The following is a 113,438-nucleotide window of genomic DNA, read 5'->3' as shown; positions in this document are numbered from 1 at the left end:
TAGACCAGATCTACCGGCGCTGGTGTCACGGTAGACGTGGGAGCCACGGACGTTGGAGGGGCGGACGTTGGAGGGGCGGATGTGGGCGTCGATTTCGAGGGATCGGCGCTACCGCTAATCGGTTCAGAAGGCGAATTTTCGGCTGCCGTTTCCAAAGGAGCCGGGCCACTGATTGGAGTGTTCCCGCAGGCAGTCAGCAACAACATTAACGCCGCTCCGGCAGCCGCAACGATGGCTCTCACCGTGACTCCCTCCTCGAGGATTCGAATAGATCTGGAGCGTCAATACGCGAAGTACCGCCGGATCGGCTCGTCCACTAACAACGGCGAATTGCGCATAGTCTGCGTATCTTGGCACTCCAGGATGGGGCGAAACAAGGGGTCACTAGCTTAATGCCACATGTCGGTGGGGGCGCTGTCACGAAATCGGGGCGCCACGCCGTTAATCGTCCAGAGAGCTCGAGGAGACGGTGTCCGCCGCGTCCTCGGCTTTTGCGGCTACCTGCGCGTAGGACGCCGAGACGCGGCGGTACACGGGGGTCAGGAAGGCCAGTAGAGCGGCCGCGACCATGATGAGTCCAGCCACCAGGAAGACCAGCGCGATGCCGCGGGAGGTGCCCTCGCCGCCCAGCAGCGGGGCCAGTTGGGCGGCGCCCTCCGCTGACCGGGCATAGGGAATGATCCAGAACTGGGCGAGCGGCGCGATGAGGAATGCGGTGATCGGCGCTGCCGCGGACTCGAAAGCCATGGCGAACCCGAACACCCGGCCCTGCCGCGGCAAGGGCACCACCCGCTGGATGACCGTCTGCTCTGCTGCCTCCACAAAAGGAACCAGGACCAGGTATAGCCAGATGCCCGCGATGTACAGCCAACCCCACTCCCGCAGGGTGAACACGGCACCAAGGATTCCCATCAGGATCACCGCGATGAGCATGCTGCGCAGCGGGTTGGACCCGAGCCCGAACTTGCCGATCAGCGCACCGCCCAGGATGAATCCGGTGGCGGCAAGAGCGAAGTAAGTCCCCCACAGCTCCACGGGGAACATCTCCAGGCCATAGGGGTCCATCAGCGCCATATAGACGCCGCCGATGAAGTTGTTGAAGGTGGAGAACAGGACCAGAGCGAACAGTCCGGCGATGGCCAGCACGGCCGCGAGGGAGCCGCGCAGGTCGAAGCTGCCATGCGCATCCGTGGCCGCCGCGCGCAGCTCCTCGGGCATGCGGAGGGTGAGGAGGTGCGCGAAGGCCAGCGCGGTCAGGACGAGGGCGACCACGATCGTCCAGCCCATTCCCAGCAGCCCCACGGACAGCCCGGAGAGCACCGAGGTGACGATGAACATCAGTCCCTGCACCATGCCCACCAGCCCGTTGGCGTTGGCTCGCCGGTCCGGCTCGATAAGGATGGTGACGGTGGTGGAGAGGGCGATGTTCCGCATGTTTTCCACCACCGCACCGACCAGGATGATCAGGGTGAAGATCCAGAACCACGGCCTGGTCAGGTCCAACAGCGAGTCCGCCGGTGTCAACAGGAACATGACCCCGGACAGCATGAACATCACCAGGGTGAAACCCGCGGCGAAGCGCATGACCGCCAGCTTGCGGTAGCGGTCCACGAAGGTGCCGAAGCTGATGCTGGAGAGGGCGATCAACAGCATGTAAACGCCACCCACCACCCCGGTGGCGATCACGTTGCGCGTCCCCAGATACACCCAGAACGTCAGGGCAAACCACAGGTAGCTGGTGGTGATGTTGGCCAGGGCAGTGTTCACCAGGATCCCGGCGAACGTGCGGGACCGCTGTGCCGGACTGCGCAAGGACGTGTCGACGGCGTCGGGAACGGCAGCGGCCTCGGGAAAGGCCGGTTCCTGCTCGGTCATGCGACCCAGTTTACTGACTACTTCGTGGTGTGGGCAGGGCCCGGCCGCGGCTCAGCCTGTCCGCGCGCCCGGCGGACCGTTAAGAACTGTGGGGACGTACTCAAGCAGCTGGATCCGGCCGTCGAAGGTCCTGCTGTCCACCATCTCGAGCGCGACGTCCGGATAGCCGTCGTAGATCCGCTCCCGTCCGGTGCGGCCGGTGATCACGGGGAAAACCACCAACCGAAACCTGTCCACCAGGCCGGCCGTCAGCAACGATCGGGCCAGACTGAGGCTGCCAAGGGTGCTCAGCGGGCCGGTGCCGGTCCTTTTCATTTCCGTCACGGCCTCCACCGCGTTGCCGGTGACCAGTTCGGAATTCGGCCACGTCAACGGTGCCTGAAGCGTGGAGGAGAAAACAATCTTGGGCACCGCGGCAAGGCCGGTCAGGCTGGCCCCCTCATGCTCGGAGTATCCGGCCCCGTCCACCGCGGCCTCATCGGACATGCCGGACATCAGCCGGTAAGTGTTCGCCCCGAGAAGGAAGGTATAGCCTTTCTCCCCTTCCTGGTCGAGCCACGCCAGGTACTCGGGCCCTTCCAGACCCCACCAGCCGGGCCACCCCTCCGCGGAGGCGTAGCCGTCCAGCGAGATGATGAGGTCCACCATCAGCTTTGCCGATGACGCCTCCGCAGTTGTCTCGCTCATGGCCGTCTCCCCGATCTAATCAACGTCAGTCTCCGCTGGGCCGCGTGCCGGACATGCTAACCCCGGAGCATTCGGACGTTCAAGGGTTCCCTTTGGGAGAATGAAGCCATGGCGAAGAGTTCGGACACGGCTGGCACCAAGGTCACGATTTACGACATCGCAAAAATTGCGGGGGTCAATCCCTCCACCGTGTCCCGGGCCCTGGGAAAACCGGAGCGGGTCAGCCCCGAAACGAGGAAGCTCGTGGAGGAGGCAGCCGCCGAGCTGAACTTCAGGGCCAATCCGTTTGCCCGAGCGCTGCTGAGCGGGCGCACCGGCACCATCGGACTCATCGTCGCGGACATCACCAACCCCAGCTATTTCGACATGATCCGCGGCGCCCAGTCCGCCGCTGCCGCACAGGGACTGACCCTGATCCTGGCCGAGTCGACCGAGTCGGCGTCAACGGAATTGGTGGTTGCCCAGCGTATCCAGCCCTCCACCGACGGCATCATTCTGGCCAGCCCGCGCATGTCCGATCCGGAGATCCGGGCACTCAACAACACGAAGCCTGTCGCTGTCATCAACCGCAGCGTTGAAGGCGTCGATTCCGTGGTCCCCGACGTCGAACCCGGCATCTCGGAAGCGGTTCGCCACCTTGCCGCCGGCGGCCACCGGAGGATCGCTTTCCTGAGCGGACCCGACACCTCCTGGGTTTCGGCCCGCCGTTGGGAAAGCCTGCTGTCAGCCTGTGAATGGACAGGGTTGGAGGCTCTGCTCATTCCCACCACAGAACCCACAACCGAGGGTGGCCGGCGTGCGGCGAGGAACGTGATCGCCTCCGGGACCACCGCCGCGCTGTGCTACAACGATGTCCTGGCCATCGGGCTGATGAGGGAACTGCAGGCAGCACAATTGAAGATACCGGACGAATTCAGTGTGATCGGCTTCGACAACATTTTTGGGTCCGACTTCACCACCCCGGGGCTGACAACTATCGCTTCACCCTTTAGGGAAGCCGGCACTGCGGCCCTGTCCCTGATTATGGCGGCCCTTCCAAGCGCCGGGACGAGCCCACTGCCGGCGGAGTCGTTGGGGCGTGCGGACCTGCCGACCAGCCTGATCGTGCGCGGATCCAGTGGCCGGCTGCTTGCCACGTGACCGCGCCCAAACGGCCCATCAGCTCATGCCGTCCTACGGGCAGCCTCCAGATAGCCTTTCAGCGCTGACCAATTGGCGCGTTCCTGACGGTTCCCCATCGTGCGGATCACGGGAGTGAGGAGGCGCAGTGCGCCCTGAGGGTGCACTCTCCAAACCCAGCGGAGCCTGGTGCCGTTTCCCTCGGGAACGAAGGTCAGCTCGCCTTCGATCTCCATCCCGGTAGTCCGGCTGAGCGAGCTCAGCGTCTGCGGGCGATTGAAGCCGGTGCATTCGATGGCCAACGTTGTGCGGCTGCGCCCCCGCATGACCGCGACGAACCGCGTCCCGGCCCCGACGGGTCCCGGGGTGAGCTTCCCGGCCCTGAGCATGTTGGGGTTGTACAGCGGCTCGTTGCTTTCATCGGCAACGAAGTCGAACACCTCTTCCACGGGGGCGTCGACGAAAATTTCACCGGTTATCGGCCTCACGCGGCTGGCCCCTTCCTATTTCTGGCTTCCAACACCAGTCTGGCCCGGTCATCCGATCGTTGCTAGCGTGGCGTCATGAACCCCTCAAAGACTCCGGCCGAGATCCTCTCCATTGCCGGTACCGAGGTTCGCATCTCGAGTCCGGACAAGGTGGTGTTCCCCGGGCCCGGGATCACAAAGCTTGATCTGGTCCGCTACTACCTCGCCGTCGCAGAGGGGGCGCTGCGCGGCGCCGGCGGCCGCCCCATGGTACTCAAACGCTTTCCGAAGGGCATCGACGGCGAGCCGTTCTTCCAAAAGCGGGTGCCCGAAAACCACCCCGACTTCATCGACACCGCGACACTGCACTATGCGTCCGGCACATCAGCCGAGGAAGCCGTCATCCGGGATGCCGCGGGCCTTGCATGGGTGGTGAATCTTGGCTGCCTGGACCTCAACCCGCACCCGGTACGCGCCGAGGACCTTGAGCACCCCGACGAGCTCCGGGTCGACCTCGACCCGATGCCGGGAGTGGACTGGAGTCAGATCGTGGACGTCGCGTACGTCGCACAGGAAGTGCTCGACGACGTCGGACTCGTTGGCTGGCCCAAGACGAGCGGGTCGCGGGGGCTCCACGTCCTGGTGCGGATCGCGCCGAAGTGGTCATATCGCGACGTGCGGCTGGCCGCCGAGACACTCGCCCGCGAGGTCGAGAATAGGGCCCCCGGCCTCGCCACCGCGCGGTGGTGGAAGGAGGAACGCGGCGAGAGTGTGTTTGTCGACTTCAACCAGAACGCAAAGGACCGCACAGTGGCGTCCGCCTACTCAGTGCGGCCGCTGCCCGATGCCCGGGTCTCCACGCCGCTCACCTGGGGCGAGGTCCGTTCCGCCCGCCCGGAACAGTTCACCGTGCGCACGGTTCCGGGGCGCCTCGCCGATATGGGCGATCCGCACAACGGGATCGACGACGCCGTCGGCACCCTCGACGGGCTCCTCGCCCTGGCTGCCGAACTCGGCCCCGCCGAAAAGCCGCCGCGCGCCGGCGACGGTTCCGGGCGCCGGCAGTCGGTGATGCCGCTCGTCGAGGTGGCCCGCACGAAGACCAAGCCCGAAGCTCTCGCGGCGCTCGACGAGTGGAAAACCCGGCATGCCGGCCTCGTTCCGGCCCTGCATCCCGCCGATGTGCTCGTGGACGGGATGCGCGGTTCCAGTTCGCTCTGGTACCGGGTGCGGGTGAACCTCCAGCACATCCCCGAGGCGGAGCGTCCGCCGCAGGAGGAACTTATTGCCGACTACGATCCGTGGGCGGGCAAGGAATGGCCGGGACGGCCGGGTTCCTGACGGATCCGCACTGCTGTGATTCTCCCCCTGTAGGGTCTAGCGTTTGTCCCATGAATGAGCAGCACTCCCTGACGGTGGTGGTTGCCCATCCGGATGACGATGCGTACGGTTGCGCGGGCTCGATTGCCCTGCACGAGAATGATCCTGGGTTCAGGTTTTGCCTGGTGCTCGCCACCGACGGCGGAGCCGGACAGATCGCCGCCGGGGTCCCGACGACGCCCCCTGAGTTGGGTGCCTGGCGTCGCCGTGAGAGCGCCAACGCGTGGCGGGCGCACGGCAGAGTACCCGACCGACACGAATGGCTGGACTACGCCGACGGGCAGGTGGCGGAGGCGGATTTCGAGGAACTGGTCGGCAGGATCCTGGAGGTCCTGCTTGCGGAACGGCCCCAGGTTGTGGCGACCTTCGGGCCCGACGGAATCACCGGGCACCGGGACCATATCGCCGTCGGCAGGGCCACCGATGAAGCATTCCACCGGGCACGGCAGTCGCCGGGCCCGGGCTTCCGCCGGCTGGTGCACGGTGCCATGCGGGCCTCTACGTTTGAACGGTGGAACCTCAGGCGGCAACAGGCGGGGCTGACGCCATGGGACCCGACGGTTGAGTACCACCTGCGACCCGTGCCTGATGAGTGGATAGACATCGAAGTGGACACCGGCGCGGTGGCGCACCGGGTTGTTGCGGGCCTGTTGGAGCACAAGTCCCAGCGGGATGTCCTGGTGGATCCCGGCATGGATGAGCGCCGCTGGACCAGGATGGCGTCCCGGGAATCGACGGTCATGGCGTGGCCGGGCCGGCCTCCCGGGAGTCCGTTGCTGACCGACCTCTTTGAAGGACTTTGATCGGGTCGCCGACGTAGAATTTTCACGTCAGAGCCGCCGCGCAGCGCGGCGGCAAACATCACTTGAGGAGCACACCATGAGCCATGAAACGACCAGCTCCGCTGCTGCAACCGCCGCGCAGACCATCTTCCGAGTCGCTCTGGGTGGGGTGCTCATGGCGCACGGATCCCAAAAGCTCTTCGGGTGGTTTGGAGGCGGAGGCCTCGAAGGCACCAGCAAGGGCATGCACGCCATGGGCTTCCGTCCCGCAAAATCGAGCGCCGTACTCGCAGGCGTTGGAGAAGCAGGAGCCGGCCTGGCCCTTGCCTTAGGGCTGGCGACCCCGGCCGCCGGCGCCGCCGCTACTGTCGCTTTAGCCACCGTACCCGCAGTCACCGCCGTCCAAATCTATCGGCGGCATCAGGCCTTGGCCGCCGACGCCGCTACACCGGATGCCGGCGCCGCGGAGCACAACGGCTGAGCAACCTTCTTCACGTTGGAGGTCCCTCATGATGCGGCTCCATTCATCGCTGGCGCAGAGCCTCGACAGGCAGCTGTCCCGCGGCCCGGAAGACTTTGAGCAGACGTTCCGTCAGATGGCTTTGTTCGACCTTGCAGAGGACATCAAGTTCGGCTTCTTTCTTGCCTATTACCGGAACTTCGCCATTCCGTCCGGTTCAGCCACCCTTGTGCGGAACGGGGAAATACCCGCCCGGCCCATGAAGCGGTCCATCGACACCGGCCTCGTAATCTACGAACTCATCGCCTGCGGCCTGGACTCGGAACGCGGCCGGCACATGACGGCGCTGCTCAACCGCGTCCACCGGCACGTTCCAGGCAGCCAGGAGGATTTCCTTTATGTGCTCATGACCCTCTTGGTGGTTCCGATCCGGTGGGCCGACCGTTACGGCTGGCGCAAACCAACCCAGACCGAAAGAGACGCCGCAACACGCTTCTTCCGCGAACTGGGCGCGAGAATCCATATCTCGGACATTCCCGTCACGTTCGAGGCGGCCGCGAATTTTTTCGACGACTACGAACGCCGCCGGGTGGCCCCAAGCACGGCCGGCAAGACGCTGATGGGCGCCACCATTCAGGTATTTCAAAGCATGCAGCCAAAGCTCCTCCATCCGGTCACGGAACGCATGATCGCAACAATGCTCGACGACGCCCACCTTGCCGCGGCGCTCGGACTCCCCCGAAGCACCTGGTGGTCACGCCTCGCGCTCAATGCAGGCCTGGGCGTACGCAACGCGATCCGGCGCCGCACTCCCCTGAGTACGCTTCCCAGTTTCCTTCCCGGAGAGGCCGCCCCGCCGGTCTATGCCCAGGGCTACGACTTGGCCAACATCGGACCCCTCAACGTGATGGGCAGCCGGGACCGCAACGCGTCCTGATTTAGGGAGCGGCTTTTTCCTGCGGCCGTGAATTCGGCCGAGGGGCCCGAACCGCACCCAACGACGCGAGCCAGGTGCCGCCGTCGTGCATCATTTCCGTTGCCGCAGGCAAATATCAGCCAGGCTCTGGACCTTTGGGCGGTGCCCAATCAGACTGACTACAACAGCTGGCCCGGCAGCCCGGAACCACCCGTATCCTGAGCGCTCGGGAATGCACAGCTGCAGTATTGGGGCTTTACCGCGATGCCTGTTCCACACCTTTGAAAGGACCTGGTCATGCCGGACTTCTCAGCATTCTTCCCGCTTATTGCCACCATCCTGGGGGTAGTTGTTGCCATTGGCTTTGTTTGGCTGGCAACGAAACTGATGTGGAAGGTGGCTGAGCCCAATGAAGCCCTCATCATCTCCGGGCTGACCCGGGGAACCCTTGAAACCCGGGCCGGGATGGATTTCAAGATTGTCACGGGCAAGGGTGCGCTGGTCCTGCCCGGCCTCCAAACAGTGCGGACCTTGTCGCTCACCCTGAATGAAACCGAACTCAAGGTGTCCTGTGTTACCTCGCAGGGCATCCAGGTGATCGTGGAAGGTGTGGTCATTTACAAGATTGGCGACGCCCCGCCCTTCATTGCCAACGCGGCCCGGCGGTTCCTGGGGCAGCAGCCCAAGATGGAAAGCCAGGTGTACAACGTCTTTGAGGGACACCTCCGCTCCATCATCGGCAGCATGACCATGGAGGAAATCATCCGGGAGCGGGACAAGCTCGGGTCGCAGGTCCGCAGCGCCAGCGGCGTGGAGATGGAAAAACTGGGGCTCGTGGTGGACTCGCTGCAGATCAAGGACTTGCAGGACCCCACGGGATACATCCAGAACATTGCCAAGCCGCACATTGCCCAGGTGAAGATGGAGGCCCGCATCGCCGAAGCCACCCGCAACCGTGAAGCGGCCGAGAAGGAGGCGGAGGCGGCAGCGCTGATCGCAGACGCGCAGAGCATTTCAGCAATCAGGCAGTCGGTGGCGCAAGCCAACGCCGAGCGCGCCAAGGCCAACGCTGCCCAGGCCGGCCCCCTGGCCGACGCCACGGCGCGGCAGCAGGTGGTGGTCCAGGAAACCGAAGTCGCCAAGCTCGAGGCGGACCGGGAAGAGCAGAAACTCCAGACCACCGTCCGGAAACCCGCTGATGCGAAAGCCTACGCCAAACGAACCGACGCGGAAGGCCAGAAGGCGGCGGACATCAGCGCCGCCGAGGCACTGGCACGCCGCACCGAACTTGAGGCCCAGGCCAACGCCCGCCGGACGGAACTCCAGGCACAGGCGAACGCCACCGCCGCGGCTGCCGCAGCCGGCGCCACCAAGGTCACCGGCGAGGCCGAAGCCGCGGCCACCAAGGCCAAGGGTGATGCTGCAGCCTCCGCCATCAAGGCCAAGGCGCTGGCAGAGGCTGACGGCATCAAAGCGCGGGCCGAAGCGTTGGGGACCAACCAGGACGCGGTGATTTCACAGCAGCTCGCCGAGAACATGCCCGCCATCATTGCCGCAGCGGCCGAACCGTTCTCGCACGTAGGCCAGATGACCGTCCTGAACGGCGGCGAAGGCGTCAATAAGATGCTTGGCGGAATACTCGCGCAGGTAGGCGACTACCTCCCTGCCCTGGCGTCGGCGCTCAAGAAAGGCCCGGAAGCCAAGCGCCCACCCGAGGCTCCCGGCGCATAGGGATACCGCATGCACAGGGAGGTTGACCGGAGCCTGACAGGCAAGATCGGTCGGGTGACCGGACGCATCGGGCCCGGCACCATAGGCGAAGTGATGCTGCCCTACCTCGGGGGCACCATGGCCTTCCACGCGCACCCGTTCGACAAGACGAGCGGCTTCGCAGTGGGTGATGAGGTGCTGGTGATCTACTTCGAGCCGCCGCAAACGGTCTACGTGGACGAACTTCCGGACGTGTTGTGGCACGGGGAATGAGGCACGGACACTAGGATCCGGGGCTTTCGTCCCTGTTGCAGCAACGGTCTATGAAGGTCTACTGGATGGACACACAGACCGCGGCGTTTTCGGCAAGGGATGATCATGACCAACATCAGCATTCTCGGCAGCGGACACATGGCCCGGGCACTCGCGAAGGCAATGCTGAGGGGCAACAATCCGGTACAGATTCTGGGGCGCGACGGCCCCAAAACCCGCGAACTGGTTGAGAGCCTCGGACCAGGAGCTACTGGCGGCGTCCTCGGGGCCGGAATCACGGGAGCCATAGTCTTCCTGGCAATTCCACATAAGGATGTACACAACGCCATCCTGGAAATGGGCGATTCCGTGGATGGCCGCGTGGTGGTGGACATCAGCAACCCCGTGGACGTTTCGACTTTCGACCGGCTCACCACGGAACCGGGCACGTCCGCAGCCGAAGAAACAGCCCGCCTTCTCGAAGGGCGCGCGGATGTGGTCAAGGCATTTAATACTACGTTTGCCTCCACCCTGGAGGCCGGAGAAGTCGCCGGGCAACATCTGGACGTCTTCATTGCCGGCGACTAGGAGCGGGCCAAAGAGAAGGTCAGTGCTGTGGCAGCGTCCGCAGGACTCAGGCCTATTGACGTCGGGCCCCTCCGGCGGGCGCGCGAACTTGAAGCCATCATGCTGGTTGTCATGGGTCTGCAGGTCAGCCCTGAGCATCAACACTTCAACTGGGACACTGCACTCCGGATCTTCCCATAGGCAAGGTCTACGGCTAGGAGCATTCTGTGGGTCTTGTTCCGGATCGGGGCGACGCCGATACGAGCCTCGTTGTTGATCTCAGCCAGGTGGCGTCCGCGTCGCTCGCCACAGTGGGCGGCAAGGCCCTCAACCTCGGCCGCCTCGCCGCCGCGGACTTTCCGGTTCCACCGGGCTTTTGCCTGACCACGGCCGGCTACCGGAAGGCCGCACCAACGGAGATGGACCACATCGCCGGCCGCCTGGACGGGGAGGGCAGCCTGAACGGCGTGCGCGGGCTCCGGGAGTCAGACCGGAACGGGCTCGCGGGGCGTGGCCGGGAGGCGATGGCAGCAGCGCCGGTACCGCCCGACGTCGAAGCCGCCATCCGCGATGCCTATGCCGCGATGGGCGGCGGGCCAGTGGCCGTGCGTTCGTCCGCCACTGCCGAGGACCTGCCCTTTGCCAGTTTCGCAGGGCAGCAGGACTCCTTTATGGACGTGGTGGGAGGCGACGCGGTCGTCGAGGCGGTTCGGCGCTGCTGGGCTTCCCTCTGGACGGACCGGGCGGTGGCCTACCGCACAACGAACGGGATCGCGCACCGCGAGGTGAGCCTCGCCGTCGTCGTTCAACGGATGGTCCACGCTGCCACGGCGGGTGTGCTGTTCACCGCCAATCCGGTGACCGGCACACGGACCGAGACGGTGATTGATGCCAGTCCCGGGCCGGGACAAGCGGTGGTTTCCGGCGCCGTGAACCCGGACCATTTCGTGGTGGAGACGGCGTCGGGCCGGATCCTGCAGCAGGCACAGGCACAGGGCCGGGCGCCCAGCCTGACCGAGGTGCAGCTTCGCAAACTGACATCCCTCGGCGACGCTGCCCAGCGGCTTTTGGGCGCGCCCCAGGACGTGGAATGGGTGATCGACGGTGACGGAAAGGCGTGGTTGACCCAGTCGCGGCCCATTACCACGCTCTACCCGCTACCAGACGACGATCCGCTCGACGGACGGACCGGCACTGACCGTGCCCCGGACGCAGCCTCGGGCGCGGATGCGCGGGTGTACCTGTGCGGCACGCTGCTCCAAGGCCTCACGCGCCCTATTACGCCGATGGGCCTCTCCGTCCTGGGCCTCATGAGAGGCAACAAAGGACCGTGGAATTACGTGAACCCGGGCTTGCGGATGTACGTGGAGCTGACGCCGCTCATCCGCAACAAGTCCGGCCGCAGGGCGTTGGAGAGGATGCTGCCGCTCGCAGACGGCAGGTCAGCCGCCGTCTTCCCTGCCCTCCTGGAAGATCCGCGGTTCAGCATTGTCCGGCGTCCCCGGAAAGCATCCGGCCGCTCCGCTCCCGGCCGGGCGCAATCCAAGGGCGCTGACATCAGCCAAAGTCTGGGTCAGTTCGTCGGTCTCCTTCCCGCCATGGTCCGGGCCCTGCTGTGGCCGGACCGGGAACTGCGGAGTGCGCGGCGGTACCAGGACCGCCTCGCAGCCACGCTGGTCCTCCCCCTGCCCGCCACTGCGGCCAGGCGGCTCCAGCACAGTGAGGACATCCTGGCCACCTCGATCGACGGGTTGATCCAAGCCACGCTGCCGGCTCCGTCCGTGGGATACCTGATGCTGGCCGCGGCCCGCAGGTTGCTGCGCGGAGTTGCCAAGCCGCGTGAACTTGAGGCTGTCCTTCGCGGGCTTCCTCACAACGTGACCACCATTATGGACCTGGAGTTGTGGAACCTGACAGTGTCCTTGGCCAGCGACCCGGAGTCCCGCCGCGCGTTCACGGAACTGAAACCGGAAGAGCTGGCGTCCCGCTACAGGAGGTGCGTGCTGCCAGCCGCTGCCCAGTCCGGGGTGCAGCAGTTCCTGTCAAAGTACGGCCACCGTGCGGTGGCGGAGATCGATCTGGGGATGCCGCGGTGGTCCGACGAACCGGACCACATCCTCGGAATGATCTCGAACTTTCTCCGCGTGGAAGATCCGGAGCAGGCGCCGGACCGCCAGTTCGCCAGGGCCGCTGACCACGCGGAGGCCCGGATCGGTGAGTTGGTGGACCGTGCCGGCACATCAAGCCGGCTGCGGGGGCGCCTGGTGTCGCTGTGCCTGCGCCGGACCAGGCAGCTCGCCGGCCTGCGGGAGTTCCCCAAGTTCTGTATCGTGATGGTGCTCGCGGAGATGCACCGGCAGCTCAGGGAGGTCGGCGCTGAGCTGGTGACGGACGGAACCATCGACGACGCCGGTGACGTGTTCTTCCTGGACTTCGACGAACTGCGCGTGGGCCTTCGCGGGGCGGACCTTAGGGGAATCGTCGCCGGCCGCCGTCGGCTGTACGACGTCGAACTCCGGCGGCGGCACGTTCCGCGCCTTCTGCTTTCGGACGGCACCGACGTCGAGGCCGCTGCGACTCCCCTCGCGGCTGCAGGCGACCACCTAACGGGAACGCCTGCGTCTGCGGGCACCGCCAGCGGTAAGGTCCGGGTGATTATGGATCCGGTGGGCGCCCACCTGGAACCCGGGGAAATTCTGGTGGCCCCCTCCACTGATCCCGGCTGGACACCGCTTTTTATGACGGCCGGCGCCCTGGTCATGGAGATGGGCGGCGTCATATCGCACGGAGCCGTGGTTGCCCGCGAGTACGGTATCCCCGCAGTGGTGGGTGTTGCAGATGCCACCACACGGCTGCACGATGGCCAGAGCGTCACGGTGGACGGCGCCGCCGGAACTGTCAGGTGGTGACACCGCGGGTGGGACTACGCGTCGGTTCTCCGTGCATCCATTCGGGCCGTGTCTTTCGAAATTTTCTCCAGGGTGCATCCAAGTACGGCCTCGGGTCGGTAGTAAGGGTGTAAGCACAACCACCGCCCCCAAGTGGGCCTCCCTGAGGAGTTGGAATGCGCAAGAAGATCTTTGCAACCGCCGGAGCATTGACGCTGCTGGCAGCACTCGCCCTGGCCGCCCCGGCCCAGGCCGACAATGGTCACCGTCGAGGCGAGGCCACAGCCAAACTGTCCGTCCTCCACGGCGTCCCTGGCCTGACCGTGGATGTTTGGGTCGACGGCAAGCTCACTTTGGACAACTTCAAGCCGGGCACTCTGGCGGGCCCGTTGAATGTCCCTGATGGGGATCACCAGATCGCCATCACCGGGGCCGACGCCACGAGCGCCGACAACGCGGTGATCGGCCCCGTCACCGTGGACCTGGAACAAGGCCGGGACTACACAGCGGTTGCCCATCTGGATGCTGACGGCACCCCAACTGCCACTCTCTTCACCAACGACACCTCGCCCAGCCCGGAGGGACAGGGCAAACTGACCGTCCGGCACGTTGCTGCAGCTCCCGACGTCGATGTGCTGGCCGGCGGAACCGCCGTCATCGAAGGACTTACGAATCCGAATGAGGAGACCCTCACCCTCGACGCCGGAACTGTCTCGGCCTCCGTGGCAGCGGCGGGTACCACTGTCCCGCTAATCGGCCCCGCGGACCTCAAAGTCACCGAAGGCAAGAACACCATCGTCTACGCCTGGGGCAGCCTGGCCAACAACAATCTTGGGGTGGCCGTCCAGGTAGTGGATTCCTCATCGTGCGGCCACGAGGACTAGCCCTCCCCAACTCCGCAGTCATCCATTCCATCACCGGTGGGGCCGCGTCGACCGCGGCCCCACCGGCACGCGCGGGAGAGATCCGGGAAGCAGGCGCCGCCGGACCATAGCGGAGTCCACCAGGCAGCGGCATAATGTGGTTCATCAGCGGTCGCTGCCGCTCAAAGGAGCACCCGATGGAAGCTGGCACCACGAATGATTGGGACCCCGTCCTCGATCGCGCGTTTGCCGGCGGCGATGAGCGCGTCCTCGCGGAAGCGTACCGGCGGTTGAGCCCATTGGTTTACACGCTGGCGCTGAGATCCTTGGGCGAGCGTACCGCAGCCGACGACGTGACACAGGAGGTGTTCATTCGGGCTTGGAAGTCACGGACCACATATCGTCCCGAGGCGGCACGGGTGCCAGCTTGGCTGATTGGGATCACGCGCAACGCGATTTCCGACGCATTGTCCGCACGCTCCCGCCAGCACCATCTTGAGCAATCGGCCATTCATCTGGTCACCGACCCTACCGGCGGACGGGAAACGGGGCTCGTCGATGAGGTAGCGGAGCGCCTAACCCTGGAAGAGGAATTGCAGCATTTAGGAGATCCACAGCAGGAAATAATGCGGCTGGCGTTCTACGAGGACCTGACACACGACCAGATTTCATCCCGTCTGAACCTCCCGCTGGGCACCGTCAAAAGCCACATCCGGCGCAGCCTCACCCGATTGCGCAACCGCCTGGAGGTGGAACATGGAACATGTTGATCCCGATCTTCTCAGCCTGATGGCACTCGGAGAGCCGGTGGGTACAGCAACTGAAGCAGGCCACATCGCCGGCTGCGTGACATGCAGCGAAACCCTCCGAGGCTTTCAACACGCCGTACGCATAGCCACCCTAGACCTCGCAGGCATCGAACTTGAAGAACCAGGAAGCCAGAACTGGACCGCCATCCATCGCGCCCTCGGGCTCCCGCCGGCACTGGAGACAGATCCCCTCGCGTCAGGCCCTCTCAGCCTGCGCACCGCCTATCCCCCCGCCCCGCTGGTGACGCCCCACATCACGCCAGACGGGGATGAAGCACCCCTGAAACACGGCAAGCAAACGGCGGCCGCGAAGACGCCGGAAGAGGCCGGCCCCAGCACCCGGCGGCCCAGTCCCTGGCCTTGGATTGCCGTCGCTGCGGCCGGTATGGTTCTCGGTACCGCTGCCGGATGGACCGCCGCCGGAGTACTCGGACCCACCGGCGCTCCCTCCCCCTCAGCCACCCAAACGGCTTCCTCAGAAGTGATCCTCGCCCAAACGTCCCTGACTCCGCTATCCACGCATGCCGGCAGCGGAGAAGCACAGGTCAAGCAACTCCCCGATGGAACCCGCCAACTGATGGTCCGGCTCTCCAATGACCACATCAGTGGATTCAGGGGAGTTTGGGTCGGCTCCGCCGACCTCACCAGAATGGTCAGCCTAGGCGTCCTCGACAATGAATCCGGCCTTTTCGCCCTTCCTGACGGCATCGATCTGGCCCAATACCCGGTCGTCGATATCTCGGACCAGCCCTACAACGGGAATCCGGCTCACTCCGACGACAGCATCGCCCGGGGAACACTGAACCCGGAAAAATGACCGGATTGGCCGTCCCCTGGCCGTAGACCCGCAGAGCGTACAGCCCTACTTCCACACCAAATCCTTTAGAGCCCGCGGCGCCCGGCCCACAGCCCGTGCAGCAGTGGAACCACCGATGCGATCATCAGAACGTTCCCGAACACCAAGTCATCCGCCCGGACTACGGCACCTGCGATGAGCAGGCCGCCGAAAACCAGTACCGATGCCGATCGCTGCGCGGTGCGGTTAAGCCGTGCCACCTGCCGTTCGAGGCGCGGATTGGCCACCGATAGTGACCCGTCCTCGACTCGGGTGACAAGCTCGTCCAATCGTTTCGGCAGCCGCACGGCGGCGCTGACGGCGTCGAACGCTTGCTGGGTGAGGTCCTGCACGATGTTGCCGCGCTCGTCGCGCAGCAGCTGTGCTGCATAGGGTTCCACCGAGTCCCATAGATTGAATCGTGCGTCCAACGAGCTGCACACACCCGAAGTCAGTGACATCGCGCGGATGATGAGTAAGAAGTTCTCCGGGAACTGGAAGGGCAATGAGCGGACGAGGTCGCCGAACTCCGCCGCAAAATCAACGAACTCCCTCGGGTCCACCTCGCGTAGCTCTGCAAACCCCATCCCGCCGAACCTGGCGAACAGTTGCGTCATGGCGCGCTCAAGCTCCGCCGTGTCCGCCGACGGCAAAAGCACACCTACGTCGCTGATCGCGGCTACCAGGCCTTTGCCGTCGCGGGAGGCGGCCGCGATGAGCAGCTTCCTCAGGCCGCTGCGGGTACGTGCCGGAACCTCGCCCATCATGCCGAAATCGATGAACGTCAGCTTCCATGGTCGCTCGGCGTTTATATGGGCGTCCGGGGTGACAAAGATATTGCCGGGGTGCGGATCGGCGTGGAAAAAGCCCTCCGTGAACAGCTGGTCAAACATGACAGCTGCGAAAACCGGGGCGACTTTCGCCGGATCGATTCCCGCCGCTAGGAGCGCCGTCAAGTCCGTGATCTTGATCGCCGTGACGTCTTCGAGGGTGAGCACCCGGCGGGTGGTCCGTTCCCAGACGACGGCAGGCACAGTGACCCTGTGGTCATCGGAGAAATCAGCCGCGAAGCGCTCCGCGTTCACTGCCTCGTGCAGGTAGTCGATCTCCGCCAGGCTGATTTGTGCAAACTCCTCCACCAAGGCGGGCATGTCGGCACGATTGGACACCAGGCGCACATGGCTGAGCCAGCCGCCTACCTTGCGAAGTGCCGCCAGGTCGACGTCGACAATCGCGTCGATGCCCGGGCGCTGCACCTTCAGCACCACGCTGTGAAGCCCGACGTCGGCGGCGTTGGCGGGCAGAAGTTGTGCGCTGTGCGCCTGCCCGAGGGAGGCTGCGGCCATTGGGGTCTCCTCGACCGAGGCGAAGACCTGGCTCAGCGGCGCCCCCAGCTCCTCCTCGGCGAGGGCGCGGATTGCGTCGAACGGGACGGGCGGCACCTCGTCCTGCAGTCCTTCAAGCTCCTTTGTGATCTCGGGCGGAAGTACGTCGAGCCTGGATGACAGGAACTGACCAACCTTGATCATCAGACCGCCGAGGTCCACCGCGAGCGCGTGGAAGCTCTGTGCGAAGCGCCGCATCCTGGTAGTCCTTGTGCGTTCGGCAACTCGCACCAGCCCGATCCGAGGGAGCAGCAGCTCAAACCACCAGGTCACCGCGAGATGCCATGCGGCGAAGCGCAGGATGCGACGGTAACGGGCGCGGTGGACCGCGGCGCCGGGGACCGGATCTGGCCGATCCCGGCGAACCGACGCCACCCTCGTCAGTCCTGGGCGAGGATTGAGTACAGCCGACGACGTGCCTCGTCGAGCACCTTCACGGCCTCCTGCACCTGCTTCGGCGAGCCGGTGCGACCCACTTGGGCTGCAGCCTGTGCGAGCTCGATGCCGGCCTTGGGCAGCGCCGCAAACCCTGGTCCTGACTCCGAACCAGTTGACTCCCACAGAGCTGACGCATCGGCGCCCGCTACCTCTTCCCGGCCTGCTTCGGTCAGCGAGTAAATCTTGCGGCCGTTGGATTCCTCGGCGCTGATGAACCCTTCATCGGCCAGCAGCTGCAGCGTTGGGTAGACCGAGCCGGCGCTCGGCTTCCAGCTGCCACGGCTGCGCTCCTCGATCTCACCGATAATCTGGTAGCCGTGCATCGGCCGCTCCGCGAGTAGGGCCAGTATCGCCGACCGCACTTCGCCTCGACCCGCGCGGGTGCCCGAGCGCTTCTCAAACCTTGAACGCAACTCCTCAACGGCCTGCCACATGCCGTCAATATTGGGGCCGCCAAATCCGCCCGCCGGGTAGGAATTATGCATCATGGCTCTCCTCTTCGAGTCGCGAACGATAGTCAACGATACATCCGTTGTTCCTTATACCGATAGGGGATGTCACCATGGAGACATGACTCCTGCTCACGGTTTCTCCAGCCTCTTCCGGCGTCCGCAGCCCATCAAACCCAAGGCCGGTCAAGAATCGGTGTGGGACTACCCGCGGCCGCCACGGGTCGAGCCGCGATCCGAACGGATCGTCGTGCGGCTTGGCGGGGAGGTAATCGCCGACACCACCGATGCCCTCCGCGTCCTTGAGACGAGTCATCCGCCTGTCTACTACTTACCGCTGAATTCCTTCCCGGCCGGCGTACTCGTCCCGGTCGAGGGGACCAGTTTCTGCGAGTTCAAGGGAGAAGCGCACTACTTCGACGTTGTTGCCGGCGGAATCGCCGTTTCTCGTGCCGGGTGGACCTATCCGGAACCCACGCCGGGTTTCGAAGCGCTCAGTACCCGAGTGGCCCTCTACCCGGGACACATGGACTCCTGCGAGGTCAACGGTGAGCAGGTGACGTTCCAGGAAGGGGACTTCTACGGCGGATGGATCACCAAACAGATCGTCGGTCCATTCAAGGGTGGCCCGGGCACGGCCGGGTGGTGAGTACTCGTATCAGTGCAGGCCGCCGGCACCTCCCGGCATGCCGACTCAGACGCTGGACGGCTCGTCAGGCGGCTAGCTCGCCGCTGCCACATCGATCAGCACCTTGCCGACGATGCTCTCTTCAACCGCCGTGTGTGCCGCAGCCGTTGCGGCGAGGTTAAAGCGGTGCAGCGGCAGGCCTGCGGCTTCTCCTACCGGAAGGGCGCCGTCGGCGACGGCCGCATTGATGTCCTCGGCGGCGGCGTGCACCGCCTCCATACCAACGGTGTAGAGCAGCACGAACTGGTAGCGGATGTTGAGGCTGAAGTGCCTGCGCACGTCCAGGCTCAGGTGGTCGCCGCCGTTGTTGGCGTAGACCGCGACGGAGCCGCGGTTCCGGATGACTGCCAGGTCGAGTTCTGCGCCGGCGCCACCTCCACGATCTGATCTACACCGTTGGGGGCGATCCGGCGGATTTCCGCAGCTGCGTCGGTGTCGCGGTAGTTGATCACGTGATCGGCGCCGGCGGCCGTGACCAGCGCCGCCTTCGCCGGCCCGCTCACGGTCGTGATCACAACGGCGCCGGCCCACTTGGCGAGCTGGATCGCCGCATGGCCCACGGCGCCGGCACCTCCCGCGACGAGAACCACTTTCCCGTCCAAGGCTCCCGGGTGCAGCCGCCGCGGTCCGTCCTCGGCGATCGTTAAGGCCCGGTGCGCGGTGATCGCGGGGACGCCCAGGCTTGCGCCGACGTCGAACCCGGCGTGCTCTGGCAGCGGAAAGACCCGTTCGGCCGCCAGGACGGCGAACTCCTGGGCTGTCCCGCCGTCGCCGCGCTGGTAGGCGGCCAAGGCCAACCAGACCCTGTCACCGACGTGGAGGTGCTCGACGCCGGGGCCGACGGCGTCCACCACACCGGCGCCGTCTTGATTGGGCACGACTTCCGCGAACGGCAGGGGCTCGCCCGCTTTGGCGCCGCGGCGCGACTTCCAGTCGGTGGGGTTCACCCCGGAGACCATGATCCGCACCCGTACCTCCCCGCGCGCGGGGTCGCGGATGTCGCGGTCAACGAGCTCAAGGACAGACGGGTCGCCGCTGGTGCGGTAAACAATTGCTTTCATACCCAAAGCCAACGCGGGCGCGGACCGAAAATTCCCGCCGGTACCGGGTTGTCCTAATCCTGTGCAGGTGCCGTACTGTGCTCAGCCTGAGCCGCAGCGTCTACGGCAGGGCGGGCGGTGGCCGTGCTGTCTGTTACGGGCATCGCCACAACAGCCACGACCGTGAGTACTGCGGCGGCCAGTACAGCCAGGAAAACAGCCCCCGAAGCGGCGACGACGGTGTGCGGATCCGTGTTGCCGCCAGGAGTGCCCGCGTAGATCGCATTGGCACCCGCCCCGAAAACCGCGACACCGATGGAACTGCCGATCGACCGCGCGAAAAGATTGGTGCCGGTGACAACTCCGCGCTCGTTCCAGTCGACGCTGGACTGGGCGGCGATGAGGCTCGGGGTGGCCACCAGCCCCAGCCCTAGCCCTACGATGAAGCAGCTTGCTGCGGCCAGGAGAACGTTGGGTGTGGAAGCGGTGAGGGCAAGTACCGCTGTACCCAGGACCGTGATGGTGATGCCGATCATCGCGGTCTTTCGGAAACCCAACCGAAGATAGAACCGGCCCGATTGGGACGCACTGATCGGCCAGCCGATCGTCAGTGCCGCCAGTGCGAGCCCAGCCAGAATCGGGGAGGTCGAGAGGGCCCCTTCGAGGAAAGTCGGAACGTAAGAGGTAAGGCCAAGCATGACCGCTCCAACGCCAAAGGAGATCAGCGCTGTCGTCGCCAGCAGTCGCCGGGAGACGACCCACGGCGGCAGGACCGGCTCCGCGGCCCTCCGCTCGACGAGGATAAACACGGCGAACAGGAGTGCTCCGCCGGCGAACACCGCAATGCTGATGGCAGAGGTCCACCCCCAAGTCTGGCCGCCTTCGAGGGCCCCCAGAATGACCAGGGTCAGCGAGGCCGTCAGTAGTGCTGCCCCCAGATAGTCCACCCGGTGCCTGGTGCGCTCGACATTCTCGTGGAACGTTCGGAGCAGCATCCACCCGGCCAGGAGGCACAAGGGGATGTTCACGAGGAAGATCCCTCGCCACATGCCCAGTGCGGAAAACACGCCGCCAAGCGTGGGGCCAACAACGGAGGACACCGCCCACACGCTCGCAAGGTAGCCTTGCACTTTCGCCCGCTCAGTCAGCGAATAGATATCGCCAGCGATCGTGATCGCCATTGGTTGGACTGCTCCCGCACCCAGGCCCTGCAGGACACGGAAGGCGATGAGCGCCGGCATGCTCCATGCCAGGCCGCACAGGATCGAACCAAGCAGGAATAGCCCGATACCGATCAGAATGATCGGTTTGCGGCCGACGACGTCGGAGAGCTTCGCGTAGACGGGCACCGCCACAGCCTGCGCCAACAGGTATGCGGAAAAGAGCCACGGGAAAGATGCGAACCCGCCAACGTCGTGCACGATCGACGGCACCGCCGTCGCAACGATAGTCGAATCTATCGCCACCAGGCCCGTCGAGAGCATCAAGGAAACCAGTATGGGACCGCGCTTCGAGCGGAAGCCGACCCCCTCTGCAGGCATTGTCGTCACGTAATCTCATTCCCGTTGTCATCACAGAGCGCTGCGCGCAGACCTCATCCGGCTAGTCGCATAACTGCTTGGCTCAAGAGAATAATCCCGGCCACCCGTCCGGGGTCCGCCTGATTACATGGGCGCGGCCATGAAAAGCCCCGGCAGAAGCTCCGGGTGAGCCGGAACGAAGAGCGCGAAAACGATCAGTGAGACGCCAGTGATCCGACTGAGGACGGGCCCGTGCTTCCACGTCTTCTCAAGGAAAATAACTACCGTAAGCACCGCCATCCATGCCAGGTTCATCACGCCGACAGCAATGAGCACCACCATGAGCCCCCAACAGCAGCCCACGCAATACACGCCGTGGTACATGCCAACGCGGACATCCCGCAGGCGGCCCTTGTACCCGGATACGTGCAACAGGAATGCTACGGGCGATCGGCAGTGCCTGAGACAGAAATCCTTCAAAGGGGTCAACTGGTAGGCGCCGGCCGCCGCGAGCACTCCGGCTCCCACCCACGGTGCGATGTCCGCCGCGTCCTCAGCCATCAGCGCCGTGAGCGAAGCGGCCGCGAATGCAACCACTCCGAATCCGACCCATGTCAGCAGGTAACCGCCGAGCAGGCCTGTGGTCCGGAGGGCCCGGATCCGCTGGCTGCGGACCGCACGGATCGACCTGAGATATGTCGAAGTGAGCGGTGCCAGCGCCGGCAGCATCATGGCTGTCATCATCAGCGCCCACACCCCAAGGAAAGCCCAGAGCCCCAGCCCCATGGTCCCCGGGGCTGCGGACATGCCGGCGAATCCTGAGACGGTGTAATACCACGCCAGTGCGGCGCACGCGATCAACGCCAACTCCGCGGCATGGCGGCTGACTGACAGGCCGCTTCTGCCCGCCACCTACGCGGACCAGGCGAAGGGGGCCGAGAAGGAGTTCTTCCCGGCGTTATCCCAGGTCATCCCGAACACGTCGACGCGGGCGGTGCTGGATGTGCCCGCCGCCAGAGTGTCGGCCGGGAATCCGGCCCCGCTGACTTTGATTCCTTGTCCTGTGGGATCCAGGCGAGACACGAAGTCCTCGACCACCATGTCCACGGCACTCCCAATGCGGACCCGGTGGACACGGCCGTCGTCGGCGTAGGCCATTTCCAGGGATTCCATTCCCGCCATTTCACTGATCAAGGGTGCGAGGCCGGCCATCGGTCCGCCGAGCTGTCCGCCGAATACTCCACCGAGCGCTTCTGCCTGCTCAGCCGAGGCAGCGGCATCCAGCAGAACTCCAACCTTCCAGCCCCCGTCACCCATCACCGCCGGCGTATCGACCACGACGCAGACTGTCAGGCCGCCGACGTCGACACCGTTCACTTCGCCGCTTTCCACATGGAACGCCAAGGCCACGTTGCAGCGTTCATTATCCGCCGGAGCGGTCAGCCCTGAAGTCAGACACGGGCAGACCATATCGCAGTTGCAATTCTCAAAATAGGTACCCTCCACATGCCACGGCATTTTGGGCTCCTTTCGAAGAGGCACCCCCCAAAATTAAAGTCTCCTCGCGGCCCTGGGCAGTGTCAACGGTCCAAAAGCCATGCCGACGTCCGGGTAGTCCAAGAACTTCTGGAGGGCGCTGCCGGAGGCTGTGGGTCCTCAGGCGATGACGTTGAGCGTGAGTTCCACCGCGCCGAGGAAGAGTGCCAGGACCGATGTGCCAAGCCCCGCCACCAGAAGCAGGCCAGGGTGCGCGAGACCCACCACAACACGCCGGAGTTGGGGCGAATCCCGCAGGAATTTCTTGGGCAGCCGCGAATCTTCCGGGCTCTGGCGCCAGCCGCGGAGACGGCGCAGGAACCACGCGCAGCGCACAATAAGCGCCATCCACAACACGGACACAACCAACGGGACCGCCGCCAGGAGCAGGTTGAACCCCAACGACGTCACCGCACGCTCCGAGTTCCCGGCCAATGCCTGCACTGTTGTGGAAATCGAGGCGCTGGCCACCACGGAAAGGCCCCACACCATAAACGCGGCCGTCAGCGCGAGGAACCGGACAAAGAAGTGCGCGAGCACTGATTCCTTCTGGGGCTTGAGGTACCGGCGCGGGGTCGCATGGAGCACGGCCACAGTGCAGGCCAGTGTGGGCAGGGCAGCCATCCCCACAAACACGTACCAGGTCCAGCCGGCCAGGTCCACGAACTCGTCAACAATGATCAGCAAGGCCCAGAACCCGGTCCAGGCCCAGCCTGCATGCAGCGGATTGCGGACTAGCCAGGCGGGCAGCCGCTGCGGCACCGGGACAGTCAGCACGGAGGAGGGCCGGGAAACAGGATTCCCGGCCCTCTTATGTTCGGGTGCAACAGCAGCAGGACCGGCGCCCACCGGGCCGTCCGGCAGGGCCCCCGCGGTGGCGTCCGGCGGGTCTTGTTCCCCTTTAGCCATGCTCCTTCTTGCCCCCGACACCCGGTATTGACGTAACCTGTTTCATCCACGCCGCAATCTGGTGTTCATCGATGTCGTCCAAGGATTCGAGCTCCACGCCCCGCGTTGACTTGCCCATCCCCACCGGTGTCACCGGCGGTACAGGCTCGAGCGCCACGCCATTGATGAACATGAGTTTGACGTGTTTAGCGAAACCGCCGCAGCTGAAGCACCACCCGTCGCCGACGCCGTAGTACGACATGCCCCACTTCACTGAGCGCCGGAGGCCGGGCAGCGTCCTTGCCGCCAAAGCATCGACCGCTTCGGCAATGCCGCGCTGCGGCTGCGGCAGGCTGGCGATGTATGCGAAGACCGGTTTGTCCCCCACCGCCGCTTTCGCGGGGCTGGCCCTGCCGGTCATGGCTTCCGGCAGAGTCGTTGCGGCATCGACATGTGCCGCAGTGCGCGCGGCCGGCTGTCGGGCTTCCCTCTCACCGATCTCCCTGCTGGTCATGGAGAGTATTATTGCGCACCCACCGGGAGAAGGGGCAGCGATTATTTCCGATCCAAACGGCCACCCACCAAGCCTCAAGGCCCGAGAACGCGAGAGTCTCGGTAATCCTGAATAGGACACTGAGCTAGGCTGAATGCGAAAGTCCCCTTGCTTCCGCTGAGGGAAATGCAGCTTCGAAAATGGGGGCTTGGAGCAATGATCTGTCCGGGAAAAGCGGCGGTGCTGGGGCTGTGAGCCGCTTCGTCGTACTGGGGCGATTGAGAACTAGACGGGTCTTGCTCTGCATCGCCGGGCTGATGAGCATTGTGCTTGGGTTGAGCATTCGCACGCTCAGCGATGCAGCGTGGACCGGCCCTGCGGGTGATGGCCTGTACGCGGTTCTGATCTATATTCTCGTGGCCATCCTCATTCCGGCGAAGTCCAAAGTACTGATTGGAGCCGCGGCCCTGGTGGTCTGCGTGATGATCGAACTGTTACAGCTCACTGGCCTGCCAGCCGAACTCGGAGAATCCTGGCCACCCATTCGGCTAGTCCTCGGAACCACATTCGGCACTGCGGACTTGTTGGCCTACGCCGGTGGTGCTGCCGTCGCCTATGCGGCGGATCGGACGACAGCCATGGTGGTGAACCGCGCTGGCCATCACCCAGTAACGGCTCGGTAACGGGGTGACTGCTGTACTTGCTGTAGCCGCTTGCGGCCCCCTCCCCCAGAGCGAAAGGATCAACGTGATGTCCTCCGAAGGTGAAGCGAGCAGTGCTGCGGTCGTCATCCAGGTTGGCGACAGCAAGCCAGAGGTCCACGACGGTGTCTCGACGGAAGAAGTCGTCGATATCATCGCACGCGCTGACGAGGGTATCGCTCAGCGTCTCAGGGCCGCAGAGGATCGGGTGAAGGCTATCCGTGCGGAGGTGGTGGGCGATCCCGACATGACCGTGGAGTACTTCCTTATGCAGCGGGCGCAGAGCCGCGTAGGTGAGCTTCTCAGCCACGACCTTGAACATTTGGAGCCCGAGGAGCATCGGGCCCGGGTGGACCAGTACCACCGATATGCCGAGGTCGGATCGGCGCTCCTCTACCGCGATCGCGACTTCCATGGCGGGTCGAAGTTCTTTACCGTCACGTGGCCGAACTTCAAGTGGTGGCCTTACAAGTTCAACGACGCTGCGTCCTCGGCCAAGGCATGGGGCGGCAACATCCTGTTCCAGCACACGTGGTACGGGGGTCGTCGTCTCTACCTAATCGGGCTGCCGTATGTCGAGTTCCCCGATCTTGGCCGCTTCGAATTCAACGATACGGCCAGCTCATTTGTGTCCTTGCCTTGATGTCTGCCTGCCAAGAACGAACTCTCTAGAGGCGAGGGCCGGCCCTCCGTCTTGCGGGGTGAGTGCAGGTGAGCCGCGACGAGGCCCACGCTGTCCGGATGAAGGTGACGGCCACCGAAGTGCCTGTGCATTACGCCGAGTACGGCAGCGGCACACCGATTCTCGCCCTCCACGGGGCCGACGTGGATCATCGCGAGATCGCTGGCGTCCTTGAACCGGTGTTACCAGGATTCCCGGGTTTCGGCGCCTGTATCCGGACCTGCCGGGGATGGGCGGCACCCCCGCGCCCGAGACGGTCCAGAGCAACAATGACGTGCTGGACGCCCTGATGGGCCTGATCGACAGCACCATCGGTGCTGAGCCGTTTCTTGTATTGGGTCATTCCTACGGTGGGTACCTCGCCCGGGCGATCGCCAGCCGGAGACGCGGCCGGGCCATCGGGCTCGCGCTAGTCTGCCCCGTTGGCGCGCAGACGCGTGACGTGCCCGAGCACCAAGAATTTGTTATGTTGGCTGATCCGGCCGGCGTACTGGACCCGGATCTCGCAGCCACGTTCCGCGGCTACTTCGTGGTGCAAACGGCGGAAACACTACGCCGGTTCCAGGAGAATGTGGCTCCCTCTGCCTCCATCGTTGACGAAGCAGGCCTTACGCGGATCTTTTCGAACTGGGAGTTGGCGGACGGGCCCGAAGCCGCGGCACCCTATCCCCATCCAGTGCTAATCGTTGCCGGACGCCAGGATGCCACGGCCGGGTACACGGGCCCGTGGGAACTGCTTGACCACTACCCCCGCGCTACCTTTGCCGTGCTCGATCGAGCCGGCCAAGCGCTTCTGCACGAACAACCCGGCCTGGTGCGGGCACTCGTGGCCGAATGGTTGGCGCGCGTGCGCGGGCAGTCAACAACCTGACCACCCGTCCCCCGGGTGTGGCCGGCGCCTGTGTACCTGGGCGGCTAACTGGCTGGCGCCACCACGTCCTCCAGCACTGACCTGTCGAAAAAACGGACCTCGCCCGTTGCCTCGAAGAACACCGGAACCACTGATGTACTCGGGTCCTTGGACGTTTCGTAGATCTCGGCCGCGCTCCCGTGCTTCCTGGCAATTGTTCCAACCAGCTCGGTACCGCGAACCCGGACGGTTCGAAATTTGTAGCTCATGGTGACCCCTTCGTCGGCTAGAGCAAACCCTACCCCTGAGACTTCGCCTTTTGTGCGGTTGGCTGTTAACGGCACCAGCACCAACGGTGGCGGTAGCCTCGGATGACTCTTCCAGCGAAGCAGTCAAAGTACCGGAGGTACCGCTGGTGCAGGGCCTGTCCACGTCACTCATTCTGATCGCCTTGCTGGCGACTCACAGACCAAAGCGCCGGAGGAGAGCAGCCGCTGCCGGGGACTACAGCTCGCTTGGGTGTTGAGGGAAAGCTGTCTGTTCGGATCAGCCCCGCACCTGCACAGGGAAAACACGTATCCGAGGTGGGACTCGAACCGGGTTCCACCCCTTGAAAACACTGGGAAGTGCCGGAAATATGCGGAATCCGGCACAGTCCGGCAGCTGTACGGCTCAGTCCGACGGCCAGGGTGTCCACATTGTGAACACCCTCTTTTTTGCTTTGAGGCAGTACACCGGCACACGCTAGCGACCACCGAACCACCACGACGAGTCACCAGAACCGACACTCCCCGAGCCACGAGAATCGGCTACCAATCGAGGGTTCAGACGCATCACGTGCTCCCTTCCATTCGCCGGCTATTTCCTACTTAGCTCATGGGGCATTGGACGACACAGGACATGACCACCCCCGACCGAACACGAGGCCTGCCCAGCAATGACGTTCGTGTCACCATTCGGTGACATACTGGATACAGCACAGGAGGATGCAATGACGTTTGAGACCATCAAGACCCCTGCAGCGGCCGGTGCCATCATCCGCGCCCGCCGCACAGCCAAGGGGCTATCCCAGCAAACCCTTGCCGACATGGCCGGAGTGTCACGGAAGTTCCTCATCGATCTCGAAGCCGGCCACGACCGCGCCGAACTCGGCAAAACCCTGACCGTCCTAGCCGCCCTCGGCCTATCCTTGTCCGCCACAGATCCCATCCCTCACGGAAGCGACTTCGACCCGGCACGGCGCGACTACGCCACAACCTTTAGCCGGCTTATCGCCGAACGGGACTTTGAGTTCGCCATCAAAATGCTCGCCGACTACGCCACCGCATCCCTCACCGCCGGCACCCCGCTGCTCCAGCACAGCCCCCGTCTCAAAGACCCGCACTGGTCAGCAGCCCTCGCCGGAATCACCAACTACACCGCACACCGCCTCGGCCAACCCGCGCCATCCTGGACACGCCGGATCAAGCCTCTCGACGCGGCATGGATGCCTGCAGAGTCCTACCGCACCATCCGAACATCCATGAAGGAACTCACACGCAACGAGACCCCGCCGGAACTCGCCGCTTTAAACGTCTTCATCCGCGAACGCAGCCTGGCCACCGCATGACCGGCGGAGAACTCACCGACGCACAAATCCGCGCACTCCTCCGTGAACTCGGCCGACGCATGCAGGCCACCGGCGCACACGGCGACGTCAAACTCGTCGGCGGTGCCGCCCTCATCCTCCAAGGCATCGGCAACCGACCCACACACCATCCACACCGTCGTCGCCGAAATGGCCGTCGACTACGACCTCGCCCCCGACTGGCTCAACACCAACGCGGCAGCCTTCGTCCCCGAGAACGCCACCTGGGTCAACGTTGAACAGCTCGACGGACTCACCATCCAGGCCGCAGACACCGAAACGCTCCTGGCCATGAAAATAGCCGCCGAACGCGACAAAGACACCCTCGACATCGTCGGGCGCCTGCGCCGACTCAACATCACCAACGCCACCGACGCCGTCGACCTCACCTACGACAAATACGGCGAACACTCCCTCCCACTCGCCGCAGGCCGGGACAACTACCTCATCGTGGTCGAAGACGCCCTCGACGCAGCCACCACACTCGGATCCAAGCCCGAACCCAACGAATAGCCCGTTCTTAGAGACTGTCAGAATAACGGTGGATTCACCGCTAGCTACGGGACGTTGGTATCTCGGTCAGGGCCCGTCGGGACCACACCGTGGTGTACGTAAAGACGGGCACGGGCGTGCTTGAAGTCGCAGGTTCTGCAACAGGACTGAAGGCAGTCGGGATCTATCCAACGGAAGAAACGCAGCGCACCTGACTAGAGGCGCAGAAATAACAGGCTCAGCAGTGAGGTCTTGAAAACAGGATCCTGGAGGAGAGCTGAGACGCTGCCTCTACACGACGAAGGCTCCGTCCCAGAATGGGACGGAGCATTCGCAGAAAAGCCCTTCGCTAGCCACTAAGGTGGAGACACAATTGCGAGTCCAACTTTCGGGGACCACTTCATGGTGTGCGGGCCTTCTTTTTGCCGGAATCTGGGCTAGGGGGCGCAGATGCCGAACGGGGCATCAAACTCGGACTAGCTGGTTGACTCCAAGGACAATCAGAGAGGGTTGCCAAGCGAATCCCTTGTATGTTCCGCAACGCAGGTCCACGATGTCGGTGTCACGTTCCCCGACAGTCAACGCGCCCTGGAGAGAAAGGACCTGAGATTGGCCGCCAGTAACGCGTACCTCCACCTGATCGATTAGGTTCCCGCCGTCCTTGGACGTCAACCACCCTCCGGCAGTCTGCGGGGCGCTGTCTGCAATCCAGACCACCGCCCGACCAAAAATGAGATAATTGCCGGGGCCGACCTCGATCCGAAGCATCACCTCGTCTTTATTGTCATAGAGCTCCCGCCTATTCAGCGGTGTGTGACCCGTATCTTCTGCAATCTGTGCAATTCCGGTGGCCATCAGCGTCCCTTTCGTGAAATTTCATTCCAAGTTGCTCTGCAGGGAACCGGATGGAAATGAAACTAGGGATGCGGGAACGCGGCCACTTACTGCTTGGTTATTAGGGCGCTACGCCTTTAGAATCTTCCAACACTCCAGCTCCGTGGGCCATCAGGCATTCCAGCGTTTAGCTTACTTGCGAGCTGTAAGAAAACGTACGAAAAGCCGACCCCGTAGTTGCTCCTTTCGTTCCAGATCCGCACGCCGCGTTCCTGGAGCCATTTCACGTTCGTCTCAACGCGGAGGAACCAGAGCGGCTCGTACGCGGCTGAGGGCCAGCGAACCTTCTTGGTCCAGATGAGCTGGAAGCCTTTCGCCAGGTCGAAACGGAGCCGAGCGCACGATCGGCGCCGCCCTCGGCATCGCAGCCAACATGTATGAACCCGGCGTGGTCGTTCGTCAAATCCCGCCGGCAGGAACGTGGTTCACCGTGGGCTCCTACGACGGATCCAACATCGAGGGAGTCGTGCAGGTGGCGGAGGTGCTCAGGGCCGCGGGAACAGTGGAAATCAGCCGGCACATTAGGTCGTCCAAATGGATGAAGCTGATCGCCAACATTCCGGAGATGCTGCCGTCAGCCCTGGTAGGGCTTCCACTGACGTCCGCCGTCAAGCTCGACGGAATGCGCGAAGTCATGGACGCGGCCGGCCGCGAAGCCTACCGCCTGGCCGAGGACCTCGGGATCACCATGCTCCCGATCTTCGGTCAGACTGCGGACGAAGTTCCGGCCGATGACCAATACGCAGTTGATCTCCTAGACGCGGTTCTCGCGAGCTACTCACTCCCCGACACCAAGGTGGCGGTCCTGCAGGATTGAGAAAAGGGCCGACGGGCGGAACTCGACGGATTCAGCGGTTACATCGTGGCCAAAAGGCGTGAGCTGGGCAGTTCGGCACCCGTCAACGAAATCATTCTCGATGTCGCGGAACGTATTGAGCGAGGTGAGCTGACGCCCAGCGCGGAGAACGTCCCGCTCCTGGTAAAGGCCTTTACGGCAATATCCGACTAGCGGTTCAACGAAGCCAATCCTGGGCTCGTTCGAGAGGGCGGAACGCAAGGCGTTCCGCCCACTCCCGCATTTGAATCATTTGTTGTTTCTTATTGCAGTCGCTGGCGTCTCCCAGAACGCAGGGGGCGATCCACCGGTCTCGACTCCCATAGGGTGGGAGACCAAAAGCACGTGATCGCCGATCCAGCGATGCGTCCGAACCCCTCTGATCAGCTTTTCGAAGATTCTGCACCGTGCGACCGCGTGGTGTGCCGCCGGCTGTGCATCACACCACTTTGCGGACGCTGAGACTGTCGCCGCCGTAGAGGGGGTCGCCGATGTGGTGGTGCGACTGCACGAACTACCGCTAGCACCCTAAGATGCAAATCTCAGGCACCCAATCGGAATCTTCTCAGCGTTTATGATGACTGGATGTCACGCAGCGCCGGGCATGTTCCGAGCCGAAGAGCGCTTCCGCCCCAAAAGAAGAGCGCTTCCGCCCCAAAAAAGGTGGCTGGTCACCCAGTTAGCCGTGAGTCCAGACGCGGACCGGCCATGACGGATCACCCAAACCAGGACAGTCACCGGAAGAAGAGTCCGGATCCCACACACCTCCACGCTATCGACGGCTCGCACGCCGGCCACAGATAGAGGTTCACACTGACAGGAAACGTCCATCGACACAGACGAGCCAAGCGCAAAATCATGTCTCTTGAAGCAGAGAACTTCATGAAGTAGTGAAGGGAAAACCATGGGAAGGGACCAAAATCCACGCCGAAAAGCCGCCCGTGCACAAAGGAGTGCACAATGTGCACACCCCCTTTGGCCGGACAAATACACGAAGAGCGGACTCTGTCTGGTTGGCAGAAAACACCCGTCGAGGAAATACCTCGAAGAAGATTCTGCTTCGTCATGTCGTCACCACAGCTCCTGGCCATGAATAGGTGAAGGCCAACTACTGACCAAAGGAACAGCCAGAAAGGACAGCACAAAACCCTAGATTCCAGCAGACGGAGGGCCCACCAGCCAGGACCCTGACCCCGCCATCCACACAACCGAACAGGCGACCACGGCGCCAGGCGCAGACCGCGGCCAGTGTCAGAGGAACCCGCGGAGGGAGAATGTCCACACATTAAAGCAAAAACCCCTCTGACGAGGGGTCATGCTGTGCCCGAGGTGGGACTCGAACTGCATTCCGAGCCCTTGAAAACACTGGGAACGCGCGAAAACACGCTGGATCCGAAGCGGTCCGGCCATTCTACGACCCAATCCGAAGCCGAAAGTGTGCACTTTGTGCACACCCCAAAATTTGCCCTTCTGAACACTCGGCAACCGCGCCCCCTCACTGAGGGAACGCGGTTTGTCTTGCGTTGGCAGTACTGCGACGACGGACGGGGTCGCCCCGTCCCACGTTCCGGGTGGGGCCTCCCCCCAGGGGGAGGGAGCACTCAATGGCTGGCATAAACGGTCAACAATGGAGACATTCACGTGGCGACACCTCCTTCACCCATTTCATGAGTTCTGGGGCGGGTAGACACATGACCAGGCAAAAGGATGATGCGGGCATCCGGCCTCGCACCAGGACCGGTGCCGGATGTAGCGGACGCGCGCGGCATTCCGGCACATGAGCTAGCACCACTAACTCGGCCACAGAATTACCTGGCTACCGTTTTACGAGGTGCGCAGCAATCATCCCCGCACTGTCCTCCAAACCGATGTCGCCGACGGCAACGCCCACGACGAGATCGAACGCCCCATCAGTGCTGAAGTCATGCCAGAACCCGTTGATCCAGAGCATCAAGACCATCAGCGTCCACGGAGTCCGCTAGCGAGAACTTCATCCGCGAGCCCATCGAGAAGCCAAGAATGCTTCCCGTGTCGACGTCCTTCACCCCACAGAGATAGAGCTTCCCTTCGGCAGCGGGTGCTCGGTAATGTCCACCGGCTGACTTTCGCGGCCCGCCCCGGTGTTCGTGGCGACCCTCACGAACATCTGCCCGAACGGGCACGCCATTCGAAGTGAGCGGGTGCAGACTCGGTAGGTGCGAACATACGAAGGTGGTGCGCGCCTCTCGGCCGACCATGTCGTCTCGGTCCGGGTGCCTGTCGCTCCGCCTCCGTCGGTGTTCGTGAGCCCAACGAGTGCACAGGCGGCGCTTCTCAATCTCGGTCGCTCGGCAGGGAACCGCGCCGTGACCAGCCTTGTCCAGCGGCAGGTGGCCGGCGCACCCCTCACCCCGTCGAAGGCGAAGCGGAACCTCGGCAACCACCAACTCGACGCGCCGGCATCCCTGGACGAGATCCAAGCCCGCGCCCGTGGGCCCGGCCCAGCCTTCGAGTACCTTGAGCATCTTGCCAAGTGGGGAGCCCCGCGAAAGGTGCCGAATCCAGAGGGGATTTCTGGCGAGCAGGCGTGGGCGATTGACTTGACTTCCGACCAGGCGAGACAGCTGGCAAAGGCGGGCAACGTGCGACTGGAGCACCGCGGCAAGAAGGACGTGCTGGCACATCCCAACATACGATCGATCACCGCGATCTACACGAACGATGGCCGCTCGCCATTCCCGAACATCGGCGGTGGCAGCGACCAGGAGCTGACAGCTGGCGTCCGTATCGAGGTCAAGTTCGACAACAACGCGAAAGGCTGGAAGTCGGGCAGCTACAACTTCGAGATCTGGACGCCCCTGAAGGGCGGCGCCCCGGAGAAACACCCTGGCAACCCCAAGGGCCAATACCCGAGCCCGGCTGGCCGCGATTCCGGGGGCTACAAGTCGCCGATCTTCGCCGAGCTCATCTACAGCATCACGGGCGCCGGATCGAGCGAGCTGATGCTGGTCACTCGCGCCGGGGCCAACCATCTCGCGATGGGTGAGTTTGGACAGAACCGGCTCGTCCACTCGACACTCGGAATCCCCTGGTTCGACTGGGAGACCAAGCCGGCGGAGCTCTACGCGGCGATCGGGCTTCGCGGTTCGACGGAGCTCTGGCGATGGGCGTCGAACGCCAACTTTGAGGAAGCGCATTTCAAGTTCAGCCTCACGGGTTCGGGCGACGCCATCGCCGGCACCCACGAGTCGCAGATGGGTGCCGGACTGATACTGAAAGTAGAGTCAGTTGTGTTTAAGATCGGCAGTAGTACGAAGGTTTCGGTTGAGATCAACGTTGGCGCAGACGGCCGCGTCGAGGCACGCTACCGCGACTTCGGGGGATCACGGGCCGGTCTTGAGGGCGGCGGGACGATCGAGGGCCGGATCCACCTGCGCGACGTACGACTGGGCGACCTCGATATCCCGGTCTTCGACCAACTCCTCGAGAAAGTTCCCGACTTCGATGCGTCGATCATCATCGGCGGGCATTCGAAGCAATCGACATTCGCTGAGTCGCAGACGGTTGCGGGTGAGGATCGACCGACCCTAACGGGCGCCTGGGCTGGCCCGGGCAGCAAAGGCCAGGGCTGGTTCGGCATCGAAGTTCCATTCTAGTAGTTGGTTGGTGGTGCGTGTTGGCAGTAGGGGCAGCGGCCGAGCTGTCGGGTGAGGAACAGTTCGAGTTCCCAGGAGACCCCGTCCAGGCTCAGGCTGCCCCGGCCGCTTTTGGGGCGGCGAGGCGTTTCCTCCTGATAAACAGGTGTGCCGGGGACGAGGGTGACGTCGTGGTGGAATCCCGGGAAGGACCGTCCTTCGAAGTGGGAGAGGCCAGTCCGGTTTTCAGTTCGCGGTAATCGTGTTCGATGCGCCACTAGATTTTCGCCAGCCTGACCAGGGTTCTGGTCGGTGTGTCGGCGGGCAGGTCGGAGAGCCAGTAATCGGTGGGTTTCTTCGCGCCGGGGGCCATTCGGCGATCAGCCAGGCCTCGGGTAGCGATCCGTCATCGCCGAGAGCGATGCGTCGGCTGGCGCGCTTAGCCTAGCCTCAGGACTCACGACGCGACCGCAGTAGTTGGCGTAGTGCCGTTCTTAGCGCAGCTAGACTCGCCAGATGGGGGCACAAGTGACGAGAATAGTTGATGAGTGGCCATGGAATCGACCTTGGTCTTGGATGTTCTTCATCGCCCCGGTCGTCCTGTTCACGGGATCTTTATGGATACCGGTGGGGAGTTGCGCCGCATACACCGGTGACTTCCAGGGGACACCTCGTGTTATGTGGGACCTGTAGCGGCTTCGCTACAACGTGGGCCATAACCGCTGTTCTCTCTTGCTGGTGGCCGGCTTCGCAGCCGGTTTAATTAGAGCCCTCATCCGCGGTCACCGAGCACTCAGAAACAATTCCTAGCAGGGACCGGCACTCTGGTCCTCCCTGAGGGCGAGGCGTACTTCAACAAGCGTTGACTCTCGCTTTCACTCTGCCCGTCGTGAGCCGGATGGTTAACCTTCACCCGTCGGCGGAGCCCCTTTCAGCCCGGTAAAGATTCCCGAGGGATGCACCTTGGGAAACCCACGAGGATCCCTAAACTGTGATGCATTCTCCGGGCGCACAACTACGTGTCGAAGACTGAAGCGGATGGGGCCAGAACGTGCAGTGCATTCAGCATGACGCTGAATGATGGAAGCAACCACCAGGTCATATTCTGGTTCGGTCGGCGGGCTGTACATATTGGGTGGCGGCTCTCGTGGCGGCTCCGGCGGTTCTACCTCGCAGCTTTCGTGGCGTTCCCCTTCGCGTGCGCGGGACTGTACACAGGGCTCCCGCTCATGAAGCGTCGAAGGGCAAAGTAGGTCTCCACGACCCAAGGCGGGCCGGTGGCCGGGACGGGGCATCGGCGTATGGGGTTCCCGAATCGGTGCAGCGATACAGCCCGCATACGCCGAGATGGTGGGTAGTGATGTCCCTTAGAGCCTTATTCCGCTCCGTTGGCCGTGCGAGGTTGCGTTGCCGCTGGTAGTTCATCTAGGTCCGGTTGCCGCAGACGTCTGTTTCGCACCACCGCGCCGTCCGGGGCTTGGACGCGTCGAAGAAGATCCAATGACAGTCCGCGGCGCCGCACATCTTGAGCCGCAGCCATGTCCCGGTGGCCCCACGGATCAGAGGGGGATGCAATCACCGGCTACAGGGTGTTCTTCTTCGCCCACTGCTCGATCTTCGCCAGGGCCTCGGCCGTCTCGCGTGCAGAATCGCTCAGCGCGGCGAGTGTGACCTCGGGCGACCCGGCAGCGATCAACTCCTTCGCAATCTTCATCGCCTCCGGGTCGGTCGCCTCGATGCCCATTTCGGCGAGCACCTTCTTGATGTCGTCGGCGCCCTTCTTGGCCGCTTCCTTCGCCGCACGGGACGCGATGCCTGGAGCGTGGATGAGCGCCACCAGCACCGTGTACTCGGCCACGATCTTTGAAATAGTCTTCGCCGTCACCTTCGCACCCTGCGCGAGCGCCTTCTCAAAGGCGCCCAAATACCCTTGCCTGCCGAGAACCCGACCCAACAGATAGGCGATGTCCTCGCCTTCAACCCCGTCCGGAAGATGCACGATCAACTCTTGGAAACAGTGCCAAAAGATTTTGTCGTACAGGGCCGGATACTGCGCCTTGAATTGCGCACGCGCCGCGAGGAACTTGGGCAGCGCGGCGCGGACTTTGTCTATAGATTCCTTGTTCTCAACGATCGTCGCGATGGCTTCGAGGATGCCCAAGGCGAGCGTGCCGTACCACGGAACAAAGAATGCGATGAGAAACGCGAACTCCATCTTTGCAAGCGTGACCATCCCCTCGGCGCGCTGGGCACCCTCGGCAAACGCTTGCAGCCACATGTCTCGCACGAAGTCCGGTGCCCACATGACGAACAGCGCTGGGCCCTCTGCGTAATGCACGGAAGTCGCAGAAACGCTGACGAGGATCTTCTTCCCAACAGTCGAGCCCGGTTTAAGTTCGATCTCCCCGCCAACGCCGCCGTCTACCCTGACCGGCGCCGAGTCCTTGAGCATGAGTGCAGAGGTCCTGATCGCGTCAGGCCCAAGTGCGACCAGTTGGGCACCCTTACCTGGCGCCGCTGCTGGCGGCGGCAGTCGCTTGAGCATGGGTCCGCCGAGCCTGGCTTCCCCGGACGGTCCGAACTGCTGCCGTGCCTGGAAGATGCCCTCGGTCAGCTCACTCGTCTGCCACTTGGCGACGCGATCCGCGATTCCGGGGTCGTCGTACCCGTTCAGGTACATGATGATGTCGTGCCAGTTTCCTTCGCGGTACGAACGATCGTAATTGGCGTTCAACAGACCGATCCGCAGCGCCTCGCTGTCGACTTTTTGGAACGTCTGCATCATTATTGCCGACTGGGTTCCTGGAGCGACTTGGGTCGCGTAGATCGCGGTGGCGACCTTGATTCGATCATCGTGCGACGTCTTCTTCAGCTCGGCATCGACAGCCTTTTCGTCCATCGCGCGAAGCTCGACGACTGTCGCCGCCCGGCGACTGCCCGTTATCGATCCCGCTGGCATTGTCACCGGACCATCTCGCTGAACCCCTACAGCGAGGCTGGCTCCTTGGCGATCTGTTTGAGAGCGATGCGAATCGATAAGACGTGTCGTCGCGCGGTTACCCGCACTACGCTGGAGCTGTCGCAATTCGCGACCAATTTCACTTGAAGTCACCGTCGTTTCGATCGACTCCGGGGTCCCGATCGATCGCTGTCGCACGGCCGGCTTTTCGTCGGATTCGACGCGACCCGGTTCGACACCCATGGGCACCCATGTCCCTCCGCTGACGCCCGGAACGAGCCCTATCCGCGGTCCGACTGGCGCGAAAGGCTGTTGCTCGATCCGTCGGCACTGAAAGTGTGTACTGTCAGCGAGGACCGGCAACAGGTTCACGCGGCCGTCGAATCACGCAGGGCCAATTTCACCTAAGGGCAAGTGTCGGACCCTCTATCGCCTGTCAACGGCCAAGGTTGGGTAACCGTAGGACTTGGGTCGAGGATCATGCTGAGGTACACCACAACCTGATGTCTGCAGCGAAGCGAAAGGCTATCGGAATATCGTCCGACGATGTAAGCCGCAAAGTCATGTCGCCTGAAAAGGAGAACTGCATGAAGTGGTGTCGGCAGAACCGGGAGGAAAGGATCAAAATGCGGGTCGAAAACCGTCCGTGCACAATGCGCACCCCCTTTGGCCGGACAAACATGCGATGAGCGCACTCTACCTGGCCCGTACAAAGCAGCTCCGAGGAAGACACTCGAAGAAATTCGTCTTGGTCATGTCGTCACCACAACCTATGTGCATGAATGAGTGACGGCCAACAACGGGCCACAGAAACAGCTAGTTAGGACGGCACATACCCTAGATTCCAGCAGGCGGAGGGCCCACCAGCCAGGACCCTGACCCCGCCATCCACACAACCGAACAGGCGACCACGGCGCCAGGCGCAGACCGCGGCCAGTGTCAGAGGAACCCGCGGAGGGAGAATGTCCACACATTAAAGCAAAAACCCCTCTGACGAGGGGTCATGCTGTGCCCGAGGTGGGACTCGAACCCACACACCTTTCGATACCGCATTTTGAGTGCGGCGCGTCTGCCAATTCCGCCACTCGGGCGCGGAATACGTGGTGCAAACCGGTACGCCCACAGCTGATTGTGAGCAACGCGATCGCTTCACGTACGCGGAATTACTCTACATGCAGATAGGCTAAATTCCAGAATCGCGCCGCTGAAGCCGCAATAGACCATGCAGTTCGAAGTACGGCCGCGGGCGCACCTAAAATGGTGATGTCCCCCGTACCTTTCCAAGGAGATCCCGTGACTGAACCGACGGAGTCAAACCCCACGTCCCAGCCGGCGCGCCGCGTCATTGTGGCCGAAGATGAAACCCTCATCCGGCTCGACATCATCGAGATCCTGCGCGGTGAAGGGTACGACGTCGTGGGTGAAGCAGACAACGGCGAGAAGGCCGTGCAGCTCGCCGAAGAACTCAAGCCGGACCTCGTGCTGATGGACGTGAAGATGCCCGTCATGGACGGCATCACCGCAGCCGAGAAGATCGTCAAGGCCCGCATCGCCCCCGTGGTCCTGCTGACGGCGTTCAGCCAGAAGGAACTCGTGGAGCGCGCCCGCGACGCCGGCGCCATGGCCTACGTGGTCAAGCCCTTCACCCCGGCGGACCTCATCCCCGCCCTGGAGATCGCCCTCTCCCGCCATGAGGAGATCAAGGCTCTCGAAAGCGAAGTCTCGGACCTGCAGGAGCAGTTCGCCACCCGCAAGCTCGTGGAGCGCGCCAAGAGCCTGCTGACCACCAAGATGGGCCTGACGGAGCCGGAAGCGTTCCGCTGGATCCAGAAGACCTCCATGGACCGCCGCCTCAGCATGCGCGAGGTCGCCGAGACCATCATCAACCAGGTCAACTAAGACTCAGGACAACGAAAAGAACCCCTGCCAACCGGCAGGGGTTCTTTTCGTTTAACTCGCTAGGACGTCGGCCAGGGGCCGAGCTTCTCGCGAGGAGCACCTTCGGCGCTGTCGCCAAGGCTGCCGGCGTCTGCGAAGTCGCCCACCCTGTGCGCCTTCAGGATGTTGGTGGACCCAGCCTTGCCGGGAGGCGAACCGGCGGCGATGACCACCAGGTCGCCATCTTTCACCAGCTTCATTTCCAAGAGGCTGCGGTCCACCTGGGCGGTCATCTCATCGGTGTGGCCCACCATGGGGACCAGCACCGGCTGGATGCCCCAGGTCAGCGCCAGCTGGTTCCACACATGCTCCACCGGGGTGAAGGCGAACACCGGCCGGATGGGACGCAGGCGGGACAGCCGGCGTGCGGAATCGCCGGACTGGGTGAAGGTACAGATGTACTTCGCTTCCAGCTGGTCTGCGATTTCGACGGCGGCGCGGGTGATGGCGCCGCCACGGGTCTTGGGCTTTGTCCCCAGCGGAGGAACGCGCTCCAGGCCGTGGACCTCGGTGGATTCAATGATCCGGGCCATGACCTTGACGGTCTCGATCGGGTACTTGCCCACGCTGGTCTCACCGGAGAGCATGACCGCATCCGCACCATCAAGGACGGCGTTGGCGCAGTCAGACGCTTCCGCGCGGGTGGGGCGCGGATTGTCGATCATCGATTCGAGGACCTGGGTGGCCACGATGACCGGCTTGGCCCAGCGGCGCGCCAGTTCGATGGCACGCTTCTGCACGATCGGCACTTCCTCCAGGGGAAGCTCCACGCCGAGGTCGCCACGGGCCACCATGATGGCATCGAAGGCGTCGATGATCTCGTGGAGCTGCTCCACAGCCTGCGGCTTCTCGATCTTGGCGATGACCGGCACCCGGCGGCCTTCTTCGTCCATGATCTCGTGCACGCGGGTGATGTCCGATGCGTCGCGGACGAAGGACAATGCAACCATGTCCACCCCGCGGCGCATGGCCCAGCGGAGGTCGTCCTCATCCTTCTCGCTCAGTGCGGGAACGTTGACGGCAACGCCGGGCAGGTTGATGCCCTTGTTGTTGGACACCATGCCGCCGACAGTTACCACCGTGACGACCTTGACGTCGTCCACCTCGGTCGCGCGCAGGGCGACCTTCCCGTCGTCGATCAGCAGGGCATCGCCCACCTTGACGTCCTCGGTGAGGCTCTTGAGCGTGGTAGAGCAAATCTCCTTGGTACCCGGTACATCCTCAGTGGTGATCGTGAAGACGTCACCCTCGGCGAGGGCGTGGGGGCCGTCCACAAAGCGGCCCAGCCGGATCTTCGGGCCCTGCAGGTCAGCCATAATGGCCACCGGCTTGCTCAGCTGGGCTGCAGCCTTCCGGACGTTCTCGTAGGTGTTGTCATGCACGGAATAGTCGCCGTGGCTCATGTTCATCCGGGCCACGTCCACGCCGGCTTCCAACACCGCCAAGGTGTTCTCAAAGCTGGCAATTGCCGGGCCAAAGGTGGCCACAATCTTAGCGCGTCTCATATACCTACCCTAATAGTGTGCTGCATTGGTTAAGTCATTGTGGAAGTGAACCTGAGGCGAACTGACCGTGCGTCAGGACCGTGCGTCAGAGAACTGCGATGGCTCGGTCCGTCGGGGCCACCGGCGCCGGCAGGATGGTGCTGCCCATGAGGAACTTGTCCACCGCGGCAGCGCAGGCACGGCCCTCGGCGATGGCCCACACGATGAGCGACTGCCCACGGCCGGCGTCGCCCGCCACGAAGATTCCCTCGGTGTTGGTCATGTAGTAGCCGTCGCGGGACACGTTGCCGCGGCCGTCGAACTCGGCGCTGACCTGCTCGGTGATGCCGGCCGGCTCGGCTCCGGTGAAGCCCAGGGACAGGAACACCAGGTCCGCCGGAATGATCCGCTCGGTGCCCGCCTTGGGGAGGCGCTTGCCGTCAACGAATTCCGTTTCAGCTACCTTCACGCCGGTGAGCTTGCCGTTCTCCCCCACGAATTCCACGGTGGAGGCGAGGTACGTGCGTTCGCCGCCCTCCTCGTGTGCGCTGGCCATTTCGAACAGCGTGGGGAACGTGGGCCAGGGCTGGTGCCCGGCACGTTCCGACGGGGGCTGCTTGCCGATGGCCAGGGTGGTCACCGAAGTGGCCCCGTGGCGGTGCGCGGTGCCGAGGCAGTCGGCTCCGGTGTCGCCACCGCCCAGGATGACCACGTGCTTGCCCCGAGCATGGATCTGGTTCTCCACTGTCTCCCCCGCCACCACGCGGTTGGCCGGCACGAGGTAATCCATGGCGTAGTGCACGCCGTCCAGGTCACGGCCGGGAATGGGCAGGTTACGGGGCACGGTGGCGCCGGTGGCAACCACGACGGCGTCGTACCGGCGGCGCAGCTGCTCCCACGTCACGTCGGTACCCACGGCGACGCCGGTGCGGAAGCGGGTGCCTTCGGCCTTCATCTGCTCGATGCGGCGGTCCACCTGCTCCTTCTCCATTTTGAAGTCGGGGATACCGTACCGGAGGAGCCCGCCGATCTTGTCGTCACGCTCGTAAACCGCCACGGTGTGGCCAACCCGGGTCAGCTGCTGTGCCACGGCCAGGCCGGCAGGGCCGGAGCCGACGACGGCAACGGTCTTTCCGGTCAGGCGGGCCGGGGGCAGCGGGTTGACCCAGCCGTTGTCCCAGGCCTCATCAGCGATCGAAACTTCGACCTGCTTGATGGTCACGGCAGGCTGGTTGATCCCCAGCACGCAGGACGCCTCACAGGGCGCCGGGCACAGCCGGCCGGTCCATTCCGGGAAGTTGTTGGTGGCATGCAGCCGCTCAATCGCTTCCTCGCCCTTGCCCCGCCAGGTGAGGTCGTTCCACTCCGGAATCAGGTTGCCCAGCGGGCAGCCCTGGTGGCAGAACGGGACGCCGCAGTCCATGCAGCGGCCCGCCTGGGCCTTCAGGACGCCCTTTTCCTGAGCCTCATAGACTTCCTTCCAGTCCATGATGCGGACCGGAACGGGACGCCGTGGCTGGGTTTCACGCTGGCGTACTTTTAGAAATCCGCGTGGGTCAGCCACCGGTTACCTCCAAGATTCGAGCCCATACTTCTTCGCCATCGGGGTCAAGGCCCTCTTCGATAGCGTCAAGACGGGTTTGCAGGACTGCCGCGTAATCGCGCGGCAGCACTTTGGTAATGCGGGCAGCAGTGTCGTCGAAGTTCTCCAGCAGCCGGGCAGCGTGCAGCGATTCCGTTTCTTCAACGTGCTTCACCAGCAGGCCGTGGACAATGTCACGGTCTTCGGCGTCGAGCTCCAAGAGCTGGAGCTCGCCGGATTCCAGGGCGTCCTTGTTGACCCGAGTGGTCCGCAGGTCCAGTACGTACGCAGTACCACCGGACATGCCGGCGCCGAAGTTGCGTCCGGTGCGGCCGATGATCAGCGTCTGACCGCCGGTCATGTACTCGCAGCCATGGTCGCCGATGCCTTCAACGACGGCGGTGGCGCCCGAGTTGCGGACCAGGAAGCGTTCGCCCACCTGGCCGCGCAGGAACATTTCACCGCTCGTGGCGCCGTAGCCGATCACGTTGCCGGCAATGACGTTGCCTTCCGCCTTGAACACGTTGCTGCGGTCCGGCCGGACAATGATGCGTCCGCCGGAAAGACCCTTGCCTACGTAGTCGTTCGAGTCGCCGAAGAGACGAAGCGTGATGCCGGCGGGCAGGAACGCGCCTAGCGACTGTCCGGCGGTGCCGGTCAGGGTGATGTCGATGGTGTCCGGTGCCAGCACGTCGGTACTGAACGTCTTGGTCACCGTGTGGCCGAGCATCGTGCCCACCGAACGGTCAGTGTTGATGACGTCCACGGCGATCTTCACCGGGGTGCGGTCGGTCAGCGCCTCCGTGGCCATGGTGATCAGCCGCTGGTCAAAGTGCTTGTCCAGCTCATGGTTCTGCGAGGTCATGTTTCGCAGCGGAGCGTCGTCGTCGAACTCAAGACCATGCAGGATCGGGTCCAGGTCCAGGCCGTCGGCCTTCCAGTGGTTGATCGCCTCGCGGGCGTCCAGCACCTCGGCGTGGCCGATTGCCTCCTCGATGCTCCGGAAGCCAAGCTCCGCGAGGATCTCGCGGACTTCCTCGGCCAGGAATTCGAAGAAGTTGACCACAAATTCGGGCTTGCCGCTGAAGCGGGCCCGCAGTTCCGGGTTCTGCGTCGCGACGCCCACCGGGCAGGTGTCCAGGTGGCAGACGCGCATCATGATGCAGCCTTCCACCACGAGCGGAGCGGTGGCGAAACCGAACTCCTCACCGCCGAGCAGCGCGGCAATAACAACGTCGCGGCCGGTCTTGAGCTGGCCGTCAACCTGCACCACCACGCGGTCACGCAGACCGTTGAGCATCAGCGTCTGCTGGGTCTCGGCAAGTCCCAACTCCCACGGCACACCCGCATGCTTGAGCGAGTTAAGCGGGGAGGCTCCGGTGCCGCCGTCGTGTCCGGAGACAAGTACGACGTCGGCCTTCGCTTTCGTGACGCCCGATGCCACAGTGCCGATCCCCACTTCGGAGACGAGCTTAACGTGGACGCGGGCCGAGGGGTTGGCGCGCTTCGCGTCGTAGATGAGCTGCGCGAGGTCCTCGATGGAGTAGATGTCGTGGTGCGGGGGCGGGGAGATGAGTCCGACGCCGGGCGTTGAGTGACGCGTGCGGGCAACCCAGGGGTAAACCTTCTGCGCCATCAGCTGGCCGCCTTCGCCGGGCTTGGCACCCTGCGCCATCTTGATCTGGATGTCATCGGCGTTGGTCAGGTACAGGCTGGTGACACCGAACCGGCCCGAGGCGATCTGCTTGACCGCCGAACGGCGCTTCGGATCCAGCAGCCGGTCTACGTCCTCGCCGCCTTCACCGGTGTTGGACTTAGCGCCCAACTGGTTCATGGCAATGGCCAGGGTCTCGTGGGCTTCCTTCGAGATGGAACCGTAGCTCATGGCGCCGGTGGAGAAGCGCTTCACGATGCTGGAGACCGGTTCCACTTCCTCCAGGGGAACCGCGGGACGCTCATTCTTGAACTTGAGCAGTCCGCGCAGGGTCATCAGGTTCTCGGACTGGTCATCCACGCCCTTGGTGTAGGACTTGAAAATGTCGTAGCGGCGCTCACGCGTGGCGTGCTGCAGCCGGAAGACAGTCTCCGGATTGAAGAGGTGCGGCTCGCCGTCGCGGCGCCACTGGTATTCGCCGCCGCCCAGCAGCGGGCGGTGCGGCTGCTCGATGCCGCCTTCCGGGTACGCCATCTGGTGGCGGGCGGAAACTTCGGCGGCGATGACGTCCAGGCCAACGCCGCCCAGCTGGGAGTGCGTGCCGGCGAAGAATTCGTCCACCAGCTCCTGTCCGAGGCCCAGGGCCTCGAACGTCTGCGCGCCGGTGTAGGACGCCACGGTGGAGATGCCCATTTTTGACATGATCTTCAGGACGCCCTTGCCGAGGCCCTTGATCAGGTTGTAGACGCCGTCCTGCGGCGTCACGCCCACCACGTCGCCGGTGGAGATCAGCTGTTCCACTGATTCCATGGCGAGGTACGGGTTGACGGCCGAGGCGCCGTAGCCGATTAAAACGGCAACGTGGTGTGTCTCGCGGACGTCGCCGGCCTCGACCACAAGGGCGGTCTTGGTGCGGTTGGCGCTGCGGAGCAGATGGTGGTGCACGGCACTGACCAGGAGCAGCGAAGGAATCGGTGCCCACTGGGCATTCGAGTCACGGTCGGAGAGCACCACGTACTGCACGCCGCGGTTGATGGCACCGGAAACCTGCTCGCAGATTTCGGTGAGCCGGGCACGCAACGCGGACTCGCCGCCTTCGGGGCGGTAAAGGCCACGGACCTTCATGGCTATGCGGTCGCCGTCGGGCGTTTCAATATTGGCGATCTTGGCCAGCTGGTCGTTGGTGATCACGGGGAACGGCAGCGAAACCTGCGGCTGCCGGACCTGTTTGGTGTCCAGCAGGTTGCCGTTGGGGCCGATGGCACAGGTCAGCGACGTGACAAGCTCTTCACGGATGGCGTCCAACGGCGGGTTGGTGACCTGCGCGAAGGACTGCACAAAGTAGTCGAACAGCAGCCGGGGACGCTTGGACAGGACTGCCACCGGGGTGTCAGAGCCCATGGCACCCAGCGGTTCAGCACCGGTGCGGGCCATCGGGCCCAGGAGGATCTTCAGCTCTTCGGTGGTGTAACCGAAGGTCCGCTGGCGGATGTTCACCGACGCAGCGGTGTGGACCACGTGCTCGCGCTCGGGGAGGTCCTTGAGATCGATCAGGTTGTCCTTGAGCCACGCGGCCCAGGGATTCGCCGCGGCGACGTCAGCCTTGATCTCTTCATCGTCAATGATGCGGCCGGCGTCAGTGTCCACCAGGAACATCTTGCCCGGGGAAACGCGGCCCTTCTTGACCACCTTGGAAGGTTCGACGTCGATCACGCCCACCTCGGAGGCGAAGATGACCAGGCCGTCCTCGGTGATCCAATAGCGTCCGGGCCGGAGGCCGTTGCGGTCCAGGGTGGCACCCACCAGGTTGCCGTCCGTGAAGGACACTGCGGCGGGACCGTCCCACGGCTCCATGAGCAGTGAGTGGTATTCGTAGAACGCACGCCGTGCGGGATCCATGGTGGCGTGGTTCTCCCAGGCCTCCGGGATCATCATCATGATGGAGTGCGTGATGGGCCGGCCGGAAAGCCAGAGCAGTTCGGCAACTTCGTCGAAGGACGCGGAGTCGGAGGCACCGGGCGTGCAGATGGGGTACAGCTCTTCCGGTGAATCCCCCAGCAGCGGGTTGGCGAGCTGGGACTGGCGGGCGCGCATCCAGTTCCGGTTGCCCTTGACGGTGTTGATCTCACCGTTGTGGGCGATGGTGCGGAACGGCTGGGCCAGCGGCCAGGACGGGAACGTGTTCGTGGAGAAGCGCGAGTGGACAATGGCCAGCTTGGTCTTGAAGCGCTTGTCGGAGAGGTCCGGGTAGAACGGCTCCAGCTGGGCAGTGGTCAGCATGCCCTTGTAGACAATGGTGCGGGAAGACAGGGACGGGAAGTACACACCGAACTTGTTCTGGGCACGCTTGCGGATCCGCCAGGCCCGGGCGTCGAGCTCGTTGTGGCTCAGGTTCTCGCCGGTCGCCGAGGCAAGGAAGGGCTGGGAGAAGTACGGCATGCAGGCACGCGCCATGGCGCCTACCAGGTCAGCCACGATGGGCACTTCGCGCCACCCCAGGACGGTGAGGCCCTCGTCGGCGGCGAGGCCTTCGATGCCTGCCTTGGCGGCGTCGGCCTCGCGCTGCTCGGACGGCAGGAATGCGGTGCCCGCAACGTACTGCCCGGGCGCGGGAAGTTCGAATTCTGTGACAGCCCGGAAGAATTCATCGGGGATCTGCATCAGGAGGCCGGCACCGTCACCGGTGCCTTCGTCAGCGCCCACGGCACCACGGTGCTCAAGGTTGCGCAGGGCGGTCAGGGCGGCGTCGACAATGTCGTAACCGGGCTCACCGCGGAGCGTGGCGATGATCGCAAGGCCACAGGCGTCTTTTTCGTTTTCTGGGTTGTATAGACCCCGGGCCTCCGGCAGCGCAGCAAAGCGCTTGAACGGAGAGACGGGGCCGTCGGATCCTATTTTTTCGGACCAACGTGGGCTATGAAGATGGGTCATTGAAGACGTCCTTCCTCGAGATCGTACGTATGGAAGGGACACCGTTGGCCCCACTTCTGAGCGCCGGTGTGATGGGCACAACAAAGTGTTTATTTACAGGAAATTGTAGGCCAGACCGGCCTGCAGAACGAACAGTTACGCAGGCCCCTGACCCGGGCTTGACCGAGCAGCAGCTATCTGCTGTCCGGGCGGGCCCTTGTGCCACGACGTTGTGGGGTGCGGGCGCTCCGAGGGGTGACTCTGCTGCCCTGCCGTGCCGGCGTCCTACTTGCTTGTGCCAGCCTCCGGCGCGGATTCCGTTGCCTTGTGGCCGAAATTCCCGGTCTCCGACGTCACAGGGATGGACTTGTCGCCGCCCCTGGATGCCGGTTCCTCTTCCGTTGGGGTGGAAGAATGTCCCGATCCATTTTGGATAACAGGCAGATTATCACGCGATTCACTATCTGAGACACGGGTATCCGCATCGCGGACTGCCGGAGTCCCAGAGGTCACACTGTCACCATCCGGACCGCGGCCGGCCAGATAGGGGGTATCCGGTTCGGGGCGGCCTTTCCGGCCCAGCAGGACGAACACGATAAGCGCCGCGGCAAAGACGAAGATGCTCGTCCAGACGTTGAGCCTGGTGGTGATGCCGAACAGGTTGATCTGCTCCGCCTCGTCGATGCGCATCGCTTCGATCCAGACCCGGCCCAGCGTGTAGTACATGGCGTAGAGCCAGAAGAGCCGTGCTCGCCGGAAGTGGAACCGGCGGTCAAGGCCGAGCAGGATCAGCACGCCCGCGATGTTCCAGAGCGATTCGTACAGGAAGGTGGGGTGGAAGAGCGTATCCGCCGGCGTGCCGGCGGGAAAGTTGGGGTTGTCCGCGTCGATCTGCAGTCCCCAGGGCAGCGTCGTGGGCCCGCCGAAAAGCTCCTGGTTGAAGTAGTTCCCCCACCTGCCGATGGCCTGGGCCAACAGCAGCCCCGGTGCCGCAGCATCAAGGAAAGCCGTGAGCTTCACGCCCGCGCGCCGGCAGCCGATCCAGGCTCCGAGGACGCCCAGAACCACGGCACCCCAGATGCCCAGTCCGCCGCGCTGGATCTGCGGGATCAGCCAAAGGTCACCGGTGCCGTCGAAACCGGGGCCGAAGTACTGGTCCGGCGACGAGACCACATGGTACAGACGGCCGCCGATGATGCCGAAGGGGATCGCCCAGATGACGATGTCCCAGACACTGCCTTCAGGCGCACCGCGCTTGGCCCACCTGACGGAGGTCAGCCACAGGCCCGCGATGATCCCGGCCAGGATGCACAAGGCATAAGCGTGGATCCGCAGTGTCCCCCACGGCAGCGGGATGTCGAAGCCGGACCAGTCCGGGCTGGGAATGCTGGCCGGCACCAGGGCGGCGGCCTGAAGGAGGATCTGCATCGTGGCTAGGCTACTTCCCTGGCGAGGCCGGCGCTCAGGTCGCGGGTAAGGTCTGCGACGGCGGGGACACCGCCGTCGCGGATTGCGGCAACCAGCGCGGTGCCCACGATGACGCCGTCAGCGTAGGCGGCGATTTCGCGGACATGATCGGCGTTGGACACGCCGAGCCCCACACAGACGCGCTCGGCGCCGGCAGCATGGGTGTCGGCAACGAGCTGTTCAGCGCTGCTGCTGACATCCTGGCGGGTGCCCGTGACGCCCATGATGGACACGGCGTACACAAAGCCCCGGCTTGCCTTCACGGTCATGGCCAGTCGCTCGGGAGTGGAGGAAGGGGCCACGAGGAACACCCGGTCCAGTCCGTACTTATCCGAGGCGGCGAACCATTCGGATGCCTCGTCCGGGATAAGGTCCGGCGTGATGAGCCCCGCTCCCCCGGCCTCGGCCAGCCTGCGGGAAAACTCGTCCACGCCCATCCGGAGCACAGGGTTCCAGTAGGTCATGACCAGCACGGCCACGTCCGTGGCTGCCGTAATCCCGGCCACGACGTCGAACACGCTCTCCACGCGGAATCCGTTGGCAATGGCTTCGGTGGTGGCCGCCTGGATGACGGGACCGTCCATGACCGGATCCGAATACGGAATGCCGATTTCAATCAGGTCGGCGCCGTTTTTCGCCATGGCAATGCCGGCATCGATGGTGGCCTGGACATCGGGGTACCCCGCCGGCAGGTAGCAGACCAGAGCTGAGCGCCCGGCATCGCGGGCGCGGTCGATGGCGGCGGCGGACTTGCTGGCCGTCAGTTCAGTCATCAGTGGTCCTCGTTGTTGTCAGCGGCCGTGTGGTCTGCGGCGTTGGCGTCTGCGACGGCTTGGTCGCGGACGGCAGCAGGAGCGCCGGTGGCGGGAACGGCTTCAGTTTCTGCCCGGTCGGAAGGGCCCTTGGGTTTGCGGGTGGAGAGGTTCGTACCCTTGACCTTGCCCTCCTCGTCGAGCATGTCGAACCACTCCGCGGCGGTCTCCACGTCCTTGTCTCCGCGGCCGGAGAGGTTCACGATGATCACCGTTTCGGACGGGTTGGCGCTGCCTTCGGTCAGGCGCTTGCCCACCTTGATGGCGCCGGCGAGGGCGTGGGAGGACTCAATCGCCGGGATGATGCCCTCGGTGCGGCACAGCAGCTTGAACGCATCCATCGCTTCGCTGTCCGTGATGGGCTCGTAGGTGACCCGCCCGATGTCGGCCAGGTACGCATGCTCGGGTCCGACGCCCGGGTAATCCAAACCTGCGGAGATGGAGTGGGACTCGATGGTCTGGCCGTCGTCGTCCTGCATGAGGTAGGAGCGCGCACCGTGGAGCACGCCCGGCTTCCCCAGCGTGATGGTGGCCGCGTGACGCCCGGTCTCGACGCCGTCGCCGCCGGCCTCGAAACCGTAGATCTTCACGCCGGGGTCATCCAGGAAGCCGTGGAAGATGCCGATCGCGTTGGAACCGCCGCCAATGCAGGCGACGACGGCGTCGGGCAGTTTGCCGGTCTGCTCCAAAATCTGGGCACGGGCTTCCTCGCCGATGACCTCGTGGAAGAAGCGCACCATGGCGGGGAACGGGTGCGCACCGGCAGCCGTGCCCAGCAGGTAGTGGGTGGTGTCAACGTTGCTGACCCAGTCCCGCAGGGCGTCGTTGATGGCGTCCTTCAGGGTCTGGGACCCGTTGGTCACCGGCACCACCGTGGCGCCCAGCAGCTGCATTCGGGCGACGTTCAGCGCCTGGCGGCGGCAGTCCTCGGCACCCATGTAGACAACGCATTCGAGGCCGAGCAGTGCGGCGGCGGTGGCGCTGGCCACGCCGTGCTGCCCCGCGCCGGTCTCGGCAATGACACGGGTCTTGCCCATGCGCTTGGCCAGCAGGGCCTGCCCCAGCACGTTGTTGATCTTGTGCGAGCCGGTGTGGTTCAGGTCCTCGCGCTTAAGGAAGATCCGTGCGCCGCCGGCGTGCTCGGAGAACCTCTTGGCCTCAGTCAGCAGTGACGGGCGGCCGGAATAGTTCTTGTTCAGCTCTGCGATCTGGGCCAGGAACTCAGGATCGGCCTTGGCCTTTTCGAAGGTGTCCTCAAGCTCGTCCAGGGCGGCGATGAGCGATTCGGGCATCCAGCGTCCGCCGTAACCGCCAAAGTAGGGTCCTGGGGCGTGCTTCAATGAGCCGCCCTGCAGGAATGCCTCCGCGGCGTTGTTCTCAGCGTTCTCTGAGGGTGCGTCAACCATCAGTGTCACCGTCCTGTTCCAGTTGATCGTTCAGAAGTGTTGTGCCGCCGGCCCCACTGCCGGCGGTTGCGAGGACTAGGCCCGTGCGGCGATGGCGGCAGCGCCGGCCGCAGTGAACTCGGCGATGCGCTCCCGCGGAGTCGAATCGCTCACCAGGGCTTCGCCCACCAGGATCGCGTTTGCGCCGCTCGCGGCGTAATGCGACACGTCGTCCACACCGCGCACGCCGGATTCGGCGATGACCAGCGCTTCGCCGGGGATCAGGCCGGCGAGGGACGCGAAAACGGAACGGTCGACGTCGAGCGTTTTGAGGTTGCGCACGTTGACGCCGATGACGCGCGCCTCCGCCGCCACGGCACGTTCGATTTCGGCTTCCGTGTGCGTCTCCACCAGGACATTCATGCCCAGTTCGCGGCTGAGGCCGCTGAACTCCCGCAGCTGGCTGTCGGAAAGCGCCGCCACGATGAGGAGGATCAGGTCCGCGCCGTGGGCGCGGGCTTCCCAGATCTGGTACTCGTCGAGCGTGAAGTCCTTGCGCAGCAGCGGAATATCCACGCGGGCGCGGACGGCATCCAGGTCAGCGAGGGACCCCTTGAAACGGCGCTGTTCAGTGAGGACACTGATCACGGCCGCACCGCCGTCGGCATACTGGGCCGCGAGCGAGGCCGGATCCACAATGGTGGCGAGGTCCCCCTTCGAGGGGCTGCGGCGCTTGATTTCGGCGATCACCTTGAGCTGGTCGCGCGGTGCGGCCGGGCCGCCCAGGGCTGCCCACGCGTCACGCGCCGGTGCGGCCGCCACGGCCAAATCCTTCAGTTCCGCAAGGGAAACCAGACGTTTCCTGGTTTCCATATCCTCCCTGACACCGGCATTGATGTCATCGAGAACAGTAGCCATCAGTGGCCGGTGTTCTTCAGCTTGCTGCCTTCGACGCCGTAGCCTGCCTTGCGCATGACGAAGCCCAGGATTAGGCCCAGGACCATAACGCATGCGCCGGCGATGAAGATGGGTGTGTTGGCGATGACGAAGGCGATTGCTGCGATGAGCGCGCCCACCAGCATGACAATCACGCAGGTCCACGCAGCGGGGCTGTTGCCGTGGCCCAGTTCCTGGCTGTGGTCAACGCCGTGGTGCACGGCAGATGCCGGGGCGGTTTTGGACGCGGGTGCGGGTGCTTTGCTCATGTGAATCTCCTCAGGATCAATACTGCTTACATTCTGCCATTTTTTGGCCGCAACCTGCCCATCGGCGGGCCGGGCCCTGGTTTGGGAGTCTTGTTCCGGTGACTGCCGGCCAAGCTCAGGTGGGATCGTCGCCGCGCGAGAGCCTGTCCCAGCTGTCGATCTCATCCACCGGCCCTGCGGCCGCGGCGGAACTTCCTGCCGCGGCACCATAGGCGGCCGCGTCATATTTGGTGCGGGACTTCCAGTACCGGCCTGCCGGGACGATCAGCAGGGCGCCCAGCGCCAGCAGGATTCCGACGACGACGGCGAGCACAGGGAAGGCGGTCACGTCGGCTCCCGCGCTGCTTCCGGTGACCCCGGTGGCGGCAGCAATTGACCCCTGCGCTGCGGCCAGCGGATCAGCCAGCACCGTGGCGGCTGCAGCGATGATGCCGGCCGCGGCGAGGACCACGATGACGGTAATGACCCACCGTGCAATCCTCCCGGCAATGGACGCGGCCAGCCCGCCGGCCAATGCCACGAGTGCGAGTGCAGTAACGGCGGTGGCTGCCTTGCTGCCCTGGACCGCGAGGGCGTTCTTGCCCCCCACGGCCTGGCCGGCCTGGGCCGGGTCGAGGGTGACCGTGATCCAGGTTTGGGTGGTGGTGCCGAAGACTGCCAGGGCCAGCACGGCGATCAGCAGGACCAGCGTGGATTTTCGGGCCCAGACGGGGGTCATTCGCGGGCCTTCCCCGGTTCGGGCAGTGACTCTGCGGTGATGTTGCGCAGCGATCCGGCCGTGTGCACCGCACGCAGCGGGGCCGCGGCCTTGTTCACGGTTTCGATCGCTTCGGTGGGGTTCACCGAATCCGCCACGATGCCGCCGCCGGCCTGGACGTAGGCCCGGCCTTCACGCAGCAAGGCAGAGCGGATGGCGATGGCCATGTCCATGTCGCCGGCGAAGTCCAGGTAGCCCACCACGCCGCCATAGATCCCGCGGCGGTGCGGCTCCAGCTGGTCGAGCAGCCGCAGGGCCCGGGGCTTCGGGGCGCCTGAGAGCGTACCTGCCGGGAAGGTTGCTTTGAGGACGTCGTAGGCCTTGGCCTGCGGGGACAGTGTGCCCACCACCGTGGAAACCAGGTGCATGATGTGGCTGAACCGTTCCACCTCCATGAACTGGGTGACGTCCACCGTGCCGGCTACGCAGACCTTGGACAGGTCGTTGCGGGACAGGTCCACCAGCATCAGGTGCTCGGCGCGTTCCTTCTGGTCTGCCAGGAGTTCCTCGGCCATCGCCTTGTCGCCTTCAACCGTCTTGCCGCGGGGCCGCGAACCGGCAATGGGGTGCGTAATGACTTCGTCACCGGTCACGGTTACCAGGGCCTCCGGTGAGGACCCGACGATGGTGTACTCACGGCCGTCGGCGTCTTCGAGGCTGAAGAGGTACATATAGGGGCTGGGGTTGGTGTTGCGCAGGACCCGGTACACGTCCAGGGGTGAGGCTCCGCACTCCATTTCGAAGCGGCGGGAAATCACCACCTGGAAGACTTCACCGTCCACGATGGCTTCCTTGCCGCGGTCCAGTGCCTCCAGGTAAGCGGGTTCGGCCCAGCGCTCCTCGACGCTGGAGGCGAAGTCCATGGCAGCGGGTTCCAGGACGGAGACGGGCTGCGCCACCGGTGTGCTGACCTTGGTGAGGAGGGCTTTCACCCGGGCCACGGCATCGTGCCAGGCCTCGTCCACGCGCTCGGAACTGTTGTCGAAGTTGATGGCGTTCGCGATGAGCAGCACGCTGCCGTCGTGGTTGTCATGGACGGCCATGTCCGTGACCAGGTTCAGTGCCAGCTCGGGAAGGTGGAGGTCATCTTCGGGCGGGCTGGTGAGGCGCTCCCAGTGACGGACGGTTTCCCAGCCGAGGAAGCCGACCAGGCCGGACGTGAACGGCGGGAGCCCCTCGAACCTGCTGGTCCGCAGCGCTTCGACGGTGTCGCGGATGGCGTCCACCGGGTTGCCGTCCAAGGGCACGCCTGCAGGGGGCTGGCCGAGCCAGTGGGCCTGGCCGTCCTTGGTGGTCAGCGTGGCCCGGGATTTCGCGCCGATGAAGGAGTACCTGGACCAAGTGCCGCCCACCGCAGCGGACTCCATCAGGAAAGTTCCCGGCTGGCCGTTGGCCAGCTTGCGGTACAGGCCGATGGGCGTCTCAGCATCCGCCAACACCTTGAGCGTGACAGGGATGACCCGGCTGGTGCCGGCGAGTTCGCGGAACTCCTCGAGGCCCGGGCTGATGATTCCAAGGTCCTGCATGGCTATGGTTCTCCGCCTGTTCTTGTGTGCCGCCGCGGGCGGCGTCAGTCTTTATGCTGGGTATGAAGCCTGCGGCGGGTTCCGTCGCAGGGGGTGGGTCAGAGGGCCGGGCCTGCCTGGACGTCAAGTGCACGCCCGTCGAAGCAGGTCCGGGTGCCCGTGTGGCAGGCCGCGCCGACCTGGTCGACCCTGACCAGCAGGGCATCGCCGTCGCAGTCCATGGCCACGGATTTGACCCACTGGACGTGGCCCGAAGTGTCCCCCTTGCGCCAGTATTCCTGCCGGGACCGGGAGTAGAAAGTGACCCGGCCGCTGGTCATGGTGCGGTGCAGCGCCTCATCATCCATCCACCCCAGCATCAGCACCTCATTGGTGTCGAACTGCTGGACCACGGCGGCAACGAGACCGGCGCTGTCACGCTTGAGGGCTGCGGCTACAGCCGGCGGAAGCGGGCTGGCGGCAGGGGCGGGGACAGGTAAGGGGGCGGGGGCGGGCTGCTCAGACATCAGGTCAAGTCTAGTGCCTGATAAGAGGGGCCCGAATATGCCCCGGCCGGCATACAAGCGTGTGTTACCAACGGCATTCGTGCCATGGCGGTTCTCCTGCCCAACTTCCGCGCTCTCGTGCTAGTTTCACAAGTGATGCATTACGTTGACCCGTCCCGAGAAGTCCTGGCCGAAACCCTCCTGGCGGCCGGCCCTGATGCCCCCACCCTCTGCCGAGGCTGGCGCACCAGGGACCTTGCCGCGCACCTTTACCTGCGCGAACGCAAGGCTGCCGTGGGTCTGGGCCTCATCATCAAGAGCCTGTCCAAGGCCTCCGATAAGGCCACCGCCAAGCTCGCCGCCAAGCTGAAGACCGCGGACGACTACACGGGCCTCGTCAACACTTTCCGCGGCGGCCCACCGGCGCTGTCGCCCATGAAGATCAAGGCCCTGGACGAGAGCTCCAACCTGATCGAATACTTCGTCCACACTGAGGACATCCGCCGGGCCGGTGACCGCTGGGCTCCGCGTGCCCTGGACGAGGCGTACTCTGATGCCCTCTGGGACGAGCTCATCAAACGGGCCGCGATCCTCTACCGCGGCGTGGACCTCGGCATTGTGCTGGTACGCCCCTCCGGCCCCCGCCATGTAGCCAAGCGCGCACGCGTTTCGGTGGCGATCGTCGGCGAGCCCGGTGAACTGCTGATGCACGCCCACGGCCGCACCCGCCACGCCCTCGTCACGTTCGAAGGCCAGCCCGACGCCGTCGCGCTCCTGCAGTCAGCCGAAGTCGGCCTCTAACAAAAAGCACTGCGCACAAAAACAACGCGGGGATCCTTCCACAGAAGGATCCCCGCGTTGTGGTTAAGCGGGTGGGGACTAGCGGACTTCGAAGCCTGCTTCGCGGATGGCCTGCTTGACCTGGGCCATCATGTTGTCCGGGCCCCAGTGGAAGATCGAGGCGGCGAGCACGGCGTCGGCGCCGGCAGCCACGGCCGGAGGGAAGTGGGCGGGTTCCCCGGCTCCGCCCGAGGCGATGATCGGCACCTTCACAGCGGCCCGGACCAGGCGGATGAGCTCCAGGTCGAAACCGTCCTTGGTGCCGTCGGCATCGATGGAGTTCAGCAGGATTTCTCCGATGCCGCGGTCGGCGGCTTCCTTGGCCCACTCGATGGCGTCGATGCCGGTGCCGGTGCGTCCGCCGTGGGTGGTTACTTCAAAGCCCGACGGCGTTGGCTCGGACCCGGGGCGCGTCCGGCGGGCGTCGACGGACAGGACAAGCACCTGGGAGCCGAAGTGCCTGCTGATTTCGTTGATGACGTCCGGCCGGGCTACGGCTGCAGTATTGATGGAGGCTTTGTCCGCGCCGAAGCGCAGGAGCTTGTCCACCTCTGCCACGCCGCGGACGCCGCCGCCAACGGTCAGCGGGATGAATACTTCCTCCGCGGTTCGCCGGACCACGTCGAACGTGGTTTCCCGGTTGCCCGAAGACGCCGTGACATCCAGGAACGTCAGTTCGTCAGCGCCCGCGTTGTCGTAGCGGTGCGCCAACTCCACAGGGTCACCGGCGTCGCGGAGCCCCTCGAAGTTGATGCCTTTCACAACGCGTCCGGCGTCGACGTCGAGGCACGGGATGACTCGGACTGCTACAGCCATGGGTACTCCTGGAATTTTCGGGTGGGTTCTGCGGCGCTACGCGGCGAAAGGCTCAGATGCGGCAGGCGTGGATGCTGCTGACCAGGATGGCGCGGGCGCCCAGGTCGTAGAGCTCGTCCATGATGCGGTTGGTTTCCTTCTTCGGGACCATGGACCGCACGGCCACCCACTCGGAGTCACGCAACGGCGAGACCGTGGGCGACTCCAGGCCGGGCGTCAGGGCTGCGGCCTGCTCCACCAGTTCCTTGCGGATGTCGTAGTCCATCAGGACATACTGCCGTGCCACCAGGACGCCCTGCAGGCGGCGGATGAGTACTTCGATCTCCTTAGCGGTGCCGTTCGCGGCGCCGCCTTTCCCGGTGCGCCGGATCAGGACCGCCTCGGATTTGAGGATCGGATCACCGAAGATCTCCATGCCGGCGGCCTTGAGCGTGTTCCCGGTTTCGACGACGTCGGCAATGGCGTCCGCGACGCCCAGGCGCACGGAGGATTCCACGGCGCCATCGAGCCGGACCACTGTGGCGTTGATGCCCCGCTCACCGAGGTAGCCGCGCAGCAGCACGTCATAACTGGTGGCCAGGCGCTTGCCTTCAAGCTCTTCAACTGCCGTGAAGTCCCCCACCGGTCCGGCGAAACGGAACGTGGAGGCGGCAAAGCCCAAAGGCAGCAGTTCATCCGCTTCCACCTCAGCGTCCAGCAGCAGGTCGCGGCCGGTGATGCCGACGTCGAGCGTTCCGCGGCCGACGTAGACGGCGATGTCGCGCGGGCGGAGGAAGAAAAACTCAATGCCGTTGTCCGGGTCCATCATGACCAATTCGCGGGTGTCGCGGCGCTGGCGGTACCCGGCTTCGGACAGCATGGCTGAGGCGGCTTCGGACAGGGAGCCCTTGTTGGGGACGGCTACTCGCAGCATGGGGGGTCTTTCTTGTTGAAGGTCTATTGATCAGGCAAACGGGCCACAGGGAGCAGAGGCGGACCGGGAAGTCCGCACAGTGCGCAGTGGCTACAGATGCTTGTAGACGTCTTCCAGGGTCAAACCTTTGGCGAGCATCAGAACCTGCAGGTGGTACAGCAGCTGGGAAATTTCCTCGGCCGCGGCCTCATCGGATTCATACTCAGCGGCCATCCATACTTCGGCTGCTTCCTCCACGACTTTCTTGCCGATGCCGTGGACTCCGGACTCCAATTCAGCGACGGTGCGGGAGCCTGCCGGACGGGTGGCTGCCTTCTCACTCAGTTCAGCGAACAGCGTCTCGAAATTCTTCACGCCCTACAGCCTACTTGCTGCGGGCATGACGGCGCCTGTCGGGCCGACGCATGACGGGCACGATGTGAGAGAACACACACGCGCCCGCCAGTTGCTGTTTGTCGGAGTCCTACTTGTACTGCTTGAGGAGAACGGCCGTGGCCAGGGCCGCCGTCACTGCTTCGTGGCCCTTATCCTCGTTGGAGCCGGGAAGGCCCGCGCGGTCCAGGCCCTGCTGCTCCGTATCGCAGGTCAGCACGCCGAAGCCAACCGGCACTCCGGTGGAGACGCTCACATCGGTAAGTCCCGACGTCGCCGCCTGGCAGACGTACTCGAAGTGCGGCGTGCCGCCGCGGATCACGACGCCGAGGGCCACCACTGCGTCAAAGTGCGGCGCCAGCCGCGCGGCAGCGACCGGAAGCTCGAAGGCTCCTGGAACCCGCAGGACGGTGGGTTCGCTGATGCCTGCGTCTTTGGCGGCGCGCAAGGCACCGTCCAGGAGTCCGTCCATGATCTGCGTGTGCCAGCTGGCGGCCACAATGGCCAGCCTCAGTTGGGACGTTTCCGCCGGGTTCAGGGTAGTGAGGTCGATATCTGGTGCGCCGTGTCCGCTCATGCGTGTATCTGGTCCGTTCAGTCTTGTTCGAGGGCGAAAGTGTCAGCAGCGGCGCCGGGCACCGATGCAACGTGGGTGTCCAGCGTCAGCCGGTGCTCCATGCGGTCCTTTTTGGTCTGCAGGTAGCGGATGTTCTGGTCGCGGGACGGCACCTCGGTGGGCACCATCTCCACGACCCGTACGCCGGCCTGGGCCAGCCTGTTCTGCTTGTCAGGGTTGTTGCTGAGAAGGCGTACTTCGTGGAGCCCCATCTCAGCCAGGATCTGGGCGGCAGCCTTGTAGCAGCGCGCGTCCACCGGCAGGCCGAGCTGCTCGTTGGCCTCCACCGTGTCAAAACCGGCTTCCTGGAGGGCATAAGCCTTGATCTTGTTGGCCAGGCCGATCCCCCGGCCTTCCTGCCCGCGCAGGTACAGCAGCGTGCCGCCGAACTCGTTGATCATCTCCAAGGCATAGGCCAGTTGTTCCCCGCAGTCACAACGGTAGGAACCGAAGACGTCGCCGGTCAGGCACTCTGAATGGAGCCTGACCAGGGGCGCAACGCCGTCCTTGGGAGGATTGGGGGAGCTCACAGCGAGGTGCTCGGCGCCCGTGACCAGGTCCGTCCAGGCCTGCGTAATGAAGTCGCCAAAGGCGGTGGGCAGCTGCACGATAGGGCCGGCGCTCACCGGGTGGTGGGCATGGCCGTTGCTGGCTGCCCCGCGGTGGTGGCCGTTATTGTGGCTGTCGTCCGAAATTCCGGAAACCGTCATCGTTACTCCTCTACTCCGCCCGGGCGCCCAGCCCGGTGTTACTGTCGGCGGGAACCGCGGCCCCCGCTTCAAGGTAAGCCACCAAGTCCTCAATCGAGATCAAGGGGCACCCGTGTTCGGCAGCGAATGCGCGCAGCCCGTCGAGCCGCATCATTTCACCGTCGTCGTACACAACCTCGGCGATTACGCCCACCGGCTCCAGTCCGGCAAGCCGGCAGAGGTCCACGGCCGCTTCGGTGTGGCCGGGGCGTTCACGCACTCCCCCGTTAACGGCGCGGAGCGGAAAAATATGCCCCGGGCGGGTCACGGCGGCCGGTCCGGCACCGGGATCTGCCAGCACGCGTGCGGTCAGCGCACGGTCCGTGGCGGAAATTCCGGTGCTGACGCCCGCTGCCGCGTCACAGGAAACGGTGTAGGCCGTACCCTTCGCGTCCTGGTTCACGGCCACCATGGGAGGCAGCCCCAGGGCGTCTGCGCGCTCCCCGGTCAGCGGGACGCAGATGACACCGGAGCTGTACCGGATGGTCCAGCCCATCAGGGCCGGCGTGGCATGCTGGGCCGCGAAGATAATGTCGCCTTCGTTTTCGCGGTCCTCGTTATCAACCACCAGTACGGGCAGGCCGGCGGCCATGGCGCGGACGGCATCTTCCACTTGGTCAAGCCCCCTGGCTGTGTCGGGGTGCGGCGCCGCCTTCGCGGCGCGCTCGAGGCGGGCTGTAGCGTTCATCGGGTTCCTCCGTTTGCTGCGCCGGTGCTGAATGCCAGCAGCCGTTCGGTGTACTTGGCCAGCACATCCACTTCAAGGTTGACGCGGCTGCCGATGCTCTTGGCTCCCAGCCCGGTGTCCGCGAGGGTGGTGGGGATCAGCCCCACTTCGAACCAGGGTTCGGTCTCCGCCGCCGGGCCGACCGCCGTGACGGTGAGCGAAACGCCGTCGATCGCAATGGAGCCCTTTTCCGCGATATAGCGGGCAAGGTTGGCCGGCACGGCAAAGCGGAGGCGTTCCCAGTTGCCCAGGGCTTCGCGTTCGACCAAGTGCCCGACGCCGTCCACATGGCCCTGCACAACGTGGCCGTCCAGCCGCCCGCCGGCCGGGACGCAACGCTCCAGGTTGACCGAATCACCGGCGGCGAGCTCGCCGATAGTGCTGCGCACCAGGGTTTCGCCCATGACGTCAACGCTGAAGTCCTTGCCATCAATTTCGGTGGCAGTCAGGCATACGCCGTTCACGGCGATGGACCCGCCGAGGGCAAGTCCGTCGGTAGTACCCGGGGCATGCAGCCGGAGGGTTGCGCTGTTATCACCGTCACGCTCCACGGACAGCACCTGTCCTTGTTCGGCAATAATTCCGGTAAACATCAGTAGCCTCCCATGGCTGGTTCCGCGGCAGTGCGGGCTGGTTGTGGTTCCAAAGCTTCAAGTGGTTCCGGACGGAGGTGCAGCCTCAGGTCGCGTCCCAGCGTCAGCACCGCGCCGCCGTCGGACGGGTCCCATTCCCAGTGCCGGGCGTCTGCGAGCGTCGTGATTCCCAAGCCGTTCAGGGCCGGTGTTCCGGAGCCCAGCAGGGTGGGCGCGAGGTAGACAATGAGTTCATCCACGAGCCCGGCGGCAAGGAAGGAGCTGAGGATACGCGAGCCGCCTTCCACCATGACGTGGCGGATTCCTGCCGCGTACAGCAGCGACAAGGCCTCCTGGGGATCGCGCGTTGGCAGGTGGAGCACGTGGCCGTCGTCGCCGCGGACTGCGGCATCGGCAGGGATCTCCCGCATTCCCATCACGGCGCGCAGCGGCTGTTTTCCTATCTCCGCACCTGACGCGTCACGCGCGGTCAGGCGCGGGTTGTCCACTAGCACCGTCTGGGTACCCACAAGAATGGCGTCGATCCGCCCCCGCAGGCCGTGGTTGTCCGCGAGCGATTCCGGGGACGAAATCCATTGGCTGGTGCCGTCCTCCGCCGCGATCCGGCTGTCCAAAGTCTGGGCGATGTGCAGGGTCACGAAGGGCCGTTGGGCGGCTACGGCCAGGAACCATTGGCGGTTCAGCTCGAAGGCCTCGACGGCGGCTAGCCCGCTTCGAACCTTAATGTCGGCCTTCCGCAGGGTGGCTGCGCCGCCCGCGGCGGGGTCATGGGGGTCGTCGACGGCATACACCACGTCTTTGATCCCTGCGGCGATGATCGCCTGCGTGCAGGGTCCAGTCCTGCCGCTGTGGTCACAAGGTTCCAGCGTGATCACCATCGTGCAGCCGGTCAGGTCCAGCCCGGCCGCCTCCGCCTGGTTGATCGCGTCCGCTTCGGCGTGGGGGGTCCCGGCGCCGCGGTGGTACCCGGTCACCAGGTGCCGGCCTTCGGGATCGATCACGACGGCGCCCACCAGCGGGTTCGCTCCGCGCGGCCCGCGCAGGGCGGCATCGAGGGCTGCGTCCATGGCGGCGGTCTCAGCGGTGCTGAACGCCGTCACCGTGCCGGCCCCGGTCATACGGCGGCCACCGTTTTGGCGTTTTCGGCGTCCCGTACATGGGACAGCCTGGCTTCAAAGAGCCATCGCAAGGGGTTCATGTGTGTGTCGTTCCTTCCCTCTAGAACCGCGATGGCTCCGGGGGTATACGACAGCAGAAGGCCGCGGCGTCGCCATGACGCCGCAGATACAGCTGTACGTGCTTCTCTCATCCAGACTTTAACTGTCGGTACCGGAATTTCACCAGTTCAACCGTCCGCCGGTTCCCTCCCTGGTAGGGGAAAGCGCCGGCTCGCGGGTCGCGGACTATCACCGCCGGTTCGGACTTACACCGACCCCGGAGCACGTATTGTGTGTTGCTATTGTGGCATAACTGCTAAGCAGCCAAGACTATTCCCCGGACCCGCTGCGTAACTTAAGGCTGCCGGCCTCGCGCAACCGCCCGATGGCTGCGGCCGGGTCCTCGGCACCGTAAACGGCCGAGCCGGCCACAAAGACGTTGGCCCCCGCCTCGGCGGCCCGGAGGATGGTCTCCTCGGTGATGCCGCCGTCGACCTGGAGGGCAACCTCCAGCCCGGAGCCGTCGATGGCTGCGCGCGCACGGCGGATCTTGGGGAGGGTCAGGTCAAGGAAAGCCTGCCCACCGAAACCCGGCTCCACGGTCATGATCAGGAGCATGTCCAGTTCTTCAAGCATGTCCAGGTACGGTTCCACCGCGGTGGCCGGACGAAGTGCCATGCCGGCTTTGGAACCACGGGCCCGCAGTTCCCTGGCAAGCTTGACCGGCGCAATGGATGCCTCGGCGTGGAAGGTCACCGACGCCAGCCCTGCGTCGGCGAAGCCGGGCGCCCAGCGGTCCGCGTCGGAGATCATCAGGTGGGCGTCCAGCGGGACGGGGCTGACAGCCTGGATCCGCTGGACCACCGGCAGCCCGAGGGTGAGGTTGGGGACAAAGTGGTTGTCCATGACGTCAACGTGGACGGCATCTGCGTTGCTGATCCGCTGCAGTTCGGCTTCGAGGTTGACGAAGTCGGCGGACAGAATGCTCGGGTTGATGCAGCACTGCGGCATGGGTGAACCTTTCACGGGTCAGGCCTTTTTGCGGATGAGGGCCAGGAACATGGCATCGGTGCTGTGGATGTGCGGCCAGAGCTGGGCGGTGGAGTTGTGGCCCGCCCCCAGGTTTCCTGTAAGGCTCACGCCGTCCAGTACCGCGCCGGCGTCCAACAGTTCAAGGTCGTCGCGCTTCCGCAGGGCGTCCGTGACGACGGCGGTGGTTTCGGCCGGGTGCGGTGAACAGGTCACATAGGCCACCACTCCGCCGGGACGGACGGCGTCCAGTGCGGATGTGAGGAGCGCACGCTGCAGCGGGCCAAGGTCGGCCAGATCCTTGGGCGTGCGGCGCCAGCGGGACTCCGGCCGGCGCCGAAGGGCACCGAGTCCGCTGCAGGGAACATCCGCCAGGACCCGGTCGAAGGATTCGGGCTGTTCAGTGCCCACCTCCCGGCCGTCCCCGGTCCGGACGCGCCAGACATCCTCCGGCACTGCGGACAGGGCCTGGCTCACGAGCTTGGCACGGTGCGGGGCCGGCTCGTTGGCGAGCAGCGTGGCACCTTGTTGCCGGGCGAGGGCGCCGAGGAGTGCGGCTTTGCCGCCCGGACCGGCACAGAGATCCAGCCACGCTTCGCCGGTGGCACCGGCCCCTCCGTTGGTTCGAGGACCCAGGTCAACGGCGGCCATGGCCCGGGCCACCAGCTGCGAGCCAACATCCTGGACTCGGGTGCTGCCTTCGCGCACCGAGGCGAGCCTGCCGAGGTCCCCGCCGCTGGAAAGTGCCGAGCCCTCCACCAGTTCACCAGGGGTGGCACCGTTCTCCAACGCCTCATCAAGGCTGCCCAAGCCCGGAAGGGCCACCAGGTTGACCACAGGAGCTGCGTTATCGGCTTCCAGCAGGTCGTTGATTTCCGTCGCGGACCGTCCGTGCGCCACCAGGGACTGCCGCATGGCCCGGACAATCCATTCCGGGTGGGCGTAGCGAATGGATGCGATTTTGGTTTCATCGCTTTCGCCGGCTACCAAGAGTTCAAGCCACTCTTCAAGGGTGTGTGCCGAAACCTTCCGCAGCACCGCATTGATCAGGGCGGACGGGCCTGCGCCGATCACAGCGCGGGCCAGGCCAACTGTCTGGTCCAGGGCAGCGTGGGCTGGGACGCGCATGGCCAACAGCTGATGGACGCCGATGCGCAGGGCGTCAAGGATGGCAGGGTCCAGCTGGTCCAACGGCCGGTCCACACAGCGGGCCAGGATGGCATCGTAGGTGCCTTGGCCCCGCAGGGCGCCGTAGCTCAGTTCGGTGGCGAAGCCGGCGTCGCGCTTGTCCAGGCCGTGATGGCGGATGCGGGAAGGGAGCACCAGGTTCGCGTAGGCGTCCTCCGCGGCGACTGCCCGCAGGACTTCAAAGGCCACCAGGCGCGCCGGATCCGCCCGGCGCGTGCGCTGGGCAGGGGCGTTCTCGGTGAAACTCTTCTCGGAGCTTCGGTTCCGTTCCCGGCCCTGGGCATTGCGGGTGCTTGAATCGCGCGGTCCGCCCTTGCCCCGGCCGCCTCCGCCGCCACTCCTGCCACGGCCGCCTGTATTACCGCCGGACTCGCTCATTCGAACACCACGCTTTCAAGTGAAGCCATGCCGCGGGCCCAATCAGCTGCGGCCATCATTTTCTTGCCGGAAGGCTGGATCCTGGTCAGCTCCACCGCGTGGGACCCCGTCCCCACCAGCACGTTTTTACCGTCCAGGAACACCGCCCCCGGTGCCAGGGCGGGGGCGCCCGGCCGAAGCCGAACGGGTTCCAGTTTGACCCTTTGACCCTCCAGAGTGGTCCAGGCCCCGGGCTCGGGAGTGACTCCCCTGGCCCGCCTCCCGATAGCCAGCGCGGGCTGCTTCCAGTCGAGCCGGCCATCATCGAGGGTCAGTTTGGGCGCCAGCGAAACATCCCCCGCCTGCGGCTGCGGTGCCGCCTTTCCGGCTTCCACCGCCGACAGTGTCTGTGCGAGGAGCACGGCCCCGCCGTGGGACAGCCGCTCCAGCAGCGCCCCCGCGGTGTCGTCCGTTCTGACACTTTCGGTTAGCGTCCCAAAGACAGGCCCGGTATCCAGCCCTTCTTCCAGAAGGAAGGTGACGGCGCCGGTCACGTCGTCGCCGGCAATAACGGCCCGCTGCACCGGGGCAGCACCGCGCCACGCGGGAAGGAGGGAAAAATGAAGGTTGATCCAGCCGTGCGGCGGGACATCAAGGGCAGCCCGGGGAATCAGTCCCCCATAGGCCACGATGGCGGCCACGTCCGGCTTGGCGGCGGCAATCTGCGCCGTGACGGCGTCATCAACGCGGGTGGCGTGGATGACGTCGATGCCCAGCTCGGCGGCGCGGGCGGCAACGGGCGACGGCGTCAGCACGCGTTTGCGGCCAATCGGCGCGTCCGGGCGGGTCAGGACGGCAACAACGTCAAAGCCAGCCTCGACAAGGGCATCCAAGGACGGAACGGCGACCGCAGGTGTACCCGCAAAAAGGACCCTCATGAGTTCGTTCCGCCGCCGAAACTTGACCCGCCAAAGCTGCCGCCCCCAAAACTGGAGCCGACTGTCTTGGCGCGCTTCGCCGTCGTGCGTTCAGTGATGGCGTCGTAGTTGGCATTCCGGATGGAGCGCAGAGCACTCTTCCGGTCCTCGCCTTCGAGGCGGTCGGTGTAGAGGACGCCGTCCAGGTGGTCGGTCTCGTGCTGGAAGCAGCGGGCCAGCATGCCCTCCCCCTCGACCGTGACGGGATTCCCGTGAAGGTCCACGCCAGTGACCTTTGTGGCCCTGAACCGGCGGACGGGGAATCCCAGACCCGGGATGGAGAGGCAGCCTTCCACGTGGTCGGGCTGGTAATCCTCGCTGTTTTCCAAAACCGGGTTGATGATGTGGCCGTCAACGCCACCCACGCGGTAAGTAAAGACGCGTTGGCTGACACCGATCTGGGGCGCGGCCAGGCCTGCGCCCTCCACGTCCTCCATGGTCTCGGTCATGTCCGCAACGAGCTTGGCGAGCTCGGGCCCGAATTCCGTCACAGGATCGGCCACCGTGCGGAGCACGGGATCACCAATGATGCGGATATTCAGAATGGCCATGTGTTGTCTTTCCTCACGGTGGGTGGTGGCGAACCTATCCAGTTTAGGCGCAGGGGCTCCGCTGCCGGGACTGATCCCCGGCTGCCGCCAGTACTGCTAGGCGCTGCGTGCCTGCACTGACGGTGGCGGAGCTACCGGAAGGAGGGCCGTACCCGCGGCGAGCGTGTCCGCGGAGAGCTCCCATACGCGGCGCAGGGCGCAGAACTTCCACCAGTGATGCTTGAGGACCTCCGGGTTGGCGCGGACCGGCCGGACCTCGGTCTCACCAATGGCTACGGCAAGAAGCAACGGGTTCTCGCCGTACTTCCATGCCTCCCACTCCCCGGCAATCGGGTCCACCAGGCTTTCCTCGGCCTTCATGCCGGCCACGAGCTGCATGACCACCTTGTCATCCAGCGGCTTGACGGTGCCGTCCCGCGTGGTGCCTTTGGTCTTGTAATCGATGAGGCAGATGCGGCCGTTGATGCGGGCCACAAGGTCCAGCGTCCCGGCATAGCCCACGGACTTGTTCCAGACGGTGATTTCGGGGGCGATGGGTTCCACATCGTAGAGTTCCCACCACTCATCAAACCGCAGTGCAAAGGCTTCTTCACCGTTGGCTGCCAGGGCCTCGCGGGTTTCCTTCATGGCGTGCGGCCGTCCCAGCGCCCGGAGCGCCACCTGCTCGCAGTAGTTATGGACACGGTCACCTCGTTTGGCGGCGTCATCACGGTACGTCTCGGCCGCCCTTGAAGCCCGATTAACGGCCTGCCGGATTTTGGCCGGACTGCCCAGGCAGTCAGCAAGCAGGGGGTCCTTGGCCAGGCTGCTGGCACCCATGTAGCCGAACCAGCCATCCAACCCGTGCGGCTGCTGGCCGATCACAGTGGTGATGGACGGAACGGAGAACTGTTCGGAAGTGGACCGGGCGTACATACGGCCATATTCCGTGGCGTGGGCAAGGAGTGGATCAGTCATACAAAGACTCTTTCACAGGGGGCTGACAAAATGCGGGGCACAAAAAAGGTCCGTCCCCGCTCGGCTTGAGCGGAAACGGACCTGATTCCTCGGTGGGCGATACTGGGTTCGAACCAGTGACCTCTTCGGTGTGAACGAAGCGCGCTACCACTGCGCCAATCGCCCGATGCCTTTGAATGCTAGCGGACCCGACCGGGTTTATGGAAATCGAGATGGCGCCTGCCATGAATTACATGCCTGTAATTCGCAAAAACCCCTAGATTGCAGGGATCCACGGCCGTCGTCTCCGTTCCGGGATGCCCGATTTGGAGTTTCCCTCAACCTCCTATAGAGTTCTTACTCGTTGGAACGCGAGGAAATGCCTGAAACGGCACGGAATCAACAGTCAACATGCGGACGTAGCTCAGCTGGTAGAGCACCACCTTGCCAAGGTGGATGTCGCGAGTTCGAATCTCGTCGTCCGCTCGCAGGACACTGTCACGGCAACGGCTCTTCGGAACCCGCGCTTACACGGTGGGTTGGCCGAGAGGCGAGGCAGCGGCCTGCAAAGCCGTTTACACGGGTTCGAATCCCGTACCCACCTCGGTGAAAACCATGGTTTTCCGGTTTACCCGGATGGCAATGGGCGATTGGCGCAGCGGTAGCGCGCTTCCCTGACACGGAAGAGGTCACTGGTTCGATCCCAGTATCGCCCACCAAGCAAGGCAACTTGCTTCATGCAGTACTTTTGGCTCTGCCGAAAAATACTTCATACGCGGACGTAGCTCAGCTGGTAGAGCACCACCTTGCCAAGGTGGATGTCGCGAGTTCGAATCTCGTCGTCCGCTCTCTTCTCCCAGATACACCCCCCACCAAGCCGGTCGTCCGGTTCCGGGCGATTGGCGCAGCGGTAGCGCGCTTCCCTGACACGGAAGAGGTCACTGGTTCGATCCCAGTATCGCCCACAGCAGCAGCTCCTCGTGAGCTGCTTTTTTGTTGCCCGTTTTCCCGCCGTTGTTCCAGCAGGATAGGTCCCGAACAGTCCGGGCACGGTCCCCCAACACGGTGCTGTGACGACCAATCCTGATGGAGCCGGGAGAGTGGACGATGCATCCGCTGCAAGCGAACGCCCACCACGCCTTATTTCCTTGGCACGCCCCGAAGACAGGGCTAGGATCGGTTGCGGAGGAGCGACCTGGCTCCGCGATTGAAGGGAGGTGCTCGTGGGACTAATTGACGATCTCAAGGGCAAGGCTCAGGGTCTGATCCATGGCAACGAGCAGGCCATCAAGGACGGCATCACCAAGGCCGGGGACTTCGTCGACACCAAGACCGGCGGCAAGTACGCCGAGCACGTCGACAAGATCCAGGATGGCGCTTCCAACCTCGTTGATAAAAACGGAACACTAGGCGAGACTCCTGCCAGCGAGCAGGTACCGCCGGTCAACCCTGTTCCGCCGGTTCCGCCGGTAGACCGGGCTCCGTAACAAGGATTTGACCGGGGCTTTGCCCTGGTACGTCAAGGAGGTGTGGGTCCCGCCGGGAGGCGGCACCCACACCTTTGGCGTTTAACCGGGTTGGCGCCGACAGGACGGCAGCCGACGCGGGCCTAGGACGGCTCGTGGTTCTGGCCCTCGCGTGCCAATGCGGTCAGGCGCGATACGGCGCGGTAGTACTTCTTGGTGTAGCCGCCGTGCATCATCTCGTCCGTGAACAGCTTGTCGAAGGGGACGCCGCTGGCCAGGATGGGCACATCCTTGTCGTAGAGGCGGTCCGCCAACACCACGAACCGCAGGGCAACTGCCTGCTCGGTGATGGTTTCCACGTTGCGCCACACCACACCGTCGATGCCGTCGAGGAGCTGCCGGTACCGGCTCGGGTGCACGCCGGCGAGATGGCCGATCAGCGAACTGAATTCGTCCTGTGCCACCGTCTTGCCGTCAAACTCGGCCTTCATCTGGGCAGAGAGCTGGCTGTTTTTCAGCGGGGCCGGGGCAGCCGGCAGGCCGCGGTGGCGGAAGTCCTCGCCGTCGATCCGGATGACGTCGAACTGGTCCGCAAGGACCTGGATCTCACGGGCGAAGTCGACGGCGGCAAAGCGGCCGTCGCCCAGCGAGCCCGGCAGGGTGTTGGACGTCGCAGCGAGCTTCACGCCGGCGTCGGCCAGTTCGCGCATCAGACGGGACATCAGCACCGTGTCGCCCGGATCATCGAGCTCGAATTCGTCAATGCACACCAGCTTGTAGTGGCTCAGGGCCTCAACCGTCTTGCGGAACGACAGGGCGCCCACCAGGTTGGTGTACTCCACGAACGTGCCAAAGGCCTTGGGCCCCGGAGCGGCGTGCCACAGTGACGCCAGCAGGTGGGTCTTGCCCACGCCGAAGCCGCCGTCCAGGTAGATCCCTGCCCTGGTTTCGACCTTCTTGGCGAAAAGCTTCTTGAACAGCCCGGCACCGTCGCCGGCACCGACGCCGGCTGCGAATCCCTCCAACGCCTTGACCGCCGCCGCCTGGGACGGCTGGTTGGGGTCCGGCCGGTAGCTGGCGAAGGAGACCTGGCCAAACCGTGGGGAAGGATAAAAACCCTTGAGGAGTTCATCCACCGATACCGCCGGAGTGCGTGCGGCAAGCTGTTCGATCTGTACCAAGGTGGTCCGTTCTGCTGGTGGGTTGTCCCCAGAAAGGATACCGGCAACGGCCCGGCCCTCCCCCGCAAGGCCGCCGTCAATGACCACCGCGTGACGAAGACCATATTTCCCCCGGTTAACGGCCGGGCGGACATGCAGGACTGCCATGGCTAGGCTGGAGTGAGGTTCGGACCATGTGCAGATCCGCCATACACCTCGAGGAAAGGCCATCACCATGCCCTACGCCGTTGAACAGAACGAGAAGTTTGCCGCCTACGCCAACCCGGAGCGCCTGGTGTCCACTGAGTGGCTTGCCACCGCGCTGGAGTCGGGCGCCGTGGCTGACGGCAAGCTCGTGGTGGTGGAGTCCGATGAAGACGTCCTCCTCTACGAGACGGGACACATTCCGGGCGCCGTCAAGATTGACTGGCACACCGACCTCAACGATGAAGTGACCCGCGATTACGTGGACGGTGAGGCGTTCGCCGCCCTCGCGGCGTCGAAGGGCATCTCTCGTGACACCACGGTGGTTATCTACGGGGACAAGTCGAACTGGTGGGCCGCCTACGCCCTGTGGGTCTTCACCCTCTTCGGCCACGAGGATGTCCGCCTGCTCGATGGCGGCCGGGACAAGTGGATCGCCGAAGGCCACAAGCTGACCACCGACCGGACTTCGCCCACACCCGGTGAGTACCCGGTGGTGGAGCGCAACGATGCCCCGATCCGTGCGTTCAAGGACGATGTGCTGGCACACTTCGGCAAGCCGCTCATCGACGTCCGTTCCACCGAGGAATACACCGGCCAGCGCACCCACATGCCCGCCTACCCGGAAGAAGGCGCGCTGCGGGGCGGCCACATCCCGACGGCCGCGTCGATCCCCTGGGCACGTGCGGCCGCCGGCGACGGCACGTACCGCAACCGCGGCGAACTGGAGGCACTCTACCTCGGTGAGGCCGGCCTCAAGGAAGGCGACGACGTCGTGGCATACTGCCGCATCGGCGAACGGTCCAGCCACACCTGGTTCGCCCTGAAGTACCTCCTGGGCTTCGAGACTGTACGCAACTACGACGGCTCCTGGACCGAGTGGGGCAACGCCGTCCGTGTCCCGATCGCCAAGGGAACCGAGCGCGGCACGGTACCGGCGTAAACTGGACCTGATGAATACCCAAGCCCTCCCCGCCGCCCTGGCGGAAATAATCGACGACTTCCAGGCCCTGACCGAACCCGAGCGGCTCCAGCTGTTGCTGGAATTCTCCCAGGGGCTCCCTGAGCTTCCGGACCGGTTGAAGGACCACCCGGAACTCCTTGAGCAGGTAGTCGAATGCCAGTCACCTCTGTTCCTGACCATTGAGACGGAAAAGAACGACGCCGGCAGCCCGGCCGACGCGGTGCGGCTTTACTTCAAAGCACCACCGGAGGCCCCCACGACTCGGGGATTCGCCGGGGTGCTGCACGAAGGACTCGATGGGCTCAGCGCCGCGGAAATCCTGGCCGTTCCGGATGACATGCCCGAACTGCTGGGCCTCACGCGTGCCATCACCCCGCTGCGAATGAGGGGCATGACCGCCATGTTGGGACGGATCAAGCGCAAGGTCGCCGCCATCCAGCGGCTCGAGGCCTGAGGTCCAACCGAACTGGCCATGGGACGCAAGAGTTCTTCACAGGGAACGCCGGCAACAGCAGTATTGGCTGCTGCCGGCGTTCCCTTTGTGCTGCACCCCTACGTGCACGATCCGACCGCGGCCAGCTACGGCACGGAGGCGGCCGAAGCCCTGGGCATCGCCCCCGAAATGGTGTTCAAGACGCTCATGGTCGAAGTGGAGGGCAGGCTGGCAGTGGGAGTGGTGCCGGTCAGCGGAAACCTTGACCTCAAGGCCTTCGCCGCCGCTCTGGGAGCCAAGAAGGCTTCCATGGCAGACCCCGCTGCAGCCCAACGGCGCACCGGCTACGTCCTGGGCGGCATCTCGCCGCTCGGCCAGCGCCAGGCCTCACCGACAGTGATTGACGGGAGCGCACTCGGCCTCCGCACCATGCTGGTTTCCGGCGGCAAGCGCGGCCTGGATATCGAACTGGCCCCGGCCGAGCTTATCCGGCTGACATCGGCGGTCACCGCCAACATCGGCACGAACACGCCCTAGCCTTCGTTGCCCCGCGTCGACATGGCACGTGACGGCAGTTGCGGGCCGCCCGAACACTGCCGCGAAGTGTTATCCCGCCGGCTCGGGTTCCTCCGTACTGCGCTGGCCGGGGTTCGTCCGCGGCGCCAATTGAGTACGAAGCCACGCCTTGACCAAGCTATCCCAGCGCTCAGGATCGACGTTCCATTCCTTGGTGTGCCGGGCGCGGCTGAAGGTTTCAAACGTGACCATGTCGGGGTTCCGTTCGGCCAGGATGGCAGAGGGCTCATAGGGAACGTACTCGTCGTCGACACTGTGGATGATCAGGGTGGGCGTGCGGACCTCGACGGCACGCGCCACCCAGTCCATGGCCTTGAGGTCCACGGGCGCTGAAAGGCCGGTCAGCCTGCGCCCCAGCGGGTGGCCCAGCATCAGCTGACCGTAACGCCCCACCAAAGACGGAATCCTGTTCAGCTGGGCGTGGTGGGCCAGCACATTGACCCAGTTAATGACCGGCGCATCCAAAACCAGGGCCCGGATGAGGTGGCGGTGACGCGACAGGTCCGCCGTCTGCAGGCAAATGGCGCCGCCCATGGACCAGCCGAAAAGGACAATCTCCTCGGCACCGTTAGCCAGCGCATACTCGATGGCCGCTTCCACATCCCGCCACTCCGTTGATCCGAGGCCGTACCGGCCGTCGTCGGCAGAGGGGGCAAGTCCGTCATTCCGGTAGGAGATCAGCAGGCTGGTCAGTCCCAGCTCCCGCGCAGGAGCCACGGCGCGCAGCGCCTCCTGGCGGGTGGCCCCGCGGCCGTGAACCATGATGGCCCATATCGGGGCGCCGCCCTCGGCTTTGACCAGCCATGCCGGCGCCTGGCCGCCTTCGACGTCGATCAGCACGTCCTCGGATGCGATCCCGGCCGCTGCCGGATCCGGATAAAGCGCCCCGCTCCACCACCCGCGGCGGGCAGTGGCGAAGTCGCCGGCATAGACGGCCTCCACTTCCCGCAGGACTGTGCCGTCCGCCGGCGTGTAGGAGACGATCCGGCCGATCCGGGCGTGTCCCTTGCCGCCGTCGAAAAAGAAACCGTAGACACCCTCTACGGTTGTTTCCGGCGTAGCGGCCAGGATGACCTGCAACCGGTCGCCTTCACGGATGACCGCCAGGACTTCCTGGTCGGCCGCCCGTTGCTTGACAGGAGTGATCACCCGCCGGGCAAAGTAAAGGGCAAGGGCTGAGGATCCTGTGGCAAGCAGGCCGGTGAGGGCTCCGCCGCCTATGGCGCCGCCCAAAGCCCATTTGGCGCGCAGGGACATGCGGCCGTCGGCCTGGATGGGCGGTATCGCCGTCAACGTGGGAGTTCGCGTGGAAGGTGCCATGCAACCATTCTTACCGCCGAGGGCCGGTTGGCCACATTTCCACTGCCGTGGCGTCCTGTGCAGGCGCGAGTGCGCACGACTAGGCTGATGCCATGAGCGATCCAATCGTCATTCTGACTGAAGAACCCCTGGGTGCAGATGACCGCGTTAACATCCAACGGCTGGTGGACGGCTCGGACACCCGGCTTGTCCTGCTGGTCCCGGCGAACACCGAGCGGCATCTCGTGGTGGATTTTCTAGAGAATCTGTCCATGCTGGATGTCGCCAAAGCCTTCCGCGACCTGACCGCGCACGCCCCTGATCCCAGTGCTGAGCGGGCGGAGGCTGCCGAGACCCTGGCGGTCTCGCTGGCCGCCCTGGAAGGGCTGGGCGGCGGAGTCACCGGCGAAGTGATGGATGGCGGCGCCGTGAGTGGCCTGGTGGCCAAAGTGAAGGAACTCGGAGCCTCCCAGGCAGTAGTGATCACCCGGCCGCATGCGGTTGCGGACACCTTCCATACGGACTGGGCCAACAAGGCCCAGGACCAGTTGGGGCTCCCCGTGCTCCACCTGTATGCCGGTTCGGGATTTATCGGCGACTCCTGAGCGTTGACCAGACTATGAGTATTTTTGGAAAGAGCGTTTTCGGAAACAAGGCCACCGATTCCATCCACGCGTCCGCGCTGGGCGCCGGACCAGAGGCGTCGGAACCCGCCGTCCGGAAATCCGACGACGAATGGCGGCAGGAACTCAGCCCGGAGGAGTACCACGTGCTGCGGCAGGCGGGCACCGAGCGTCCCTACACCGGCGAGTACGTGGACACCCACGAAGAGGGTGTCTACCAGTGCCGTGCCTGCGGGGCCGAACTCTTCAGGAGCAACGAAAAATTTGACTCCCACTGCGGCTGGCCCTCCTTCTGGGCACCCCTGGCTGACGGCACCGTGCGGTACATCCATGACCGCGCCCTCGGCATGGAGCGGGTTGAGGTCCGGTGCACAAACTGCGATTCCCACCTGGGCCACGTGTTTGCCGGGGAAGGCTACGGCACGCCTACTGACCAGCGGTATTGCATCAATTCGGTGTCCCTGAAGCTGGTTCCACGGGGTGCGGACGGGCACCAATCCGCCTAGCCCTGAGCCGCCCAGGCAGAGGCCCGGCCGCACCTGACTGTGTCTCCGTGGCGCCCAAGCATGAGACTTTCTTATGCTTGGCCGTCTTTTGGGTTAGCGGCTCTGGTTGCTTGCTACGCTCGCCGTAGATACCCAAGCAATGCGAAAGGCTGAGGTCAATGACCGTCACCATCACCGCCGGCCCCACCAGGATCACCGCCACGAACCCCACCTGGCTGAGTCTCAGGACCGCTGCCGAATCCCTGCAGACGCTGCAGGTCCAGGACGGTTCAGTGCCTGAGCCGGGCCACCATGCCGCTGCCGCGCTGGAAGTCGCCGCCATCACCGACGCCGTCACGGAACTGGCGCCGCTCTTCCCGCACGACGCCGCCTACCTCACCGCCGTCGTCGCCGATTTCGAGGCTTGGGCGCAGACCGGTTTCGGCGTGCCGGACTTCCTGGCCTCGCTACTGGCTTTCCAGCCGCAGCTGCAGCGCCAGGACGGGCTGGCGCACCTTGTCATCTTCCCCATGTACACGCAGAACGGAAGCAGCAGCAGGCTGGTGGAGGCCGTCCTGGTGGAGGTTATCTGGCCCGAGTTCGTGGCTGAACTGGAGGCCGGAGACTATTCCAACAAGCTTTTTGTACCCATCCGGTTCCTGGACTTCACCCGCGGCTACAACACCAACTCGGCCGTGCTCTTCCCGGAAACCGTTGCTGTCCGGGAAACGCCGACCTACACCTGGGGCGCGATTTTCGCGGACCGTGAGGCTGCCCGCTTCCGCCGTGTCCTGCGTGCGGCGGCCGACATCACCTCCCTGGACCTTCCTGCCGGCGCCGCTGAACTCCTGGCCGACCAGGAACTGGCAGAGGCCACGTTTGTGATGTGGGACCTGATTCACGACCGCACCCACATGCGCGGGGACCTCCCCTTTGACCCGTTCATGATCAAACAGCGCATGCCCTACTTCCTGTATTCGCTGGAGGAACTCCGCTGCGACCTCACCGCGTTCCGGGAGTCCGTCCGGATCGAAAAGGACGACGACGCCCGGCCGGAAGCCCGCCGGCACGCAAAACTCGTGCAGTACGCCATCATCTTCGACCGGATCTTCCGCTTTGCGATCACCGGCAGCAGGGTGCGCAACTATGACGGCCTCGGCGGCCAGTTGCTCTTTGCCTGGCTACACCAGCACCACGTCCTGCACTGGACAGACACCCGGCTCCGCATCGACTGGGACCAGGTGCCGGACGCAGTCATCGCGCTGGGTACGGCCATCGATGACCTGTACTGGCGCTCCATCGACCGGCCCAAGACGGCGCATTGGCTGGCCGCCTACCAACTGGTTTCCAGCACCGTCACACCCAGCCCCGCATCAGTGTGGGCCAAGGGCACCGACGCGCTTCCGGTGTCCGGCCCGCCGCGCGGACTTACGGATCAGGTGCTGGATGACGAATTCCCGCTATCCATGTTCTACGAGGCATTGGAGAAAAAAATGCGCCCGGTCATCGAATCAACCGCAGGCATCACAGGAGCCTCCGCCCTATGAACGAACACAACCCATTGAATGTCCTGGTCACAGGCGGCAGCGGACCCTCAGGGATCGCCGTGGCCAAGGCGCTGCGGCAGGCCGGGTTCCGGGTCTTCACCGTGGGTTCAGACAAAGTGCGGATCGACGCCGCCGCAGCAAAAGCGGGCGACGGCGTCACTCCCCTGGTGTGCGACCTCGCTGATCTGGCCGCTGTCCGCACCCTCCGGGACGCGCTGGCCGAAACGGCCGGACGGATCGACGCCGTCATCCATCTGGTCGGCGGCTGGCGCGGCGCGAAAGGCATCACGGACCAGAGCGATGCCGACTGGGACTTCCTCGAGCGCGGCGCCATCACCACGCTCCGGAACGTGTCCCGGGCCTTCTACGACGACGTCGCCGCCTCCAGCAGGGGAAGGTTTGCCATCGTCTCCTCCACTGCAGTGGAGAAGCCGACGGCGGCGACCGCCAGTTACGTGGCGGCCAAGGCCGCTGCAGAAACCTGGACCTTCGCCGTGGCCGATGGACTGGCCCGCGCGGCCGCCGGCGCAGGCACAGAACTGCGCAGCGCCGCCGTCGTGCTTGTGGTGAAGTCGCTGGTGGACGCCGGACTCCGGCAGCAGCACCCGGACCGAACCTTCCCGGGTGCCACCGATGTCGACGACCTGGGGGCCACCGTCGTCGGACTTTTCAGCCGGCCGGCGACCGAGCTGAACGGCCGGCATTTGCGGCTGGCTCCTGAGCCTGGCTTCCAGGACGTCGCCGCCCTGGACCTGACCTCCCTAGACTGAGAACGTGAGCAAAGCAATGACAACCACGGCACCTGCCGCCGCCCTGACCGACCACGCCTCCGCGCGGCTGCATGATCCGTCGATCCGCGGCTTCGCGTCGGACAACTACTCAGGCGTCCACCCGGAAGTGCTGGCAGCCCTCGCGGCAGCCAACGAAGGCCACCAAGTGTCCTACGGCGAGGACGACTACACGGCCCGCCTGCAGGAGCTGATGGAAGAGCACTTCGGCTCCGGCATCGAGTGTTTCCCGGTGTTCAACGGCACGGGCGCCAACGTCCTCTCCCTGCAGTCCCTGCTCCCCCGCTGGGGTGCCGTGGTGTGCGCGTCGACGGCCCACATCAACATGGATGAGAACGGCGCCCCGGAACGCATCGGCGGCATGAAACTGCTGCAGGTCCCCACCCTGGACGGCAAACTCACGCCGGAGCTGATCGACCGCGAAGCATGGGGTTTCGGCGATGAGCACCGCGCCCAGCCGCTTGCCGTCTCCATCACCCAGACCACCGAGCTGGGCACCTGCTACACGCCGGACGAGGTCCGTGCCATCGCCGAGCACGCCCATTCCAAAGGCATGAAACTCCATATGGACGGCGCCCGGCTGGCTAACGCGGCCGCTCACCTGGGCGTGCCGCTGCGGGCGTTCACGCGCGACGCCGGCGTGGACATCCTCTCCTTCGGCGGCACCAAGAACGGGCTGCTGTACGGCGAAGTGGTGGTTGCCCTGAACCCCGAAGCCGCCCACGGCCTGGTGTTCCTCCGCAAGATGAACATGCAGCTCGCCTCAAAAATGCGCTTCCTCTCGGCCCAGTTCATTGCGCTGCTTGAGGGCGATCTGTGGCTCCGTTCCGCGGCGCACGCCAACGCCATGGCCGCCCGCCTTAGGGCGGCGGTGGAGACCATCGACGGCGTGGAGCCCACCCAGAAGACGGAATCCAATGGTGTGTTCGCGGTCCTTCCGGCCGGGGTGGCCGACCGGTTGCGGGAATCCTTCCGTTTCTATGACTGGGACGAAGCCGCCCGGGAGGTCCGCTGGATGTGCTCTTTCGACACCAGCGAAGAGGACATCGACGCGTTCGCCGCCGCGATCCGCCAGGAGCTTGCGGCCCACTTTGAAGGCAGGGCGGCCAGGTAGCATGACCGGCCGACGGCGAGCCTGCAGCGTGTGCCCGGTGCTGTTGCGTAATCTGCGATGGTGAACGCACTCGCCCAGGTTCCCCCGGAATTTCTCCACGCCTTGGGAACCCTCAGGAAGGCCCAATGCCGCAGTGAACTGCGCCTGGCGGAAATTCCGGCGCCGGCGCGGCTGGCACCGTTCGCAGTGGCGCTCGGTGCCGAGGTCATGGCGCCCGGTCCCGGCAGCGGCACCACCCCCGTCCACGGCCCCGCAGCCATGGCCCTGGCCGCCGCTTCCGGCACCGTGGCCGACGACGATACCGAGCTGGCAACCGGCCGGTTCATCCTGCTGCACGACCCCGAGGGATCGGAGGTCTGGGACGGCGAATTCCGCATCGTCACCTACATCCGGGCCCAGCTCGAGCCCGAAATGGGCAATGACGAGATGCTCGGCACCGTGGCCTGGACGTGGCTCGTTGAAGCCCTCGAGAACCACAAGGCCCCCTACAAGGCCGCCGGCGGGACGGCCACCCGCGTCCTGTCCGAGAGCTTCGGGACGCTTTCGGACCGGCCCGGGTCGATCGACATCGAGCTGCGCGCCTCCTGGACTCCGGCCTCATCGGATGTCACGGCGCACCTTGAGGCGTGGTCCGACATGGTGTGCACGTTCGCCGGCCTTCCCCCTCTACCCGACGGTGTCTCCGCCCTTCCGAACCGCCGCCGGAACTAGGACCGGTCATTGTCATTGAACAGGGATCGGTAAACTGAAGGAATCATGACCCCTCACATTCCGGATAACACCACAGCCGGCGCCCCGGCTGATGACACCACTTCCCACATCACGGTGGAAGGCTTCGACAGCCAGGTCCCCGCAGTCATTGACCTCGATGCACCCCGCGACGGCGTGCCGCTGGTCATTGAAACGCAGTCCGGGCTGGAGCGGTGCGCGGCTGCCATCGCCGCCGGAACCGGACCCGCAGGAGTCGATGCGGAACGCGCCTCAGGATTCCGCTATGGCCAGCGCGCCTTCCTGGTCCAGATCCGCCGCGAAGGCTCCGGTACCTGGCTGATTGACCCCGAACCGTTCGATGACCTGGCCATCATCAACGATGCGCTCAAAGGTGTGGAATGGATCCTCCATGCCGCCAGCCAGGACCTCCCCTGCCTGCTGGAGCTCGGCATGTGGCCGGACAAACTCTTCGACACGGAATTGGCCGCACGGCTGGCGGGTCTGCCACGCGTGGGCCTGGCCGCCGTCATCGAACAGCTGCTTGGTTTCGGCCTGGCCAAGGAACATTCTGCCGCCGACTGGTCCACCCGGCCGCTGCCGGAACCCTGGCTGCGCTACGCCGCACTGGATGTGGAAGTCCTGACGGAGCTGCGCGAAGAACTCATCGAACTGCTGGTGGCCGACGACAAGCTGGAGTTTGCGGAGCAGGAATTCGCCGCGATCCTGGCCGCTGGCGTAGCGCCGCCCAGGATTGACCCCTGGCGCAAGACCTCCGGACTCCACCAGATCCGCGACCGCCGCCAGCTGGCGGCAGTGCGTGAGATGTGGCTCGAGCGGGACTCGCTGGCGCAGAAGCGTGATGTTGCGCCGGGCCGGCTGATTCCCGATTCGGCCCTGGTGTCCGCGGCCAAGGCCATGCCCTCCACCGTGCCCCAGCTCCTGGGCACCAAGGGTTTCCACGGGCGGGCGGCGCAGCGCGAAGCGCCCAGGTGGCTCCGGTGCATCGCGGCCGCCAGGGAGCTTGAGGAACTTCCGCCCCTGCACCTGCCCACCAACGCCCCTCCTCCGCCGCGTGTGTGGGCTGACCGCGATCCCGAGGCTGCCCAGCGCCTGTCCACAGCCCGCCCGCTCCTGCAGGCGAAGGCCGAAGAACTGAACCTGCCGATGGAAAACCTGCTCACGCCGGACTACCTGCGTCGCGTGGCCTGGCGTCCGCCGTCGGACCTCAACGAAGAGTCGGTGGCCGCCGAACTCAGCTCCCTGGGCGCACGCGAGTGGCAGATAGACCTGGTGGCGCCGCTCATCACGGACGCCTTCCTCAACCCGCAGCCGCTGCCGGATAAGGAAACCAAGGCCACCGCTCCCGCGGAGTAACACCCCCTCATCGGACCCTTGCACACTATGTTACTCGTGAGTAACATAGTGACAACTGCCGTCCGGCCGAGCGCCGCCTGTTTGCCTCGGACGGCGCCAATGTCTCGATGAGGAGTAAACGTGAGCCAAGCCCGCCACAGCGGACAACACAGCAGCGGGTCCCCGCGCACTGTCCGCGACGTCGTTTTTGTTGACGGCGTCCGCACCCCCTTCGGGAAAGCCGGCGAGAAAGGCATCTACGCCGGAACCCGCGCCGATGATCTGATGGTGAAGTGCATCCGCGAACTGCTGCGCCGCAACCCCACCCTGCCCGCGGCACGGATCGACGAAGTAGCCGTGGCCGCTACCACCCAGACCGGCGACCAGGGCCTGACACTCGGCCGCACGGCCGCCCTTCTGGCCGGGCTCCCCCGCACTGTTCCCGGCTTCGCCATCGACAGGATGTGCGCCGGGGCCATGACCGCAGTCACCACGACGGCGAGCGGCATCGGCTTCGGTGCCTACGACGTCGTGATCGCCGGCGGTGTGGAGCACATGGGCAACCACCCGATGGGCTCCGGCGCCGACCCGAACCCGCGCTTTATGTCCGAGCGGCTGGTCGACCCGGCGGCACTGAACATGGGCAACACGGCCGAAAACCTGCATGACCGCTTCCCCGCAATCACGAAGGAACGGACCGACGCCTACGCTGTCGCTTCCCAGGACAAGCTGGCGGCGGCCTACGCCCGCGAGCAGATCCAACCTGACCTTGTTCCCGTGGCGTCCCTGAAACCGGGCCAGGGCTGGACGCTGAACAGCGTTGACGAGCCGCCCCGCCCGGGCACCACGCTGGCGGACCTCGCCGCCCTGCGCACGCCCTTCCGCGCCCATGGCCGTGTGACGGCAGGCAACGCGGCCGGCCTGAATGACGGCGCCACAGCCGCGGTCCTGGCATCTTCCGAGGCCGCCGCGGAACTGGGCCTTCCCGTCAAGATGCGGCTGGTCAGCTACGCCTACGCGGGCGTCGAGCCTGAGGTCATGGGCATCGGCCCCGTCCCCGCTACTGAAAAAGCCCTGAAGAACGCGGGACTCAGCATTGAGGACATCGGACTTTTCGAGATCAACGAAGCCTTCGCCGTCCAGGTCCTGAGTTTCCTGGACCACTTTGGAATTTCCGACGACGACCCCCGGGTTAACCGCTACGGCGGCGCCATCGCGGTGGGCCACCCGCTCGCGTCGTCAGGCGTCCGGCTGATGAACCAGCTCGCCCGGCAGTTCGAGGAAGACCCGTCCGTCCGGTACGGCGTCACCACCATGTGCATCGGCCTGGGCATGGGCGCCACCGTGATCTGGGAAAACCCGCACCATGCCGAGTACAGCGGCGCCGCCACCAGCGCGGCACCTGCCGAAACAGCAGCCGAAGCAACCACCGAAGGAGCCGCCGCATGAGCGCCGCAGAATTCACCAAGCTTGCCGAACTCTTTCCGAATGAAACTGTGACGCACTCCTACGTCCAGGACATCGAACTGCCGGCGGCGCCGGGGCAGCCAAACCCCGGGGTCTTTGCACTGATCACCCTCGACAACGGCCTGGATCACTCCAGGCCCACCACCCTGGGCCCGAACACCCTGGTTGAGCTGGGCACCGTCCTGGAGGGGCTGAAGGAGCGCGCCGCCCGCGGCGAGATCGTTGGCGTCGGCGTCACCGGCAAGCCCTACTTCCTGGTGGCCGGCGCGGACCTGTCCGCAGTCAAGTCTCTGGAGAACCGCGAGCACGGCCTCTGGATGGCCCAGCTCGGCCACGAGGTTTACGCCACGCTGGCCAACCTCGGCGTCCCCAGTTTCGCCTTCATCAACGGCGTTGCCTTGGGCGGCGGCCTCGAAATCGCCCTGCAGTCCACCTACCGCACCGTGTCCACCGGAGCCGGCGCCCTGGCACTGCCGGAAGCCTTCCTCGGACTGGTCCCGGGCTGGGGCGGCGTCTACATCCTGCCGCGCCTGATCGGCCCGGAGAACGCGGTCAAGGTGATGATCGAAAACCCGCTCAGCAACAACCGCACGCTCAGCGGGCCGCAGGCCTTCGAACTCGGCATCGCCGACGCGTTGTTCGAACCGGCCGACTTCCTGGAGCAGTCCCTCCTCTGGGCCGCGAAAGTCATCACCGGCGAGGCCGCTCCCGAGCGGGTCAACGAGGTCGATCCTGCAGACCCCGCCGTCGCCGGGCGCTGGTCAGCGGCCGTCAAGGCAGGGCGTGCGCTGGTGGAGGCCAAGACGTCCAACGCGTCCCCGGCACCGGCCAAGGTCCTGGACATCCTCGAGGCCAACCGCACCATGAGCCGGGCCGAATCGGCAGCCCTCGAGTGCGAGGCCCTTGCCGGGCTGATGCAGACCGACGAATTCCGTGCCACTGTGTACGCCTTCCTGGACCTGGTCCAAAAGCGGTCCAAGCGGCCTGCGGGCGCACCCGACCGGAAGCTCGCCCGTCCGGTCACCAAGGTGGGCGTGGTGGGCGCGGGGCTGATGGCAAGCCAGCTCGCGCTGCTGTTCGCCCGCCAGCTCAAGGTCCCGGTGGTCATGACCGACATCGACCAGGCCCGCGTGGACAAGGGCGTGGGCTATGTCCATGCCGAGGTGGACAAGCTGCTGGGCAAGAAGCGGATCAGCCCGGACGCAGCCAACCGCACCAAGGCCCTGGTGACGGGCTCTGTGTCCAAGGAAGCCTTCGCCGACGCCGACTTTGTCATCGAGGCCGTCTTCGAAGAGCTGAACGTCAAGAAGCAGGTCTTCGCCGAGGTGGAAGCCATCGTCTCGCAGGACTGCATCCTCGCCACCAACACCTCCTCCCTCTCCGTCACCGCCATGGCCGGGGACCTTCAGCACCCGGAACGGCTGGTGGGCTTCCACTTCTTCAACCCGGTGGCCGTCATGCCGCTCCTCGAAATCGTGCGGGCTCCCAAGACCGACGATGCCGTGCTGGCCACGGCATTTGAGCTGGCCAAGGGCCTGAAGAAGACGGCCGTCCTGGTCAAGGATGCACCTGCCTTTGTGGTCAACAGGATCCTGCTGCGGCTCATGGGCGAAGTGATAGCGGCGTTTGATGAAGGCACCCCCGCCGAGACTGCCGACAATGCCCTCCGCCCCCTGGGTCTGCCGATGACCCCGTTCACGCTGGGCGCCATGGTGGGCCTGCCGGTGGCGCAGCACGTCCAGGAGTCCCTGCACGCCGCGTTTGGCGACCGCTTCGAAGTGTCTGCCAACCTGAAGAAACTGATCGACAACGGTGTGAAGTCGCTCTGGGCTCCCGCCGCTGACGGCAGCCAGGAAATCCCCGCGTCCACGCTCTCACTGATGTCCTTCGGCACGTCCCCCTCCACCGCCGATGAAGTTCTGCACCGGGTGCAGGATGCGCTGGCCGAGGAGATCGGACTGATGCTGGCCGAGGGCGTGGTGGCCGGACCCGAGGACATCGATTTGTGCATGATCCTCGGCGCGGGCTGGCCCATGTTCCTGGGCGGCATCACCCCTTACCTGGACCGGGTTGGCGCCTCGGAGCGGGTGAACGGGAAGCGCTTCCACGCCCCGGGCGCCGCATCCAAAAAGCTCAAAATGTGAAGGTGCTGGCCGCCTACATCCTGTGCAGGCGGCCGGCATCCAGGCGCACCAGCCGGTGCGCCACGGACCGCGCGTAGGCGAGGTCGTGCGTGATCAGCACGACGGCGGCGCCCTCCGCTGCCGCTTGCCGTACCGCGGTTTCCAGCATGGCCAGTCCCTGGCGGTCAAGGGCTACTGTCGGTTCGTCCAGGGCCATAACCCGCGGCTGTCTGGCGAGCACCGTGGCCAGCGCCAGGAGACGCTGCCGGGAGGCAGGCAGTTCAGCGGGGTGCATTCCTGCTGCTTCCTCGAGTCCCACCGCAGCCAAAGCACGCCGTACCGAGGCTCTGGCTGCCGGGCCGCCAGCCAATCCAAAACCGACTTCCCGTTCCGCTGTCCGCTCGAACAGCTGGTCACGAGGGTTCTGGAAGAGCAGTCCGACGTCCGCGGCCACCCTGCCGGGAAACAGCCCGGCAATGTCCTGCCCGTTGATCCTGACGGTACCGGTCAGCGGTTGGAGCAGGCCGTTCAGGTGCCGCAGCAGCGTGGATTTTCCCGCTCCGTTCGGCCCGGTGACGGCAAGGATCTCACCGGGGTGAACTGCGAGGCTCACGCCGTCCAGGACGGCGGGGTTCGGCGTGCCGGCAGCGGGCCGCCGCGACCACTTCGGCGTGCGGGGCCCTGCGTAGGCAAAGCTCACGTCCTGAAGCTCCAGCGCGGGCACCCCTGCCGGCACGGACGCAACCCCGGCTGGACGGATGCCGGCCTGACCGGCCCGTGCTGAGGGTTGCGGCCGCTGGTTGTCTCTGCCGGAATCCGGCCGGATCACGGCGCTTGCAGCCAGCTCCGGGGAGGCGGCAAGTTGGGCGGGGGTGCCCTCAACAACCGACGCGCCGTGGCTTAGCAGGATGCAGTGGCCGGCGTCCGGCAGCAGGGCGTCCGCCTCCTGAGTCAAAACCACGACGGCGGTGCCACCCTTCACGAGGCTCCGCACCAGGACCGTCAGGGCCGCTGAGCCGTCGGTATCCAGGGAGGCGAAAGGTTCGTCGAGAACCAGCACGGCCGGGCCGCTGATCATGGCACAGCCGATAGCCAGGCGCCGGAGCTCACCCCCCGAGATCCGGGCCGGGTCACGCTCCAGGAGCTGGTCCAGCCCTGTCAGGGACGCCACCCGCCGCACGGCTTCCTGCATCTCAGCCCGGCCCGTCCCCAGGTTTTCGAGACCAAACGCCAGCTCCTCGGCCACGGTAGCACGGATCGTTGACAACGATGCCGCTGCGTCCTGCGGGACAAAGCCAACCTGGCGGCACCAGGCGGCCGGGTCGATCTGCGGGTCCCCGGGCGTTCCCCGGAACTCCAGCCGGGTGCCGGTTAGTTCCAGTGATCCTTCGAAAGCACCTCCGCTGCCGGGGCGGAGCCAGCCGGCCAGAAGCCGGCCCAGGGTTGACTTGCCGCTGCCCGAGCCGCCCAGGACTGCTGTCAGGGTTCCGGGGGCCAGGGACAGGTTGATACCGCCCAGCACCGGGGCTTCATCACCGTGGTAGGTGAAGCGCCTGATGTGTGCGGCCAGCGCCGGAGCCGAGGTCTGGCGCATGGCTAGGCGCCCGCCGTCGGGAAACCCAGCCGGGCGGCGACTGCCACACCGGCGGCAACAAGCAGCACCACCCGCACAACACGCTGGACTGGCGGATCCGGAACCTCGCGGTAGCTGCTGCGGGGGCCCTGGCCGCTGAAGCCGCGCGCCTCCAGCGCCTGGGCGCGCGTCCCGGCCTCCTCCACCATGCCCAGGACCAGCGGGACGGCCTGAAGGCGGAACGCGATCACCCGGTAAACCCAGCCCGGGCGGATCACCAGGCCCCGGGATTCTTGCGCCTGCCGGATCCGGTGCACTCGCGCGCTGATGGCCGGCAAGAGAGTGAGGGTCGAGGCAAGGACGTAGCCGAACCGTCCCTTAACTCCGCGCGACGACAGAGCCGCCACCAGGTCGGGAACGCTGACACTGAAGGAGAAGAGCAGCAGGGCAAGCACGGCTGCGGAAAGCTGCGCCACGCGCTCTACGGCGAAACGTAGCCCCTCGGAGGTCACCCGCGCCGGGCCCCACTGGGCCAGAACGGTGACGCCCTCAGGGAAGAAGAGCCCATGCAGCACCAGCAGGGACAACCCCAACGGAACCAGGACGGCGGCCGCCGCGGGCAGCATCCGGTTCGCGGTTCCGGTCACGAACGACCATCCAACGGCAGCGGCACAAACGGCAACGGACAACGGCAAGTAGGCTGCCGCCGTCGTGATGACCGCAATGCTGCCGGCAGCCGCCAGCGACGTCAGTGGGTGGAGGCGCATCAGGGGTGAGTCAGGAATCCTGGCCGGAGGCCTTGCCCGCCCGCACATCCGCTTCCGGGAGCACATCCTGGCCGGCCAGCACCCGGTGCCGCCGGACGAAAGGGAACTGCAGCCTGGTGCGGCGGGGCAGCGCATACACAAGAAGGGCCACGAGGGTGAAAACGATTGCCTTGTCCATCGGGTCCGAGATCAGGGCCTGCTTGGTGATGGCGGCCAGCAGGCTGTCCCCCATGGAGCGGAAGGCGCTGACGATGGCGCCGGTGGCCAGGCCGGAGGTGCCGCCGAAGACGAAGGCCGCAACGGGAGCCGAGACCACGCCCCCGATGATGCCCGTCAGGAATCCAGCCACGGGAACGAAGTAGAAGCGACGGAAGAGGCCGTAGCGCGCGGCGAGGCCGGCCAGGCAGCCGATGAGGGCCGCGCCCGCGGCGAAGGGCAGGACGGTGGGGTTGAAGAAGGACCAGACGATGCTGCTGAGGGCGCCGGTGGCAGCGCCGGCGGCCGGGCCGGCCAGAACTGCGATCAGCACAGTGCCGATCGCGTCAAGGTAGAAGGGCACCAGCGTGCTGCCGACGAACTGTCCCAGGACGATGTTCAGCACCAGGGCAACCGGAATCAGCACCAGCGTGGACACCGGCAGAGTGGGCAGGACGGCCACGATTAGCAGGACAGCGCCCACGAGGAAGCCGGAAAGAGCGATCAAAGCCGCGGCGCTGCCTGGCCCGCCGGTGATGTCGGCCGGCTGGTTGAGGACGAGATAGGTGTAGGTCCCTGCGATGGCCAGGGCTCCGAGGGTTTCCAGCAGCCGACGGTTACGGGCTGTGGCCGGCGTGTGCGGCGGCAGGGTGAGGGATGGCGATGACATGGCGTTCCTTTGGGGGAGGCAGGCTCTGACGCCCGGAATGCCGGGCGGCGCGGAACGCCGCCTATGTCACCTCGGCGGCAGCCGGGGGCGTCTGCGCCGGCCCGGGTCCGGCATCAGTCTACCGGGAAGCAGCCCGGCACGCGGTAGATAGTAGACTCCCTGACACCTGCCGTCCTGACTTTCCGAAAGGCCGAACCATGCCGCATTACGATCTCACCATCATCGGCTCCGGATCGGGAAACTCACTGATCACCCCGTTCTGGGACGACAAGCGGGTGGCCCTTATCGACGGCGGCGTCTTCGGCGGCACGTGTGTGAATGTCGGGTGCATCCCAACCAAGATGTTTGTCTACCCCGCGGCCCTGGCCGCCGTTCCTGCCGAAGCGTCGCGTCTCGGCGTGGACCTGACGTTGGACAAAGTGCGCTGGAATGACATCCGCGACCGGATTTTCGGCCGCATCGATGCCATCTCCGAAGACGGCCGGCGCTACCGGGCCGAGGAGCTGGACAACGTGGACCTGTATCAGGAATTCGTGCGCTTCACCGGACCCCGGTCGCTGCGGACCGACTCCGGAACCGATATCACGGCCGACCAAGTGGTGGTGGCCGCCGGGTCCCGGGCGGTGGTGCCGGACGTCCCGGGCATGGATCTCCCCCAGGTGCATACCTCGGACACCGTGATGCGCATCGACGGCCCGCCCAGGCACGTTGTGGTGCTTGGCGGGGGCTACATCGCGGCGGAGTTCGCCGCCATCTTCCACGGCTTCGGGTCCGAGGTGGTCCAGGTCAACCGCTCCCAACGGCTCCTCCGCGGCAACGACGAGGAAATTTCGCGGCACTTCGCCGAGGCTGCCGCCCGCCGCTGGAAGCTGGAGCTCGGCTTCTCGCTACAGGCGGTGGAGGACAACGGGGACGGCCGGGTCACAGCAGTGTTCGACGACGGCGACGGCAAGCAGTTGCGCCTCGAAACGGACATCGTGCTGATGGCCACCGGACGCGTGCCCAACACTGACCGGCTGGACGTCGGCGCGGCGGGCTTCGACCTGAACAATGACAAGACGCTGTCCGTGGACGCCCGGCTGCGGATTCTCTCGGACGGGGAACCGTTGGAGGGCGTCTATGCGCTGGGCGACATCGCCAACCGCTATCAACTCAAGCACGTGGCCAATCGTGAGGCGCGGGTGGTGGCCCACAATCTCGAACACCCGGACGGGCAGCGGAGTATCGACTACACGGGGGTTCCGTTTGCGGTGTTCAGTAATCCGCAGGTGGCCGCCGTCGGGCTGACGGAGGAGGAAGCCCGGCAGGACGCCGAAGACGGCACGGACATAGTGGTTGCCGTCCAGGAATACGGCAGCACGGCCTATGGCTGGGCCATGGAGGACGCCGAGGGAATCGTGAAACTCGTCGCGGCGAAGTCCACCGGGCGGCTGCTGGGTGCCCACATCCTCGGCCATGAGGCATCCAGCCTGATCCAGCCCCTGATCCAGGCGATCGCCCTGTCTACCCCTGTGTCCACCCTCGCGCGGGGACCGTACTGGATTCATCCCGCCCTGACCGAGGTGGTGGAAAACGCCCTGCTGGCGCTGGACGTGGACGTGCCCGACAACGCTCCGCTGTAGGGCCGGGTTTCTGCACAGTGACGGTTCAGCGCAGCCGCGCTGCGAGGGCCCCGATGGACCGAATCAATTCCCCGAACGCCTGTTCCGGGTTGTTGTCCGCCACGATCCGGGCATTGGGCGGGCGCTGCCACAGGTTCCGGTAGTCGGCTACGGTGGTCCCCATCAGCAGCGCCGATTCAACCTCCACGTCCACAGTGGCGAGGCGGGTGGCGTAGTCGAGGGTCCCGGCTGCCACACCGGCGGCGAAGTAGTCGTGGACGTGCGCCACGTAGCCCTGCCCGTAGAGCCGGTGGAACTCAAAGTAGAAGCGCAGGGCGTCGGACAGGTGCCGCACCAGCGGGCTGTCCGCGGTGCTCCTGAGCCCTTCGGGCTGCTTCGGCAGTACCAGCTCCCGCTCAGCGCAGCCGGCCGCCTCCGCGAGCCGCATCACATGTTCGGGCCGCAGCTCGATCCGCTCAGTGGTGTCCAGTGAACAGACAATGGGCAGCCGTTCCAGCGGCACACCGCGGTAGGCCGCGTAGACTTCCTTGGCCGCCTGCGGATCCACGTGGGTGTTCCATTCAGCGGTGGGGGTGGTGTTCCCCTGGTGGTAGAAGCTGCCGCCCATGATCACCACCTTGCCCAGCAGTTCGGGCAGCCTGGGTTCCCGCCGGATGGCCAGCGCGAAGTTCGTCAGCGGGGCTGTGATCAGCGCCGTCAGCTCCCCCGGGCTCTCCCGGGCCGCCTCAACCCACAGGTCGGCGGCGTGCCGCGCCGATACCGCCCCGGCGGGCGGCGGGAGGACAGCGTGGCCGACGCCCTGCAGTCCGTGGGTTTCCGGCGTGGTCACCAGCGGGATGGCGAGCGGACTTTCAGCGCCGACGGCGACCTGCACCCCGGTGCGGCCGCACAGTTCCAGCATGGCGAGGGTGTTTCGTGCCACCTGGTGCGCATCCACATTCCCCGGCGACGCCGTGACGGCGACGAACTCGACGTCGGGCAGCGAGGCGAGGTAGGCCAGCGCCAGGGCGTCATCGATCCCGGTGTCAACGTCCAGCAGGAGCCTGGTCATCGGCCGCGCCCCTAGAAGAGTGCGACTTTGGGGACCGTGGGAAAGATCCCGTCGAGTTCGTCCAGCTCAGCCGGCGTGGGCACCCAGGCGACAGCTTCGGCGTTCTGGCGGATCTGCTCGGGCCTGGTGGCCCCTGCGATCACGCTGCTGACTGCGGGCTGTGCTGCGAGCCAGGAGAAGGCCACCTGAATCTCGGACAGCCCGCGCTCCTTGGCGAAGGCGCTGAACCGCTGCAGCTGGTCCCAGTCGGCGTCGTGAACCATGTTGGTTCGCGTGTGGCTGAGCCGGGACCCTGCGGGCGCTGTGTTCGGCGAGTATTTTCCGGTGAGGAGCCCGTTGGCCAGCGGGAAGTACGGCAGGACACCCAGGCCGTAGGCTTCGGCGGCCGGCGTAACTTCCAGCTCGGCGCGCCGGTCCAGGAGGTTGTAGTGGTTCTGGGTGGAGATAAACCGGGTCCCGCCGGCGGCGCGGGCCACAAACTCGGCTTCGGCAATCTGCCAGCCGGCGCGGTTTGAGTGCCCGATGTAGCGGACCTTGCCGCTGGTGACCAGGTCATCAAGCGCTGCCAGGGTTTCCTCGATGGGGGTCAGCGGGTCCGGGGTATGGAACTGGTACAAGTCGATCCAGTCCGTGCCCAGCCGGCGCAGCGACGCCTCCGCCGCCCGCACGATGTAACGCCGGGAGCCCCTGGCACCAAAGTCGTTCCCGTTGGCTCCCCGGACATCCATGCCAAACTTGGTGGCCACCACGGCGTCGTCGCGCCGGCCGGCCAAGGCCTTGCCCAGCATTGTTTCGCTGAGTCCGGGCTCCCGGCCGTAATTGTCCGCGACGTCAAAAAGCGTTACGCCGGCGTCGAGTGCGGCATGCACGACGGCGTCAGTTCCGGCCTGCGACTCGGTCACCGTATTGACACGGCCCAGGTTGTTGCAGCCGAGTCCCACCACGGAGACGGACAGCCCGGACTTTCCCAGGCGACGGTATTCAGTCATGGATGTCCCCTAGACGCTGAAGCTGTTGGCGGGCTTCGCCGAGTGCTTGAGTTTGAAGTTTTCCGGGTCGGTAAAAGGTGCGGCACCGATGCTGAGCTTGGTGAAGTCCAAGTCCTCGCCGCGGCTGCAGACCTTAATGGCGTTCACAGCTTTGTTCACCTCGGGGCAGAGGCAGAAGATGTTGAGCTTGTAGTCGCTGAACTCGGAGCGTTCCACGGTTCCCAGCCCGCGCCAAGCCAGGTGGCTGATGATCGCGTCCTTGGCTTTTTCCTCGAGGTAGCGGTCACGGTCGGTGCCTTCCCTGGTCTTGAGGGCGAACTGCGCCACCACCCAGAACTGCTCCTCGTCCGGGATCTCGGCGTAGCCGTCCTCGGCGCACTGAACAGCGAAGGCGTCCATGAGGCCCTCCACCGCAGCGGCGTCCGCAACGTCTGTTTCTTCGGTTTTGCTCTGGTGGCCCACCACGCCGTAATTCATCACGAACTGGCTGTAGTCCTCGTCGAACCAGCCTTCACGGAAGTGCAGCACTCCCTCGTCATCCCGTTTGTAGACCCTGATAATTCCGCTCATGACCGTCCCTTCGTGAACCATTCGACGTCTGAGCCGTCGAACGGTGCCTGTTGTGCCTTGACGGCCTGATAAAGCTCTTCTGCGGCAACCTGGATGTCCTGCACCAGGCGGTCCGGGTAGTTCATGGCGACCGCGTGCTCGGCAAACTCGTCCTGGTCGTCGATAAAGACGCCGCGCCCGTCCATCCGGATGACGTCCAGATCCATGTCGATCACATGGAACTCGCTGACCGCGGGCCGAATCTCTGTCCATTCGTGGCCCACTGCCAGGTCAACGTAGACCCGGACCCCGTTGGGATGTGCGGAATCATAGAAGGTGGCAACCCAGTCCCCCGACCGCGGCACCAGCAGCACGGCATCGGACCGGGTGTAGAACGCGGCGCCGGGCCGGGAACAGAACTCGTTGGTTCCCTGGAAGATCCACCAGCCGTGCCGGTCCTCCCCCAGGTACCGTCCCGGGACCACCCAGTGGGCTTTGCCGTTCCATTTCCTGTTCCGCGCCACCACCAGCTGGCCTGGCTGGAGGCCTGCAGGAACCCTCGTGGTGCTGGTATGCCTGGCCGGGCCGTATTCCCCTGCGGCACCGGGATACTTCAGGGCGTCTTCGTCCCTCACAGAATCGGGAGGCTGCCGGTAGTGGGATGCTCCTGGCCTGGCAAGGGACGCGCAAACGGAACCTTCGTCCCCAAAACCTGCGCGACGACGTCGTGCGTTATCTGCTGTGCCGTCAGTCCCACCCGTTCCATCACCTGGCTCCTGGTGCCGTGGTCAAGGAACTCTGCGGGAAGGCCCACCTCGTTCAAGGCGGTGTCCACCCCGGCGGCGCGCATCTCCTGCCGGATCCGTGATCCCACTCCGCCTGCCCTGACGCCATCCTCAATGCAGATAACCAGCCGGTGGTGCGAGGCCAGCGCAATGATGGAGCGGCGCACGGGCAGCACCCACCGCGGGTCCACCACAGTGGTGCTGATGCCCTGGGCGCCGAGCCGGTTGGAGACGTCCAGCGCAAGTTCGGACATGGAGCCCACGCTGACAATCAGGACGTCATTTTCGGTGGAGCCTGCGGGGCGGCGGGCCAGCACGTCCACACCGTCGGTGAGGCGTTCGATGGCTTCCACCTCGGCTCCGACCGTGCCTTTGGAGAAACGCACCACAGTGGGGGCATCACTGATGGCCACGGCTTCGCGGAGCTCTTCGCGCAGGCGCGAAGCATCACGCGGCGCGGCGAGGTGCAGCCCGGGCACAATCTGGACCATGGCCATGTCCCACATGCCGTGGTGGCTGGCTCCGTCCGGACCGGTCACGCCGGCGCGGTCCAGCACAATGGTGACGCCGGCCTTATGCAGGGCAACATCCATCAGGAGTTGGTCGAAGGCGCGATTGAGGAAGGTGGCGTAGACGGCCACTACGGGATGGAGCCCGCCGAAGGCCATGCCGGCGGCTGAGGTCAGTGCGTGCTGCTCGGCAATGCCGACGTCAATCACGCGGTCGGGATGCTTGGCGGCAAACTTGTGCAGGCCCACAGGGATCAGCATGGCGCCGGTGATGCCAACGATGTCGGCCCGCTCATCGGAGATGGCTGCGATTTCGTCGGCGAAAACAGACGTCCAGGACTGTGCCCCCGACGCGCCGGTGGGTTCACCGGTTTCGGGGTCGATGATCCCCACGGCGTGGAACTGGTCAGCTTCATGAGCCCGGGCCGGAGCGTAGCCGTGGCCCTTTTCGGTCATGGCATGGACAATCACCGGTCCGGCATAGTTCCGGGCCGTGGACAGGGCATGTTCCATGGCCTGGAGATTGTGGCCGTCAACCGGGCCGATGTACTTCATGCCGAGGTCCTCGAACATCCCCTGCGGCGCCCACCAGTCCTTGACGCCCTTTTTGATGGCATGCAGGCTCTTGTAGGTGAACTGGCCCACCGGGCCGCCGTTCTGCAGCTTTCGCTTCCACCAGTCGAGCGTTCCTTCGTAGGCCGGGGTGGCGCGGAAGGAGTCGATGGTGGGACGAAGCGAGGCGAGGTAGTCGGCGAAGCCACCGACCGTGGGCGCATAGGAGCGGCCGTTGTCGTTGACAACGATCACCACCCTGCGGCGCTTGTCTGCCGCGATGTTGTTGATGGCTTCCCAAGCCATGCCGCCGGTCAGCGCACCGTCACCAACCACCGCGACGACGTAGCGGTCGCCTTCTCCGGTGAGCTGCCGGGCGCGGGAAATGCCGTCCGCCCAAGAGAGGGACGAGGATGCGTGCGAGCTTTCCACGATGTCGTGCTCGGACTCTGCGCGGGACGGGTAGCCGGACATGCCGCCCTGCTGGCGCAGGGTGCTGAAATCCTGGCGGCCGGTCAGAAGCTTGTGCACGTAGGACTGATGGCCGGTGTCGAACACGATGCTGTCCCGCGGCGAATCGAAGATGCGGTGCACGGCGAGCGTCAGTTCCACAACACCGAGATTGGGGCCAAGGTGCCCACCCGTCTGGGAGACGTTGGTGATCAGGAAACTCCTGACCTCATCAGCCAGTTCTTCGAGCTGCGTCTGGGACAGCTGATGCAGGTCCTGCGGTTTCCGGATGGTGTCCAAGATTCCCAAATGACCCCTCCTTCGGGTGGTAGACGTGCCTGTTAACTCTAACGCCTTGGGTGAAATGCAAAGCCGAAGCCCCGGCTGGTCGTTGACCGGCCGGGGCTTCGGGAGGATGCTGCGGTTCAGATGCCTGCTAGTTAGCGGTGATCTGACGCAGGACGTACTGCAGGATGCCACCGTTGCGGTAGTAGTCCGCTTCGCCCGGGGTATCGATGCGGAGGACCGCATCGAAGGACTTGGCGGAACCGTCTTCTGCGGTGGCAGTGACCTTCAGGGTCTTGGGCGTGGTGCCTTCGTTCAGGGCGGTGACGCCCTCAACCGAGAAGGTTTCCGTGCCGGTCAGGCCCAGGGTGGCCGCAGATTCTCCAGCCGGGTACTGCAGGGGCAGGACGCCCATGCCGATCAGGTTGGAGCGGTGGATGCGCTCGTAACTTTCGGCGACGACGGCCTTGACGCCCAGGAGCGCCGTGCCCTTCGCAGCCCAGTCACGCGAGGATCCGGAACCGTATTCCTTGCCTGCCAGGACCACCAGCGGGGTGCCGGCTGCCTGGTAGTTCTGTGCGGCGTCGTAGACGTAGGCCTGCGGCGCGTCGGCCTGGCTGAAGTCCCGGGTGAAGCCACCCTCGACGCCGTCCAGGAGCTGGTTCTTGATGCGGATGTTCGCGAACGTGCCGCGGATCATGACTTCGTGGTTGCCTCGGCGTGAGCCGTACGAGTTGAAGTCCTTGCGCTCCACGCCGTTGGCCAACAGGTACTGGCCTGCCGGGGTGTCCGACTTGAAGGAACCGGCAGGGGAGATGTGGTCGGTGGTGACCGAATCGCCCAGCTTCAGCAGCACGCGTGCGCCAGTGATGTCCTGGACGGGTTCCGGCTGCGCCTTCATGCCCTCGAAGTACGGGGGCTTCCGGACGTACGTGGAGTTCGGATCCCAGGCGAACGTGTCACCGGCGGGCGTGTCGAGCGCCTTCCAGCGAGCGTCGCCGTCGAAAACGCCTTCGTAGCCGCGGGCGAACATGTCCTTGTCGATCGAGGAATCGATGACCTGCTGGACCTCAACCGGGTTGGGCCAGATGTCCTTCAGGAAGACGTCGTTGCCTGCTTCGTCCTTGCCCAGGGAATCGGTGTCGAAGTCGAAGTCCATGGTACCGGCCAGGGCGTAAGCGATGACCAGCGGCGGTGAGGCCAGGTAGTTCATCTTCACGTCCGGGTTGATGCGGCCTTCGAAGTTGCGGTTACCGGAGAGCACTGCGGTGACGGAAAGGTCGTTGGCCTGGATGGCCTCGGAGATTTCAGCGTCCAGCGGGCCGGAGTTGCCGATGCAGGTGGCGCAGCCGTAGCCGACGATGTAGAAGCCGAGCTTCTCCAGATACGGGGTCAGGCCGGACTTCTCGTAGTAGTCGGTGACTACCTTTGAACCCGGAGCCACGGAGGTCTTGACCCACGGCTTGGACATAAGGCCCTTGTCGACGGCGTTGCGCGCCAACAGCGCGGCTGCCAGCATCACCGACGGGTTGGACGTGTTGGTGCAGGACGTGATCGAGGCGATGGACACCGCTCCGTGGTCCAGTTCGAACTCGCGGCCATCTTCGGTCTTGATGTGCACCGGGCTGCTCGGACGCCCGTGGGCGCCGTTCGCTGCGGACACAACACGAGTGGTCTCGGTGGTGTGCGAGTCGGCGTGCGTGAAGGACGGGGCGTCCGAAGCCGGGAACGATTCGTCCAGGGACTCGTCCACGCTGCCGTCTTCGATGGCGACGTAGTTGTGGATGTCCTTGCGGAACTGCTCCTTGGCATCCGTGAGCTCGATGCGGTCCTGGGGACGCTTCGGGCCGGAGATGGAAGGAACAACCGTGGACAGGTCCAGCTCGAGGTACTCGGAGAACTTGATCTCCTTGGAAGGATCGTGCCAGAGGCCCTGTTCCTTCGCGTAGGACTCCACGAGGGCGACGTTCTGTTCGGACCGGCCGGTGAGGCGCAGGTAGTCCAATGTGACGTCGTCGATCGGGAACATTGCGGCCGTGGAACCAAATTCCGGGCTCATGTTACCGATGGTGGCGCGGTTGGCCAGCGGCACAGCCGCAACACCTTCGCCGTAGAATTCCACGAACTTGCCCACTACACCGTGCTTGCGGAGCTGCTCGGTGATGGTCAGCACCACGTCAGTGGCGGTGGCGCCGGCCGGGATGGACCCGGTCAGTTTGAAGCCCACAACGCGCGGAATGAGCATCGAGACGGGCTGTCCCAGCATGGCCGCTTCGGCTTCGATGCCGCCAACGCCCCAGCCCAGGACACCCAGGCCGTTGACCATGGTGGTGTGTGAATCGGTGCCAACGCAGGTGTCGGGGTAGGCCCGGACAACGCCGTCGATTTCGCGCGTCATGACAGTGCGTGCCAGGTACTCGATATTGACCTGGTGCACGATGCCGGTTCCCGGGGGAACAACCTTGAAGTCATCGAACGCCGTCTGGCCCCAGCGAAGGAACTGGTAACGCTCGCCGTTGCGCTGGTATTCGATCTCCATGTTGCGCTCCAGCGCGCCGGAGTTACCGAAAACGTCGATCTGCACGGAGTGGTCGATGACCATTTCCGCCGGAGCCAACGGGTTGACCCGCTTGGGGTCACCGCCGAGTTCCTTGACCGCTTCACGCATGGTCGCCAGGTCCACCACGCAGGGGACGCCGGTGAAGTCCTGCATGATCACGCGGGCAGGCGTGAACTGGATTTCTGTATCGGGCTGGGCATTGGGATCCCAGCCGGCCAAGGCACGCACGTGATCGGCAGTGATGTTCGCGCCGTCCTCGGTCCTCAACAGGTTTTCAAGCAATACCTTGAGGCTGAACGGAAGGTTTTCTGCACCTTCAACGGAGTTCAACCGGAAAATTTCATATTCGGTTCCGGCTACATTAAGTTTGCCTTTTGAACCGAAGCTGTCCACTGTGCTCATCGCAGGACTCCTCTCGCAACAGTTTCATCTTTGTCGCGCGGTAGACCGCTTGCTAGTTAGGCAGGCCTAATTAGTGCTGGCCACAAAGTTGCAGGAGGTCAGCCGTGAATACGGTGCGCGACGTGGGATTACTACCGCCATCCTAGTATCATCACCGGGCCGGCGTCAGCAACGCCACCGTCTCCAGATGGTGGGTGTGCGGATACAGGTCAAACGCACGCAGTCCGGCCAATGTCCACCCCGCCTGCTGGAAGTACCCCACGTCCCTGGCAAACGACGCCGGATCACACGAAACGTAGGCGACCGCGCGGGGCCCGGCGGCAACCAACTGGCTGACCACGGCCTTCCCGGCTCCCGCGCGGGGCGGATCCAGCAGCAGGGCATCAAAATTCCGCGGTTTCTGGCGGAGGACGCGCTCCACGCGGCCCTGTACGATTTCCACCTGCGGGGCTCCGTGAAGGTTCTTGCGGGCATCCCGGCTGGTTCCCGGAGCGCCTTCCACCGAGAGGACAGAACCCGTCTCACCCACGGCGTCGGCCAGCGGCGCAGTGAACAGACCCGCTCCGGCGTAGAGGTCCGCCACCACGGAACCCGGCCCCAGGAAGCCGCCGCTGTGGAGGAATTCTGTGACAGCGCCCACAAGTGTCCCGGGCGCGTCGCGGTGGATCTGCCAGAAACCCGGCCCGGTCACCCGGTACTCGTGACCGGCCGCGGACTCCTGGACCCACGTCCGGCCCCGCAACTGCCCCACTGATTCGGTGAGGGGGTCGAACGAGGCCACGGAAACGTCGGCGGGTAGCTGCGCGGCCACAGCGTTGAGCCGTTTGGGGCTGGTTCCGGGCGCCGGGGCGAGCAGCACCAGGGGGCGCGAACCGTTCGACGGCGCCGCTACTTCCACGCGTTCGATGCCTTGGAAATCGAGGTCCCAGAGCCGCAACCGGTTAATCCGATCGGAGGCCAGTGGCATCTCCCGGACGGCAATGACGTAGTCCGAACGGTGCGCATGCATGCCCAGTTTTCCGGCCGCCGTGACCGAGAAGCTGGCGCGGGTCCGCCACCCGAGCCCCGTGCCGGCGTCGTACGTTGCGTCCAGTCCGGACCCGGCCTCCGGGCCGCTCCCCTCCACGGCCTCCACCAGGCTCTCCAGGTCGGGAACGCCGGGCACCTGTTCGACGCCGGCGAGGCGCTTAAGCTGTTCGGCCAGCACCGCCGACTTCAGTCCGCGCTGGCGCGCCAGGGAGATATGGCCGAATTCGGCTCCCCCCACCGGCGGGTGCCCGTGCTGCCAGGAACGGAGCGAGTCCGCGGCATGCCAGAAGTGCTCCGCCCGGTCCGGGGAGGCATCCAGCACCTCCACTACGTCGGCGCGCCAGAAACTGGCTGACTCCCCCGCGTCGGTGAGCCGGGCACGGACTTTTTCGCCGGGAATCGCGTGCCGGACAAAAATCACCCTGCCTTCGTGGCGCGCCACGCAGTGGCCGCCGTGAGCCACCGGGCCGACGTCGAGCACCAACTCGACGGCGGCTCCCTGGGCGGGTGCGGTGGTGGAAGGGCTGTGGGGCTGGGGGGTCATTGAATATCCTGCAGGTTCTTTGCTTCTTCGGATGATTTAAGCTGCCACGGCACACTGGCAACCATGACGCCAGGTTCGAAGTGCAGCCGGGTCTTAATACGCAGTGCTGTCTGGTTATGGACCAACTGCTCCCACCACTTACCCACGACATATTCGGGGATGTAGACCACCACGAGGTCCCGGGGCGAGTCGCGGCGCATGTTCTTGACATACTCCATGATCGGAGTGATGGTCTCGCGGTACGGGCTGGCGAGGACCGTGAGCGGCACGGGGATTTCAAGCTTTTCCCAGTCGGCAACCGTGTGCGCTGTTTCCTCGGCGTTGATGTCCACAGTGATGGCATCCAGCCGCGAAGGCCGCGACGCCCGCGCGTATGCCAGGGCACGCAGCACAGGTTTGCGCACGTGGGACACCAGCAGGACGGCGTGCACGCGGGACGGCAGGGCGCGCGGCGAGGAATCCTCATCCACGGCCAACTCCTTGGCCACATTGTCATAGTGCGCGTGGATGCTCCACATGATCAGGAACAGCACCACCATGGCCAGCAGCGCGATCCAGGCGCCCTGTTCGAACTTGGTGATCAGCACGATGACCAGCACCAGGGCTGTCATGCCGAAGCCGATGGTGTTGATGGTGCGGGACTTCATCATCCGACGCCGGACCGCTTTGTCCTTGGCGAGCTTCAGGTGCCTGCCCCAGTGCCTGATCATGCCCAACTGGCTGAGCGTGAACGAAATGAAGACGCCCACGATGTAGAGCTGGATCAGTTTGGTGACGTCTGCGTTGAACGCCACGATCAGCACCAGTGCGCCGGCGGCCAAGGCAAGGACGCCGTTGCTGAACGCCAGGCGGTCTCCCCTGGTCCGCAGCTGGCGCGGAAGGTAGCCGTCCTGGGCCAGGATGGAGCCCAGCACGGGAAAGCCGTTGAAGGCCGTATTCGCGGCGAACACCAGGATCACGCCCGTGGCCGCCACCACGATGTAGAACGGGATGGACCCGGGGCCGAAGATGGTCTGCGCGATCTGGCTGATGGCAGGGGTCTGAATGTAGCCCTCGGGCAGCGGCAGGCCGTTCAGGAGGAATTCGGTAGCCGGGTCAAGCACAATATGAACCCTGGTGGCGTTGGCCAGGTAGATGATGCCTGCCAGCATCGCGGCGCCAATCGTGCCGAGCAGCAGCAGGGTGGTGGCCGCGTTTTTGCTCTTGGGCACTTTGAAGTTGGGCACCCCGTTACTGATGGCTTCAACACCGGTCAGGGCTGCGGCGCCGGACGAGAAGGCACGCAGGAGCAGGAAGGCGCCCGCCAGGCCCACCAGCCCTTCGTCGAAGCCGGGAGCCGGCACAATCTCGAAGTTCGCCGAGGGCGCCTCACCGAGCTGGCCGGTGGCCGCCTGGAAGACACCCACTGCTGTCATACCCAGGATCGAGGCCATAAAGATGTAGGTGGGGACGGCGAAAACGCTTCCGGCCTCCTTGATCCCGCGGAGGTTGACCAAGGCGAGGAGCGCGACGCCGATGGTGGCCAGGAGCGCCTGCTGCCCATGCAGGGACGGCACGGCCGTGGTGAGGTACGCGGCCGCCGAGGACATCGAGACCGCGACGGTCAGGACGTAGTCCACCAGGAGGGCGGAGGCAACCGTCAGCCCGGCGTACTTGCCGAGGTTTTCGTTGGCGATTTCGTAGTCGCCACCACCGGATGGATACGCATGCACGTTCTGGCGGTACGACGCCACCACTGTCAGGAGCACCACCATGACGGCCAGACCCACCCACGGCGAGATGGCGACGGCACTGACGCCGGCAAGGGCCAGGGTCAGCAGGATTTCGTCCGGCGCGTAGGCCACCGATGACAGTGCATCGGAAGCGAACACCGGAAGTGCTATCCGTTTGGGCAGCAGGGTGTGGGCCAGCCGGTCATTCCTGAAGGGCCTGCCCACCAGCACCCGTTTTACGGCATTCAGTATTGTCAGCACTCCACAAAGTTAGTCTTATTCGCGGCGCATGTCATGACGACGTCGAAGCGGCTGCACAACGCGGGCTGCCGGTAGAGTTCTTGCAGCAGCAACAGCCGACGGAAGGTAAGGAAACACGGTGGCGCATTTCGTGATCATGGGATGTGGCCGGGTGGGGGCGACCCTGGCGCACACACTGGAGGACGCAGGGCATTCCGTCGCGATTATCGACCAGGACGACAGGGCGTTCCGCCGGCTCCGGCAGGGCTTCACCGGACGCAAAGTCACCGGGGTGGGCTTCGACCGGGACACGCTTCAACAGGCCGGAGTGGCCGAGGCCTATGCCTTCGCGGCTGTGTCCAGCGGCGACAACTCGAACATCCTGGCAACCCGGGTGGCGCGCGAAACCTTTCATGTTCCCCATGTAGTGGCAAGGATCTACGACCCCGGCCGGGCGGAAATCTACCAGCGGCTCGGCATCCCCACAGTGGCCGCGGTGCGCTGGAGCGCTGATCAGGTGCTGCGCCGCATCCTCCCCGAGCAGCACCTCGCCGGCGACTTCCGCGAGCCCTCCGGCCGTCTGGTGCTCGCCGAGGTGGACCTCGACGCCGGCTGGGTCGGCCAGCGGATCACCGCGATCGAAAAAGCCGCAACCGTCCGGGTTGCCTACCTCACCAGGTTCGGCGAAGGCATGCTGCCTGAGTCCGGCACCCTCTACCAGGACGGCGATACCGTGCATGCCATGCTGCCGGTGGACCGAAGTTCCCAGGTCGCCCAGATCCTGGCCAAAGCACCTGCCAAGGAGTTGTAGTGAAAGTTGTTATCGTCGGTGCCGGCAGTGTGGGGTCATCGATCGCGAGGGAACTGCTGGCGCACAAACACGACATCCTGCTGATCGACCTCAAGCCGGAGGTCATCGGCCGCAGCGGTCTGCGCGGCGCGCACTGGCTGGTGGGCGACGCCTGCGAGCTCAGCACCCTGCAGGGGGCAAAAGTGGAGGACGCCGACGTCGTGGTCTCTGCAACCGGGGATGACAAAGTCAACCTGGTGGTCTCACTCCTGGCCAAGACCGAATTCGGCGTGGGCCGAACGGTGGGCCGGGTCAACAACCCCAAGAACGACTGGATGTTCAACGATTCCTGGGGCGTGGACGTTGCCGTCAACACCCCCCAGCTGATGACCGCGCTGGTGGAAGAGGCGGTGGAGATCGGTGACCTCGTCCGCCTGCTGACCCTGCAGACCGGGGTGTCTTCGCTGGTGGAGTTCACAGTGCCGCACGATTCCCACGTCATCGGCCTGACAGTCGGTGACATCGAGTGGCCCGAGGACGCCACCCTGGTGGCGATCCTCCGTGACCATGCGCCCATCACGCCCAGCCGCGACGACGTGATCGACGGCGGCGACGAGTTGTTCTTTGTCACCACCATCGCCGCGGAAGACGACCTGCGGACACTGCTGTCCGCCGAATCAGCCGAGGCTGCGGATAACGCCGAAGGGCCCGAAGGCGTGCAGCCTGCCGGGTCTCAGGCCCCGGAGGACGACGGCTTCGACGGCTGAGCGTCGGGGTCGGCGTCGACCGGCAGCGGCCGGGTGACCAGCCAGGCGATCCAGACGCCCAGGATATACAGCGGGGTCGCCATGATCAGGCGTGTGGTGGCGAGGGCAGCGAGTCCGTCCTCCCCCATCAGGTAGAGCGGAACCTGGACAACCAGCCGCAGGGCCAGGACCACCACCATGATCCACGTGCCCAGTCGGTACGCCTTGACCCGGGCAGGGTCCTTGCGCCACTCAACGCCTTCGTTGCGGATGAATCCGAACAGCAAACCCACCACCGGCCATTTGATGGCGATGGAGATGACCATGGCAACGATGTACGCGGCGTTGGTGAAAAAGCCGGGAAGGTAGAAGTCCTCCGCCTTTCCTGTGGTGTTGGCAAGCCAGGCCGAGATACCCACGCCCACCACTCCGGCCAGGGCCTGGGTCAGCGGACGCCGCTGGACCAGGCGGACCACGGTAAAAACTGCAGCGGACGCCAGCGCCCCCACCAGTGACAGGGTGAGGTCCCTGGTGATCGTGAACGTCACGAGGAATGCCAGTCCCGGGACGATGCTCTCGGCGATGCCCTGGACTCCGCCGGCACTCTTGAGGACGTCGATCCGGCCGTCATGGGTCCGGTGCAATCCGGCTTTGGCCGCGTAATCCTCCGCAAGTCCTGCCATCGGAGACGGTTCCGGGCGGGACGCCTCGGGCCGGGCGGGTTCCGGATGGTGCCGGTCTGGTCCGGAGGACGGCTCGGGCAGCTGGGACGGGGTCATTCGTGCTCCTGGCTGGAGATGATTTCGTAGCGCGGATTGAAAATGGTGGGGAGGCCGTGGCTCTGGGTCAGCATGCCTTCGACCCGCACTTCCGTACCGGCTTCGATCCCCGGCACCCTGCGCCGGCCCAGCCAGACGACGCGGAGGCGCTTTTCGCTTCCCTGGCCGGCTCCGTTGCCTGCGCCGGCGCGCGGGTTGTCGAGGTCAGAGACGATTGCCGTGAACGCCGGGCTTTGATTGGCCGGCAGGAAGGTCACCGATTCAATGAACCCGTGGCAAAGCACCCGGCCCCTTTCCGGGAGCCGGCTGACCGGTACGCCCGCGTGAGGCGAGGGTTCCGGAGATACATGCTGGGAATCAGCCAATCTGTGTGGTTTCCGGACCGCGCTCCGGCTCCTTGAACTCAGTGGCGGAGGGCGGCGGGGTGGTGCTGGCGTCCTTTGGCAGGCGGAGTTGAAGCAGGTCGCGCGGCGGCATGGGGCTGTCGCCACGGATCACCACGATCCGGCGGAACAGGGCTTCCAGCGGAGCGGCGGCCTCACGCTCCATTGCCGCTTCCCCGCCGAGGACGCCGCGAAGGAACCACCGCGGTCCGTCCACGCCGATGAAACGGGCCACCCGGTAACCCTGGCTTCCGTCAGAGGCACCGGCAGGCAGTTTGGCGACCAGTTCGGTTCCGAAAGTGCCCTTCACTTCCTCCACCTGGCCGCCCTGGCTTCCCACGGACTGGCCGATCTGCTCGCGAATTTCGTCCCACAGCCCCTCGGTCTTGGGGGCGGCAAAGGCCTGCAACTGCAGGCTTGAACCGTTCAGGTCCATGGTCACGGCCACCACGCGCTGGGTAGCTTCTTCAACCTCGAGCCGGAGCTGGAGTCCCTCGCTCGGCGCGATGAGCAGGGCACCGAGATCAACGTAGCCGTCATGGCTGTCGATTTCGGATACATCGAAGGGTCCGTTGGCCCGCCGTCCCGTATCTTCCGAAGCCGCCCGGGTGGAATCCCCTGATTCCGCTGACGCGGAGGATTCGTCCTGTTCGGCGTCCTGTTCCTTCTTGGATTTCCTGCCGAGCCCAAAAACCATGGGTTTGTCTCCTTAGTTGTGAAAGTGCCCGGCCGGGCCCGGGGGTCCCGCTGAATTCAGCACTGCTGTGGGCAGCCCTCGCGCCGCTGCATGCACATTGCGGGTGCATGCACACGGCGGGTGTCAGGCGTTTCGCGGCGTGAAACCGCCGGTGGAACCGAACCCGCCGGCGCCCCGAACGGATTCACTCAATTCGTTGACAGGGACAAACTGCGCGTACTCCACGCGCTGAATGACCATCTGTGCAATTCTATCGCCGCGCCGCAGTTCGATGGCGTCCCGCGCATCGGTATTCAGCAACGTCACGGAGATTTCACCGCGGTAACCGGCATCCACGGTGCCCGGAGCGTTGACGATAGTCAGCCCATGCTTCGTGGCCAGGCCCGATCGGGGGTGGATCAGCGCGACAAACCCGTCCGGGAGGGCGAGCGAAACGCCCGTCGGCACCAGCTTTCGCTCGCCGGGCTGCAACACCACATCTTCCCTGGCCCTGAGGTCAGCACCGGCATCGCCGGGGTGGGCGTACGACGGCGCTTCCAGGCCGGCGTCGAGCATTTTCAGCTGTACCTGCAGCGTGGGCGCACCGTAGGCGGCTCCCTCCGGCGCGGAGCCGGAGATAACAGGGTCAGGTACGGTTTCAACAGTGGCGAGTTCGTCAGTCACAGTCACTCACTCTAACGCCCAGCCGCCGTTCCCTCCTAGACGCATACCAAACGCACGGCTGCCCCGGGGGAACGCCAAGATGAATTAGCCGGGCAAAGATGGAAAGCTGATGGCATGCCCGAATCCAGTTCAGCTTCACCTGTCCCCAACACCCCCTCCGCCGGCGCTGCGGCAGTCTTCCGGGAGAAACTGTGGCCCAACGCCTGGATCTGGATCATCGCGGCGGGAATCTCCGGCGCGGGCATCCTGGTCTTCGCCCCGATCAGCATGACAGCTGGCTACACCGCCGCAGGGGTGCTGTTCGCGATCATTGCCGTCCTGCTGGTTCTCTCGACTCCCACCATCCTGGTCACCGAAGAAACCCTGACCGTGGGCCGGGCCACCATCGAGCGCCGTTTCGTCGGCCTCGTGGAGGCCTACAAGGGCAAGGAAGCCACGGCTCAGCGTGGCACGAAGCTCAACGGTCTGGCGTACCTCTGCATCCGGGGCTGGATCGACCCGGTGGTCCGGATGGAAATCACCGACCCGTCCGACCGGACGCCCTACTGGCTGACCTCGTCGCGGCGGCCTGAAGAACTGGCCGCTGCGCTGTCCGGAAAATAAGGACCGCAGGATGGTAAGGCCCGGCACCTGAGCCCCGGGAAGTGCGCCGGGGCTCAGCCTTCGCATTCGGTGCAGTAGAAGTGGCCGTTCTGTTCCCGGGCGATCTGGGAACGGTGGTGGACCAGGAAGCATGAGGAACAGGTGAACTCGTCCGGCTGGGGCGGTACCACCTGGACCAGGAGCTCCTCACCGGACAGATCGGCGCCCGGAAGCTCATAGCCCGCAGCGAGGTCGTTCTCGTCCTCCTCCACCGCTGCCGCCGGTTTCTCGGTCTGCCTGGACTTCAGCTCCTGCAGCGAATCCTCACTGAGGTCCTCTTCAGTCTTGCGCGGCGCATCGTAGTCGGTGGCCATCTCCGCTCAACTCCGTTCCTTCACGTCGGCGGGTATCACCGTTGATAACGCAGCGCACCTCCGGTTTGTGCCCGGCGCGCGAAAGTCCCGGAATATCGCGGCGCGCCCTTGCTCCTAACCGAAAACAGTGCCTGTCAGTGGCAGAGTTTCGATTGATAGTAATGCCAGGGTGGAGGATTTGCATGCAGGATCTACGGCTTGTAGGCGTACACGACGACGGGGAGCATCTCCTGTTGAGCGGTGCCGGCGGCGAGATGTTCCAGCTGCCGATCGATGAAGCACTGCGGGCGGCCAGCCGGTCTTCGCCGAAGACCGCAACAACAGTCGCGCCCATTGCGATGTCCCCGCGGGACATTCAGGCGCGCATCCGCAGCGGTGCCACCGCAGCGGACGTGGCGGAGCTCTCCGGACTTCCCCTTGCCAAGGTGGAGCGGTACGAGGGCCCCGTCCTCGCCGAGCGGGAATACGTGGCCCAGCAGGCGCGGAAGGTTGAGGTTGCTGCGCCCTCACCCGGCCACGACACCTACCGTTCAATTTTCGGGGACAACCCCGCCACCCTAGATGACATGGTGAAGCACCGGCTGTCCACCCACGGAATTGAACCGTCCACGGTGGAATGGGATTCCTGGCGGCGCCAGGACGGCAACTGGACGGTGGCGGCCCGCTTTGAACCGAAACGGGAGGGCCCGGCGGGCATCGGTGAGGAACCGCCGGCGCTGTGGACCTTCAGTCCGGCACGCAAATCGCTGCAGAACGCCAACCGTTGGGCCCAGCAGCTCAGCGAACTCGAGCCGCTGGACGGACCCGTCCCCGCACGCCGGCTGACGGCAGTGTCCGACCGTCCTTTCGATTTTGAGACCGACGCCGAAGCGGCTGCCCGCAATGCGACCGGACCGCAGCCCATTCTGCAGGCCAAGGAGTCCGATGGACTTCTGGACATGCTTCGTTCCCGCCGCGGCCAGCGTCTTGGGGTGGACGAGGACGCTGACGATGCCCTGGCATTGCTGCTGACGCACGGTGTGCCGGCAGCGCACCCGCGCCCGTCGGAGGTGACGCCTGAGCAACGCGCCACCGAGGATGCGGAGCAGGCCAGCCAGGAAGACGCACCCGCGGAAACCACCGGTCCGGACAGCACAGCACCGGCCGCTCATTTGGATCCCGCGGCCCGCAAGCGTGACGGCCGTCCGTCCATGCTGTCCCGCCTGAGCCTCATTCCGCCGCACCGCCCTGCTGATGATGAAGATGACAACCTGAAACTGCACGACGGCGTTAGCACCGAGACGCGGGAAATCACCATTGTGGCGTCTCCTCTACGTCCGGCACATCCGGTTGCCCCGGCGGAAGGGCAAGGGGAAGCCGGGCCGCCCGCACCGAGTGTGGGCCTGGACGAACTCCTGGGCGGCAGCCCCCGCCGCGCGGCCTACGCGGCCGGCAGCGATGAACCGGCACCGGGCCGGCACCAGGACGCCGATCTGCCTGAGCGGCAGCCGGCCAAACCGAAACGGTCAACCGTGCCCAGCTGGGATGAAATCGTCTTTGGGACCAAGCGGGACTAAGCGGCGACTAAGTCCTCAGCGTCCCCGGGCCTTGCCTTCAGCGGCGAAGCACAGGAGCGGAACTTCACGTTCGGCTTTGGTGAGCGAACCGTGCTGGCCCACGACCTCCATGGCCGCAGGCCGGACGCGGCGGGTGTCGTAGAGCGCAAGAGCGTCCCGCGCAGCAATCATCACATCACCGATCCGGGGCCCGACGGCCGGGCTCACGGACCCAAACAGCCCGGCCGCGATGGCCTCATCCCGGCTGAATGCCCAGATCCTGTCGCCGAAACGGGTGCGCCAGGCCGCCAGGAGGCGTTCCCGCGCCCCGGCATCGGCCGGATCGTCAAGGTAGAGGTGCACCATCCGCGGTTCCCCCGCCGTGTGCCGCACCCCCTCAATAAGGGACGGGTCCGCCGCGTAGTCGATCCGCTGCTGTTCGGGCACGTCCAACATGCCGTGGTCTGCGGTGAGAAGGACGGTGGTTCCGGCCGGCAGGGACGAATTGAGCCGTTTGACCGTGGCGTCGAGCTCTTCGAGCTGGTGTTCCCACTGCTCTGACTGGCAGCCGTAGCGGTGGCCTGCCTTGTCCAGTTCGTTGATATAGAAGTACATCAGGGCGGGGCCTGCTACGGCCATGGCTTCGGCAGCGGCAGCCGTGCGGGCGTGGGCGGTGACCGCGGAGACGAAATTCCCGCCGCGGAGGGCTGCGCGGGTCATGGGCGAGTCGCCGAACTGCGGCAGGCTGACTGTGGTTACCGTGACGGACGCGGCTGCCCGTTCGAACACGGTGGGGTGCGGCTGCCAGGCGAGCGGGTCCACATTTGCATCCCAGTTGCCCAGCATGTTGACCACTTTGTCCTGTGCGGGATCCAGGACGTCGTAGCCCACCATGCCGTGCTGGCCGGGCGGGAGTCCGGTGCCGAAGCTGGCCAGGGCCGCCGCAGTGGTGGAGGGAAACGTGGAGTCCAGCCAGACGGGGACCTCGCCCTGCCCGGCCTGCATGACGGAGCGCAGGAACGGGGTGTGGGCGGACTTTTGCTTCAGCAGGTTGCGGCCAAGGCCGTCAGCCAGGACCACGCAGACACGCGACGCAGGTGGCAGCCCCAGGGCGTTGGCGAACCCTTCCACGCCCAGGCTTGCTGCGGCGCTGGTGAGGACCTCGGCAACGGACCGCCGGCCAAACGCGGGAGCCGGCGGCACGTTCAGTGGCCGGGTGTTGCCTTCGGCCGGGGCTGCTGAGAGAGTCGCCTTTGTTTGCTCCGGCATCTCAGCGCTGGTGCCCGCGGCTGAGCCTGTTGCCGAACACACCGGTCCTGGGCCGGGGCTGCAGCGTCTGGCCGGCATGGAGCACCGGGGCTGTGGAGCCGGTGTTCACGGCCCGCAGGGCGCGGGCAAAGAGCTTGGCGTCCTGGACTGCCTGGGGGCCGTCCGCTTCGGCGCTGATGCGCAGGACGATGTCTTCCTGGGCAATCGTGCCGCTGTAGCCGTGGTCTGCCTCGCACTGGGGATCACCGCAACTTGCCGGACCCATATCCAACCGCTGGCCGCCGGACCAGGCGATCGCGAGGGTGACTTCCCGGACCGGGTCCGAGGGCTTGTAGTTTTGTGGCTGCGAATACATGTAGCTCAGGACCACTGAGCGGATCTGTGCCACCGGCACTGACTCGGTGGAGATCTGGGCGACGATTTGTTCGCCGGCCTCGTCGAGCTGCTGGTCATCCACGTGGGTGATCACCAGCATGTCGGAGGTCAGGACCAGTACCGTGATGTGGCGGCGGACCTCAGCGCGGTCGAAGTGGGTTTCCAGGTGCACCAGGTGTGCCACGCATTCGCGGCCGTCCAACGCGTCGTCAACGACGTCGGCCACCAGGGGCGGGTAGAAGCCGGCCTTCTGGAGAGCGTCGTCCAGGCTCAAAGCCTGGGGCGTGTGGCTGTGTGAGCTGTGGGGTCGGGTTGCCTGGTTCTCATCGCCGGGCGTGGATGGCGTCGACTGGGAAGGCTGTGAGCTCATGCCCCCATTTTCACAGATCGGCCGTGGACATGCTAACCGTGCTTAGCCCAGCATGGCCCGGCGGGCGCTGTCAGTGCGCCGGGCAGCGTTGCCGATCCGGATCTCCGCGGCCAGGATGGACAATCCTTCTGCTCCGCAGAGGACCGGGTTGAATTCAACCAGGGCTATTTCCGGATGGTTGTCCTTCATCCAGGCCAGCCGGCCGGCGAGATCCTCGAGGGCGTCCATGTCGACGGCGGGCAGGCCCGGGTAGCCCAGCAGCTTGCGGGCGGCGCGCGGTCCGCGGACGAAGTCCTTGACGTCGGCAGCGGAGAGCGGCGGTACGCGGTGCGCCCAGTCATCGAGCAGGTTGACGGCGTCCCCGGCCAGGCCGAATGAGATCACCGGCCCCAACAGCGGATCCTCAATGGCCCGGAACGTGCAGGCCTGGCCCACCGGGGCCATGGACTGCACCTCCAGGGACCGTGAACCGTAGGGCGTCAGCGAGCGGCGCATCTGCTCGATGGTCCGGCGCAGGGAGTCCGCGTCCTCGATGTCCAGCCGCACTCCGCCAAGGTCCAGCCGGTGCCGGAGGGCCGGATCAGTGGTCTTCAGGGCCACCGGCCAGCCCAGCCGGCCCGCAGCGTCCACCGCTTCGTCCGCCGACTCGAACCCGGCGGATGGCAGCACGGGAATGCCGTAGTGGGAGAGCAGCGACGCCGTGGACTCGGCATCCAGGGCCTTCAACTCGGCCCCCTGGACATCCTGGAGCAGCTCGTCCAGGAGCATGCCTGCGCCTTCCGGATCGCAGCCTGCGGGTTCCACAAAATGGCCAGGGTCCCGGGCCAGCCACTCGGAATAACGCACCACGGCTGCGAGCGCCGCCACGGCCGCGCCCGGGTTCGAGAAGCACGGTACGGTGCGCGCCTCGGAGCCCACCATCCCCTCCACGTAGACGGAGGCATCAAGGATTCCCGTAAAGGCGGCCACCACCGGTTTGCCTGCTGCCGCTGAGCACTCGGCCAGCACTTCGGCGATGCTGTCCACCGTGAGTCCGCGGACCGGCAGCAGCGCGGCCACCACGGCGTGTACGGCGTCTGACGCGAGTGTGTCCTCGAGGCTGCGGCGGAGAGCCGGCAGTGCGAGGGACATTCCCGCTTCGAGATCCACGTCGGTGACGATCCTGTGGACGGCAAGGCCGTGGGCTTCAGCGCTGTCGGCCACCACTTTGCCCAGTGCCATGGAGTTGCTGAAGATGGCCAGCTGTGGTCCCGCGGGCAGTGGCTGGCCAGCTACGATCTGGGAGACGTCCGTGAGCTGTTCAATGGTCTCCACCCGGATGACGCCGGCCTGCCGCATCATCGCGTCCAGTGCCCCGGCCGGCGCCTGGGTGGTCCTGACAGCGTGGCCGGGCGGCAGCCGCAGTCCCATGGTTTCGGACTTGGCTACAACCACCGGCTTGGTGCGGGCAAGGCGCCGGGCGATCCGGGAGAATTTGCGCGGGTTGCCGATTGACTCAAGGTAGAGGCCCACCGCGGTGGTGTCGGCGTCGTCCTCCCAGAACTGCATCATGTCGTTGCCGGATACGTCGGCCCTGTTGCCGGCCGAGAGGAACGTGGAAAGTCCCAGCCGGCGCCGGCTGGACGCCGCGTAGAGGGACACACCGATGGCCGCCGACTGGCTGAAGAGCCCCAGGCCGCCGCGCCGCGGCATCTCGGGCGCCATGGACGCGTTGAGGGATACGTCCGGATGCGTGTTCACGATCCCGAGCGAGGACGGTCCAATGACCCGCATGCCGTTCGCCCGTGCCTTCCGGACCAGGTCCCGCTGGCGCTGCAGGCCGCGTTCGCCGTCGTCCGCGAAACCGGCTGACACAATCACCAGCCCTTTGACTCCGGCCGCGGCGCAGTCGTCCACCACACCGGGCACTTCCGCATAGGGAACAGCGATGACGGCAAGCTGTACCGGGTCCGGGACCTCGGAGAGCTTGCCGAACGACATCATTCCGGCGAGCTCCAGCGCCTCGGGGTTGATGGCGTACACCGGCCCTGGAAAGCCGCCCTCGATAATGTGTTCGAGCAGTTGGTGGCCCACAGTCCCCCATTTGCGGCTGGCACCGATGACCGCAACGGACGACGGCGTCAGCAGGTCCCGCACGCTCCTCGCCTCGGCGCGGTGCTCGCGTGACGCCATCACTGCCCGGGATTTCTCGGTGGACCCGATGTTGAACTCCAGGCTGACCACGCCGTCGTCGAAATGGCGTTTGACGTCGTAGCCTGCGTCGGCGAAAACCATCAGCATTTTGCGGTTTTCCGGCAGCACCTCGGCGGTGAAGCGGCGGATTCCGTTTTCGTGTGCGGCTGCGGCGAGGTGTTCCAGGAGGATGGAACCGATTCCCCTGCCCTGGTGGGCGTCCGCGATGTTGAAGGCGACCTCAGCCTCGGCCGGGTCATCGAGCCTGTCGTAGCGGCCAATACCCAGGATTTCACCCCCGAAGGTGATGACCAGCGCCACCCGGTCCCTGTAGTCCACTTCCGTGAAGCGTTTGAGCTCCTTGGTGGACAGCCGGGCCTTGAAGGTAAAGAAGCGCATGTAGATTGAGTTCTGGGACTGTCCGGTGTGGAAAGCCTGCACAGCGTCCGCATCACTGGCATGAATTGGCCTCAGGTGCGCGGTGCCGCCGTCCCTGAGCACGACATCGGCTTCCCAATGTTCCGGATATTCGCCGTCCCCGGGCTGATCCACCATAGGCTTAGCCTAACCACAAACAGACGCCGCAGGCCCTGCGCCAACGAAACGGCGCCAGGAAACTGCGCCCCACCAGAGCACCATCAGTAACCCAGAAGGATCCACCAGCCCCATGGCCCGCCGCCAAAGCCCACCCCCAGCCGGGGAAGCCGCCCAGGATTTCGTCGAGAACATCGTGGACATCGATGTCACGTCCGAGATGGAAGGTTCCTTCCTGGAGTACGCCTATTCGGTGATCTACTCCCGGGCCCTGCCCGATGCCAGGGACGGACTGAAGCCGGTGCAGCGCCGGATCCTGTACATGATGAGCGAGATGGGCCTCCGGCCCGACCGCGGCCACGTCAAGAGCGCGCGTGTGGTGGGCGAGGTCATGGGTAAGCTCCACCCCCACGGCGACACCGCGATCTACGACGCCATGGTGCGCATGGCCCAGGACTTCTCGCTGCGCCTGCCGCTCATCGACGGCCACGGCAACTTCGGCTCGCTCGATGACGGCCCGGCGGCTCCCCGGTACACCGAAGCCCGCCTCGCGGCGGCGGCCCTGACACTGACCGACCACCTCGACGAAGACGTGGTGGACTTTGTCCCCAACTACGACAATCAACTGACCCAGCCGGACGTGCTTCCGGCAGCGTTTCCCAACCTGCTGGTCAACGGTGCCACGGGCATTGCCGTGGGCATGGCTACCAACATGGCCCCGCACAACCTGGTGGAGGTCATCTCCGCAGCCCGGCACCTGATCGCGCATCCGGACGCCACGCTGGATGACCTCATGCGGTTTGTCCCCGGGCCGGACCTTCCCACGGGCGGCCGGATCGTGGGCCTGGACGGCATCCGTGACGCCTATGCCACCGGACGCGGATCCTTCAAAACCCGGGCCAAGGTGGAGATCGAACAGCTCTCTGCCCGGCGCACCGGCCTGGTGGTCACCGAACTGCCCTACATGGTGGGCCCGGAAAAGGTGATCGAGAAGATCAAGGATGCGGTCAACGGCAAGAAGCTGACCGGCATCAGCGACATCGTTGACCTCACGGACCGCAAGCACGGGCTCCGCCTTGTCATCGAGCTGAAGAACGGGTTCAACCCGAATGCCGTGCTCCAGCAGCTGTACCGCTACTCCCCCATGGAAGATTCCTTCGGCATCAACAACGTGACGCTGGTGGACGGCCAGCCGCAGACCCTCGGGCTTGTGGATCTGCTGTCCGTCTATGTTGGCCACCGCATCGATGTGGTCCGTCGGCGCACGGCGTTCCGGCTGGGCAAGAAAAAGGACCGCCTGCACCTGGTGGAGGGTCTGTTGATCGCCATCGTGGACATTGACGAGGTCATCCAGATCATCCGTTCCTCGGATGAGGTGGCCGCCGCCCGCGAACGGCTGATGTCCATCTACGACCTCACCGAAATCCAGGCCAACTACATCCTGGAACTGCGGCTGCGCCAGCTGACCAAGTACTCACGGATCGAGCTGGAGAAGGAACAGGACGAGCTCCGCCGCGAAATTGCGGAGCTTGAGGCCATCCTCGGCTCGGAGGAACGGCTGCGCGGACTCGTGTCAGCTGAACTCGGCGAGATTGCCGAAAAATACGGCACGCCGCGCCGGACCGTCCTGCTCGAATCCGAGGCCGTCTCCCCCACAGTGGCAGCCGCCCTGGCTGCTGCCCCCGGAGCGAAGGGCAAAGCCGCACCCTTGGCCCTGGAGATCGCGGACGATCCCTGCTGGGCGATCCTCACGGCGTCAGGCCAGATTGCGCGCACGTCCAACCAGGAACCGCTCGCCGAGTCCGGTCCGCGCGTCAGGCATGATGTGTTCCGCTCGGTGGTCAAGACCTCCGCCCGTGGTGAAATCGCCGCCGTCACCTCGCAGGGTCGGATGCTGCGGCTGCAAGTCATGGACATGCCGGTGCTGCCGCCGATGTCCGGGCTGCCCAACCTCGCCGGCGGTGTCCCGGCCAAGGACTTCATCACCCTGCTGAAGGGTGAAACGCTGGTGGCCTTCGCGCCGCTGGATGAGATCCTCGCCATCGGCACTGCACAGGGCGTGGTCAAGCGGGTCCAGCCGGACTATCCCCTGAACCGCGAGGACTGGGAGGTCATTGCCCTCAAGGACAAGGACGTGGTGGTGGGTGTGGCTCCGGCCGGGCCAGAGGACACTGACCTTGTGTTCGTGACCCGGGAAGCGCAGCTGCTCCGGTTCAGCGCCGCGAACGTCCGGGCCCAGGGCCGGACAGCGGGCGGCATGGCCGGCATCAAGCTTGCCGACGGCGATCACGTGGTGTTCTTCGGTGCGGTAGCGCCGGACGATGACGCCGCCGTCGTGGTCACCATCGCGGGGACCGACGGCGCCCTGCCGGGTACCGCGCCCGGTGCCGCGAAGGTGACGGCCTTCGCCGAGTATCCGGCCAAGGGCCGCGCCACAGCCGGTGTCCGCGCCCACCGTTTCCTCAAGGGCGAGGACACCCTCCTGTTGGGCTGGGCAGGGCACGGACCGGCCAAGGCATCCTCGCTGGCGGGCGTGGCCAGATCGCTGCCGCAGGAACACGGCCGGCGTGACGGTTCGGGAATTCCACTGTCCCAGGCCGTGGACGCGGTGGGGCCGGCCATGGCATGGACCGATCCGGCCTAGACTGCTGCCATGCCTATCATTCCCGATGAGAAGGACTGGACCTGGGTACTCTCCCGGCCCTGCCCGGAGTGCTCCTTCGACGCGTCCACCGTCACCCCCTCCACCGTCTCTGGCAGCGTGTCGAACATGCTTCCGCGCTGGCGGGCAGTGCTCCGGAGGCCAGAAGTTGCCGAACGTCCGGACGCGAACACGTGGTCGGCCTTGGAGTACGCCTGCCACGTCCGCGACGTTTTTGCGCTGTTCGACCAGCGGTTGAACCTGATGCTCGCTTCCGAGGACGCCCGGTTCGACAACTGGGACCAGGACCGGACGGCAGTCGAGAAGGATTACCCCAGCGCCGATCCCACAGTGGTCAGCGCCGAGCTGACAGCAGAAGGCGAACAGATCGCTGCGTCCTTCGCCGGCGTCCGGGAGTCAGAGTGGGGCCGGACGGGCCTGCGCGGCAACGGCTCGGAGTTCACCGTCCTGACCCTGTCGCAGTATTTCCTGCATGATGTGGTCCACCACCTTCACGATGTGGACGGCTGATTACAGCTCCTTATCCCACGCCATGCTGCGGCTGACTGCCCGGTAGCCCATCTTTGTGTAGAGAGCCAGCGCGCCCGTGGGGTTTTCCGAGTCCACATCCAGCGACGCCACGTCCATTCCGGCGTCGGTAAAACGGTGCATGGCATCGGCCAGCAGCGCTTGGGCGATGCCCCTGCCGCGGTGTTCCTGCCGCACTCCCAGCAGTAAGGTGTAGCCCTCGCGGAATCCACGCTGGACGGCGATGTCCGGATCGTGGGCGGCCAGCTGGTATCCCGCCACTGTTCCGGTGGCGGCGTCCAACACCACCGCGCTCAGGTCGGGCCGGGTATGTGGATGGTTGAGTGTGAAGGACCAGGCCTCCTCATCCCGCGGTTCGCTGCCCCAGTGGTCGCTGAAGGCCTCGTTGTGCGCGAGGCGGACTTGTTCGTGCCATTCCGGCGCCATGGGCGCCAGCACCAGGCCGCCGGCCAGGA

The 113,438-nt window shown here is 65.2% G+C and carries 104 protein-coding genes, 7 tRNA genes, 4 pseudogenes and 1 riboswitch (1 of these 116 cut by a window edge); of the genes and pseudogenes, 48 read left to right on the top strand and 67 right to left on the bottom strand.

Annotated features, from left to right (window positions below):
* Positions 1–441: 441 nt before the first annotated feature.
* Positions 442–1,875 (bottom strand): MFS transporter, encoded by a 1,434-nt coding sequence (locus AC1MCD_RS08775; RefSeq protein WP_498677692.1) that lies wholly within the window; start codon positions 1,873–1,875, stop codon positions 442–444.
* Positions 1,876–1,926: 51 nt separating this feature from the next.
* Complete coding sequence (locus AC1MCD_RS08770) at positions 1,927–2,562, bottom strand: dihydrofolate reductase family protein (protein ID WP_498677689.1); 636 nt, start codon at positions 2,560–2,562, stop codon at positions 1,927–1,929.
* Positions 2,563–2,670: 108 nt separating this feature from the next.
* Between AC1MCD_RS08770 and AC1MCD_RS08765 the strand changes: the two genes are divergently transcribed.
* On the top strand, positions 2,671–3,702 hold the full coding sequence (locus AC1MCD_RS08765; RefSeq protein ID WP_498677687.1) for a LacI family DNA-binding transcriptional regulator: 1,032 nt from the start codon (positions 2,671–2,673) through the stop codon (positions 3,700–3,702).
* Between the two features lie 23 nt (positions 3,703–3,725).
* Here the strand turns inward: AC1MCD_RS08765 and AC1MCD_RS08760 are convergent, their stop codons facing one another.
* Complete coding sequence (locus tag AC1MCD_RS08760; RefSeq protein ID WP_498677685.1) at positions 3,726–4,169, bottom strand: SRPBCC family protein; 444 nt, start codon at positions 4,167–4,169, stop codon at positions 3,726–3,728.
* 75 nt (positions 4,170–4,244) lie between these two features.
* Here AC1MCD_RS08760 and ligD point away from each other — a divergent pair, with 75 nt between their 5' ends.
* The 11 genes from ligD (at position 4,245) to AC1MCD_RS08705 (ending at position 15,592) form a co-directional block, all read left to right on the top strand.
* The gene (gene ligD, locus AC1MCD_RS08755; protein WP_498677684.1) at positions 4,245–5,489 is read left to right on the top strand and encodes a non-homologous end-joining DNA ligase; all 1,245 of its coding nucleotides are present in this window, start codon (positions 4,245–4,247) and stop codon (positions 5,487–5,489) included.
* Positions 5,490–5,539: 50 nt separating this feature from the next.
* Complete coding sequence (locus AC1MCD_RS08750) at positions 5,540–6,331, top strand: PIG-L deacetylase family protein (RefSeq protein ID WP_498677682.1); 792 nt, start codon at positions 5,540–5,542, stop codon at positions 6,329–6,331.
* A 76-nt stretch (positions 6,332–6,407) separates the two neighbouring features.
* The gene (locus tag AC1MCD_RS08745; RefSeq protein WP_498677681.1) at positions 6,408–6,791 is read left to right on the top strand and encodes a DoxX family membrane protein; all 384 of its coding nucleotides are present in this window, start codon (positions 6,408–6,410) and stop codon (positions 6,789–6,791) included.
* A 28-nt stretch (positions 6,792–6,819) separates the two neighbouring features.
* Positions 6,820–7,707, top strand: a complete 888-nt coding sequence (locus AC1MCD_RS08740) for an oxygenase MpaB family protein (RefSeq protein WP_498677680.1) — start codon at positions 6,820–6,822, stop codon at positions 7,705–7,707.
* Between the two features lie 276 nt (positions 7,708–7,983).
* Positions 7,984–9,417, top strand: coding sequence for a flotillin family protein (locus AC1MCD_RS08735; protein WP_498677678.1), 1,434 nt, complete (start codon positions 7,984–7,986; stop codon positions 9,415–9,417).
* 9 nt (positions 9,418–9,426) lie between these two features.
* Positions 9,427–9,669, top strand: a complete 243-nt coding sequence (locus AC1MCD_RS08730) for an NfeD C-terminal domain-containing protein (protein WP_498677676.1) — start codon at positions 9,427–9,429, stop codon at positions 9,667–9,669.
* Between the two features lie 105 nt (positions 9,670–9,774).
* Entirely contained in the window at positions 9,775–10,236 is a 462-nt protein-coding gene (locus AC1MCD_RS08725) for an NADPH-dependent F420 reductase (protein ID WP_498677674.1), read from the top strand.
* Between the two features lie 206 nt (positions 10,237–10,442).
* Positions 10,443–13,124: a PEP/pyruvate-binding domain-containing protein gene (locus AC1MCD_RS08720; RefSeq protein ID WP_498677672.1), complete on the top strand. Its 2,682-nt coding sequence runs from the start codon at positions 10,443–10,445 to the stop codon at positions 13,122–13,124.
* A 155-nt stretch (positions 13,125–13,279) separates the two neighbouring features.
* The gene (locus tag AC1MCD_RS08715; RefSeq protein ID WP_498677671.1) at positions 13,280–13,987 is read left to right on the top strand and encodes a DUF4397 domain-containing protein; all 708 of its coding nucleotides are present in this window, start codon (positions 13,280–13,282) and stop codon (positions 13,985–13,987) included.
* 176 nt (positions 13,988–14,163) lie between these two features.
* The gene (locus AC1MCD_RS08710) at positions 14,164–14,736 is read left to right on the top strand and encodes an RNA polymerase sigma factor (protein WP_498677670.1); all 573 of its coding nucleotides are present in this window, start codon (positions 14,164–14,166) and stop codon (positions 14,734–14,736) included.
* Positions 14,723–15,592: an anti-sigma factor gene (locus AC1MCD_RS08705; protein ID WP_498677668.1), complete on the top strand. Its 870-nt coding sequence runs from the start codon at positions 14,723–14,725 to the stop codon at positions 15,590–15,592. Before AC1MCD_RS08710 ends, AC1MCD_RS08705 begins: the two co-directional genes overlap by 14 nt.
* A 65-nt stretch (positions 15,593–15,657) precedes the next feature.
* Here the strand turns inward: AC1MCD_RS08705 and AC1MCD_RS08700 are convergent, their stop codons facing one another.
* Together AC1MCD_RS08700 and AC1MCD_RS08695 are read right to left on the bottom strand one after the other, a co-directional pair.
* On the bottom strand, positions 15,658–17,370 hold the full coding sequence (locus AC1MCD_RS08700; protein WP_498677666.1) for an ABC1 kinase family protein: 1,713 nt from the start codon (positions 17,368–17,370) through the stop codon (positions 15,658–15,660).
* A 5-nt stretch (positions 17,371–17,375) separates the two neighbouring features.
* Positions 17,376–17,918, bottom strand: a complete 543-nt coding sequence (locus AC1MCD_RS08695; RefSeq protein WP_498678249.1) for a PadR family transcriptional regulator — start codon at positions 17,916–17,918, stop codon at positions 17,376–17,378.
* 85 nt (positions 17,919–18,003) lie between these two features.
* Here AC1MCD_RS08695 and AC1MCD_RS08690 point away from each other — a divergent pair, with 85 nt between their 5' ends.
* Positions 18,004–18,531, top strand: coding sequence for a DUF427 domain-containing protein (locus AC1MCD_RS08690; RefSeq protein ID WP_498677665.1), 528 nt, complete (start codon positions 18,004–18,006; stop codon positions 18,529–18,531).
* Positions 18,532–18,603: 72 nt separating this feature from the next.
* On the opposite strand, the pseudogene AC1MCD_RS08685 reads toward AC1MCD_RS08690, so the two are convergent.
* The 6 genes and pseudogenes from AC1MCD_RS08685 to AC1MCD_RS08660 all read right to left on the bottom strand — a co-directional run bounded on the left by AC1MCD_RS08685 (position 18,604) and on the right by AC1MCD_RS08660 (position 24,068).
* Positions 18,604–19,631 (bottom strand): annotated as a pseudogene (locus AC1MCD_RS08685) (NADPH:quinone reductase).
* Between the two features lie 53 nt (positions 19,632–19,684).
* The gene (locus AC1MCD_RS08680; RefSeq protein WP_498678246.1) at positions 19,685–21,151 is read right to left on the bottom strand and encodes an MFS transporter; all 1,467 of its coding nucleotides are present in this window, start codon (positions 21,149–21,151) and stop codon (positions 19,685–19,687) included.
* Between the two features lie 123 nt (positions 21,152–21,274).
* Positions 21,275–21,937: a DUF2182 domain-containing protein gene (locus tag AC1MCD_RS08675; RefSeq protein WP_498677663.1), complete on the bottom strand. Its 663-nt coding sequence runs from the start codon at positions 21,935–21,937 to the stop codon at positions 21,275–21,277.
* Positions 21,938–22,042: 105 nt separating this feature from the next.
* Positions 22,043–22,648 (bottom strand): DUF1326 domain-containing protein, encoded by a 606-nt coding sequence (locus AC1MCD_RS08670; protein ID WP_498677661.1) that lies wholly within the window; start codon positions 22,646–22,648, stop codon positions 22,043–22,045.
* A gap of 138 nt (positions 22,649–22,786) precedes the next feature.
* Positions 22,787–23,575, bottom strand: a complete 789-nt coding sequence (locus tag AC1MCD_RS08665) for a hypothetical protein (RefSeq protein WP_498677658.1) — start codon at positions 23,573–23,575, stop codon at positions 22,787–22,789.
* Positions 23,568–24,068, bottom strand: a complete 501-nt coding sequence (locus tag AC1MCD_RS08660; RefSeq protein ID WP_498677654.1) for a DUF1801 domain-containing protein — start codon at positions 24,066–24,068, stop codon at positions 23,568–23,570. Before AC1MCD_RS08660 ends, AC1MCD_RS08665 begins: the two co-directional genes overlap by 8 nt.
* Before the next feature lie 296 nt (positions 24,069–24,364).
* On the opposite strand from AC1MCD_RS08660, the gene AC1MCD_RS08655 reads away from it, so the two are divergent.
* The 3 genes from AC1MCD_RS08655 to AC1MCD_RS08645 all read left to right on the top strand — a co-directional run bounded on the left by AC1MCD_RS08655 (position 24,365) and on the right by AC1MCD_RS08645 (position 26,301).
* Positions 24,365–24,730 carry a ribosomal maturation YjgA family protein gene (locus AC1MCD_RS08655; RefSeq protein WP_498677653.1) on the top strand — a complete coding sequence of 122 codons (366 nt, stop codon included), beginning with the start codon at positions 24,365–24,367 and terminating at the stop codon, positions 24,728–24,730.
* Positions 24,731–24,797: 67 nt separating this feature from the next.
* Positions 24,798–25,391 carry a hypothetical protein gene (locus AC1MCD_RS08650; protein ID WP_498677651.1) on the top strand — a complete coding sequence of 198 codons (594 nt, stop codon included), beginning with the start codon at positions 24,798–24,800 and terminating at the stop codon, positions 25,389–25,391.
* 268 nt (positions 25,392–25,659) lie between these two features.
* Positions 25,660–26,301 (top strand): alpha/beta fold hydrolase, encoded by a 642-nt coding sequence (locus AC1MCD_RS08645; RefSeq protein ID WP_498677649.1) that lies wholly within the window; start codon positions 25,660–25,662, stop codon positions 26,299–26,301.
* Positions 26,302–26,345: 44 nt separating this feature from the next.
* On the opposite strand, the gene AC1MCD_RS08640 is transcribed toward AC1MCD_RS08645, so the two are convergent.
* Positions 26,346–26,549, bottom strand: a complete 204-nt coding sequence (locus tag AC1MCD_RS08640; protein ID WP_498677647.1) for a hypothetical protein — start codon at positions 26,547–26,549, stop codon at positions 26,346–26,348.
* A gap of 722 nt (positions 26,550–27,271) precedes the next feature.
* On the opposite strand from AC1MCD_RS08640, the gene AC1MCD_RS08635 reads away from it, so the two are divergent.
* The gene (locus AC1MCD_RS08635) at positions 27,272–27,889 is read left to right on the top strand and encodes a helix-turn-helix domain-containing protein (protein WP_498677645.1); all 618 of its coding nucleotides are present in this window, start codon (positions 27,272–27,274) and stop codon (positions 27,887–27,889) included.
* Positions 27,890–27,991: 102 nt separating this feature from the next.
* Positions 27,992–28,420, top strand: a complete 429-nt coding sequence (locus tag AC1MCD_RS08630) for a hypothetical protein (protein ID WP_498677644.1) — start codon at positions 27,992–27,994, stop codon at positions 28,418–28,420.
* A gap of 444 nt (positions 28,421–28,864) precedes the next feature.
* On the opposite strand, the gene AC1MCD_RS08625 is transcribed toward AC1MCD_RS08630, so the two are convergent.
* Together AC1MCD_RS08625 and AC1MCD_RS08620 are read right to left on the bottom strand one after the other, a co-directional pair.
* On the bottom strand, positions 28,865–29,254 hold the full coding sequence (locus tag AC1MCD_RS08625; protein WP_498677642.1) for a hypothetical protein: 390 nt from the start codon (positions 29,252–29,254) through the stop codon (positions 28,865–28,867).
* A 224-nt stretch (positions 29,255–29,478) separates the two neighbouring features.
* A pseudogene (locus AC1MCD_RS08620) lies at positions 29,479–29,628 on the bottom strand (thymidylate synthase); the annotation flags it as partial.
* Positions 29,629–29,681: 53 nt separating this feature from the next.
* Between AC1MCD_RS08620 and AC1MCD_RS08615 the strand changes: the two are divergent.
* Both AC1MCD_RS08615 and AC1MCD_RS08610 read left to right on the top strand, forming a co-directional pair.
* Positions 29,682–30,110 carry a ketopantoate reductase family protein gene (locus AC1MCD_RS08615; RefSeq protein ID WP_498677640.1) on the top strand — a complete coding sequence of 143 codons (429 nt, stop codon included), beginning with the start codon at positions 29,682–29,684 and terminating at the stop codon, positions 30,108–30,110.
* Positions 30,111–30,155: 45 nt separating this feature from the next.
* A complete protein-coding gene (locus AC1MCD_RS08610) occupies positions 30,156–30,302 on the top strand; it encodes a hypothetical protein (protein WP_498677637.1) in 147 nt (48 codons plus the stop codon).
* A 1,642-nt stretch (positions 30,303–31,944) separates the two neighbouring features.
* Here the strand turns inward: AC1MCD_RS08610 and AC1MCD_RS08605 are convergent.
* A complete protein-coding gene (locus AC1MCD_RS08605) occupies positions 31,945–32,088 on the bottom strand; it encodes a hypothetical protein (protein WP_498678508.1) in 144 nt (47 codons plus the stop codon).
* A gap of 16 nt (positions 32,089–32,104) precedes the next feature.
* Positions 32,105–32,220, bottom strand: a pseudogene (locus AC1MCD_RS08600) (IS3 family transposase); the annotation flags it as partial.
* Between the two features lie 253 nt (positions 32,221–32,473).
* On the opposite strand from AC1MCD_RS08600, the gene AC1MCD_RS08595 reads away from it, so the two are divergent.
* The gene (locus tag AC1MCD_RS08595) at positions 32,474–33,763 is read left to right on the top strand and encodes a hypothetical protein (RefSeq protein WP_498677636.1); all 1,290 of its coding nucleotides are present in this window, start codon (positions 32,474–32,476) and stop codon (positions 33,761–33,763) included.
* 104 nt (positions 33,764–33,867) lie between these two features.
* Here the strand turns inward: AC1MCD_RS08595 and AC1MCD_RS08590 are convergent.
* The 4 genes and pseudogenes from AC1MCD_RS08590 to AC1MCD_RS08575 form a co-directional block, all read right to left on the bottom strand.
* Positions 33,868–34,150: pseudogene (locus AC1MCD_RS08590) on the bottom strand (IS701 family transposase); the annotation flags it as partial.
* Positions 34,151–35,167: 1,017 nt separating this feature from the next.
* Complete coding sequence (locus AC1MCD_RS08585) at positions 35,168–35,266, bottom strand: CGNR zinc finger domain-containing protein (RefSeq protein WP_498678244.1); 99 nt, start codon at positions 35,264–35,266, stop codon at positions 35,168–35,170.
* A 58-nt stretch (positions 35,267–35,324) separates the two neighbouring features.
* On the bottom strand, positions 35,325–36,641 hold the full coding sequence (locus AC1MCD_RS08580; protein WP_498677634.1) for a hypothetical protein: 1,317 nt from the start codon (positions 36,639–36,641) through the stop codon (positions 35,325–35,327).
* Positions 36,642–37,710: 1,069 nt separating this feature from the next.
* Positions 37,711–37,792: transfer RNA gene (locus AC1MCD_RS08575), tRNA-Leu, on the bottom strand.
* A gap of 202 nt (positions 37,793–37,994) precedes the next feature.
* Between AC1MCD_RS08575 and AC1MCD_RS08570 the strand changes: the two genes are divergently transcribed.
* The gene (locus tag AC1MCD_RS08570) at positions 37,995–38,600 is read left to right on the top strand and encodes an ANTAR domain-containing response regulator (protein ID WP_275213687.1); all 606 of its coding nucleotides are present in this window, start codon (positions 37,995–37,997) and stop codon (positions 38,598–38,600) included.
* A gap of 59 nt (positions 38,601–38,659) precedes the next feature.
* Here the strand turns inward: AC1MCD_RS08570 and pyk are convergent, their stop codons facing one another.
* The 11 genes from pyk to hisI form a co-directional block, all read right to left on the bottom strand.
* The gene (gene pyk, locus AC1MCD_RS08565) at positions 38,660–40,144 is read right to left on the bottom strand and encodes a pyruvate kinase (protein ID WP_498677633.1); all 1,485 of its coding nucleotides are present in this window, start codon (positions 40,142–40,144) and stop codon (positions 38,660–38,662) included.
* Positions 40,145–40,229: 85 nt separating this feature from the next.
* Positions 40,230–41,687: a glutamate synthase subunit beta gene (locus tag AC1MCD_RS08560; protein ID WP_498677630.1), complete on the bottom strand. Its 1,458-nt coding sequence runs from the start codon at positions 41,685–41,687 to the stop codon at positions 40,230–40,232.
* On the bottom strand, positions 41,680–46,290 hold the full coding sequence (gltB, locus tag AC1MCD_RS08555) for a glutamate synthase large subunit (RefSeq protein WP_498677627.1): 4,611 nt from the start codon (positions 46,288–46,290) through the stop codon (positions 41,680–41,682). The genes AC1MCD_RS08560 and gltB overlap by 8 nt, the downstream gene beginning before the upstream one ends.
* A 264-nt stretch (positions 46,291–46,554) precedes the next feature.
* Positions 46,555–47,697 carry a prolipoprotein diacylglyceryl transferase gene (lgt, locus tag AC1MCD_RS08550; protein WP_498677626.1) on the bottom strand — a complete coding sequence of 381 codons (1,143 nt, stop codon included), beginning with the start codon at positions 47,695–47,697 and terminating at the stop codon, positions 46,555–46,557.
* A 5-nt stretch (positions 47,698–47,702) separates the two neighbouring features.
* Positions 47,703–48,509 (bottom strand): tryptophan synthase subunit alpha, encoded by an 807-nt coding sequence (gene trpA / locus AC1MCD_RS08545; RefSeq protein WP_498677624.1) that lies wholly within the window; start codon positions 48,507–48,509, stop codon positions 47,703–47,705.
* Complete coding sequence (gene trpB / locus AC1MCD_RS08540) at positions 48,509–49,954, bottom strand: tryptophan synthase subunit beta (protein ID WP_498677623.1); 1,446 nt, start codon at positions 49,952–49,954, stop codon at positions 48,509–48,511. Before trpB ends, trpA begins: the two co-directional genes overlap by 1 nt.
* A 75-nt stretch (positions 49,955–50,029) precedes the next feature.
* Positions 50,030–50,851, bottom strand: coding sequence for an indole-3-glycerol phosphate synthase TrpC (gene trpC / locus AC1MCD_RS08535; protein WP_498677619.1), 822 nt, complete (start codon positions 50,849–50,851; stop codon positions 50,030–50,032).
* Positions 50,851–51,138, bottom strand: coding sequence for an HGxxPAAW family protein (locus AC1MCD_RS08530; protein WP_498677614.1), 288 nt, complete (start codon positions 51,136–51,138; stop codon positions 50,851–50,853). The genes trpC and AC1MCD_RS08530 overlap by 1 nt, the downstream gene beginning before the upstream one ends.
* Positions 51,139–51,253: 115 nt before the next feature.
* Positions 51,254–51,856: a Trp biosynthesis-associated membrane protein gene (locus AC1MCD_RS08525; RefSeq protein WP_498677612.1), complete on the bottom strand. Its 603-nt coding sequence runs from the start codon at positions 51,854–51,856 to the stop codon at positions 51,254–51,256.
* Positions 51,853–53,421 carry an anthranilate synthase component I gene (locus AC1MCD_RS08520; protein WP_498677609.1) on the bottom strand — a complete coding sequence of 523 codons (1,569 nt, stop codon included), beginning with the start codon at positions 53,419–53,421 and terminating at the stop codon, positions 51,853–51,855. The genes AC1MCD_RS08525 and AC1MCD_RS08520 overlap by 4 nt, the downstream gene beginning before the upstream one ends.
* A gap of 98 nt (positions 53,422–53,519) precedes the next feature.
* Entirely contained in the window at positions 53,520–53,927 is a 408-nt protein-coding gene (gene hisI / locus AC1MCD_RS08515) for a phosphoribosyl-AMP cyclohydrolase (RefSeq protein ID WP_498677606.1), read from the bottom strand.
* A 135-nt stretch (positions 53,928–54,062) separates the two neighbouring features.
* On the opposite strand from hisI, the gene AC1MCD_RS08510 reads away from it, so the two are divergent.
* Positions 54,063–54,707 carry a TIGR03085 family metal-binding protein gene (locus tag AC1MCD_RS08510; protein WP_498677605.1) on the top strand — a complete coding sequence of 215 codons (645 nt, stop codon included), beginning with the start codon at positions 54,063–54,065 and terminating at the stop codon, positions 54,705–54,707.
* A gap of 78 nt (positions 54,708–54,785) precedes the next feature.
* Here AC1MCD_RS08510 and hisF read toward each other — a convergent pair whose 3' ends face one another.
* The 14 genes from hisF to AC1MCD_RS08440 all read right to left on the bottom strand — a co-directional run bounded on the left by hisF (position 54,786) and on the right by AC1MCD_RS08440 (position 65,913).
* Entirely contained in the window at positions 54,786–55,562 is a 777-nt protein-coding gene (hisF, locus tag AC1MCD_RS08505) for an imidazole glycerol phosphate synthase subunit HisF (protein WP_498677603.1), read from the bottom strand.
* A 52-nt stretch (positions 55,563–55,614) separates the two neighbouring features.
* Positions 55,615–56,475 (bottom strand): ATP phosphoribosyltransferase, encoded by an 861-nt coding sequence (gene hisG, locus AC1MCD_RS08500; protein ID WP_498677599.1) that lies wholly within the window; start codon positions 56,473–56,475, stop codon positions 55,615–55,617.
* A 90-nt stretch (positions 56,476–56,565) separates the two neighbouring features.
* Positions 56,566–56,829: a phosphoribosyl-ATP diphosphatase gene (locus AC1MCD_RS08495; protein WP_028270786.1), complete on the bottom strand. Its 264-nt coding sequence runs from the start codon at positions 56,827–56,829 to the stop codon at positions 56,566–56,568.
* A 109-nt stretch (positions 56,830–56,938) separates the two neighbouring features.
* Complete coding sequence (gene ribH, locus AC1MCD_RS08490; protein WP_498677595.1) at positions 56,939–57,424, bottom strand: 6,7-dimethyl-8-ribityllumazine synthase; 486 nt, start codon at positions 57,422–57,424, stop codon at positions 56,939–56,941.
* A gap of 17 nt (positions 57,425–57,441) precedes the next feature.
* Positions 57,442–58,173, bottom strand: a complete 732-nt coding sequence (ribA, locus tag AC1MCD_RS08485) for a GTP cyclohydrolase II (protein ID WP_498677593.1) — start codon at positions 58,171–58,173, stop codon at positions 57,442–57,444.
* 10 nt (positions 58,174–58,183) lie between these two features.
* Positions 58,184–58,900 carry a 3,4-dihydroxy-2-butanone-4-phosphate synthase gene (gene ribB, locus AC1MCD_RS08480; RefSeq protein ID WP_498677591.1) on the bottom strand — a complete coding sequence of 239 codons (717 nt, stop codon included), beginning with the start codon at positions 58,898–58,900 and terminating at the stop codon, positions 58,184–58,186.
* The gene (locus AC1MCD_RS08475; protein WP_498677589.1) at positions 58,897–59,532 is read right to left on the bottom strand and encodes a riboflavin synthase; all 636 of its coding nucleotides are present in this window, start codon (positions 59,530–59,532) and stop codon (positions 58,897–58,899) included. Before AC1MCD_RS08475 ends, ribB begins: the two co-directional genes overlap by 4 nt.
* Positions 59,532–60,650, bottom strand: a complete 1,119-nt coding sequence (ribD, locus tag AC1MCD_RS08470; protein WP_498677587.1) for a bifunctional diaminohydroxyphosphoribosylaminopyrimidine deaminase/5-amino-6-(5-phosphoribosylamino)uracil reductase RibD — start codon at positions 60,648–60,650, stop codon at positions 59,532–59,534. The genes AC1MCD_RS08475 and ribD overlap by 1 nt, the downstream gene beginning before the upstream one ends.
* A 174-nt stretch (positions 60,651–60,824) precedes the next feature.
* Positions 60,825–60,979: riboswitch (FMN riboswitch) on the bottom strand.
* Positions 60,980–61,019: 40 nt separating this feature from the next.
* The gene (gene rpe / locus AC1MCD_RS08465) at positions 61,020–61,700 is read right to left on the bottom strand and encodes a ribulose-phosphate 3-epimerase (RefSeq protein ID WP_275213734.1); all 681 of its coding nucleotides are present in this window, start codon (positions 61,698–61,700) and stop codon (positions 61,020–61,022) included.
* An 18-nt stretch (positions 61,701–61,718) separates the two neighbouring features.
* A complete protein-coding gene (locus tag AC1MCD_RS08460) occupies positions 61,719–63,284 on the bottom strand; it encodes an RsmB/NOP family class I SAM-dependent RNA methyltransferase (protein WP_498677586.1) in 1,566 nt (521 codons plus the stop codon).
* On the bottom strand, positions 63,281–64,201 hold the full coding sequence (gene fmt, locus AC1MCD_RS08455) for a methionyl-tRNA formyltransferase (protein ID WP_498677583.1): 921 nt from the start codon (positions 64,199–64,201) through the stop codon (positions 63,281–63,283). Before fmt ends, AC1MCD_RS08460 begins: the two co-directional genes overlap by 4 nt.
* Positions 64,198–64,791 (bottom strand): peptide deformylase, encoded by a 594-nt coding sequence (gene def, locus AC1MCD_RS08450; protein ID WP_498677581.1) that lies wholly within the window; start codon positions 64,789–64,791, stop codon positions 64,198–64,200. The genes fmt and def overlap by 4 nt, the downstream gene beginning before the upstream one ends.
* Positions 64,792–64,887: 96 nt before the next feature.
* Positions 64,888–65,748: a cytochrome gene (locus tag AC1MCD_RS08445; protein ID WP_498677579.1), complete on the bottom strand. Its 861-nt coding sequence runs from the start codon at positions 65,746–65,748 to the stop codon at positions 64,888–64,890.
* 93 nt (positions 65,749–65,841) lie between these two features.
* A tRNA-Val gene (locus AC1MCD_RS08440) sits at positions 65,842–65,913 on the bottom strand.
* Positions 65,914–66,140: 227 nt separating this feature from the next.
* Here AC1MCD_RS08440 and AC1MCD_RS08435 point away from each other — a divergent pair.
* The 6 genes from AC1MCD_RS08435 (at position 66,141) to AC1MCD_RS08410 (ending at position 67,214) form a co-directional block, all read left to right on the top strand.
* Positions 66,141–66,213: transfer RNA gene (locus AC1MCD_RS08435), tRNA-Gly, on the top strand.
* Positions 66,214–66,260: 47 nt separating this feature from the next.
* A tRNA-Cys gene (locus AC1MCD_RS08430) sits at positions 66,261–66,331 on the top strand.
* Between the two features lie 40 nt (positions 66,332–66,371).
* Positions 66,372–66,446 (top strand) — tRNA-Val (locus AC1MCD_RS08425).
* A gap of 56 nt (positions 66,447–66,502) precedes the next feature.
* Positions 66,503–66,575: transfer RNA gene (locus AC1MCD_RS08420), tRNA-Gly, on the top strand.
* A 45-nt stretch (positions 66,576–66,620) separates the two neighbouring features.
* Positions 66,621–66,692 (top strand) — tRNA-Val (locus tag AC1MCD_RS08415).
* A gap of 258 nt (positions 66,693–66,950) precedes the next feature.
* Entirely contained in the window at positions 66,951–67,214 is a 264-nt protein-coding gene (locus AC1MCD_RS08410) for an antitoxin (RefSeq protein WP_498677576.1), read from the top strand.
* Positions 67,215–67,336: 122 nt separating this feature from the next.
* Here the strand turns inward: AC1MCD_RS08410 and zapE are convergent, their stop codons facing one another.
* A complete protein-coding gene (zapE, locus tag AC1MCD_RS08405; RefSeq protein ID WP_498678241.1) occupies positions 67,337–68,374 on the bottom strand; it encodes a cell division protein ZapE in 1,038 nt (345 codons plus the stop codon).
* Positions 68,375–68,588: 214 nt separating this feature from the next.
* Here zapE and AC1MCD_RS08400 point away from each other — a divergent pair, with 214 nt between their 5' ends.
* The 3 genes from AC1MCD_RS08400 to ybaK are packed head-to-tail and all read left to right on the top strand — an operon-like array spanning position 68,589 to position 70,491.
* Entirely contained in the window at positions 68,589–69,500 is a 912-nt protein-coding gene (locus AC1MCD_RS08400) for a sulfurtransferase (protein WP_498677573.1), read from the top strand.
* A gap of 10 nt (positions 69,501–69,510) precedes the next feature.
* On the top strand, positions 69,511–69,975 hold the full coding sequence (locus AC1MCD_RS08395) for a SufE family protein (RefSeq protein WP_498677571.1): 465 nt from the start codon (positions 69,511–69,513) through the stop codon (positions 69,973–69,975).
* An 18-nt stretch (positions 69,976–69,993) separates the two neighbouring features.
* Complete coding sequence (gene ybaK / locus AC1MCD_RS08390; RefSeq protein ID WP_498677569.1) at positions 69,994–70,491, top strand: Cys-tRNA(Pro) deacylase; 498 nt, start codon at positions 69,994–69,996, stop codon at positions 70,489–70,491.
* Between the two features lie 69 nt (positions 70,492–70,560).
* Here the strand turns inward: ybaK and AC1MCD_RS08385 are convergent, their stop codons facing one another.
* Positions 70,561–71,850 (bottom strand): alpha/beta hydrolase family protein, encoded by a 1,290-nt coding sequence (locus AC1MCD_RS08385; protein ID WP_498677568.1) that lies wholly within the window; start codon positions 71,848–71,850, stop codon positions 70,561–70,563.
* Between the two features lie 92 nt (positions 71,851–71,942).
* On the opposite strand from AC1MCD_RS08385, the gene AC1MCD_RS08380 reads away from it, so the two are divergent.
* The 9 genes from AC1MCD_RS08380 to AC1MCD_RS08340 all read left to right on the top strand — a co-directional run bounded on the left by AC1MCD_RS08380 (position 71,943) and on the right by AC1MCD_RS08340 (position 82,061).
* Positions 71,943–72,434, top strand: a complete 492-nt coding sequence (locus tag AC1MCD_RS08380) for a hypothetical protein (protein ID WP_498677567.1) — start codon at positions 71,943–71,945, stop codon at positions 72,432–72,434.
* 14 nt (positions 72,435–72,448) lie between these two features.
* The gene (gene msrB, locus AC1MCD_RS08375) at positions 72,449–72,958 is read left to right on the top strand and encodes a peptide-methionine (R)-S-oxide reductase MsrB (RefSeq protein ID WP_498677565.1); all 510 of its coding nucleotides are present in this window, start codon (positions 72,449–72,451) and stop codon (positions 72,956–72,958) included.
* A 158-nt stretch (positions 72,959–73,116) separates the two neighbouring features.
* Positions 73,117–74,484, top strand: coding sequence for a DUF6421 family protein (locus AC1MCD_RS08370; RefSeq protein ID WP_498677564.1), 1,368 nt, complete (start codon positions 73,117–73,119; stop codon positions 74,482–74,484).
* Positions 74,481–75,254, top strand: a complete 774-nt coding sequence (locus tag AC1MCD_RS08365; RefSeq protein ID WP_498677562.1) for an SDR family oxidoreductase — start codon at positions 74,481–74,483, stop codon at positions 75,252–75,254. The genes AC1MCD_RS08370 and AC1MCD_RS08365 overlap by 4 nt, the downstream gene beginning before the upstream one ends.
* Positions 75,255–75,270: 16 nt before the next feature.
* A complete protein-coding gene (locus AC1MCD_RS08360; protein ID WP_498678239.1) occupies positions 75,271–76,386 on the top strand; it encodes a threonine aldolase family protein in 1,116 nt (371 codons plus the stop codon).
* Positions 76,387–76,443: 57 nt separating this feature from the next.
* Positions 76,444–77,097 (top strand): DUF3000 domain-containing protein, encoded by a 654-nt coding sequence (locus AC1MCD_RS08355; protein ID WP_498677560.1) that lies wholly within the window; start codon positions 76,444–76,446, stop codon positions 77,095–77,097.
* A gap of 45 nt (positions 77,098–77,142) precedes the next feature.
* Positions 77,143–78,471 (top strand): HRDC domain-containing protein, encoded by a 1,329-nt coding sequence (locus AC1MCD_RS08350; protein ID WP_498677559.1) that lies wholly within the window; start codon positions 77,143–77,145, stop codon positions 78,469–78,471.
* A 120-nt stretch (positions 78,472–78,591) separates the two neighbouring features.
* Complete coding sequence (locus AC1MCD_RS08345; RefSeq protein ID WP_498677557.1) at positions 78,592–79,899, top strand: thiolase family protein; 1,308 nt, start codon at positions 78,592–78,594, stop codon at positions 79,897–79,899.
* Positions 79,896–82,061: a 3-hydroxyacyl-CoA dehydrogenase NAD-binding domain-containing protein gene (locus AC1MCD_RS08340; protein ID WP_498677556.1), complete on the top strand. Its 2,166-nt coding sequence runs from the start codon at positions 79,896–79,898 to the stop codon at positions 82,059–82,061. The genes AC1MCD_RS08345 and AC1MCD_RS08340 overlap by 4 nt, the downstream gene beginning before the upstream one ends.
* A gap of 13 nt (positions 82,062–82,074) precedes the next feature.
* Here the strand turns inward: AC1MCD_RS08340 and AC1MCD_RS08335 are convergent, their stop codons facing one another.
* The 3 genes from AC1MCD_RS08335 to AC1MCD_RS08325 are packed head-to-tail and all read right to left on the bottom strand — an operon-like array spanning position 82,075 to position 85,245.
* Complete coding sequence (locus AC1MCD_RS08335; RefSeq protein ID WP_498677555.1) at positions 82,075–83,634, bottom strand: ABC transporter ATP-binding protein; 1,560 nt, start codon at positions 83,632–83,634, stop codon at positions 82,075–82,077.
* A 2-nt stretch (positions 83,635–83,636) separates the two neighbouring features.
* Positions 83,637–84,380, bottom strand: coding sequence for an energy-coupling factor transporter transmembrane component T (locus AC1MCD_RS08330; protein WP_498677553.1), 744 nt, complete (start codon positions 84,378–84,380; stop codon positions 83,637–83,639).
* Positions 84,381–84,390: 10 nt separating this feature from the next.
* Positions 84,391–85,245, bottom strand: coding sequence for an ECF transporter S component (locus AC1MCD_RS08325; protein WP_498677552.1), 855 nt, complete (start codon positions 85,243–85,245; stop codon positions 84,391–84,393).
* 197 nt (positions 85,246–85,442) lie between these two features.
* On the opposite strand from AC1MCD_RS08325, the gene AC1MCD_RS08320 reads away from it, so the two are divergent.
* Positions 85,443–86,867, top strand: coding sequence for a mycothione reductase (locus tag AC1MCD_RS08320; RefSeq protein ID WP_498677550.1), 1,425 nt, complete (start codon positions 85,443–85,445; stop codon positions 86,865–86,867).
* Positions 86,868–86,892: 25 nt separating this feature from the next.
* Here AC1MCD_RS08320 and AC1MCD_RS08315 read toward each other — a convergent pair whose 3' ends face one another.
* The 8 genes from AC1MCD_RS08315 to AC1MCD_RS08280 form a co-directional block, all read right to left on the bottom strand.
* A complete protein-coding gene (locus AC1MCD_RS08315) occupies positions 86,893–87,918 on the bottom strand; it encodes a nucleoside hydrolase (RefSeq protein WP_498677548.1) in 1,026 nt (341 codons plus the stop codon).
* 11 nt (positions 87,919–87,929) lie between these two features.
* The gene (locus AC1MCD_RS08310; protein WP_498677545.1) at positions 87,930–88,907 is read right to left on the bottom strand and encodes an aldo/keto reductase; all 978 of its coding nucleotides are present in this window, start codon (positions 88,905–88,907) and stop codon (positions 87,930–87,932) included.
* A gap of 9 nt (positions 88,908–88,916) precedes the next feature.
* The gene (locus AC1MCD_RS08305) at positions 88,917–89,477 is read right to left on the bottom strand and encodes a hypothetical protein (RefSeq protein ID WP_498677544.1); all 561 of its coding nucleotides are present in this window, start codon (positions 89,475–89,477) and stop codon (positions 88,917–88,919) included.
* Positions 89,474–90,091: a DUF402 domain-containing protein gene (locus tag AC1MCD_RS08300; RefSeq protein ID WP_498677542.1), complete on the bottom strand. Its 618-nt coding sequence runs from the start codon at positions 90,089–90,091 to the stop codon at positions 89,474–89,476. Before AC1MCD_RS08300 ends, AC1MCD_RS08305 begins: the two co-directional genes overlap by 4 nt.
* Positions 90,088–92,061: a 1-deoxy-D-xylulose-5-phosphate synthase gene (dxs, locus tag AC1MCD_RS08295; protein ID WP_498677540.1), complete on the bottom strand. Its 1,974-nt coding sequence runs from the start codon at positions 92,059–92,061 to the stop codon at positions 90,088–90,090. Before dxs ends, AC1MCD_RS08300 begins: the two co-directional genes overlap by 4 nt.
* A 127-nt stretch (positions 92,062–92,188) precedes the next feature.
* A complete protein-coding gene (acnA, locus tag AC1MCD_RS08290) occupies positions 92,189–94,999 on the bottom strand; it encodes an aconitate hydratase AcnA (RefSeq protein ID WP_498677539.1) in 2,811 nt (936 codons plus the stop codon).
* Positions 95,000–95,150: 151 nt separating this feature from the next.
* The gene (locus AC1MCD_RS08285) at positions 95,151–96,572 is read right to left on the bottom strand and encodes a class I SAM-dependent RNA methyltransferase (RefSeq protein WP_498677537.1); all 1,422 of its coding nucleotides are present in this window, start codon (positions 96,570–96,572) and stop codon (positions 95,151–95,153) included.
* Positions 96,569–98,545: an APC family permease gene (locus AC1MCD_RS08280; protein WP_498677535.1), complete on the bottom strand. Its 1,977-nt coding sequence runs from the start codon at positions 98,543–98,545 to the stop codon at positions 96,569–96,571. Before AC1MCD_RS08280 ends, AC1MCD_RS08285 begins: the two co-directional genes overlap by 4 nt.
* A gap of 118 nt (positions 98,546–98,663) precedes the next feature.
* Here AC1MCD_RS08280 and AC1MCD_RS08275 point away from each other — a divergent pair, with 118 nt between their 5' ends.
* Both AC1MCD_RS08275 and AC1MCD_RS08270 read left to right on the top strand, forming a co-directional pair.
* The gene (locus AC1MCD_RS08275) at positions 98,664–99,335 is read left to right on the top strand and encodes a potassium channel family protein (protein ID WP_498677533.1); all 672 of its coding nucleotides are present in this window, start codon (positions 98,664–98,666) and stop codon (positions 99,333–99,335) included.
* Positions 99,335–100,081, top strand: a complete 747-nt coding sequence (locus AC1MCD_RS08270) for a potassium channel family protein (protein ID WP_498677531.1) — start codon at positions 99,335–99,337, stop codon at positions 100,079–100,081. Before AC1MCD_RS08275 ends, AC1MCD_RS08270 begins: the two co-directional genes overlap by 1 nt.
* On the opposite strand, the gene AC1MCD_RS08265 is transcribed toward AC1MCD_RS08270, so the two are convergent.
* The 4 genes from AC1MCD_RS08265 to dut form a co-directional block, all read right to left on the bottom strand.
* On the bottom strand, positions 100,048–100,839 hold the full coding sequence (locus tag AC1MCD_RS08265; RefSeq protein ID WP_498677530.1) for a DUF3159 domain-containing protein: 792 nt from the start codon (positions 100,837–100,839) through the stop codon (positions 100,048–100,050). The genes AC1MCD_RS08270 and AC1MCD_RS08265 overlap by 34 nt on opposite strands.
* Positions 100,836–101,096 (bottom strand): hypothetical protein, encoded by a 261-nt coding sequence (locus tag AC1MCD_RS08260; RefSeq protein WP_498677529.1) that lies wholly within the window; start codon positions 101,094–101,096, stop codon positions 100,836–100,838. Before AC1MCD_RS08260 ends, AC1MCD_RS08265 begins: the two co-directional genes overlap by 4 nt.
* Before the next feature lie 100 nt (positions 101,097–101,196).
* A complete protein-coding gene (locus AC1MCD_RS08255; RefSeq protein WP_498677527.1) occupies positions 101,197–101,919 on the bottom strand; it encodes a DUF3710 domain-containing protein in 723 nt (240 codons plus the stop codon).
* A gap of 123 nt (positions 101,920–102,042) precedes the next feature.
* Entirely contained in the window at positions 102,043–102,582 is a 540-nt protein-coding gene (gene dut, locus AC1MCD_RS08250) for a dUTP diphosphatase (RefSeq protein WP_498677525.1), read from the bottom strand.
* A 114-nt stretch (positions 102,583–102,696) separates the two neighbouring features.
* On the opposite strand from dut, the gene AC1MCD_RS08245 reads away from it, so the two are divergent.
* Complete coding sequence (locus AC1MCD_RS08245; RefSeq protein WP_498677524.1) at positions 102,697–103,185, top strand: DUF3093 domain-containing protein; 489 nt, start codon at positions 102,697–102,699, stop codon at positions 103,183–103,185.
* 53 nt (positions 103,186–103,238) lie between these two features.
* Here AC1MCD_RS08245 and AC1MCD_RS08240 read toward each other — a convergent pair whose 3' ends face one another.
* Positions 103,239–103,538 (bottom strand): DUF4193 domain-containing protein, encoded by a 300-nt coding sequence (locus AC1MCD_RS08240; RefSeq protein ID WP_498677523.1) that lies wholly within the window; start codon positions 103,536–103,538, stop codon positions 103,239–103,241.
* Positions 103,539–103,720: 182 nt separating this feature from the next.
* Here AC1MCD_RS08240 and sepH point away from each other — a divergent pair, with 182 nt between their 5' ends.
* Positions 103,721–105,094, top strand: coding sequence for a septation protein SepH (gene sepH / locus AC1MCD_RS08235; RefSeq protein ID WP_498677522.1), 1,374 nt, complete (start codon positions 103,721–103,723; stop codon positions 105,092–105,094).
* A 15-nt stretch (positions 105,095–105,109) separates the two neighbouring features.
* Here the strand turns inward: sepH and AC1MCD_RS08230 are convergent, their stop codons facing one another.
* The 3 genes from AC1MCD_RS08230 to AC1MCD_RS08220 are packed head-to-tail and all read right to left on the bottom strand — an operon-like array spanning position 105,110 to position 109,814.
* The gene (locus AC1MCD_RS08230; RefSeq protein WP_498677520.1) at positions 105,110–106,342 is read right to left on the bottom strand and encodes an alkaline phosphatase family protein; all 1,233 of its coding nucleotides are present in this window, start codon (positions 106,340–106,342) and stop codon (positions 105,110–105,112) included.
* A gap of 1 nt (position 106,343) precedes the next feature.
* A complete protein-coding gene (locus AC1MCD_RS08225; RefSeq protein WP_498677519.1) occupies positions 106,344–107,087 on the bottom strand; it encodes a DUF5998 family protein in 744 nt (247 codons plus the stop codon).
* A gap of 42 nt (positions 107,088–107,129) precedes the next feature.
* The gene (locus tag AC1MCD_RS08220; protein ID WP_498677518.1) at positions 107,130–109,814 is read right to left on the bottom strand and encodes a bifunctional acetate--CoA ligase family protein/GNAT family N-acetyltransferase; all 2,685 of its coding nucleotides are present in this window, start codon (positions 109,812–109,814) and stop codon (positions 107,130–107,132) included.
* A gap of 112 nt (positions 109,815–109,926) precedes the next feature.
* On the opposite strand from AC1MCD_RS08220, the gene AC1MCD_RS08215 reads away from it, so the two are divergent.
* Together AC1MCD_RS08215 and AC1MCD_RS08210 are read left to right on the top strand one after the other, a co-directional pair.
* The gene (locus tag AC1MCD_RS08215) at positions 109,927–112,437 is read left to right on the top strand and encodes a DNA gyrase/topoisomerase IV subunit A (protein WP_498677517.1); all 2,511 of its coding nucleotides are present in this window, start codon (positions 109,927–109,929) and stop codon (positions 112,435–112,437) included.
* A 9-nt stretch (positions 112,438–112,446) separates the two neighbouring features.
* Positions 112,447–112,965, top strand: a complete 519-nt coding sequence (locus AC1MCD_RS08210) for a DinB family protein (protein ID WP_498677515.1) — start codon at positions 112,447–112,449, stop codon at positions 112,963–112,965.
* On the opposite strand, the gene AC1MCD_RS08205 is transcribed toward AC1MCD_RS08210, so the two are convergent.
* Positions 112,966–113,438, bottom strand: the end of a protein-coding gene (locus AC1MCD_RS08205; RefSeq protein WP_498677514.1) for a GNAT family N-acetyltransferase. It continues 520 nt past the right edge of the window; 473 of the gene's 993 nt are visible here — the last part of the coding sequence; its start codon lies off the right edge, out of view; the stop codon is at positions 112,966–112,968.

Source organism: Arthrobacter sp. BF1 (assembly GCF_056680215.1).
Note: the sequence above shows the minus strand (reverse complement) of the source record. Positions and strands in the feature narration are given on the sequence as shown.

Coding starts and splice junctions, on each gene's coding strand:
- AC1MCD_RS08775 (WP_498677692.1), bottom strand. CDS start 1,875: ATGACCGAGCAGGAACCGGCCTTTCCCGAGGCCGCTGCCGTTCCCGAC.
- AC1MCD_RS08770 (WP_498677689.1), bottom strand. CDS start 2,562: ATGAGCGAGACAACTGCGGAGGCGTCATCGGCAAAGCTGATGGTGGAC.
- AC1MCD_RS08765 (WP_498677687.1), top strand. CDS start 2,671: ATGGCGAAGAGTTCGGACACGGCTGGCACCAAGGTCACGATTTACGAC.
- ligD (WP_498677684.1), top strand. CDS start 4,245: ATGAACCCCTCAAAGACTCCGGCCGAGATCCTCTCCATTGCCGGTACC.
- AC1MCD_RS08750 (WP_498677682.1), top strand. CDS start 5,540: ATGAATGAGCAGCACTCCCTGACGGTGGTGGTTGCCCATCCGGATGAC.
- AC1MCD_RS08745 (WP_498677681.1), top strand. CDS start 6,408: ATGAGCCATGAAACGACCAGCTCCGCTGCTGCAACCGCCGCGCAGACC.
- AC1MCD_RS08740 (WP_498677680.1), top strand. CDS start 6,820: ATGATGCGGCTCCATTCATCGCTGGCGCAGAGCCTCGACAGGCAGCTG.
- AC1MCD_RS08735 (WP_498677678.1), top strand. CDS start 7,984: ATGCCGGACTTCTCAGCATTCTTCCCGCTTATTGCCACCATCCTGGGG.
- AC1MCD_RS08730 (WP_498677676.1), top strand. CDS start 9,427: ATGCACAGGGAGGTTGACCGGAGCCTGACAGGCAAGATCGGTCGGGTG.
- AC1MCD_RS08725 (WP_498677674.1), top strand. CDS start 9,775: ATGACCAACATCAGCATTCTCGGCAGCGGACACATGGCCCGGGCACTC.
- AC1MCD_RS08715 (WP_498677671.1), top strand. CDS start 13,280: ATGCGCAAGAAGATCTTTGCAACCGCCGGAGCATTGACGCTGCTGGCA.
- AC1MCD_RS08710 (WP_498677670.1), top strand. CDS start 14,164: ATGGAAGCTGGCACCACGAATGATTGGGACCCCGTCCTCGATCGCGCG.
- AC1MCD_RS08705 (WP_498677668.1), top strand. CDS start 14,723: ATGGAACATGTTGATCCCGATCTTCTCAGCCTGATGGCACTCGGAGAG.
- AC1MCD_RS08695 (WP_498678249.1), bottom strand. CDS start 17,918: ATGCATAATTCCTACCCGGCGGGCGGATTTGGCGGCCCCAATATTGAC.
- AC1MCD_RS08690 (WP_498677665.1), top strand. CDS start 18,004: ATGACTCCTGCTCACGGTTTCTCCAGCCTCTTCCGGCGTCCGCAGCCC.
- AC1MCD_RS08680 (WP_498678246.1), bottom strand. CDS start 21,151: ATGCCTGCAGAGGGGGTCGGCTTCCGCTCGAAGCGCGGTCCCATACTG.
- AC1MCD_RS08675 (WP_498677663.1), bottom strand. CDS start 21,937: ATGTCCGCAGCCCCGGGGACCATGGGGCTGGGGCTCTGGGCTTTCCTT.
- AC1MCD_RS08670 (WP_498677661.1), bottom strand. CDS start 22,648: ATGCCGTGGCATGTGGAGGGTACCTATTTTGAGAATTGCAACTGCGAT.
- AC1MCD_RS08665 (WP_498677658.1), bottom strand. CDS start 23,575: ATGGCTAAAGGGGAACAAGACCCGCCGGACGCCACCGCGGGGGCCCTG.
- AC1MCD_RS08660 (WP_498677654.1), bottom strand. CDS start 24,068: ATGACCAGCAGGGAGATCGGTGAGAGGGAAGCCCGACAGCCGGCCGCG.
- AC1MCD_RS08655 (WP_498677653.1), top strand. CDS start 24,365: ATGAGCATTGTGCTTGGGTTGAGCATTCGCACGCTCAGCGATGCAGCG.
- AC1MCD_RS08650 (WP_498677651.1), top strand. CDS start 24,798: ATGTCCTCCGAAGGTGAAGCGAGCAGTGCTGCGGTCGTCATCCAGGTT.
- AC1MCD_RS08645 (WP_498677649.1), top strand. CDS start 25,660: ATGGGCGGCACCCCCGCGCCCGAGACGGTCCAGAGCAACAATGACGTG.
- AC1MCD_RS08640 (WP_498677647.1), bottom strand. CDS start 26,549: ATGAGCTACAAATTTCGAACCGTCCGGGTTCGCGGTACCGAGCTGGTT.
- AC1MCD_RS08635 (WP_498677645.1), top strand. CDS start 27,272: ATGACGTTTGAGACCATCAAGACCCCTGCAGCGGCCGGTGCCATCATC.
- AC1MCD_RS08625 (WP_498677642.1), bottom strand. CDS start 29,254: ATGGCCACCGGAATTGCACAGATTGCAGAAGATACGGGTCACACACCG.
- AC1MCD_RS08605 (WP_498678508.1), bottom strand. CDS start 32,088: ATGGTCTTGATGCTCTGGATCAACGGGTTCTGGCATGACTTCAGCACT.
- AC1MCD_RS08585 (WP_498678244.1), bottom strand. CDS start 35,266: ATGTGCGGCGCCGCGGACTGTCATTGGATCTTCTTCGACGCGTCCAAG.
- AC1MCD_RS08580 (WP_498677634.1), bottom strand. CDS start 36,641: ATGGACGAAAAGGCTGTCGATGCCGAGCTGAAGAAGACGTCGCACGAT.
- pyk (WP_498677633.1), bottom strand. CDS start 40,144: ATGAGACGCGCTAAGATTGTGGCCACCTTTGGCCCGGCAATTGCCAGC.
- gltB (WP_498677627.1), bottom strand. CDS start 46,290: ATGACCCATCTTCATAGCCCACGTTGGTCCGAAAAAATAGGATCCGAC.
- lgt (WP_498677626.1), bottom strand. CDS start 47,697: ATGCAGATCCTCCTTCAGGCCGCCGCCCTGGTGCCGGCCAGCATTCCC.
- trpA (WP_498677624.1), bottom strand. CDS start 48,509: ATGACTGAACTGACGGCCAGCAAGTCCGCCGCCGCCATCGACCGCGCC.
- trpB (WP_498677623.1), bottom strand. CDS start 49,954: ATGGTTGACGCACCCTCAGAGAACGCTGAGAACAACGCCGCGGAGGCA.
- trpC (WP_498677619.1), bottom strand. CDS start 50,851: ATGGCTACTGTTCTCGATGACATCAATGCCGGTGTCAGGGAGGATATG.
- AC1MCD_RS08530 (WP_498677614.1), bottom strand. CDS start 51,138: ATGAGCAAAGCACCCGCACCCGCGTCCAAAACCGCCCCGGCATCTGCC.
- AC1MCD_RS08525 (WP_498677612.1), bottom strand. CDS start 51,856: ATGACCCCCGTCTGGGCCCGAAAATCCACGCTGGTCCTGCTGATCGCC.
- AC1MCD_RS08520 (WP_498677609.1), bottom strand. CDS start 53,421: ATGCAGGACCTTGGAATCATCAGCCCGGGCCTCGAGGAGTTCCGCGAA.
- hisI (WP_498677606.1), bottom strand. CDS start 53,927: ATGTCTGAGCAGCCCGCCCCCGCCCCCTTACCTGTCCCCGCCCCTGCC.
- AC1MCD_RS08510 (WP_498677605.1), top strand. CDS start 54,063: ATGCATTACGTTGACCCGTCCCGAGAAGTCCTGGCCGAAACCCTCCTG.
- hisF (WP_498677603.1), bottom strand. CDS start 55,562: ATGGCTGTAGCAGTCCGAGTCATCCCGTGCCTCGACGTCGACGCCGGA.
- hisG (WP_498677599.1), bottom strand. CDS start 56,475: ATGCTGCGAGTAGCCGTCCCCAACAAGGGCTCCCTGTCCGAAGCCGCC.
- ribH (WP_498677595.1), bottom strand. CDS start 57,424: ATGAGCGGACACGGCGCACCAGATATCGACCTCACTACCCTGAACCCG.
- ribA (WP_498677593.1), bottom strand. CDS start 58,173: ATGACGGTTTCCGGAATTTCGGACGACAGCCACAATAACGGCCACCAC.
- ribB (WP_498677591.1), bottom strand. CDS start 58,900: ATGAACGCTACAGCCCGCCTCGAGCGCGCCGCGAAGGCGGCGCCGCAC.
- AC1MCD_RS08475 (WP_498677589.1), bottom strand. CDS start 59,532: ATGTTTACCGGAATTATTGCCGAACAAGGACAGGTGCTGTCCGTGGAG.
- ribD (WP_498677587.1), bottom strand. CDS start 60,650: ATGACCGGGGCCGGCACGGTGACGGCGTTCAGCACCGCTGAGACCGCC.
- rpe (WP_275213734.1), bottom strand. CDS start 61,700: ATGCCGCAGTGCTGCATCAACCCGAGCATTCTGTCCGCCGACTTCGTC.
- AC1MCD_RS08460 (WP_498677586.1), bottom strand. CDS start 63,284: ATGAGCGAGTCCGGCGGTAATACAGGCGGCCGTGGCAGGAGTGGCGGC.
- fmt (WP_498677583.1), bottom strand. CDS start 64,201: ATGAGGGTCCTTTTTGCGGGTACACCTGCGGTCGCCGTTCCGTCCTTG.
- def (WP_498677581.1), bottom strand. CDS start 64,791: ATGGCCATTCTGAATATCCGCATCATTGGTGATCCCGTGCTCCGCACG.
- AC1MCD_RS08445 (WP_498677579.1), bottom strand. CDS start 65,748: ATGACTGATCCACTCCTTGCCCACGCCACGGAATATGGCCGTATGTAC.
- AC1MCD_RS08400 (WP_498677573.1), top strand. CDS start 68,589: ATGCCCTACGCCGTTGAACAGAACGAGAAGTTTGCCGCCTACGCCAAC.
- AC1MCD_RS08395 (WP_498677571.1), top strand. CDS start 69,511: ATGAATACCCAAGCCCTCCCCGCCGCCCTGGCGGAAATAATCGACGAC.
- ybaK (WP_498677569.1), top strand. CDS start 69,994: ATGGGACGCAAGAGTTCTTCACAGGGAACGCCGGCAACAGCAGTATTG.
- AC1MCD_RS08385 (WP_498677568.1), bottom strand. CDS start 71,850: ATGGCACCTTCCACGCGAACTCCCACGTTGACGGCGATACCGCCCATC.
- AC1MCD_RS08380 (WP_498677567.1), top strand. CDS start 71,943: ATGAGCGATCCAATCGTCATTCTGACTGAAGAACCCCTGGGTGCAGAT.
- msrB (WP_498677565.1), top strand. CDS start 72,449: ATGAGTATTTTTGGAAAGAGCGTTTTCGGAAACAAGGCCACCGATTCC.
- AC1MCD_RS08370 (WP_498677564.1), top strand. CDS start 73,117: ATGACCGTCACCATCACCGCCGGCCCCACCAGGATCACCGCCACGAAC.
- AC1MCD_RS08365 (WP_498677562.1), top strand. CDS start 74,481: ATGAACGAACACAACCCATTGAATGTCCTGGTCACAGGCGGCAGCGGA.
- AC1MCD_RS08360 (WP_498678239.1), top strand. CDS start 75,271: ATGACAACCACGGCACCTGCCGCCGCCCTGACCGACCACGCCTCCGCG.
- AC1MCD_RS08355 (WP_498677560.1), top strand. CDS start 76,444: ATGGTGAACGCACTCGCCCAGGTTCCCCCGGAATTTCTCCACGCCTTG.
- AC1MCD_RS08350 (WP_498677559.1), top strand. CDS start 77,143: ATGACCCCTCACATTCCGGATAACACCACAGCCGGCGCCCCGGCTGAT.
- AC1MCD_RS08340 (WP_498677556.1), top strand. CDS start 79,896: ATGAGCGCCGCAGAATTCACCAAGCTTGCCGAACTCTTTCCGAATGAA.
- AC1MCD_RS08335 (WP_498677555.1), bottom strand. CDS start 83,634: ATGCGCCAGACCTCGGCTCCGGCGCTGGCCGCACACATCAGGCGCTTC.
- AC1MCD_RS08330 (WP_498677553.1), bottom strand. CDS start 84,380: ATGCGCCTCCACCCACTGACGTCGCTGGCGGCTGCCGGCAGCATTGCG.
- AC1MCD_RS08325 (WP_498677552.1), bottom strand. CDS start 85,245: ATGTCATCGCCATCCCTCACCCTGCCGCCGCACACGCCGGCCACAGCC.
- AC1MCD_RS08320 (WP_498677550.1), top strand. CDS start 85,443: ATGCCGCATTACGATCTCACCATCATCGGCTCCGGATCGGGAAACTCA.
- AC1MCD_RS08315 (WP_498677548.1), bottom strand. CDS start 87,918: ATGACCAGGCTCCTGCTGGACGTTGACACCGGGATCGATGACGCCCTG.
- AC1MCD_RS08310 (WP_498677545.1), bottom strand. CDS start 88,907: ATGACTGAATACCGTCGCCTGGGAAAGTCCGGGCTGTCCGTCTCCGTG.
- AC1MCD_RS08305 (WP_498677544.1), bottom strand. CDS start 89,477: ATGAGCGGAATTATCAGGGTCTACAAACGGGATGACGAGGGAGTGCTG.
- acnA (WP_498677539.1), bottom strand. CDS start 94,999: ATGAGCACAGTGGACAGCTTCGGTTCAAAAGGCAAACTTAATGTAGCC.
- AC1MCD_RS08285 (WP_498677537.1), bottom strand. CDS start 96,572: ATGACCCCCCAGCCCCACAGCCCTTCCACCACCGCACCCGCCCAGGGA.
- AC1MCD_RS08265 (WP_498677530.1), bottom strand. CDS start 100,839: ATGACCCCGTCCCAGCTGCCCGAGCCGTCCTCCGGACCAGACCGGCAC.
- AC1MCD_RS08255 (WP_498677527.1), bottom strand. CDS start 101,919: ATGGTTTTTGGGCTCGGCAGGAAATCCAAGAAGGAACAGGACGCCGAA.
- AC1MCD_RS08245 (WP_498677524.1), top strand. CDS start 102,697: ATGCCCGAATCCAGTTCAGCTTCACCTGTCCCCAACACCCCCTCCGCC.
- AC1MCD_RS08240 (WP_498677523.1), bottom strand. CDS start 103,538: ATGGCCACCGACTACGATGCGCCGCGCAAGACTGAAGAGGACCTCAGT.
- sepH (WP_498677522.1), top strand. CDS start 103,721: ATGCAGGATCTACGGCTTGTAGGCGTACACGACGACGGGGAGCATCTC.
- AC1MCD_RS08230 (WP_498677520.1), bottom strand. CDS start 106,342: ATGCCGGAGCAAACAAAGGCGACTCTCTCAGCAGCCCCGGCCGAAGGC.
- AC1MCD_RS08225 (WP_498677519.1), bottom strand. CDS start 107,087: ATGAGCTCACAGCCTTCCCAGTCGACGCCATCCACGCCCGGCGATGAG.
- AC1MCD_RS08220 (WP_498677518.1), bottom strand. CDS start 109,814: ATGGTGGATCAGCCCGGGGACGGCGAATATCCGGAACATTGGGAAGCC.
- AC1MCD_RS08215 (WP_498677517.1), top strand. CDS start 109,927: ATGGCCCGCCGCCAAAGCCCACCCCCAGCCGGGGAAGCCGCCCAGGAT.
- AC1MCD_RS08210 (WP_498677515.1), top strand. CDS start 112,447: ATGCCTATCATTCCCGATGAGAAGGACTGGACCTGGGTACTCTCCCGG.